General features: G+C 65.9%; 86 protein-coding genes, 1 other RNA gene and 4 pseudogenes. 39 read left to right on the plus strand and 52 right to left on the minus strand.

The annotated features are described in order from the left end of the window. The 3 pseudogenes from C5F46_RS08015 to C5F46_RS08030 all read right to left on the minus strand — a co-directional run. Nucleotides 1–435, minus strand: a pseudogene (locus C5F46_RS08015) (hypothetical protein); the annotation flags it as partial. Between the two features lie 420 nt (nucleotides 436–855). After that, nucleotides 856–1,185 (minus strand): annotated as a pseudogene (locus tag C5F46_RS08025) (iron chelate uptake ABC transporter family permease subunit); the annotation flags it as partial. 6 nt (nucleotides 1,186–1,191) lie between these two features. Further along, nucleotides 1,192–2,073 (minus strand): annotated as a pseudogene (locus C5F46_RS08030) (siderophore ABC transporter substrate-binding protein). Nucleotides 2,074–2,183: 110 nt separating this feature from the next. Between C5F46_RS08030 and C5F46_RS08035 the strand changes: the two are divergent. Beyond that, on the plus strand, nucleotides 2,184–2,492 hold the full coding sequence (locus C5F46_RS08035; RefSeq protein ID WP_107324846.1) for a DUF2218 domain-containing protein: 309 nt from the start codon (nucleotides 2,184–2,186) through the stop codon (nucleotides 2,490–2,492). Between the two features lie 2 nt (nucleotides 2,493–2,494). On the opposite strand, the gene C5F46_RS08040 is transcribed toward C5F46_RS08035, so the two are convergent. From C5F46_RS08040 to C5F46_RS17255, 3 genes are read right to left on the minus strand one after another with little or no spacing between them, the layout of a single operon-like run. Beyond that, a complete protein-coding gene (locus C5F46_RS08040; protein WP_107324847.1) occupies nucleotides 2,495–3,319 on the minus strand; it encodes an alpha/beta hydrolase in 825 nt (274 codons plus the stop codon). A gap of 13 nt (nucleotides 3,320–3,332) precedes the next feature. Next, on the minus strand, nucleotides 3,333–3,662 hold the full coding sequence (locus C5F46_RS17250) for a hypothetical protein (RefSeq protein ID WP_328588557.1): 330 nt from the start codon (nucleotides 3,660–3,662) through the stop codon (nucleotides 3,333–3,335). A gap of 39 nt (nucleotides 3,663–3,701) precedes the next feature. After that, nucleotides 3,702–4,115, minus strand: coding sequence for a TonB-dependent receptor domain-containing protein (locus tag C5F46_RS17255; RefSeq protein WP_328588558.1), 414 nt, complete (start codon nucleotides 4,113–4,115; stop codon nucleotides 3,702–3,704). 311 nt (nucleotides 4,116–4,426) lie between these two features. Between C5F46_RS17255 and ffs the strand changes: the two genes are divergently transcribed. Next, an RNA gene (gene ffs / locus C5F46_RS08050) (signal recognition particle sRNA small type) lies at nucleotides 4,427–4,523 on the plus strand. 64 nt (nucleotides 4,524–4,587) lie between these two features. Here the strand turns inward: ffs and C5F46_RS08055 are convergent. Further along, complete coding sequence (locus C5F46_RS08055) at nucleotides 4,588–5,292, minus strand: TetR/AcrR family transcriptional regulator (RefSeq protein WP_107324848.1); 705 nt, start codon at nucleotides 5,290–5,292, stop codon at nucleotides 4,588–4,590. A gap of 92 nt (nucleotides 5,293–5,384) precedes the next feature. Here C5F46_RS08055 and C5F46_RS08060 point away from each other — a divergent pair, with 92 nt between their 5' ends. Both C5F46_RS08060 and C5F46_RS08065 read left to right on the plus strand, forming a co-directional pair. Next, nucleotides 5,385–6,554 (plus strand): efflux RND transporter periplasmic adaptor subunit, encoded by a 1,170-nt coding sequence (locus C5F46_RS08060; protein WP_181317741.1) that lies wholly within the window; start codon nucleotides 5,385–5,387, stop codon nucleotides 6,552–6,554. 21 nt (nucleotides 6,555–6,575) lie between these two features. Continuing rightward, nucleotides 6,576–9,674 (plus strand): efflux RND transporter permease subunit, encoded by a 3,099-nt coding sequence (locus C5F46_RS08065; RefSeq protein WP_107324850.1) that lies wholly within the window; start codon nucleotides 6,576–6,578, stop codon nucleotides 9,672–9,674. A 33-nt stretch (nucleotides 9,675–9,707) separates the two neighbouring features. Here C5F46_RS08065 and C5F46_RS08070 read toward each other — a convergent pair whose 3' ends face one another. The 4 genes from C5F46_RS08070 to C5F46_RS08085 are packed head-to-tail and all read right to left on the minus strand — an operon-like array spanning nucleotide 9,708 to nucleotide 12,983. Continuing rightward, nucleotides 9,708–10,415 carry a glycosyltransferase family 2 protein gene (locus C5F46_RS08070; RefSeq protein ID WP_107324851.1) on the minus strand — a complete coding sequence of 236 codons (708 nt, stop codon included), beginning with the start codon at nucleotides 10,413–10,415 and terminating at the stop codon, nucleotides 9,708–9,710. Further along, entirely contained in the window at nucleotides 10,412–10,987 is a 576-nt protein-coding gene (locus C5F46_RS08075; protein ID WP_107324852.1) for a DedA family protein, read from the minus strand. The genes C5F46_RS08070 and C5F46_RS08075 overlap by 4 nt, the downstream gene beginning before the upstream one ends. A gap of 6 nt (nucleotides 10,988–10,993) precedes the next feature. Then, the gene (locus C5F46_RS08080; protein WP_107324853.1) at nucleotides 10,994–12,130 is read right to left on the minus strand and encodes a ceramide glucosyltransferase; all 1,137 of its coding nucleotides are present in this window, start codon (nucleotides 12,128–12,130) and stop codon (nucleotides 10,994–10,996) included. Nucleotide 12,131: 1 nt separating this feature from the next. Then, entirely contained in the window at nucleotides 12,132–12,983 is an 852-nt protein-coding gene (locus C5F46_RS08085) for a UDP-2,3-diacylglucosamine diphosphatase (RefSeq protein ID WP_107324854.1), read from the minus strand. 229 nt (nucleotides 12,984–13,212) lie between these two features. On the opposite strand from C5F46_RS08085, the gene C5F46_RS08090 reads away from it, so the two are divergent. Beyond that, nucleotides 13,213–13,443: a hypothetical protein gene (locus C5F46_RS08090; protein WP_107324855.1), complete on the plus strand. Its 231-nt coding sequence runs from the start codon at nucleotides 13,213–13,215 to the stop codon at nucleotides 13,441–13,443. A 3-nt stretch (nucleotides 13,444–13,446) separates the two neighbouring features. On the opposite strand, the gene C5F46_RS08095 is transcribed toward C5F46_RS08090, so the two are convergent. From C5F46_RS08095 to ffh, 8 genes are all read right to left on the minus strand, one after another. Beyond that, a complete protein-coding gene (locus C5F46_RS08095) occupies nucleotides 13,447–14,256 on the minus strand; it encodes a division plane positioning ATPase MipZ (protein WP_107324856.1) in 810 nt (269 codons plus the stop codon). Between the two features lie 88 nt (nucleotides 14,257–14,344). Next, nucleotides 14,345–14,566 carry a 50S ribosomal protein L31 gene (gene rpmE / locus C5F46_RS08100; protein ID WP_107324857.1) on the minus strand — a complete coding sequence of 74 codons (222 nt, stop codon included), beginning with the start codon at nucleotides 14,564–14,566 and terminating at the stop codon, nucleotides 14,345–14,347. A 17-nt stretch (nucleotides 14,567–14,583) separates the two neighbouring features. Beyond that, nucleotides 14,584–14,955, minus strand: a complete 372-nt coding sequence (gene rplS, locus C5F46_RS08105) for a 50S ribosomal protein L19 (RefSeq protein ID WP_107324915.1) — start codon at nucleotides 14,953–14,955, stop codon at nucleotides 14,584–14,586. Nucleotides 14,956–15,005: 50 nt separating this feature from the next. Next, nucleotides 15,006–15,842 carry a tRNA (guanosine(37)-N1)-methyltransferase TrmD gene (gene trmD / locus C5F46_RS08110; protein WP_107324858.1) on the minus strand — a complete coding sequence of 279 codons (837 nt, stop codon included), beginning with the start codon at nucleotides 15,840–15,842 and terminating at the stop codon, nucleotides 15,006–15,008. Then, entirely contained in the window at nucleotides 15,839–16,348 is a 510-nt protein-coding gene (gene rimM / locus C5F46_RS08115) for a ribosome maturation factor RimM (protein WP_107324859.1), read from the minus strand. The genes trmD and rimM overlap by 4 nt, the downstream gene beginning before the upstream one ends. A 68-nt stretch (nucleotides 16,349–16,416) precedes the next feature. Continuing rightward, nucleotides 16,417–16,776, minus strand: a complete 360-nt coding sequence (gene rpsP, locus C5F46_RS08120; RefSeq protein WP_107324860.1) for a 30S ribosomal protein S16 — start codon at nucleotides 16,774–16,776, stop codon at nucleotides 16,417–16,419. 54 nt (nucleotides 16,777–16,830) lie between these two features. Further along, nucleotides 16,831–17,127 carry a chorismate mutase gene (locus C5F46_RS08125; RefSeq protein ID WP_107324916.1) on the minus strand — a complete coding sequence of 99 codons (297 nt, stop codon included), beginning with the start codon at nucleotides 17,125–17,127 and terminating at the stop codon, nucleotides 16,831–16,833. Between the two features lie 14 nt (nucleotides 17,128–17,141). Continuing rightward, nucleotides 17,142–18,647, minus strand: coding sequence for a signal recognition particle protein (gene ffh, locus C5F46_RS08130; protein ID WP_107324917.1), 1,506 nt, complete (start codon nucleotides 18,645–18,647; stop codon nucleotides 17,142–17,144). A gap of 267 nt (nucleotides 18,648–18,914) precedes the next feature. Here ffh and C5F46_RS08135 point away from each other — a divergent pair, with 267 nt between their 5' ends. The 4 genes from C5F46_RS08135 to C5F46_RS08150 all read left to right on the plus strand — a co-directional run bounded on the left by C5F46_RS08135 (nucleotide 18,915) and on the right by C5F46_RS08150 (nucleotide 25,256). Next, nucleotides 18,915–21,152 (plus strand): response regulator, encoded by a 2,238-nt coding sequence (locus C5F46_RS08135; RefSeq protein WP_207186783.1) that lies wholly within the window; start codon nucleotides 18,915–18,917, stop codon nucleotides 21,150–21,152. A 90-nt stretch (nucleotides 21,153–21,242) separates the two neighbouring features. Next, complete coding sequence (locus C5F46_RS08140) at nucleotides 21,243–22,424, plus strand: MFS transporter (RefSeq protein ID WP_107324861.1); 1,182 nt, start codon at nucleotides 21,243–21,245, stop codon at nucleotides 22,422–22,424. A 68-nt stretch (nucleotides 22,425–22,492) separates the two neighbouring features. Then, nucleotides 22,493–23,515: an aspartate-semialdehyde dehydrogenase gene (locus tag C5F46_RS08145; RefSeq protein WP_107324862.1), complete on the plus strand. Its 1,023-nt coding sequence runs from the start codon at nucleotides 22,493–22,495 to the stop codon at nucleotides 23,513–23,515. A gap of 106 nt (nucleotides 23,516–23,621) precedes the next feature. Beyond that, the gene (locus tag C5F46_RS08150) at nucleotides 23,622–25,256 is read left to right on the plus strand and encodes a DUF4139 domain-containing protein (RefSeq protein WP_107324863.1); all 1,635 of its coding nucleotides are present in this window, start codon (nucleotides 23,622–23,624) and stop codon (nucleotides 25,254–25,256) included. Between the two features lie 99 nt (nucleotides 25,257–25,355). Here C5F46_RS08150 and C5F46_RS08155 read toward each other — a convergent pair whose 3' ends face one another. Further along, nucleotides 25,356–26,006 (minus strand): carbonic anhydrase, encoded by a 651-nt coding sequence (locus C5F46_RS08155; RefSeq protein WP_107324864.1) that lies wholly within the window; start codon nucleotides 26,004–26,006, stop codon nucleotides 25,356–25,358. A gap of 142 nt (nucleotides 26,007–26,148) precedes the next feature. On the opposite strand from C5F46_RS08155, the gene C5F46_RS08160 reads away from it, so the two are divergent. The 3 genes from C5F46_RS08160 (at nucleotide 26,149) to C5F46_RS08170 (ending at nucleotide 28,794) form a co-directional block, all read left to right on the plus strand. Beyond that, nucleotides 26,149–26,529, plus strand: a complete 381-nt coding sequence (locus C5F46_RS08160) for a hypothetical protein (RefSeq protein WP_107324865.1) — start codon at nucleotides 26,149–26,151, stop codon at nucleotides 26,527–26,529. Between the two features lie 61 nt (nucleotides 26,530–26,590). Further along, complete coding sequence (locus tag C5F46_RS08165) at nucleotides 26,591–27,967, plus strand: leucyl aminopeptidase family protein (RefSeq protein ID WP_107324866.1); 1,377 nt, start codon at nucleotides 26,591–26,593, stop codon at nucleotides 27,965–27,967. Then, nucleotides 27,964–28,794, plus strand: coding sequence for a C40 family peptidase (locus C5F46_RS08170; protein ID WP_107324867.1), 831 nt, complete (start codon nucleotides 27,964–27,966; stop codon nucleotides 28,792–28,794). The genes C5F46_RS08165 and C5F46_RS08170 overlap by 4 nt, the downstream gene beginning before the upstream one ends. A gap of 20 nt (nucleotides 28,795–28,814) precedes the next feature. Here the strand turns inward: C5F46_RS08170 and C5F46_RS08175 are convergent, their stop codons facing one another. Beyond that, nucleotides 28,815–29,162: a DUF2794 domain-containing protein gene (locus tag C5F46_RS08175; protein WP_107324868.1), complete on the minus strand. Its 348-nt coding sequence runs from the start codon at nucleotides 29,160–29,162 to the stop codon at nucleotides 28,815–28,817. A gap of 344 nt (nucleotides 29,163–29,506) precedes the next feature. Between C5F46_RS08175 and C5F46_RS08180 the strand changes: the two genes are divergently transcribed. Then, nucleotides 29,507–29,932: a c-type cytochrome gene (locus C5F46_RS08180; RefSeq protein ID WP_107324869.1), complete on the plus strand. Its 426-nt coding sequence runs from the start codon at nucleotides 29,507–29,509 to the stop codon at nucleotides 29,930–29,932. 48 nt (nucleotides 29,933–29,980) lie between these two features. Here the strand turns inward: C5F46_RS08180 and C5F46_RS08185 are convergent, their stop codons facing one another. After that, nucleotides 29,981–30,304: a hypothetical protein gene (locus tag C5F46_RS08185; RefSeq protein ID WP_107324919.1), complete on the minus strand. Its 324-nt coding sequence runs from the start codon at nucleotides 30,302–30,304 to the stop codon at nucleotides 29,981–29,983. A 76-nt stretch (nucleotides 30,305–30,380) separates the two neighbouring features. Between C5F46_RS08185 and C5F46_RS08190 the strand changes: the two genes are divergently transcribed. The 9 genes and pseudogenes from C5F46_RS08190 (at nucleotide 30,381) to C5F46_RS08225 (ending at nucleotide 38,705) form a co-directional block, all read left to right on the plus strand. After that, nucleotides 30,381–31,508, plus strand: a complete 1,128-nt coding sequence (locus C5F46_RS08190; RefSeq protein WP_107324870.1) for an S-(hydroxymethyl)glutathione dehydrogenase/class III alcohol dehydrogenase — start codon at nucleotides 30,381–30,383, stop codon at nucleotides 31,506–31,508. 68 nt (nucleotides 31,509–31,576) lie between these two features. Next, nucleotides 31,577–32,434, plus strand: a complete 858-nt coding sequence (locus tag C5F46_RS08195) for a flagellar motor protein MotB (protein WP_107324871.1) — start codon at nucleotides 31,577–31,579, stop codon at nucleotides 32,432–32,434. A 95-nt stretch (nucleotides 32,435–32,529) separates the two neighbouring features. Next, nucleotides 32,530–33,846: a flagellar hook protein FlgE gene (locus tag C5F46_RS08200; protein WP_107324872.1), complete on the plus strand. Its 1,317-nt coding sequence runs from the start codon at nucleotides 32,530–32,532 to the stop codon at nucleotides 33,844–33,846. Nucleotides 33,847–33,877: 31 nt separating this feature from the next. Further along, complete coding sequence (locus C5F46_RS17075) at nucleotides 33,878–34,438, plus strand: flagellar basal body protein (protein WP_235820120.1); 561 nt, start codon at nucleotides 33,878–33,880, stop codon at nucleotides 34,436–34,438. Then, a complete protein-coding gene (locus C5F46_RS17080) occupies nucleotides 34,344–35,171 on the plus strand; it encodes a flagellar basal body rod C-terminal domain-containing protein (RefSeq protein WP_235820121.1) in 828 nt (275 codons plus the stop codon). The genes C5F46_RS17075 and C5F46_RS17080 overlap by 95 nt, the downstream gene beginning before the upstream one ends. A 1-nt stretch (nucleotide 35,172) precedes the next feature. Further along, nucleotides 35,173–36,183, plus strand: a complete 1,011-nt coding sequence (locus tag C5F46_RS08210) for a flagellin (RefSeq protein WP_107324873.1) — start codon at nucleotides 35,173–35,175, stop codon at nucleotides 36,181–36,183. Then, on the plus strand, nucleotides 36,183–37,280 hold the full coding sequence (locus C5F46_RS08215; RefSeq protein ID WP_107324874.1) for a flagellar basal body P-ring protein FlgI: 1,098 nt from the start codon (nucleotides 36,183–36,185) through the stop codon (nucleotides 37,278–37,280). The genes C5F46_RS08210 and C5F46_RS08215 overlap by 1 nt, the downstream gene beginning before the upstream one ends. Nucleotides 37,281–37,553: 273 nt before the next feature. Next, nucleotides 37,554–37,751 (plus strand): hypothetical protein, encoded by a 198-nt coding sequence (locus tag C5F46_RS08220; RefSeq protein WP_107324875.1) that lies wholly within the window; start codon nucleotides 37,554–37,556, stop codon nucleotides 37,749–37,751. 218 nt (nucleotides 37,752–37,969) lie between these two features. Further along, nucleotides 37,970–38,705: pseudogene (locus tag C5F46_RS08225) on the plus strand (aldehyde dehydrogenase family protein). Nucleotides 38,706–38,749: 44 nt separating this feature from the next. On the opposite strand, the gene C5F46_RS08230 reads toward C5F46_RS08225, so the two are convergent. The 6 genes from C5F46_RS08230 to C5F46_RS08250 all read right to left on the minus strand — a co-directional run bounded on the left by C5F46_RS08230 (nucleotide 38,750) and on the right by C5F46_RS08250 (nucleotide 46,082). Then, nucleotides 38,750–41,200 (minus strand): GcvT family protein, encoded by a 2,451-nt coding sequence (locus C5F46_RS08230; protein WP_168796844.1) that lies wholly within the window; start codon nucleotides 41,198–41,200, stop codon nucleotides 38,750–38,752. A gap of 7 nt (nucleotides 41,201–41,207) precedes the next feature. Next, nucleotides 41,208–42,089 (minus strand): choline kinase family protein, encoded by an 882-nt coding sequence (locus C5F46_RS08235; RefSeq protein ID WP_107324876.1) that lies wholly within the window; start codon nucleotides 42,087–42,089, stop codon nucleotides 41,208–41,210. Next, a complete protein-coding gene (locus tag C5F46_RS17085; RefSeq protein WP_328588559.1) occupies nucleotides 42,086–42,706 on the minus strand; it encodes an ABC transporter permease in 621 nt (206 codons plus the stop codon). The genes C5F46_RS08235 and C5F46_RS17085 overlap by 4 nt, the downstream gene beginning before the upstream one ends. Nucleotides 42,707–42,936: 230 nt before the next feature. Continuing rightward, complete coding sequence (locus C5F46_RS17090) at nucleotides 42,937–44,046, minus strand: ABC transporter permease (protein ID WP_235820122.1); 1,110 nt, start codon at nucleotides 44,044–44,046, stop codon at nucleotides 42,937–42,939. After that, nucleotides 44,043–45,065, minus strand: coding sequence for a quaternary amine ABC transporter ATP-binding protein (locus tag C5F46_RS08245; protein WP_107324877.1), 1,023 nt, complete (start codon nucleotides 45,063–45,065; stop codon nucleotides 44,043–44,045). Before C5F46_RS08245 ends, C5F46_RS17090 begins: the two co-directional genes overlap by 4 nt. Nucleotides 45,066–45,122: 57 nt before the next feature. Continuing rightward, nucleotides 45,123–46,082, minus strand: coding sequence for an ABC transporter substrate-binding protein (locus tag C5F46_RS08250; protein ID WP_107324878.1), 960 nt, complete (start codon nucleotides 46,080–46,082; stop codon nucleotides 45,123–45,125). Nucleotides 46,083–46,257: 175 nt separating this feature from the next. Here C5F46_RS08250 and C5F46_RS08255 point away from each other — a divergent pair, with 175 nt between their 5' ends. The 3 genes from C5F46_RS08255 to C5F46_RS08265 all read left to right on the plus strand — a co-directional run bounded on the left by C5F46_RS08255 (nucleotide 46,258) and on the right by C5F46_RS08265 (nucleotide 48,120). After that, nucleotides 46,258–47,031 carry a DeoR/GlpR family DNA-binding transcription regulator gene (locus tag C5F46_RS08255; RefSeq protein ID WP_107324879.1) on the plus strand — a complete coding sequence of 258 codons (774 nt, stop codon included), beginning with the start codon at nucleotides 46,258–46,260 and terminating at the stop codon, nucleotides 47,029–47,031. Then, nucleotides 47,028–47,816, plus strand: a complete 789-nt coding sequence (locus C5F46_RS08260; RefSeq protein ID WP_107324880.1) for an inositol monophosphatase family protein — start codon at nucleotides 47,028–47,030, stop codon at nucleotides 47,814–47,816. The genes C5F46_RS08255 and C5F46_RS08260 overlap by 4 nt, the downstream gene beginning before the upstream one ends. A 67-nt stretch (nucleotides 47,817–47,883) precedes the next feature. After that, nucleotides 47,884–48,120: an Lrp/AsnC ligand binding domain-containing protein gene (locus tag C5F46_RS08265; RefSeq protein WP_107324881.1), complete on the plus strand. Its 237-nt coding sequence runs from the start codon at nucleotides 47,884–47,886 to the stop codon at nucleotides 48,118–48,120. Nucleotides 48,121–48,175: 55 nt separating this feature from the next. On the opposite strand, the gene C5F46_RS08270 is transcribed toward C5F46_RS08265, so the two are convergent. From C5F46_RS08270 to C5F46_RS08320, 11 genes are all read right to left on the minus strand, one after another. Beyond that, nucleotides 48,176–48,937: a TIGR02186 family protein gene (locus tag C5F46_RS08270; RefSeq protein WP_107324882.1), complete on the minus strand. Its 762-nt coding sequence runs from the start codon at nucleotides 48,935–48,937 to the stop codon at nucleotides 48,176–48,178. Next, entirely contained in the window at nucleotides 48,934–49,848 is a 915-nt protein-coding gene (locus C5F46_RS08275) for a sulfite exporter TauE/SafE family protein (RefSeq protein ID WP_107324883.1), read from the minus strand. Before C5F46_RS08275 ends, C5F46_RS08270 begins: the two co-directional genes overlap by 4 nt. Before the next feature lie 80 nt (nucleotides 49,849–49,928). Further along, the gene (locus tag C5F46_RS08280) at nucleotides 49,929–50,732 is read right to left on the minus strand and encodes a purine-nucleoside phosphorylase (protein ID WP_107324884.1); all 804 of its coding nucleotides are present in this window, start codon (nucleotides 50,730–50,732) and stop codon (nucleotides 49,929–49,931) included. Then, complete coding sequence (locus C5F46_RS08285; RefSeq protein WP_107324885.1) at nucleotides 50,716–51,681, minus strand: ABC transporter permease; 966 nt, start codon at nucleotides 51,679–51,681, stop codon at nucleotides 50,716–50,718. The genes C5F46_RS08280 and C5F46_RS08285 overlap by 17 nt, the downstream gene beginning before the upstream one ends. Then, nucleotides 51,681–52,772, minus strand: coding sequence for an ABC transporter permease (locus tag C5F46_RS08290; RefSeq protein ID WP_107324886.1), 1,092 nt, complete (start codon nucleotides 52,770–52,772; stop codon nucleotides 51,681–51,683). Before C5F46_RS08290 ends, C5F46_RS08285 begins: the two co-directional genes overlap by 1 nt. Continuing rightward, a complete protein-coding gene (locus tag C5F46_RS08295; protein ID WP_107324887.1) occupies nucleotides 52,769–54,325 on the minus strand; it encodes an ABC transporter ATP-binding protein in 1,557 nt (518 codons plus the stop codon). Before C5F46_RS08295 ends, C5F46_RS08290 begins: the two co-directional genes overlap by 4 nt. A 6-nt stretch (nucleotides 54,326–54,331) precedes the next feature. Then, nucleotides 54,332–55,321 (minus strand): BMP family lipoprotein, encoded by a 990-nt coding sequence (locus tag C5F46_RS08300; RefSeq protein WP_107324888.1) that lies wholly within the window; start codon nucleotides 55,319–55,321, stop codon nucleotides 54,332–54,334. A 119-nt stretch (nucleotides 55,322–55,440) separates the two neighbouring features. After that, the gene (locus C5F46_RS08305) at nucleotides 55,441–55,866 is read right to left on the minus strand and encodes a GNAT family N-acetyltransferase (protein ID WP_107324889.1); all 426 of its coding nucleotides are present in this window, start codon (nucleotides 55,864–55,866) and stop codon (nucleotides 55,441–55,443) included. After that, complete coding sequence (tsaB, locus tag C5F46_RS08310; RefSeq protein ID WP_107324890.1) at nucleotides 55,863–56,498, minus strand: tRNA (adenosine(37)-N6)-threonylcarbamoyltransferase complex dimerization subunit type 1 TsaB; 636 nt, start codon at nucleotides 56,496–56,498, stop codon at nucleotides 55,863–55,865. The genes C5F46_RS08305 and tsaB overlap by 4 nt, the downstream gene beginning before the upstream one ends. Beyond that, nucleotides 56,488–57,051 (minus strand): NifU family protein, encoded by a 564-nt coding sequence (locus C5F46_RS08315; protein ID WP_107324891.1) that lies wholly within the window; start codon nucleotides 57,049–57,051, stop codon nucleotides 56,488–56,490. The genes tsaB and C5F46_RS08315 overlap by 11 nt, the downstream gene beginning before the upstream one ends. Before the next feature lie 84 nt (nucleotides 57,052–57,135). Beyond that, nucleotides 57,136–58,197, minus strand: coding sequence for a YeeE/YedE family protein (locus tag C5F46_RS08320; RefSeq protein WP_107324892.1), 1,062 nt, complete (start codon nucleotides 58,195–58,197; stop codon nucleotides 57,136–57,138). 108 nt (nucleotides 58,198–58,305) lie between these two features. Here C5F46_RS08320 and C5F46_RS08325 point away from each other — a divergent pair, with 108 nt between their 5' ends. The 5 genes from C5F46_RS08325 (at nucleotide 58,306) to C5F46_RS08345 (ending at nucleotide 62,063) form a co-directional block, all read left to right on the plus strand. Beyond that, nucleotides 58,306–59,562 carry an MFS transporter gene (locus tag C5F46_RS08325; RefSeq protein ID WP_107324893.1) on the plus strand — a complete coding sequence of 419 codons (1,257 nt, stop codon included), beginning with the start codon at nucleotides 58,306–58,308 and terminating at the stop codon, nucleotides 59,560–59,562. Between the two features lie 54 nt (nucleotides 59,563–59,616). Further along, nucleotides 59,617–60,267, plus strand: coding sequence for a peptide-methionine (S)-S-oxide reductase MsrA (gene msrA, locus C5F46_RS08330; protein ID WP_107324894.1), 651 nt, complete (start codon nucleotides 59,617–59,619; stop codon nucleotides 60,265–60,267). 23 nt (nucleotides 60,268–60,290) lie between these two features. Next, on the plus strand, nucleotides 60,291–60,725 hold the full coding sequence (locus tag C5F46_RS08335) for a GAF domain-containing protein (protein ID WP_107324921.1): 435 nt from the start codon (nucleotides 60,291–60,293) through the stop codon (nucleotides 60,723–60,725). Nucleotides 60,726–60,786: 61 nt separating this feature from the next. Further along, on the plus strand, nucleotides 60,787–61,410 hold the full coding sequence (locus tag C5F46_RS08340; protein WP_107324895.1) for a LysE family translocator: 624 nt from the start codon (nucleotides 60,787–60,789) through the stop codon (nucleotides 61,408–61,410). Then, nucleotides 61,410–62,063 carry a pseudouridine synthase gene (locus C5F46_RS08345; protein ID WP_107324896.1) on the plus strand — a complete coding sequence of 218 codons (654 nt, stop codon included), beginning with the start codon at nucleotides 61,410–61,412 and terminating at the stop codon, nucleotides 62,061–62,063. Before C5F46_RS08340 ends, C5F46_RS08345 begins: the two co-directional genes overlap by 1 nt. Here the strand turns inward: C5F46_RS08345 and C5F46_RS08350 are convergent, their stop codons facing one another. From C5F46_RS08350 to mbfA, 7 genes are read right to left on the minus strand one after another with little or no spacing between them, the layout of a single operon-like run. Next, entirely contained in the window at nucleotides 62,064–63,851 is a 1,788-nt protein-coding gene (locus C5F46_RS08350; protein ID WP_107324897.1) for an SLC13 family permease, read from the minus strand. It lies immediately after the preceding gene. Nucleotides 63,852–63,854: 3 nt separating this feature from the next. Then, nucleotides 63,855–64,769 carry an ornithine cyclodeaminase family protein gene (locus C5F46_RS08355; RefSeq protein ID WP_107324898.1) on the minus strand — a complete coding sequence of 305 codons (915 nt, stop codon included), beginning with the start codon at nucleotides 64,767–64,769 and terminating at the stop codon, nucleotides 63,855–63,857. Beyond that, a complete protein-coding gene (locus tag C5F46_RS08360; protein ID WP_107324899.1) occupies nucleotides 64,766–65,383 on the minus strand; it encodes an HAD family hydrolase in 618 nt (205 codons plus the stop codon). Before C5F46_RS08360 ends, C5F46_RS08355 begins: the two co-directional genes overlap by 4 nt. Further along, nucleotides 65,380–65,835 carry a YaiI/YqxD family protein gene (locus tag C5F46_RS08365; protein WP_107324900.1) on the minus strand — a complete coding sequence of 152 codons (456 nt, stop codon included), beginning with the start codon at nucleotides 65,833–65,835 and terminating at the stop codon, nucleotides 65,380–65,382. The genes C5F46_RS08360 and C5F46_RS08365 overlap by 4 nt, the downstream gene beginning before the upstream one ends. Further along, nucleotides 65,835–66,665, minus strand: a complete 831-nt coding sequence (gene fghA, locus C5F46_RS08370) for an S-formylglutathione hydrolase (protein WP_107324922.1) — start codon at nucleotides 66,663–66,665, stop codon at nucleotides 65,835–65,837. Before fghA ends, C5F46_RS08365 begins: the two co-directional genes overlap by 1 nt. A gap of 9 nt (nucleotides 66,666–66,674) precedes the next feature. After that, a complete protein-coding gene (locus C5F46_RS08375; RefSeq protein WP_107324901.1) occupies nucleotides 66,675–67,604 on the minus strand; it encodes an AEC family transporter in 930 nt (309 codons plus the stop codon). A gap of 43 nt (nucleotides 67,605–67,647) precedes the next feature. Next, nucleotides 67,648–68,625 (minus strand): iron exporter MbfA, encoded by a 978-nt coding sequence (gene mbfA / locus C5F46_RS08380; RefSeq protein ID WP_107324902.1) that lies wholly within the window; start codon nucleotides 68,623–68,625, stop codon nucleotides 67,648–67,650. 151 nt (nucleotides 68,626–68,776) lie between these two features. On the opposite strand from mbfA, the gene C5F46_RS16615 reads away from it, so the two are divergent. The 4 genes from C5F46_RS16615 to C5F46_RS08395 all read left to right on the plus strand — a co-directional run bounded on the left by C5F46_RS16615 (nucleotide 68,777) and on the right by C5F46_RS08395 (nucleotide 71,722). Continuing rightward, nucleotides 68,777–68,938 carry a hypothetical protein gene (locus C5F46_RS16615; protein ID WP_168796843.1) on the plus strand — a complete coding sequence of 54 codons (162 nt, stop codon included), beginning with the start codon at nucleotides 68,777–68,779 and terminating at the stop codon, nucleotides 68,936–68,938. A 79-nt stretch (nucleotides 68,939–69,017) separates the two neighbouring features. After that, complete coding sequence (gene pncA, locus C5F46_RS08385) at nucleotides 69,018–69,635, plus strand: bifunctional nicotinamidase/pyrazinamidase (RefSeq protein WP_107324903.1); 618 nt, start codon at nucleotides 69,018–69,020, stop codon at nucleotides 69,633–69,635. Next, nucleotides 69,628–70,920, plus strand: a complete 1,293-nt coding sequence (pncB, locus tag C5F46_RS08390; RefSeq protein WP_107324923.1) for a nicotinate phosphoribosyltransferase — start codon at nucleotides 69,628–69,630, stop codon at nucleotides 70,918–70,920. Before pncA ends, pncB begins: the two co-directional genes overlap by 8 nt. Before the next feature lie 88 nt (nucleotides 70,921–71,008). After that, entirely contained in the window at nucleotides 71,009–71,722 is a 714-nt protein-coding gene (locus C5F46_RS08395; RefSeq protein ID WP_107324904.1) for a DUF5765 domain-containing protein, read from the plus strand. Between the two features lie 6 nt (nucleotides 71,723–71,728). On the opposite strand, the gene C5F46_RS08400 is transcribed toward C5F46_RS08395, so the two are convergent. From C5F46_RS08400 to arfB, 5 genes are read right to left on the minus strand one after another with little or no spacing between them, the layout of a single operon-like run. Continuing rightward, on the minus strand, nucleotides 71,729–73,198 hold the full coding sequence (locus C5F46_RS08400; protein WP_107324905.1) for an inorganic phosphate transporter: 1,470 nt from the start codon (nucleotides 73,196–73,198) through the stop codon (nucleotides 71,729–71,731). A gap of 23 nt (nucleotides 73,199–73,221) precedes the next feature. Continuing rightward, entirely contained in the window at nucleotides 73,222–73,722 is a 501-nt protein-coding gene (locus C5F46_RS08405) for an NUDIX hydrolase (protein WP_107324906.1), read from the minus strand. Then, nucleotides 73,719–74,717 (minus strand): phosphotransferase enzyme family protein, encoded by a 999-nt coding sequence (locus C5F46_RS08410; RefSeq protein WP_107324907.1) that lies wholly within the window; start codon nucleotides 74,715–74,717, stop codon nucleotides 73,719–73,721. Before C5F46_RS08410 ends, C5F46_RS08405 begins: the two co-directional genes overlap by 4 nt. Further along, nucleotides 74,714–75,979 carry an aspartate aminotransferase family protein gene (locus C5F46_RS08415; RefSeq protein ID WP_107324908.1) on the minus strand — a complete coding sequence of 422 codons (1,266 nt, stop codon included), beginning with the start codon at nucleotides 75,977–75,979 and terminating at the stop codon, nucleotides 74,714–74,716. Before C5F46_RS08415 ends, C5F46_RS08410 begins: the two co-directional genes overlap by 4 nt. Further along, the gene (gene arfB / locus C5F46_RS08420) at nucleotides 75,969–76,391 is read right to left on the minus strand and encodes an alternative ribosome rescue aminoacyl-tRNA hydrolase ArfB (RefSeq protein ID WP_107324909.1); all 423 of its coding nucleotides are present in this window, start codon (nucleotides 76,389–76,391) and stop codon (nucleotides 75,969–75,971) included. Before arfB ends, C5F46_RS08415 begins: the two co-directional genes overlap by 11 nt. 181 nt (nucleotides 76,392–76,572) lie before the next feature. On the opposite strand from arfB, the gene C5F46_RS08425 reads away from it, so the two are divergent. Beyond that, nucleotides 76,573–77,208, plus strand: coding sequence for a class I SAM-dependent methyltransferase (locus C5F46_RS08425; RefSeq protein ID WP_107324910.1), 636 nt, complete (start codon nucleotides 76,573–76,575; stop codon nucleotides 77,206–77,208). A gap of 102 nt (nucleotides 77,209–77,310) precedes the next feature. Continuing rightward, entirely contained in the window at nucleotides 77,311–78,336 is a 1,026-nt protein-coding gene (gene ruvB / locus C5F46_RS08430) for a Holliday junction branch migration DNA helicase RuvB (RefSeq protein WP_107324911.1), read from the plus strand. A gap of 70 nt (nucleotides 78,337–78,406) precedes the next feature. Here the strand turns inward: ruvB and C5F46_RS08435 are convergent, their stop codons facing one another. Beyond that, the gene (locus tag C5F46_RS08435) at nucleotides 78,407–79,003 is read right to left on the minus strand and encodes a DUF1285 domain-containing protein (RefSeq protein WP_107324912.1); all 597 of its coding nucleotides are present in this window, start codon (nucleotides 79,001–79,003) and stop codon (nucleotides 78,407–78,409) included. 72 nt (nucleotides 79,004–79,075) lie between these two features. On the opposite strand from C5F46_RS08435, the gene C5F46_RS08440 reads away from it, so the two are divergent. The 3 genes from C5F46_RS08440 to C5F46_RS08450 are packed head-to-tail and all read left to right on the plus strand — an operon-like array spanning nucleotide 79,076 to nucleotide 82,904. Then, a complete protein-coding gene (locus C5F46_RS08440) occupies nucleotides 79,076–80,083 on the plus strand; it encodes an AAA family ATPase (RefSeq protein WP_107324913.1) in 1,008 nt (335 codons plus the stop codon). Further along, complete coding sequence (locus C5F46_RS08445; RefSeq protein WP_235820123.1) at nucleotides 80,080–80,970, plus strand: DUF58 domain-containing protein; 891 nt, start codon at nucleotides 80,080–80,082, stop codon at nucleotides 80,968–80,970. The genes C5F46_RS08440 and C5F46_RS08445 overlap by 4 nt, the downstream gene beginning before the upstream one ends. Beyond that, a complete protein-coding gene (locus C5F46_RS08450; RefSeq protein ID WP_107324914.1) occupies nucleotides 80,967–82,904 on the plus strand; it encodes a BatA domain-containing protein in 1,938 nt (645 codons plus the stop codon). The genes C5F46_RS08445 and C5F46_RS08450 overlap by 4 nt, the downstream gene beginning before the upstream one ends. Nucleotides 82,905–82,916: the final 12 nt, after the last annotated feature.

Here is an 82,916-nt window from a genome sequence, read left to right on the forward strand (position 1 = left end):
TTGCCGCGCGCGCGGGGCGTAATAGGAGTAGATGTCCTCGGCGCAGGCCGCGTCGCGCGCCAGATCGGCCGCGCCGCGCCAGTCGAGAAAGCCCTGCGCCACGCCAAGCCGTGCGACTTTGCCCCCCTCCTGATCGACGGCGATGATCGGTGGCAGGGCGGGCGCGGCGGCGCGCAGGGTGTCGGTGAGGCGGGCCAGTTGGCCGGGGCTACGGATGTTGCGCTCGAGCAGCAGCACCCCGGCGATTTCGCCCCGCGCGAGCATGCGGCAGACCTGCGCCACCTCAGGGCTTGCGGGGGCGGTGCCGCGAAACCCGGTCAGGATCATCTGTCCGGGCAAGGGATCGCCGGGCGCGCCTCGCGCCTGCCCGCCGCCCGTCAGTGTCGCGATCACGAACGGGGCCGCCAGAACCGCGCGTCGGGTCAGGGGTCGCATGAGATCCTCGTCGAAAACCTGCGCTGAGATCGCTGCGGGGAGTCTAACGCCGATCCCCCTCGCGCGTCACGCGACTTTGGGGCGCGCACCTGTCGGGCCCCGTCCCTGCTCCGGCGGATGCCCTGGAGTGGCGCAAACGATCAAGGAGAGATCGTGCGCCCCATCTTGCAAAGCTTCTCGCCCTCCTGATCGCGGCCGGTTGCGCAGCGGGGAATGGGGTCGTGGTCCGGGGGGCCGGGGCCCGACGATCTTCTGAAGCTGCGCGACGGTCCCGGCCTCGAGCACAGGATCGTCATCGGCCTGCCCGACGGCACGCGCCCCAACCGTGGCCCCTGCGTAAGGAAGGCGGGCACGCTAAGCTTAGCGGCTTCCGAAACTCTTCGCGAAATCTCTACTGATGCAATGGCCGACTATCAGCGCCCCCGCAAGCGCCGAGACGGCGGCAACGATCATCTTTGCCCAGATCGGCGCGGCGGGGGCTGCAAGGGTGACGGCCAGAAGCCCCGCCGCCGCCGCCTCGGGCGTGCCGGTGGTCGCGGGTTCGACGAAACGGTTGCGCACGATCTGCTGCATCACCACGCCCGCGACGGCCAGCGCCGCCCCAGTCAGGATCGCCGCCGCCGTGCGCGGAATGCGCGAGGCCGACAAGAGCAGCGCCGCCCGCCCGTCAAGACTGGCCGCGCCGACGAAAAGGCTGGCAAGGGCCAGCAGGGCAAGACCGGCGAGGGCTAGAGCCAGCGGGCGCGACATCCCCCCTCAGCCTTTCAGCGCCGCCAGAAGTTCGGCGAAATTGGCCATCAAGGCCTGATAGCCGCCGCCCGCGATGTAAAGATCGGTCGCGTTCAGCATCACAACATGTCCGGCCTTCGCGGCCTTGGTCCCCGCCACCAGCGGATTGTCGAGCGTCTACAGCGCCGAAGGCCCCTCGGCCCCGGTCGCTGCGCCGCGGTCCACCACGATCAGCCAGTCGGGATCGACCTCGGCGATGAATTCGAACGAGATCGCATCGCCATGCACCTCGGGTTTCAGCGCCGGATAGGCCTCGGGCAGGCCGACCGTGTCATGGATCCAGCCAAAGCGCGAGCCGCGACCATAGGCGGAGATCTTCGGCCCGTTCGTCAGCACGATCAGCGCATCGCCCTTGCCCTTGGCGGCCGCCTGCACCTGAGCAATGCGGGCATTGAGCGCGGCGGCCAGCGCCTTGGCTTCGGCCTCCTTGCCGAAAAGCGTGCCATAGGCCGCCAGACGCGCCCTTGCATCGCCCACGACATCGGCGGAAATCGACATGTCGAGCGTGGGCGCCACCTGCGCCACCGCCTCGAATTGCGCAGCCGAGCGCGCTCCGACCACGATCAGGTCGGGCGCAAGGGTGGAAAGCGCCTCGAGATCGGGCTCGAAGAGTGTGCCGATCTGGGTGGCGGCGGGAGCGAGGTAATCGACGTAAAGCTTCTCGGGCAGGCCCGCCACGGGAACGCCAAGCGCCGCCAGCGTGTCGGCGGCTGCGACGTCGAAGACGGCAAGCGTCGCGGGTCGCTCGGGCAGGGTGACGGGGCCGCGGGCGGTGGAGATCGTGACCGGTTCGGCCAGAACGGGAAGGGCGGCCAGCATCAGCGCCGCCGCAAGCGCAAAGCGTTTCATCGGGGTTCCTCGGGTTGGGCGTGGCTGAAACTGGCTTCGCGTTTCGGGTCATACCCCCTTGCCGCAGAAAGGGCCAGCCGATAGCCTACAAAAAACGTAAGGATACACGAATGTTCGTCACGACTGCCCGTTACCCCACGCCGCATGCGCAAAAATACATCGCGCAACTGTGCAAGCATTTCGCCCACAAGGTGCCCGCCGACTGGGACGAGACGCAGGGTCGGGCGGAGCTGCCCTCGAGTCTGATGCAGCTTCGGGCCGAGGCGGAGGCGCTGGTGGTGCAGATCACCGCCGAGGATGCCAAAGCGATGATCGAAGCGCGGTTCGTGGTGGATAGCCATCTGGTGACCTTTGCACACCGCGAGGGGTTCACCGGCCTTGTCTGGGTGCTTCAGGACGCGGCGGTCGGCGCGGGCTGACATCAGCGCCACAGAAAATCGACGGCGGTCGCGGCAAAGGGTGTGGCCGAGGCGCCGTGGCTCAGGCCGGGAAACTCCACAAGGTCCGTGCGCAGATCGCGAGCCAGGCTTTCTACTCGCCCGGCCATGTCGCGGCTGCGCAGGCGGGCAACGCGCTCGAGCCTCTCGCCTGCGGCGAGCGCCGCCTCGGGCCGCTCCAGCGCGCCGATCGTGACCAGCACCTTGGGCCGGGCCTCCCCCGGCGGCGGAGCGCCAAGCGCCGCCGGATCGGTCCAGATCGACGGACTGCCCGCCGCGACATGGCTGAACAGATCGGGCCGCGCAAAGCCCGCGCGCAGCGCAAAGGCGCCGCCATAGGAATGGCCAAGCACCATCCGATGCGCCGGATCTACAGGCAGGCTGGCCTCGATCCGGGGCAGGATGGTGTCGCTCAGCACCCGGACCAGCGCCTCGCCCCCCGGCGCTTCCACCAGATCGGGGCCGCGCCGGTCAAGGTCGATCAGCCCGGGGCCGGGCCAGCCGATCCCTACCACCACCGTTGACCGTACTGGCCCCGCCGCCTGCACCGAGCCTTGCAGCGCGAGCGCATCGCAAAGCGTGCCAAAGGTCCAGCCGGCATCCATCGCATAGATGACGCCATAGCCCTCGGGCGGGGGGGCGGTGGCGGGCCAGCGGACTTGCACGACAAGCGGCCCGGTCGGCCCGTCCACCTCGAACCGGGCCGAATGATCGAGCATCACGGCGGGGCCAAGCTCCTGCGGATCGGCGGCGGTGCCGGGCGTTCCCGGCAGCGCAAGACCGATTGCCATCGCCAGCACGAGCCGCATCAGAACCGCCCCATCAAAACCGCCGCGTCAGTGCCAGCGAGACGCTGCGCGGCTCGCCGCGGAAGTTGAACACGGTCGTGCCGCCGACGCGGGAATAATAGTCCTTGTCGAAGGCATTCGAGACCGTCAGCCGCAGATCGGTGTTTTCGTCCAGGCGCCGCTTGGCGGTCAGATCGACGACACCGTAGCCCTGGGCGCGGATGGTGGTCGTGCCGGACACCGAGGAAAACTCCGACATCGCGCGCAACTGCCCGCCAAAGGACCAGTCTGCAAGGGCCCCCTCGGTGAGATCATATTCGGCCGAGAGCTTCAGCATGTGGCGCGGCGTATAGGTGGAAAACACCTCTCCGGCCGTCGTGCCGTTGCGGTATTCCGAGTCGGATCAGGTGTAGCCCACCGCCAGATGCAGATTGTCGCCGATCTCGCCCGCGGCCTCGATTTCAAACCCGCGCACCCGCACCTCGCCCGTAGCGACGGAATAGGTGGTTCCCGGCACCGCCTGCGCGCGGTTGACCTGATCAAGCTGGAAGAGCGCCGCCGAGACACCAAGCCCCCCCGCCAGCTCCGCCTTGGCGCCGATCTCGATCTGCTGGCCTTCGAGCGGATCAAGCACCTTGCCCGAAGCATCCAGCGCGGTCTGGGTCTGGAAGATCTCGGTGTAGCTTGCATAAAGCGTGGTATCGGGGCGGATGTCCCAGGTCAGCCCGGCAAAGGGCGTCAGATGCGCACCCTGCGCAATCGCAACCGAGATCGTCGCCTTGTGGACATCTAGCCCGATGAACATGCTATCCTGCATTCGGTCTCTCCCCCATTCTTGAGGCTCGGCGCCAGCCAATCTGGCGCAACCCTCGAAGGGAGAATGCCGTGGGAGAGGCCGCCGACCCAGTCAGTTCACACCGCGATCATGGGATCTAAGGGCGACCGGGAATAACCGTGACCTCGCTTGTGTAACCGGGGTCTTGGGTTGCTCGTCTGCCGTAGCCATCGCGCCACGGCACCGGGCAGAAATGCCGCCGCCCCGCTGCGCCAGTCTTGTGCGTTCAAGCCGACCCATTACCGCTGATGCGCGTCTTGCGTTCCGGTCACTGCGGCCCTATATGCGAGTGTGAGAGGTTGGCGCGGGCGGACGCCTCGCCAACCCGGTCAGGTCCGGAAGGAAGCAGCCGTAACGATTCACGTCTGGGTCGCTGTCCAGCCTCTCACCTTTCCTTTATTGTTCTATCGGCAAAGCTTGGCGCTAGTCCGGTCCAGATGCCTGCAAAATTGGCTCAGGGATGGGTCAGGCTTACCGCCGCAATGCCGCCCAGAAACACGCCAATCGCCAGATCCAGCCGGGCCTGCACCTGTTCAGCCGGGCGCGGGCCTGAGGGCGGCGTCGTCAGACGGTCCAGCGCGCTTTCATAGGCCATGTCGCGCAGCAGACGTGCGGCCATGGCGGTATCGGCAATGGCCACCTCGCCGCGGGCAACGGCCTGATCCAGTTCGGCGCGAATCATCCGCTCGATGGCCAGCGGCCCCTCCTCGCGGAATTCATGCGCCAGCTCGGGGTGGCGTGGAGCCTCGGCGATCACCGCGCGCATGATCTCGACTGGCACCTCGGCAAAGCCCGCGCCCGGCGCCGGCAGCAGCAGCAGCCGCAGCCGAGCGGCCAGCGGCAGCCCCTGCTGGTCTTCGGACAACGGTCGCACCACCGCGCTGCGGATGCGGCGGACACAGGCGGCAAACAGAGACTCACGGCTGGCGAATACATCGTACAGCGTGCGCTTTGACATGCCCGCCTCTTGCGCGATCAGCGCCATGCTGGCGCCTTGCAGCCCATGCCGGGCCAGCACCCGTTCGGTGGCATCCAAAATCTGGCATTCGCGCTGCGCCGGGGTCAGCAGACGGGGGCGGCCCGGCCCGCGCGGGGCCTCGGCCCGCGCGCAGTCTTTGCCCAGGTCGCAGAAATGTTCCTCGGAAACCGTCGGACTCATGGGGCGCCTCTTTACAAAACCCTATGGTTTTCTTACTAGCAGAACAAAGTAATCTCGTTCAACCGCATTCCGCGCCGCCTTGGGGAACAGTCATGACGGATATTCGCTGCGCCTTCCGGGTCGCCCGTATCGGCGCCCTTTGCCTTTTGGCCCTTTCGGCCCCCGCCGCGTTGGCCCAGGACGGGCGCCCCGCCGCCGCCGTCACCGTTGTCACGATAGCCGAACAGGACATCACCCTGACGGCGACCCTTCCGGGGCGGGTGATCGCCTCGGGCGTGGCCGAGGTGCGCCCGCAGGTGGCGGGCATCATCACCGAACGTCTGTTCGACGAGGGCAGCGAGGTAGAGGCAGGCGACCCGCTCTACTTGATCGACGCCGCCAGCTACGAGGCTCAGGTCGCGGCAGCCAAGGCAGCCGTCGCACAGGCGCAGGCCACGCTGAAGGCCGCCCAACGCGAGGTGGATCGGGTACAGCCGCTGGTCGCAAAGGGCGTGACCAGCCAGCAGACGGCGGACGATACGATCTCGACCCGCGATGCTGCTGCTGCCGCGCTTCAGGTGGCCGAGGCGCAATTGCTGACCGCCGAAATCGAGCTGGATCGCACCACGATCCGCGCGCCGCTGTCGGGCATCATCGGCAGGTCGCTGACCACTTCGGGGTCGCTGGTGACGGCGGGGCAAACCGGCGCGCTGGCGGTGATCCGGCAGCTTGACCCGGTTTATGTGGACGTGACCCAGTCGGCGGCCGAACTGATCGCTTGGCGGCGCGGCCATACCGAACAGGGGCTGGGCGAGGCCGACCGCCGCGTGACGCTGAAGCTGGCCGATGGCAGCACCTACGAACATCAGGGCGAACTGACCGCGGCCGAGCCCTATGTGGATGAACTGACCGGCGTTGTCGTGCTGCGTCTGGCCTTCCTGAACCCCGAAGGTCTGTTGCTTCCGGGCATGTATGTGCAGGTGGAAATGCCGCAGGGCATGGCCCGTAACGTGATGATGGTTCCGCAAGAGGGCGTGATGCGCAACCGCCGGGGCCTGCCCATCGCCTATGTCGTCAATGACCAGAACGTGGTGGAACAGCGCGACCTGACCGTGCTGCGCGACCGCGGCAACACCTGGATCGTATCGGACGGCCTGAAACCGGGCGACAAGGTCATTGTCGAGGGGCTGCAAAAGGTGGCGCCTGGCGCCACCGTGGTGCCGCAGGAACGCGGCGCCAGCACACCTGCGCAGCCTGCGCCCGCCGGCAAGCCGCAGAACTGACCCAGAGCCCGGAGAGCCCGCATGGCACGCTTTTTCATCGACCGGCCTATCTTCGCCTGGGTGATCTCGATCCTGATCATGGGGATCGGGGTATTATCCATCCTCACACTGCCGGTGGCGCAATACCCGCAGATCGCCCCCCCCACCGTCAGCATCAGTGCCACCTACCCCGGCGCCTCGGCCGAGACGGTGGCCAACACCGTGACGCAGGTCATCGAACAGCAGATGACCGGCCTTGATGGGCTGCGTTACTTCAGTTCCAACTCGACCTCGGCGGGCACGGCCAATATCACGCTGACCTTTGAAACGGGCACCGATGCCGACATCGCGCAGGTGCAGGTGCAGAACAAGCTGGCGCAAGCCACCGCTCTGCTGCCCGAAACCGTGCAGCGACAAGGTATCACGGTGCGCAAATCTTCGGCCGGTTTCCTGATGGTGATCGGCCTGATCTCGACCGATGGCAAACTCGAACAGGTTGACCTGTCGGATTACATGGTCAGCAACCTGCTGGATGAATTTTCGCGGCTTGAAGGCGTGGGAGAGGTGCAGGTCTTTGGCGCGCAATATGCGATGCGGATCTGGCTGGATCCGGCCAAACTTGCCGCCTTTGAACTGACGCCGTCGGATGTGGTGGCCTCGGTGTCCGAGGAAAACGCACAGATTTCGGCGGGCGCGTTCGGGTCGCGCCCGGCGGTTGACGGGCAGATGCTGAATGCAACGATCACCGCGCAATCGCTGCTGCGCACACCCGAAGATTTCGAACAGATCGTGCTGCGCGCCGCGACCGATGGCGGGCTTGTGCTGCTGAAGGATGTGGCCAGGGTCGAGATCGGGGCCGAGAATTACAGCACCATAGGCCGCTTCAGCCGCGACCCTTCGGCCGGCATGGCGATCCGGCTGGCCTCGGGGGCCAATGCGCTGGATACTGCGCGCCTGGTCAAGGAGCGCATCGAGCAGCTTTCGGCCTTCTTCCCCGAAGGCGTGGAATATGTGATCCCCTACGACACCACCCCCTTTGTCGAAATTTCGATCAAGGAGGTCGTCAAGACACTGTTCGAAGCGATCTTCCTGGTCTTCCTCGTGATGCTGCTGTTTTTGCAGAACATCCGCGCCACGCTGATCCCGACGCTGGCGGTGCCTGTGGTTCTGCTGGGCACCTTCGGCATTCTTGCAGTCTTCGGCTATTCGATCAACACGTTGACCATGCTGGCCATGGTCCTGGCAATCGGCCTGCTGGTCGATGACGCGATCGTGGTGGTGGAAAACGTCGAACGCATCATGGAGGAAGAAGGGCTCGACCCGCGCGAGGCCACGCGCAAGTCGATGGGCCAGATCACCGGCGCGCTGATCGGCATCGCGCTGGTTCTGTCGGCGGTGTTCGTGCCGATGGCGTTTTTCGGCGGATCGACCGGCGTGATCTATCAGCAATTCTCGATCACCATCGTTTCGGCGATGCTTCTGTCGGTTTTGGTGGCACTGACGCTGACGCCCGCGCTGTGCGCCACGATCCTGCGCAACCGCGATTCGGTGCATATCAAGCGCGGCCCGTTCGGCTGGTTCAACAAGGGCTTTGACAAGACCGTGTCGGGCTATGCCGGCAGCGTCGGCTGGATCATCCGGCGGCCGCTGCGGATTGCGGTGATCTATCTGATGATGGTGGGCGGCATGGGCTACATGTTCGTCAAAACCCCGACGGGCTTTTTGCCGGCCGAGGATCAGGGGATCTTGTTCACCCTGATCCAGGCCCCCACCGGCGCCACCGCCGAACGCACGCTGGAGGTGGTCAAGCAGGTGGAAAACCACTTCCTTGATGCCGAGGCGGAAAACGTCAATTCGATGTTCGGCGTCGTGGGCTTCAGCTTTGCCGGTCAGGGCCAGAACATGGCGCTTGCCTTTGTGCAGTTGAAGGACTGGTCCGAACGCACCCGCCCCGACCAGTCGGCGCAGGCCATTGCGGGCCGGGCCTTTGGCGCGCTCAGCCAGATCCGCGATGCGATGGTGTTCCCGATCGTGCCGCCCTCGGTGATCGAACTGGGCAACGTCTCGGGCTTCGACTTCTACCTTCAGGCACGCAACGGCCAAAGCCACGAACAACTGCTGGAGGCGCGCAACATGCTGCTGGGCATGGCGGCGCAAAGCCCGCTGATCGCCTCGGCCCGACCCAACGGGCTGGAGGATGCGGCCCAGTTCAACCTGGATATCGACTGGCGCGCGGCGGGCGCGATGGGGGTTTCGGCTACCGATGTGGCAAGCCTGCTGTCGGTCGCCTGGGCGGGGCGCTATGTCAACGACTTCGTCGATAACGACCGGATCAAGCGTGTCTATGTCCAGGGCGAGGCCGAGGCCCGCGCCACCCCCGAAGACATCCGCAAATGGCGTGTGCGCAACGACAATGGCGGGCTGGTGCCGTTTTCCAACTTTGCCACCGGCAGTTGGGAGTTCGGCCCGCAGGGCCTGACGCGCTATAACGGCATCCCCTCGATGCAGATCCAGGGCTCGCCCGCGCCCGGCGTCTCGACCGGCGAGGCGATGGCGGAAATGGAGCGGCTGGCAGGCCAGCTTCCGCCGGGCTTTGCCCTGTCCTGGACCGGCCTGTCGCTGGAGGAGCGCGACTCTGGCAATCAGGCGCCGCTGCTGTATGCGCTGTCGCTCGCGGCGGTCTTCCTGTGCCTTGCCGCGCTCTATGAAAGCTGGTCGATCCCGTTTGCGGTGATGCTGGCCATGCCCATCGGCGTGCTGGGCGCGCTGGCGGGCGCCTGGTTGGGCGGGTTCGACAATGGCGTGTTCTTTCAGGTCGGCCTGCTGACAGTAATCGGCCTGACCGGCAAGAACGCCATCCTGATCGTGGAATTTGCCCGCGACCGGATGGAAGCTGGCGAGCCAATGATGGAGGCGGTGAAAGAAGCCGCACGGCAGCGGTTCCGCCCGATCATCATGACCTCGATGGCGTTTTCGCTGGGCGTGCTGCCGCTGGTTCTGTCCACCGGTGCAGGTTCCGGCGGGCGCACGGCCATCGGCTCGGGCGTGCTGGGCGGCACGATCTCGGCCACGGTGATCGGGGTGCTGTTCGTGCCGCTGTTCTTTGTGCTGGTGCGCCGGTTCTTCAGCAAATCAACCTGACACACCCCCCTAGGCCCGGCCTTCGCGCCGGGCCTAGGGCTGCACCCGCATCGCGCGCATGGCCAGTATCTGCACCACGATCCGGGCAGGCGAGACGGTTCTGAAAATATCGCCCATCATGCGCGCATCGGCCCGAAGCCCCGCCAACAGCCCATATTTCGACTGTTTGAACGGGCTTTTCACACCGGGCCAGTCCACCACGGCAATGCGGCAGCGGCGGCCAATGCAAAGCGTGTTGAGATACACCTCAAAGCCAAACTTTGGCAGGCGCAGCAACACCTCAAGCGGCTGATCCAGCAAGCTGCGCGCCAACACACGCTCGCCCGAGATATAATCCAGCCCGATGGCGCGCCATAGTCGGGGCGCGTTGTCGCGAAGGCTGATCGAGATATCGGCCCGACCGCTGCGCACCGGGGCAATCAGCGCAGCGATATGGGCGGGCGTCAGGCCGATCAGATCAGCATCCAGCAACAGCAACAGCGGTGCGCCCGCCGCCTCGATCCCCGCGGCCAGCGCCGCCGTCTTGCCGCGGTTTTGCGGCTGCCGGATCAGCCGCAGGCCCGGCGTGGTGGCGGCGATTGCAGCGACGACTTCGGCGGTGGCATCGGTCGAGGCATCATCGACCACAATCACCTCGGCCACATCGGGATGCCCCGCCACGGCCTCCAGAACGCAACCGATCCGCACCGCCTCGTTGAAGGCCGGTATGATACAGGACACGCGGGGGCTGTCTTTGGTCATGTCGTGTTCCGTCTGCGCAGCAGATACCATGTCACGCCGACCAGAACACCGACCCCGACAATCATGAACGAGGCGCGGAATATCCAGCTGTCGATCTGCTCCGAGGCATGGCCCAGCGTATAGCCGATGGCGACGAAAAACAGGCTTTTCGGAACCCCGGCCAGGAGGTTGTAGCCCAGAAAGGCCGCCGGGTTCATCCGTGCCGCGCCCGCGGCGATCAGCACCAGAAAGCCGACAGAATGGGTCAGCTTGCCCAGCAGCAACATGCGCCCTCCATGGGTGCGGAAATGGTCGGTCAACTGTGCCAGCCGCTGTTCATCCACCTTCAGCCGGGCGCGCCAGCGGGCCGGCAGCAGAGCCACCCCGCGCCGCCCCAGCAGATAGAACAGCGTATCACCAATCAGATCGGCAACGATCACCACAACACAAACCGTTACGATGTCGATGTAGGCCAGCCGCGCCAGCCAGGCCGCAATCACGGTGACAATCGGCCCCTCCAGCACCGCCATTGGCGCCAGCAGGGCCACGCCATGGGCCTGTATCAGCGGCAGGACAGATTCGACCCCGATCATGGCCGATCAGACCGGCGTGGCAGGCCGGGCGGGCGCAGCCATCGTATTGCCGCGCCAGACAAAATCACGCCCCGCCCAGGCCCAGGTCCAGACCGCGGGGACCATCAGATCACGCAGCAGCGCGGCCGCCAGATCACGCGGGCCCATCGGCCAGCCCGCGCCGCGCGCCAGCGCCGCCTCGGTGCCATACCAGACCAGCGCATAGGCAGGCAGGCTGGCCAGCGGCGCAGCACCCGCTGCAACCACGGCGGTCAGCGCGGCCATCGGGGCTAGGGCGCCGGTCAACACCTCGGGCACGAACAGCGCCGGAAAGCCAAGCCGCCGCACCCGCGCCCAGCGCAGTTGACGGCCCCAGACCTCGGCAAAGCTGCGCTGCCCTATGGGTTGGGCAAAAGGCTGCGGCGTCAGTCGCACGTTCAGACCTGCGGCGCGCACCAGCTTGGTTGCGTTCACATCTTCGGCGATTTCGGCACCCAGCGCAGCCAGACCGCCGGCATAATCCAGAATTTTACGGTTCCAGAACAGTGTCTTGCCCTGCGCAAATCCAAGCCCGACCTGATCGGCGGCCAATTGCCAGCGCGCCTGATAGGCGTTCAGAAAGGCGCATTCGACCGCCCCCCACAACCCCTGCGGTCGAATCCCCACTGGCGGCGACGACACCAGCCCCGTGCCCGGCGTCCACGCCGCGACCAACGTGCGCAGATAATCGGGCGGCAGCAGCAGGTTGCTGTCGGCCATCACGATCCAGTCTGACCGTGCTGCAGCCCAGCCCTTGGCCAGATTGTTCAGCTTGGGGTTGGTGGTGATCCGGTCTTCGCCGATCATCAGGCGGGCGCGAGTACCGGAATGGGCAGCGATCAGGCGGTGGATCAGCGGCACCACCGGATCATCCGCCGAAGCGGCGCAGAAAATCACCTCATAAGTGGGGTAATCAAGTCCAAAGCTGGACCCAAGCGTTTCGGCATCCAGCGGGTCAAGCCCGCAAACGGGGCGCAACAGTGTGATCTGGGGCAGAACACGCGGCATTGCGGGGGCAACTTTGGCGCGGCGCAGACGGGCCGCTACCAACACCGCACTGGCCAGATGCAGCGCCAATGCAGCGGCGCAAAATACGGCCAGAACGATCAGAATCAGGTCTTGCATGTCAGGCCACCACACTTGCGGCATCATCCAGCACGGCAACCGGCCCCGGTGCGGCTTGGGCCAGCGGTTTGCCCTCCCACGTCAGCAGACGCAAACGGCCACAGGCATCTTCGGCGAGCGCGGTGAAGTTCTCGACCCAGTCGCCACAATTGGCATAGATCACGCCATAATCGTCATGCAGATCGGCCTTGTGGAAATGCCCACAGATCACACCGTCAAAGCCAAGCTGCCGCGCCACATCGGTCAGCCGTTCCTCGAACCGGTTGCGATAGCGCAGCAGGGCGTTGACCTGCACCAGCGCCGCCTCGATCATGCGCGCCTCTTCCAGTTCCAGCTTACGGCGCACACGGTTGATCGCATTGTTCAGTCCGCGCACCAGACTGTCGGCCCAGGCGCCGAACTTGGACAGCCAGCGCGCCTGGAACAGCTTGGCATCCCAATGGTCGCCATGAACCACCAGATAGCGCTGCCCGTCGGCAGCCACATGGGCGGCCTGCTCTACCACCTCGATCGCCCCAAAATAGGTGCCATAGTGGCGGCGGAAGAAGTCGTCGTGGTTGCCGGGCACATAGACGATCCGCACCCCCTCGCGTACGCGGGCCAGCAGGGTCTGGATTACGGCGTCATGGGTGGGCGACCATTTCGGAGAGATCGGCTGCCAGTTGTCGAAGATGTCGCCGACCAGATAGATCACCTCGGCGTCGTGACGGTTCAGAAACTGCAGGAACCGGTCTGCCCGGCAACCATTGGCGCCCAGATGCAGGTCCGACAGAAACAGGCTGCGATACCGCCGTCGCTGTTCGGGCAGCGGTGACAGGATCTGATGGGCTTCGGGCTGGGTATGTATCGACATGCGACCTGCCTGACATTGGTTCCGATGGGCACCCCGATCGCCAACCGACCGAGCACAGCCTATCCTCACGCATGCAGCACAAGGAAATGCGACGAATTATGACAAAACAGCAAAACTTCGGCCGTTTTGTTTGCAACAATGGCCCTGTCAATGCCCCGCAGCCGCCCCGATTTCGTCCAAATGCCGGATGAATCTGACATCAGAACGCATAATAGTATCGGAGGCGGTCATGTCGATCATAGAAAACCTCGTTCGGCGACTGAAACCTGCGCCGCAGGCCGAAGCCACCGCCGAGCCGAAGGCGGCACCTGCGCGCCGCTTTAGCTTGGGCCGCGACCGTGAAGACCCGGTGATCACAGCACGTCTGGCTGCGCTCGCCGAACCTGCGCCCGCGGCGCGCCGCCGGAGTGTGGCGGCCCCCTCGCCCTTCCGCGTCAACCCGCGGGCCGAGTCAGCCTGAACATTAAAACTGCACCGTCACGCCCGGCAGGCGCAATTCCTGCATCAGATCACGCAGTTCCTGCCGGGCGGCGATGTTGGACATGTTCAGGCTTTCAACACCCAGATCGCGCAGATCCAGCAGCGTCAGCCCGCGTGGGAACAATTCGCGAAAGATTACCCGTTCCGAAAAGCCCGGCGCCACCCGAAAGCCGATGCGCCGCGACAGTTCCTCAAGCGCCGCGCCCACCTTCTTTTTGTTGTGCATCTGCTGCGCGCCCAGACGGTTGCGCAGCACAATCCAGTCGATCGGCTTCAGTCCTGCCCGCGCACGCAACTGCCGGGCCGCCCAGACCATTTCGGCATAGATCGACGGGCCGCTGACCCGTCCGGTTTCCGGGTCGATCCGGGCCAGCAGGTCAAAGTCGATAAAACTGTCGTTCAGCGGCGTGATCAGCGTATCGGCCAGCGAATGGGCCATCTGGCTCAACTTGGTATGGCTGCCGGGGCAGTCGATGACGATAAAGTCGCTATCCGCCTCCAGCGTCGCAACGGCGGTGGCAAGCTGCTGATCCAGCGGGTCTTGGCCGGGTTCCAGTCTGACCGCATCCACCTCTGGCAGAAGGCGGTAATTGGGCGTAGGCAGCGCCAGTCCCTCGCGCGCCAGAAACGTCATCCGGTTTTCAATATAACGGCCAAAGCTGCGCTGGCGCAGGTCAAGATCCAGTGCGCCGACGCGAAAGCCCATCCGCACCAGCGCGGTGGACACATGCATGCAGGTGGTGGATTTGCCCGATCCGCCCTTTTCGTTGCCCACGATGATGATATGCGCCACGTCTTCCCCCGCCAGACTCAAAAGGCGCGCCGTCTCCGGCGCGCCCTGTCCATATCTTGTGCGTTCCCTTTGGGGAAGCGCCAGTGGCTTAGAAGCCGAGGCCGGCGTATTTGTTCTTGAACTTCGACACGCGGCCGCCGGTGTCCATCAGCTTGGCCGAGCCACCGGTCCAGGCGGGGTGCGCCAGCGGATCGATGTCCAGCGCCATCTGGTCGCCTTCCTTGCCCCAGGTCGAACGGACCTTGAACACGGTGCCGTCGGTCATCTTCACGTCGATGAAGTGATAATCGGGGTGAATGTCTTTTCTCATTGTCCCGCTCCTCAGGCTTACACTTTGGGTTTGTAGTTGGTGACTTCGGCGATCCGGGCCGATTTACCGCGACGATCACGCAGGTAATACAGCTTGGCGCGGCGCACGCGGCCACGACGGACCACTTCGATCGAATCGATGTTGGTCGAATACAGCGGGAACACCCGTTCCACGCCCTCACCGAACGAGATCTTGCGAACGGTGAACGACGCCGCCAGCGTCGAGCCGCCTTTGCGGGCGATGCAGACGCCTTCATAGTTCTGCACGCGCGAGCGGGTGCCTTCGGTCACTTTGTAGCCGACGCGGATGGTGTCACCGGCCTTGAAGTCGGGGATGGTCTTGCCAAGCGCAGCGATCTGCTCGGCTTCGAGTTGCGCGATCAGGTTCATCGCAAGTCCTTTCATTTGCTCGCGGTTATTCCGCGAAGATGTGCGCGCCCTCAGAGCTCTTGGTCTTCATCCGGGTTCCTTCCGTGCTGTGCACAGAACGCCCGCCAGAGATCAGGTCGTCTTTCCTTGGTCAGCCTTTCGGCCATAGCCCGCCGCCAGATGGCGATATTCGCGTGATGCCCGGAGTGAAGAACTTCCGGTATCGCGCGGCCTTCCCAAACGGGGGGTTTCGTATACTGCGGGTGTTCAAGAAGCCCGTGCGAGAAGGACTCCTCCTCGGTGGACGCCTGATTCCCAAGCACGCGGGGTATAAGGCGAACGGTCGCGTCGATCAAGGCCTGTGCCGCAATCTCGCCCCCGGTCAGGACGAAATCGCCAAGGCTGATCTCTTGCACGCCGAAATGCTCCAGCACACGCTCGTCCACGCCCTCGAACCGGCCGCACAACAGCGTCATCCCCTCGGCCTGCGCCAGACTGCGGGCAGTGGTCTGGGTCAGCGGGCGTCCGCGGGGCGACAGATAGATCACCGGCCAGCGCACGCGGTCGGGCGGGGTGCCGATGCTGGCCTGCGCCAGCGCTTGGCCCACAACATCGGCGCGCAACACCATCCCCGCGCCGCCGCCTGCGGGGGTGTCATCGACGTTGCGGTGCCGCCCCTCGCCGAACGGGCGCAGGTCGATCGTTTCCAGCGCCCACAGCCCTTCGGCCAGCGCCTTGCCGGTCAGGCTCAGACCCAGCGTGCCGGGAAACGCCTCGGGGAACAGGGTGACCACGCGCACGGTGAAGGCGCCCTTGATACGGGGCGCATCGCTCATCAGTTCGCGCGGCCTGGCCGATGCCGAGACGGCCAGCCGACCATGCGACCGGGGCTTGGGCACTTCAGTCATTCGATCTGCTCGGGCGGGTCAGCCACAATCCGGCCCGCGCGCAGATCGACAGTGGGCACGACCGCGCGGGTGAAGGGCAGCAGCAGCGGCTGGCGCTGCCCCGGCGCGTAAACCTCAAGGATGTCACCCGCGCCGTGGTTGTGAACCGCGCGCACCCGCCCCAGCACCGCCCCGCCCGGATCGACGACCTCCAGCCCGATCAGATCGGCATGATAGAACTCGTCATCCGGCAATGAGGGCAGTTTGCCCCGGTCCGCCCACAGCGTGATGCCGCGCAGGGCATCCGCCTGTTCCTTTGTTGCCACGCCCGACAGCCGCGCCGCCAGCCCGCCCGCAACAGGCCGGGTCAGGCGGACGGTATAGCTGTGCGCGCCATCCTCGGTGTAAAGCGGGGCGTAGTGGGCGATATCTTCGGGGGTGGCGCAAAAGCTTTTCAGCCGCACCTCGCCATGAACACCAAAGGCGCCCGCGATGGCACCAACGCAGATCCTGTCCGGTTTCGTCATGGGCTGCGCTCCGACTGAAGCGACCGGGCAAGGCTGCCCGGCCAGGAATTTTAACGCAAATTCCGGTCTTATTCTGCGGCTTCGTCGGCCTTGGCGGCTTTGGCGGCCTTTTCGGCGGCGCGCTTGGTCGCCTTGGCGCCCGGCACGGCGGCTTTGGGGTTGTTGCGGGTGGTTTTGGCCAGAACGCCTGCCGATTCAAGGAACCGCGCGACGCGATCGGTCGGCTGCGCGCCCTGACCCAGCCAGTATTGCACGCGCTCAAGGTTCATCTTGATGCGGTCTTCGCTGTCCTTGGCCAGCAGCGGGTTGTAGGTGCCCAGCTTTTCCAGAAAGCGGCCATCGCGCGGCATGCGCGAATCCGACGCGACGATCGCGTAATGCGGACGTTTCTTGGAGCCCCCACGGGCGAGGCGGATTTTCATAGCCATGTCAGTTTCTCCTTAAGCTGGCTGTGAGCGGGGCTTGCGCCCGACATTTCTGGGTTACTTCTGAAAGGTCTCGTGGTGCCGGATCACTTCCGAGATCACGAAATTAAGGAATTTACGGGCAAACTCCGGGTCGAGATCGGCGATCCTGGCCAGATCTTGCAGCCGCTCGATCTGTTCGGCCTCGCGCGCCGGGTCCGAGGGGGGCAGCGCGTGTTCGGCCTTCAGCCGCCCCACCGCTTGCGTATGCTTGAACCGCTCGGCAAGGGTGAACACAAGGATCGCGTCCAGCCGGTCGATGCTGGCGCGGTGGTCCCTGAGAACCTCGGCGGCGCGGGTGGCGGCATCGGTCATGGCGTCCTGCGGGGTCATTTCTTCTTGCCCAGCCCCGACAGGCCGCCCGGCAGGTTCAGCCCGCCCAGACCGCCCATGCCGCCCAGACCGCCGGGCAGCTTGCCCTGCATCGCCTTGGCGGCCTCTTCGACCTGCGCGGGGTCCATGTTGGCCAGATCGGGCATACCGCCCTTGCCCAGCATCCCGCGCATCGCGTTCTTGAGCATCCCGCCCTTGCCCATCTTGCCCAGCTTTTTCATGGCATCGGCCATCTGGCGGTGCATCTTCAGCAGACGGTTCAGTTCCGACACCTCAAGCCCGGCCCCCGCGGCCACGCGCTTTTTGCGGCTGGCCTGCATCAGGTCGGGGTTGGCGCGTTCTTTCTTGGTCATCGAGTTGATCAGCGCGATCTGGCGGCGGATCGTCTTGTCGTCAAAGCCCGCGGCCTCGGCGGCCTTGGCCATCTTGCCCATGCCCGGCATCATCCCCATGACGCCCTGCATCCCGCCCATCTTCAGCATCTGGTCAAGCTGCCCCTTCAGGTCGTTCATGTTGAACAAACCCTTCTGAAACCGCTTCATCATCCGCTCGGCCTGTTCGGCCTCCAGCGTTTCCTGCGCCTTTTCGACCAGCGCCACGATGTCGCCCATGCCGAGGATACGGCCCGCGACGCGCCCGGCCTCGAAGGTTTCCAGCGCGTCAAGCTTTTCGCCAAGCCCCACAAAGCGGATCGGCTTGCCGGTGACCGCGCGCATCGACAGTGCCGCACCGCCGCGACCGTCGCCATCCATTCGCGTCAGCACGACGCCGGTGATACCCACCTTGCCGTCAAACTCGGTGGCGACGTTGACGGCATCCTGACCCGTCAGGCCATCAACGACCAGCAGCGTCTCGCGCGGCTGGGCGATGTCGCGGACTGCCTGCACCTCGCCCATCAACACTTCGTCGATGTGCAAACGGCCCGCGGTGTCCAGCATATAGACATCATAGCCGCCCAGCGTCGCCTGCTGCTTGGCCCGACGGGCGATCTGCACCGCGGTTTCACCCTTTACGATCGGCAGCGTATCGACGCCGATCTGGGTGCCCAGGATCTGCAACTGCTCCATAGCCGCCGGACGGTTGGTGTCCAGCGAGGCCATCAGGATGCGCTTGCCGTTCTTGTCTTTCAGCCGCTTGGCCAGCTTGGCGGTGGTGGTGGTTTTGCCCGACCCTTGCAGACCGACCATCAGCACCGCCGAGGGCGGGTTGTCGATTTTCAGCGCCTCGGGCTCATCATCGCCGGTCAGCACGCGGACCAGTTCGTCATGCACGATCTTGACGACCTGCTGGCCCGGCGTGACCGATTTGGTCACCGCCTGCCCGGTCGCGCGTTCCTGCACGGCGGCCACAAAATCGCGCGCCACGGGCAGCGATACGTCAGCCTCCAGCAGCGCCACGCGCACTTCGCGCAGCGCGGTGGCCACGTCGGCGTCCGTCAGCGCGCCCTGCTTGGTGAGGCGGTCAAAGACGCCGCCAAGGCGTTCGGACAGGTTCTCGAACATCTCGCGGCCCTCCTTGGCCAGATCCCGGCGCACCGGCAAAAACACGAATCGCGCCAGTGGGCGCAACGCGCTGACTGACGGCGATCCCCACGAAATGAGGGGACCGGAAGCCTGATGCCTCCGGGGAAATCCTGCGTTAGCTAGGGAAAACCGGGCGCAAAGTCAAGCCACCCCACCCCGCAGCCCTTGGCGCGGCGCGTTTTGACGATGCTTAAGGCTTCTTTCATCGGCAGCCGCGATGCTGGGCCGCAACAAGAGATGAGGCCGATGCCCGGAATACATAACAGTCTGGCGGAAAAGCTTGCGCAGGAACGGCGCGCCCGGCTTGCGGCCGAGCGCCTGCTTGACCAGAAAAAGCGCGAGCTTTTCGCGGCCAACCAGAAACTGGCGCTGCATGCCCGCGCGCTGTCGGAACAGATCGTGCAGCAGCGCCACGGGCTGGAACGCGCCCGCAGCGAGGCCGAATCACTGACCGCCGAAAACTCGCGTGTGCGCTTTGATCTGGAACGCGCCAATTCCGCCGCGCTGATCGCCCAGCGGCGGCTGTGGGAGGCGCTGGAAACCATCCGCGACGGGTTTGCGGTGTTTGACGCCGACCTGCGGCTGGTGGCGGCGAACCAGGCGTTCTTATCGGTCTTTGCGGGCGAAATCGCGGTGTCTGCCGGGGTCGCCTATGATGCGGTGCTGCGCGTGATGGCCTGCCACGGCATGGTTGAACTTGACGGGCGCGATCCACTGGACTGGCACCACGACATGATCGCCCGCATCCGCAGGCCCCGGATCGAGCCTTATGTGCTGCGGCTGGCCAGCGGGCGCCATATCCGGCTGATCGACCGCTGGGGCAGCGAGGGCGATCTGGTCTGCCTTGCGCAAGACATCACCCCCACCATCCGGCGCGAGGCCGAACTGGAACAGGCCCGCGCCAGTGCCGAGGCCGCCAGCCGGGCCAAATCGGCGTTTCTGGCCAATATGAGCCATGAAATCCGCACGCCCATGAACGGCGTGGTCGGCATGGCGGAACTGCTGTGCGAAACCGGGCTGGACGAGGATCAACGGCTTTACGCGGAGACAATCAAATCCTCGGGCGAGGCGCTGCTGACGATCATCAACGACGTGCTCGACTATTCCAAGATCGAGGCAGAGCGCCTGCGGCTTTACCCCGAGATTTTCGATCTGGAACGCTGCATCCACGAGGTGATGCTACTGTTGCAGCCCAAGGCGCACGACGCGGGCATCCGGCTGCTGGTCGATTACGATCTGTTCCTGCCCACCCGCTTCGTGGCCGATCCGGGGCGAATGCGGCAGGTGCTGACCAACCTCTTGGGCAATGCGGTCAAGTTCACGCCGCAGGGTCATGTGCTGGTGCGGGTGGTCGGGCTGGAGCGTGGCGATGGGCAGGTCGAGCTGCATGTAACCGTCGAAGACACCGGCATCGGCATCGCGCCCGAACACCGCGATCATGTGTTTGACGAATTCAACCAGATCGAAACCGAAGGCGCGCGCATCGTGCAGGGCACCGGGCTGGGGCTGGCGATCACCCGTCATCTGGTGACGCTGATGGGCGGCAGCCTGTGGCTGGACAGCGAGCCGGGGCGGGGGTCTTGCTTTGGGTTCCGTGTGGTTTTGCCAGTGGCAGAGCCGCGCGACCCGGCCGATCTGGCGCCCGCCCAGATCACGCTGAAAACCGCGCTTGTAGTCGATGACCTGATGCTGAACCGGGTCATTCTGGAACGGCAGTTGCAGACTTACGGGCTGGCCGTAACGCTGTGCCGGTCGGGAGCCGAGGCGGTTCAGGTGCTGGGCCAAGGCGCGCGTTTCGATGTGCTGCTGACCGATCACCGCATGCCCGAGATGGACGGGCTGCAACTGACCCGCCGACTGCGTGCAATGGCGCTTGATCTGCCGGTGCTGCTCCTGACCTCCGACCCCGAGGCCGCGGCGATCGAGACGATGCGCCCGGCGCTGTCAGGGCTTCTGCGCAAGCCGGTCCTGCGGTCAGATCTGTTCCGCGCGTTGCAGGCCCTGTCGAACCGCGAACCTGCCGCGGCGTTGGCGCCCCTGCGACAGATGCGGGTTCTGGCGGCAGAGGACAACCGCACCAATCAACTGTTGCTGCAACAGATGCTGCGCGGCTGCGATATCGACCTGCACTTTGCCACGAACGGGCGCGAGGCGGTCGATCTGTGGCGCAAGCAGCGGCCCGATCTGGTGTTCATGGATATCTCGATGCCCGAAATGGATGGCCGCGAAGCGACCCTTGCGATCCGCGCCGACGAGGCGGCGACGGGCGGGCACACCCCGATCGTGGCGCTGACCGCCCATGCGTCGGAGGATGACGGAGCCGATCTTTTGGCGGCGGGGCTTGATCATTACCTGACCAAACCGTTGCGCAAGGGGTCGATCATCGCACAGGTCCGCGCCCATTGCCCGCCCGAGGCGCGCGCACCCCTGCCACAGGCGGCACAGGCCGAGGCCTCGGCGCCAGCCGATGTGAGGGTTGATTGACAGCACCGATGACGGCCCGCACCGCGCGAAATCCGCCTTGCGTCAGCCCGCACAATCGGCCAGTTTCGCCTGCGCTTTCGGGAGAGCCTCATGCGGGTTGGAATTGCCTTTCTGGTGGCGGGCTATGTGCTGAGCCAGTTCTATCGCGCCTGTCTGGCGGTGCTGACGCCGGTGCTGGGCACCGAAATCGGCGCCGGGGCGGGCGATCTGGCAGTGTCGCTGGGGCTTTGGTATGGCGCCTTTGCCGCGATGCAACTGCCCGTGGGCTGGGCGCTCGACCGGATCGGGCCACGGCGCACGGTTTCGGTGCTGCTGGGTCTTGGCGGCGGCGGCGGCGCGGCGGTGTTCGCGCTGGCCTCGGGGCCGCTTGACATTCACATCGCCATGACGCTGATCGGCATCGGCTGCTCGCCGGTGCTGATGGGCGGCTATTACATCTTCGCGCGCAACTATGCGCCTGCGGTGTTTGGCACGCTGGCAGGTGCGATGATCGGCGTGGGCAGCCTGGGCAACCTGGCCGGGGCAGCGCCGCTGGCGTGGGTCGTCGAGGCGGCAGGCTGGCGCGCAACGCTCTGGGGGCTGGCCGCGATCACCCTTGCCGTGGCACTGGCGATCTGGCGCTTCACCCGCGACCCCGAGCGGGTTGAAACCGCCCCCGGCGCGGCCGGTTCGGTGCTGGATCTGTTTCGGATTCCGGGGCTTTGGGCGATCCTGCCGCTGATTGCCGTCAACTATACCGCCGCGGCCGGTCTGCGCGGGCTGTGGGCCGGGCCATATATGGGGCAGGTCTATGCCGCGGATGCCGCGATGATCGGCAAGGTCACGCTGGTGATGGGGCTGGCGATGGTCGCAGGCAACTTCCTTTACGGACCCGCCGACCGGGTCATCGGCAGCCACAAACGGGTGGTGTTTGGCGGCAACCTGCTGCTGGCTACCGCGCTGGCGGCGCTGTGGTGGGCCCCCGATGCCGGGCTGTGGCAGGCCACCGCGCTGCTGGCCGCTGCGGGCTTTTTCGGCGCGACCTTCCCCGCGATGATGGCGCATGGGCGCAGCTTTTTCCCGCCGCACCTGGTCGGGCGGGGGGTGACGCTGCTGAACATGTTTTCGATCGGTGGCGTGGGGGTGGCGCAATTCGCCTCGCGCCCGGTGTTCGAGACGGCCTCGGCCAGCGGCACGCCGGTGCAGGCGTTCTCGGTGCTGTTCCTGTTCTACCTGATCCCGCTGATCATCGGGCTGGGACTGTATCTGTTCAGTCGCGACGGCGCCCGCTGACCGCCTTGCCCCTTCCCCTGCGGGCGCCTTTGGGCTATGGGGCCTCGTCTGTCTGAAGGAGAGGCCTCATGGGCTACAAGGTCGTTGTTGCCGGTGCCACGGGGAACGTGGGCCGTGAAATGCTGAACATTCTGGCGGAGCGCGAGTTCCCGGTGGATGAAATCGTCGCTCTGGCCTCGCGGCGGAGCCTCGGAACCGAGGTCAGCTTTGGCGACAAGACCCTGAAATGTCAGGATATCGAAAGGTTCGAATTTACCGGCTGGGACATTGCACTGTTTGCCATCGGGTCGGAACCGACCAAGAAATACGCCCCCATAGCGGCGGCGGCGGGCTGCGTGGTGATCGACAACTCCTCGCTGTATCGCTACGATCCCGACATTCCGCTGGTGGTGCCCGAAGTGAACCCCGAGGCGGTGGAACAGTATAAAAAGCGCAACATCATCGCCAACCCGAACTGCTCGACCGCGCAGATGGTGGTGGCGCTGAAGCCACTGCACGACCGCGCGCGGATCAAGCGGGTTGTGGTTTCGACCTATCAATCCGTGTCGGGCGCCGGCAAGGAAGGCATGGATGAGCTGTGGAACCAGACCAAAGGCATCTATGTGCCCGGTCAGGAAGTGGCCCCCAAGAAATTCCCCAAGCAGATCGCCTTCAACGTGATCCCGCATATCGACGTGTTCCTGGACGATGGCTCGACCAAGGAAGAATGGAAGATGGTCGCGGAAACGAAAAAGATCCTCGACAAGGCGATCAAGGTCACCGCGACCTGCGTGCGCGTGCCCGTGTTCGTGGGCCATTCGGAATCGATCAATATCGAGTTCGAGGATTTCCTCGATGAACACGAGGCCCGCGACATCCTGCGCGAGGCGCCGGGGGTGATGGTGATCGACAAGCGCGAGGCCGGTGGCTACATCACCCCGGTCGAATGCGTGGGTGATTATGCCACCTATATCAGCCGCATCCGGCAAGACAGCACGATCGACAACGGCATCAACCTGTGGTGCGTGTCCGACAACCTGCGCAAGGGCGCCGCGCTGAACGCCGTGCAGATCGCCGAGACGCTGGGCAACCGCTGCCTGAAAAAGGGCTGACACCCCGACCACCGGCCCGTAACGCGAGGGCGCCCCGGGTGGCGCCCTCTTGCTTTTTGGGGCTGACGGGTAAAGCGTGAGGCTGGTCCTTGAAACGGAGAGTCCGATGCGCCGCCTGACCCTGCCGCTTGCCCTGCTGATGTGTTCCACCGCCCCCGCGGCCTTTGCCGATGTGATTGAGGCGAAGTCCCGTGTGACACAGGTCACGCTTTACCCCTGGGGGGCGAGCGTCATCCGGCGGGTCGAATTTGCGGCGCCGCAAGGAGTGCATGAGCTGATCGTGCCCGATCTGCCGCAATCGACCGATGCGGGCAGCTTGCGGGTCGCGGGTGACGGCGCCAGGATCGGCGCGGTCACGCTGATGCAAGGCCGTCTGCCAGTGGCCAACGACGCCCCCACGCCCGAGATTGCCGCAGCCAAGGCCGAGGTCGAACGGATGGAGGCCGTGCTGCGCAGCCGCGATGCCGCCATTGCCGCGATTCGGCTGCGGGTGACGGCGGCGCAAGATCAGGCCGCCTTCCTGCGCGCGCTGGCCGCCCGCGATGGCCCCGCCACCGCCGACGATCTGCGCGCCCTGTCGCGCATGGTCGGCGAGGAGTTGTTGGCCGCCGCCGAGGCTGCCCATGCCGCCGAACAAGAGGCCGCCGCAGCCGAACGCGCCCGCGAAGATGACGCCACGGCGCTGGAAAAGGCCCGTCAGACGCTGGCCGCGCTGACCGAGGGCACGGCAGACCTCGCCGCCCTGTCAGTCACGGTTGAAACCGGGGCCGAAGGGCGCGGCGCGCTGGAGATCACCAGTTTTACCAACGACGCCTCATGGTCGCCGGTCTATGACCTGCGGCTGGACCGGGCGGCGGGCAAGCTGGCGGTCGAGCGTGGGGTGCTGGTGACGCAATCGACCGGCGAAGACTGGGCCGGCGTCGATCTGACCCTGTCCACCGCCCGGCCCGCCGAACAATCGGACCCCTCGGAACTGTGGCCGTGGCTGCGCCGGATCGCACCGCCCGATGCGCCGATGCCCCAGGCCCGCGCCAAGGCAATGGAAGAAAGCTGGGGCGCGGGCGCCGATATGGCGCTGGCCGCGGCCCCCGCACCGATGGTCGAGGCTGCCGAGATGCAGATGATGGGCGCCACCGTGACCTGGGCCTATGGCGCGCCCGTCGATATCCGTAACGGCGTCGATGCGCTGCGGTTGCGGCTGGGCGATCTGGCGCTGATGCCCGAACTGGTGGCCCAGGCGGTGCCGCTGCGCGATGCCACCGCCTTCCTTGTGGCGCGCGCGGTCAACGACAGCGGGCAGGTGATCCTGCCGGGGCAGGCCAGCCTGTTCGTCGATGGCGCGATGGTCGGCAGCACCAACCTGCCGCTGGTGGCCTCGGGCGACGAGTTGCGGCTGGGCTTTGGCCCTATCGACGGCATCCGGCTGACCCGAATCGTGCCTGAAAAGACCGAGGGCGACCGCGGCGTCATCTCCAAATCGAACGAGGCGAAGGAAACCGCGATCCTGAAGATAGAAAACCTGACCACCGAGAATTGGGCGCTGCGGGTTCTGGATCAGGTGCCCTATTCGGAACAGAAGGATCTGGTGATCCGCCACACCTCCACACCGCCCGCAACCGAAACCGATGTGGAAGGCGCCCGCGGGATTTTGGCATGGGAAATGCCGCTGGCCGCGGGCAAGGTGCAGGAAATCCGGCTGGAAACGACGCTCAGCTGGCCCTCAGGGCAGGTGTTGCAATAAGCACCACCCACCCGCGTGGGCGGGGCTGATGAGCGCCACTGCGGTCGCGCTGCGGCCTCGGCCCGGCGTTGGTTTTTGCTGACGCCGGCCCGCGCCGCATCAAACCGGCAGAAAAGCGCCGCTTGCCGGGTCATACTGCAACAGCCCGCCTTCGCCGATGTCGGTCCACAGCCCATGAATCGTCATGTCACCCGCATCCAGTGCAGCCTTGACGAAGGGGAAGGTCATCAGGTTTTCAAGGCTGATGACGACCGATTCCCGTTCCAGCGCGGTCTGGCGCTCGGTCTCGGGCAGATGTGCCACACGTTCAAAACCGGGGCGCAGAATGCCCAGCCATTTCCCCACGAAGGATGTCTTGTCTTCCAGCTCGGGGGCATGGCCGGTGCACATCGCATGGCACCCCTCTACCCCACCGCATTGCGAATGCCCCAACACGATCAGATGCGCAACCTTCAGCGTGGTCACGGCATATTCGACCGCAGCCGAGGTGCCATGATAATCGCCGTCCGGGTTATAGGGCGGCACGAGGTTGGCAATGTTGCGATGAATAAAGAATTCGCCCTGATCCGCGCCAAAGATCGAGGTAACATGTACGCGCGAGTCGCAGCACGAAATCACCATCGCGCGCGGGCGCTGGCCATCTTCGGCCAAACGGCGATACCAGTTGCGGTTTTCGGCATAGGTGGTGGCTTTCCACCCCTGATAGCGCTGGATCAGATAGGATGGCAGCGGCCGGACATGGTCCTTCATAGGTTCACCTCTCAGGTCGACTGACTGTCAGATAGTTTGCAATCGCAGCAAATTCGAGAGGCTTTCACGCGCGTCTAAACCTTTTCTTGACCTCGCACCGCGACAGTGACTTTGGGCGCGGGTCCGGAAGGAGGGTGACGGGGTGGCGGATATCTCCGATCTACGCCATGAGGAGGGTGTCCGGCTGGATGCGGACCGTCTCGTGGCGCTCTATGCCAAGCTGGGCGAGGCAGAGGCAGAGCGGGTCATCTGCGCCGCAATGGAGGCGCTGGCGGTGCAGCTTTCGGTCGTGCAGCGCGCGGCGGCCGAGGGTGCGCAGGATACGCTGGTGCAGGGTCTGCTCAAACTGGCGGGGCTGGCCGCGCAGGTGGGGATGACCTCGCTGGCGCGGGTCGCGGGCGATGTGGTGGGCTGCGCGATGACGGGCGATGGACCTGCCCAGGCCGCCACACTGGCCCGGCTGGTCCGGATCGGCGACCGTTCCCTGACCGAAGTATGGGATTTGCAGGATGTCAGCCTTTAGAGGGGCTTGCGGGTGGCGCGGCAGGCGCTAGGCTTGCGCAAATTGCCTGCAGGATGATCCAATGCCGCTGTGTTTCGCCCCCGACGATACCCTGTCAAAACCGCTTTTCCTGGTGCCCGAAGGATCGCTGCCCCCATCTCTGCGCCCCGAGGCACAGGCCTTTGCCGCAGCGCAGGGCTTTACCGGTGCGCTGGGGCAGGTCTGCGTGCTGCCCGATGCGGCGGGTGGCATCGGGGCGGCACTGTTCGGCTGGGGCACACCTGCGGCGCGCGCGCGTGGGCGCTTTCACCTCGCCCGCGCGGCCGAGGCCCTGCCCGAGGATGACTGGCATCTGGAGGGCGATCTGACAGCGCCCGAGGCCGAGGAGGCGGCCCTGGCCTGGTTGCTCGCGGGTTATCGCTTTGCCCGCTACAAGGCCGCGGCGGCGCCGAAAGCCCGGCTGAAATGCCCCGCGGGCGTTGATGCCCGACGGATGGAAACGATCGCTGCGGCCGAGGCGCTGACGCGCGATCTGATCAACACCCCGGCCTCCGACATGGGGCCGGAGGAGCTTGAAACCGCGTTCTTCGCTCTGGCGGCGCGTCATGGCGCGCAGGCACAGGCGATCTGCGGTGACGATCTGCTGACCGAGGGCTTGCCAATGATACACGCCGTGGGCCGGGCCAGCCCCCGCGCGCCGCGGCTGCTGGACCTGCACTGGGGGGATGCGGGGCCGCGACTGACGCTGGTGGGCAAGGGCGTGTGCTTTGATACCGGCGGGCTGGACCTGAAACCCTCGTCCTCAATGGGGTTGATGAAGAAAGATATGGGCGGCGCGGCCACGGTGATGGGGCTGGCGCAGATGATCATGGCACTGGGCCTGCCCCTGCGGTTGCGCGTGCTGGTGCCGGCAGTGGAAAACGCCGTGTCGGGCAACGCCTTTCGCCCGCAAGATATTCTGACCAGCCGCAAGGGCCTGACGGTAGAGGTGAACAACACCGATGCCGAGGGGCGGCTGGTGTTGGCCGATGCGCTGGCCCTGGCCGATGAAGAGGCGCCCGATCTGCTGATCTGCATGGCCACGCTGACCGGCGCGGCGCGCGTTGCGCTGGGCCCCGACCTGCCGCCGTTCTACACCAATGACAACAGCCTTGCCGCCGCCTTGTCAGAAGCCGCAGCGGCGGTGGCCGATCCGCTGTGGCGGATGCCATTCTGGCAACCCTACGAGCCGATGATCGAGCCAGGCATCGCTGATCTGGACAACGCGCCCTCGGGGGGCATGGCTGGGTCGGTCACCGCGGCGCTGTTTCTGCGCCGGTTCGTGACCCAGACCCCACGGTTTGCGCATTTCGACATCTACGGCTGGCAACCCAGCCCTGCTCCGGCCCGGCCAAAGGGCGCGGTCGGCCAGGGGGCGCGGGCGATTCTGGCCGCGCTGCCCAAGGTTCTGGCGCTATGAGCGCGGATCGGCGCACGACGCCCTTCAGCGGCCGGGTGGCGCTGGCAACGCTGCGCGGGCAGGTGACGGCCGAGGCATTTACCACGGGCGATCCGGCGCGGGTGGCTGTGCCGATGGCCGACCTGCTGGCCGCCCCCGGAGGCAGGCGCGAGCGGCAACTGCTGCTGGGCGCCGCGCTTCGGGTGATCGACCGGCAGGCGGGCCATGCCTTTGTTCAGGCTGCCGCCGATGGCTATTGCGGCTGGGTCGCAGAGGCTGCGCTGGGGCCTGCGCAACAGCCAACGCATTGGGTCGCGGTGCCGGGCAGCCATTTGTATTCCGGCCCCAGCGTGCAAGCCGCCGAGATCGCGGGCCTGAGCCTGGGCGCGCGGCTGCGGATCGTGGCCGATCACGACAGCTTCCTGGAAACCGCCGAAGGGGCCTTTGTGCCGCGCCCGCATCTGCGGACCCTTGGCGATTGGGCCACCGACCAGGTGACGGTGGCCGAAACCCTGCTGGGAACGCCCTATCTGTGGGGCGGCAACAGCCGGACGGGCATTGACTGTTCGGGGCTGGTGCAACTGGCCTGGTCGGCCTGCGGCCTGCCCTGCCCGGCCGACAGCGACCAGCAATTTGCCGCGCTGGGCCAGGTGCTGCCGGAGAGCGAGGTGCCGCGCCGCGGCGATCTGGTGTTCTGGAAGGGCCATGTGGCGCTTGTGGTTGATGCGGCCCGCCTGATCCATGCCAACGGCCAGACGATGAGTGTGGCCTATGAAGGCATCGCCACCTGCATTGCGCGGGTGGCTGCGGCGGGCGAGGGCGCATTTTTGGGCATGAAGCGGGGCTGAGTCGGGCGTCTTGCCCTGGCTCACTCCACCGCGCGGATCAGCTTGCGCTCCAGATCGCGCAACACGGCGCGCAGATCGTCACCGCGTTTCAGCACCTGCCCCTCGGGGCCGATCAGCGCATACTGACCCTGCCGCAGCCGCAGCCGGGGGCGCTTTTCGATCCGATACAGCGGGTTTTCGGCGGCACGGCGAAAGATGGAGAACACCGCCATATCGCGCAGAAAGCTCATGCCATAATCGCGCCATTCGCCTGCGGCCACCATCCGCCCGTAGAGCGACAGGATCACCGACAATTCGGCCCGATCAAACGCGATCTGCGGCGGCAGCGCGCCAGACTGGGGGTGAGGGGTCGGGGGCGACATGTTCATCGGCCCAGAGTGCCACCCGCCTGCCCATGGATCAAGCGTCGCGAAATTGTCACACTGTGGCCACGCGCCATTCGAAACTTTTCCGCTTTAGCGCCCGGCTCCGCCCCGAAAACCGCTGCGGTGGTCAACGCCGATGCCCCGGAGGCGCGGCTGACGGCCCCCACCAAGGTCATGCCTCCGGGGCATCTTTGCGCGCCTGCTTATGCCGGGCCGCACGGCCCAGTCTGGCGCGATGACAGCTTCGTTATCGTGCCGACCCGCTGGGAAAATACCTCCGGAAAAGCCGCTTTGCGTGTATCATCCCCCGATCTGGACCAGACAGGGAGAGACCCGCCGTGAGACCGATGAAAACCGCCATTGCCCTCGGCCTGATCTGCGCTGCGGGCATCGCCGCTGCGAAAGAGGGCGTGCAGAACCCCGCCGTCAAGGCGCGGATGGATGCAATGCAGGTGATCAAGACCCATACCGGGGTGATCGCCGACATGACCGCCGGCAAGACCGCCTTCGACAGCGCCCGCGCCGCCGAGGCCGCCGCCGCACTGGCCGCCACCGCAGCAACCATTCCCGCGCTGTTCGAGGCTGAAGAGGAAGACCCGGCGTCCGAGGCGCGGGATGAAATCTGGATGATGCCCGAGGATTTCAACGCCAAGGCCGAGGCGCTTTACAAGGCGGCCCTGGCCATCGACGCCTCGTCGCTGGATGCGATGCGGCCTTCGATGGCCACGGTGGGCGGTGCCTGCAAGGCCTGCCACGACGATTATCGGATGTAGTCACCGGGACGGGCGGAGGGGCGATTTGCGCCCCCCGCCCTGCCCGTTTCAGCCGCAATCGACGTTGAAGATGTTGCCCATCTGATCCAGCCGGAACACGACGCGCTGGGCATTGTATTCCTGCGGCTCGATTCCGCGCCATTCGACCACGCGGAAGGCGCGGGTGATGCCCAGCGTCGGAATGACGGTGCCGGGCTGACCCAGATACCCCTTGTAATCTGCCGCGTGGCACAGATCGGGCTGACGCTCCTCCAGCGCCCCCTCGACCGGCACCGGTGGCAGCGGATCGACGATCGGCGCTGTCTGATCCGGTATCGGCTGCTGGCAGGCCGCCAGCACGATGACAGCGGCCCAGATCGCATGTCTTGTCATTTTGTCGCACCCCATGGTTGCAGCGGGCCAGTCTTTGGCCCAAGCTTCGGCCTGCATATACAGGGAGGTTTTGCCAATGAGAACCCGTGCCGCAGTGGCTTTGGAGGCTGGGAAGCCGCTCGAAGTGATGGAAGTGAACCTTGACGGCCCGAAGCAGGGCGAGGTTCTGGTGGAGATCAAGGCCACAGGCATCTGCCACACCGATGAATTCACCCGCTCTGGCGCCGACCCCGAGGGGTTGTTTCCGGCGATTCTGGGCCACGAGGGCGCGGGCGTGGTGGTCGAGTGCGGGGCGGGCGTGACAAGCCTGAAGCCCGGCGACCATGTGATCCCGCTTTATACCCCCGAATGCCGCGAATGCCCCTCGTGCCTCAGCCGCAAGACCAACCTCTGCACCGCGATCCGGGGCACACAGGGCAAGGGGCTGATGCCCGATGGCACCACGCGGTTTTCGATGCTCGATGGCACGCCGATCCTGCATTACATGGGCTGCTCGACGTTTTCGAACTTTACCGTCATGCCCGAGATCGCGCTGGCCAAGGTGCGCCCCGACGCGCCTTTTGACAAGATCTGCTACATCGGCTGTGGCGTGACCACGGGCGTCGGCGCAGTGATCAATACCGCCAAGGTCGAGGTCGGCGCCAAGGCGGTGGTGTTCGGGCTGGGCGGGATCGGGCTGAACGTCATTCAGGGGCTGAAGCTGGCCGGGGCCGACATGATCATCGGCGTGGACATCAACCCCGAGCGCGAGGCCTGGGGCCGACGCTTCGGCATGACCCATTTCGTCAACCCCCGCGATGTGGGAGACATCGTGGCGCATCTGGTGAACATGACGAAAACCCCCTTCGACCAGATCGGCGGGGCGGATTACTCGTTCGACTGCACCGGCAACGTCAGCGTGATGCGGCAGGCGCTGGAATGCACGCACCGCGGCTGGGGCCAGTCGATCGTGATCGGCGTGGCGCCCTCGGGGGCCGAAATCCAGACCCGGCCGTTCCAGCTTGTGACCGGGCGCGTCTGGAAGGGCACGGCCTTTGGCGGGGCGCGCGGGCGCACCGATGTGCCGACATTCGTGGATTGGTACATGCAGGGCAAGATCGAGATCGACCCGATGATCACCCACATCCTGACGCTGGACGAGATCAACAAGGGCTTCGATCTGATGCACTCGGGCGAAAGCATCCGATCTGTCGTGGTTTACTGACGCCTCTCAACCCCGTGTTAAGGCCGCGCTGCTAGCCCTTGGATGCAGCAGTTTTGGCAGGGGGCAAAATGGCAGCGCGCGACAATGCGGCTCCGGTCATCATCAAGCGCAAGAAGGTGATCGTGGGCGGCGGGCACCACGGCGGCGCATGGAAGGTCGCCTATGCCGATTTCGTCACCGCGATGATGGCTTTTTTCATGCTGATGTGGCTGTTGAACGCCACCACCGAAAAGCAGCGAAAGGGCATTGCGGATTATTTCGATCCGACGATCCCGATCAACCGCATCTCGGGCGGCGGTGATGGCGCCTTCGGTGGAAATTCGGTCTTTTCGGAAGATCAGATGGCGCAAAGCGGCACCGGCGCCGCCGTCCGTCAACCCTCGGAGGAGCATCAGGCGCGCGGCCAGACCGGCGCCGACCCGGCCACCGATACCGCCGCGGACGAGACCGAAAAGCTGGAGGAAATCCGCACGAAAATCGACGAGGCGCTGACGGCACTGGCAGGCGAATCGATGGCAAGCGAGGATTTCGCCCGACACATCGTGACCCGCGTCACCGACGAGGGGCTGATCGTCGAATTCTTCGATCTGGAAACCGAACCCCTGTTTGCCACCGATAGCGCCGCGCCCGAGCCTGTGACGCATGAGATTGCAGCGATGCTGGCGCGCGTCTTTCAACTGGTAGAAAACGACGTTTCGGTGAATGGCCACCTGCGCGCCTACCCTGAAATCTTGCGCGAAAACCCGGTCTGGGGCCTGTCAACCGAGCGCGCGCAGGCGGTGCGCACCTTGCTGGAACAGGCCGGCCTTCCGGCTGTGCGGGTGCAGCGCGTCACCGGCTTTGCCGACCGCAAGCTGGCGGTCACGAACCCCATGGCTATCCGCAACAACCGGCTGGAGGTGATCCTGCTGCGGCCGGGCAAATGAATAGCGCGGATTTTAGACGTTAGGGCGATGTTAAGCTGCCGGACCGCACTGTGCCATTTGATCACGGGACTCTGCAGCAGAAAGGCGCACTCCGAATGTCCATCTCTTCTTCGCTCAATGCAGGGGTGGCGGGCCTCGCGGCCAATGCCACCCGGCTTGCCACGATTTCTGACAACATCGCCAACTCGGGCACCTATGGCTACAAGCGGGCGGCGGCTGATTTCGAAAGCATGGTCATCAATCAGTCGCGCGCGGCGGGGGTGTATTCGGCGGGCGGTGTGCGCGCCCAGACCATCCGCCTGATCGACGAGCGCGGCTCGTTGGTCGCCACGGCAAACTCGCTTGATCTGGCGGTGTCGGGGCGGGGCATGCTGCCGGTCGTTCCTGCCGTGTCGCTGGATAACGGAACCAATGGGCAGCAGTTGATGATGACGACCACAGGCGCCTTCCGCACCGATGCCGAGGGGGTTTTGCGCACCGAATCGGGGCTGGTGCTGCTGGGCTGGCCCGCCAGCGCCGACGGCACCATCCCGACCATGCCGCGCGACACCGTCTCAGGCTTGCAGCCGGTGGTCATCCACACCAACCAGATGGTGGGCGATCCAACCACGGCGATCGGGCTTGGGGTCAACCTGCCCGCCGAAGATACAGAGGTCGGGGCATCGGGCGATGCCAAGCCTCTGTCGATCGAGTATTTCGGAAACCTCGGCACGTCCGAGACGCTGGGGATAACCTTCACCCCCACGGTTCCCGCCGCGCCTGCAACCGATCCCTCGAACCAGTGGACAATGCTGATCACCGATTCTGCGCAGGGCGGGGCGGTGATCGGAGAATATACGCTGACTTTCGATGACAGCCGCGGCACCGGCGGAACGCTGGCCTCGGTTGCGACTGTTTCGGGCGGCGCCTACGATCCGGCGACCGGCACGCTGGCGCTTGGGGTCGCGGGCGGCCCGCTTGACCTGACCATCGGCACGATCGGCGGCACGGGCGGCATGACACAACTCGCAGGCAGCTTCGGCACAACGTCGATCACCAAGGACGGCTCGCCGGTCGGCAATCTGACCGCCGTCGAAGTGGATGAGAATGGCTATGTCCGCGCAACCTATGACACCGGGTCGATCCGGACGCTTTACCAGATTCCGCTCGTCGATGTGCCCAATGTGAACGGGTTGACCGCGCTGAACAACCAGACCTTCCAGATTTCGCCCACCTCGGGTGCCTTCTTTCTGTGGGATGCGGGCGATGGCCCCACGGGTGCGGTGGTGGGATATGCCCGTGAATCGTCAACAACCGATATCGCGGCGGAACTGACCAGTCTGATCCAGACCCAGCGCGCCTATTCCTCGAATGCCAAGGTCATCCAGACGGTGGATGAGATGTTGCAGGAGACGACCAATATCAAACGCTGATCGCACCCGCTTGCAGGACGGAGGCTGAGCCATGAGCATCGCGAGTTCATTTTCCAACGCCCTCTCAGGGCTCAGTGCGGTGTCACGCGCGGCCGATGTGGTCTCATCGAACATCGCCAATGCGATGACCGAAGGCTACGCACGGCGCGAACTGGCACTGTCGGCGCTGTCAGTGGGCGGGCAGGGGGCAGGCGTTCGGGTTGACGGTGTGATCCGGGTGGTCAATCAGGCGGTGCTGGCCGACAGGCGGCTCGCCGATGCCGAAGTCGGCAATATTGCACTCCGGGCAGAGTTTCTGAACCGTCTGGAAACGCTGCTCGGCACCCCCGGCACACCGGGGTCGCTGTCGGATCGGATCGCCAGCTTTGAAACCGCCCTGATCGAGGCCGCAAGCCGCCCTGACAGCGAAGCCCGCCTGCAATCGGTGCTGACCTCGGCCGAGGCGATCACCAGCCACCTCAACAAACTGACCGGCGCGATCCAGGGCGAGCGGATGAGTGCCGATCCGCGAGGTGGCGCGAGACAACAGCCAGATTTCGCTATTCACCACTGGAGGCGCGGTGTTGCTGGAGGGCAATCCCGCCGTGATTGATTTTGCCGCGGTCGGCGTGATTACCGCAGACATGACGCTGGCATCGGGGGCCTTGTCGGCTGCGTCGATCAACGGTCTGGTGGTTTCGCCCACCGATAGCGGGGTTTTGGGCGGTGGTACGCTGGGCGCACTGTTCGCCCTGCGCGACGAGCTTGCGCCCCAGGCACAGGCGCAGATCGACGCCCTCGCGCGCGATCTGATCGCACGTTTCGAGGCTCCAGCGATTGATGCCACCAAAGCAGCGGGCGCACCCGGTCTGTTCACCGACAGGGCCGCAGCCCTTGATCCCGCCGACGAGGTCGGGCTTGCGGGCCGAATTTCAATCAGCACAAGCGTTGATCCTGACCAAGGCGGCGCCCTTTGGCGCCTGCGCGACGGTTTGGGTGCCGCCAGTTCCGGGCCGGTTGGCAACGGCACCCTGCTCACGGCCCTTGGCACTGCGCTGACAGCGACCAATGTACCCGCCTCGGGCATCTTCAGTGGGGCCGCTCGCTCGGTTTCAGGGCTGGCGGCCGATATTCTTTCGCAGGTTTCCGGCACCCGCCAAACTGTCGAACTGCGCGAAAGTTATGCCTCTTCCCGCCAAGACAGTTTGACCAAACTGTACCTTTCGGACGGGGTCGATACCGATGCCGAGATGCAGAACCTTCTTCAGATCGAGCAGGCCTATGCGGCCAATGCCCGTGTGATCCAGACGATTGATGAGATGCTTCAAACCATAGTGGCGATCTAAAATGACCTACCTTTCCGTTGGAGACATGGCGCAGGCCTATCAACTGCGTCGGCACAATGCCGAGATGAAGACTCTGATGAACCAGTTGACCGACGAGATGATCTCAGGCGCCCGGCAGGATACCGGGGCGGCAGTGCGCGGCGATTTCACCGCGCTCGCCGGGATCGACCGCTCCCTCGCCGTGCTCGATTCCTATGCCTTCGCGACGACGGAGGCTGCGCAACTCGTTTCGACGATGCAATCCGCACTGGAGACGATCCAGGCCATGGGTGCCGAGATCGGGGGCACGCTGCTGTCAGCGGCGACCAGTTCCAACCCGACCATGGTCAGCGTTACCACTGCCGATGCCCGCGAACGGTTTTTGGCCACCGTCGGGGCAATCAACACCAATATCGCAGGGCGACATGTGTTCTCGGGCATGGCCCCGGATCGTGCGCCTCTGGCCCCGGCAGAAGACATCTTGGCGGCGCTGACCGCCGCCACCGCAACGGCCACCGATGCCAGCGGTGTCGTCTCTGCGGTTGAGGCCTGGTTCAACGCCCCTCCGGGTGACGGCGGCTACCTCGATATGGCGTATCGCGGCGGGGCACCGCTGTCGCCACTTTGCACCGGGCCAGGTGAGAGCGCCGCGTTGGATCTGACCGCCGCCCATTCGCAGATTCGGGCAGCTCTTCAGGGGTTGGCCATCGCGGCTCTCGTCTCTGACGGGGCGCTGGCGGGCGATGCTGTCGAACAGATGCGGCTGACCCAGGCGGCGGGCGAAAAGGTGATCGGTGCGGAAACAAGTCTGGTTCTGTTGCGGGCAGATATTGGCACGACCGAGGACCGACTGGACGAAACCGCCACCCGAAACAGCACCGAAATCGCCAGCCTCAAGATCGCACGCGACCATCTGGTAGCCGCGGACCCCTATGATACCGCCACCGCGCTCGAAGCGGTTCAGACCCAGATCGAGACCTTGTATACGCTGACCGCACGTCTGTCGCGCCTGTCTTTGGCGGAGTATCTGTGATGATCCGGCTTCTCGCCTTTTTGCTGAGCCTGCTTCCGTTTCTGGCAGAGGCCGCGCCGATCCGGATCAAGGATCTGGTCGAATTCGACGGGGTGCGGGGCAATGATCTGGTTGGCTACGGCCTTGTCGTGGGGCTGAACGGCACCGGGGACGGCATTCGAAACGCTCCGTTCACCGAAGAAATCATGGCCAATATCCTGGAACGCCTGGGGGTTAACGTCAGCGGCGAGCAGTTCCGCCCCAAGAACGTGGCGGCGGTTCTGGTCACCGCGACGCTGCCGCCCTTTGCGCGGGCTGGGGGGCAGATCGACGTCGGCGTCGCGGCAATTGGCGATGCCAAAAGCCTGCTGGGCGGAACCTTGGTGATGACCCCGCTCAGCGCTGCTGACGGGGCCATCTATGCCGTGGCCCAAGGGACGATCATCGCAGGCGGCGCTTCGGTAGAGGGCCAGGGGGCAAGCGTTGTTCAGGGGGTGCCCACCTCGGGGGTCATCCCCTCTGGCGCTCGGGTCGAACGCGAGATCGCCTTTGATTTCGGCGGTCTGAGGTCCGTCCGCCTGGCGTTGCGGTCTGCCGATTTCACCACCGCAGGACGGATCGAACAGGCCATCAATTCTGAATTCGGCCGCCGCGTTGCGGTGATGCAGGATGCGGGAACGGTTTCACTAGACCTTGCCGCCGCAAACATGCGCTCCCCCGCCCACGTGCTGGGCCGGGTCGAAAACCTGACGATCGAGCCAGAGCGGCGGGCCCGCGTTGTGGTCGATCAGCGGTCCGGCACGATCGTGATGGGCGAAGATGTTCGCATTTCGCGGGTGGCGGTCAGCCAAGGAAACCTGACCCTGAGAATCCGGGAGGAGCCGCTGGCTGTGATGCCCAATCCCTTTGCCGAGGGTGAGACGGTTGTGTTGCCGCGCACCGAGGCATCGATCGAAGATGAGCCGGGAATAGGGCTGGCCGAGGTCGCGGGCGGCACCTCGCTTTCTGAAGTGGTTGCTGGGCTGAACGCGCTGGGTGTCAGCCCACGCGATATGATCGACATACTCAAAAGCATCAATTCCGCCGGGGCGCTACATGCCGAATTTGTGGTGCGTTGAGCAATTGGCAGCGCCCGCTCGCCGCCACAACGCATGATTCCGGCGGGGGGGGGCCTGCCGCAGCGGCTCCGCTTTTGACGAAACGCTCTGATCTTGACCGCGGACGCACCGGAAAGAGGGAAGGCTTTTCGGGGTGATCACACCCAGCCGCACCGCAGGGCGCGATCATGCGGATCATGTCCGCTCGGTCGCCCAGTCATCGCGCTTTTGGGGCGGGCACTTTTCGCTGCATCTTGGAAACGGTCACATCTGCATTACAAGGTCGATCCCGGCATGCGCACCCGGAGGGAGACGGCGGGGCTGCTGTTGCGGCTGGACGCCCCCGCGCTGTTGCGGCTGGCGCGCACCGCGGGCGAGGTGGGTAGCAGCGTGCCGCTGACCGATGCAAAGGGGTCGGTTCTGGATGAACGGTTCCGCCCAGCCGATCACGGATTTTTTCACGAGGCCGGGCTGGTGTCTGACACCGACTGAAGCGAGGAGCGCTGGAGGACCAACGGCATCGGCACCTGCCTGATCGAGGGGCGCTCGGTCGTGGTGCATCGGGATCAGAATTTCCGCGCCATAAATACCGCGCTGGCCTCGCAATTTCAGGGGCGACTGGTGTCACCGTTCCGTGCCGCTATGACAACTTCATCAACGGCAGGTTTCGTGCGCCCAATGCCGGGCGCTAACGCACCAACACCACGCCGTTGACCGGCGCCGCGCTCAGGGACATCGCCCGTTCGGATACCTCCGACATCGCGGCGGCGCTGGATGCCGCCCATGCCGCCAAGGACCGCTGCGCCCACACCAGCGCGACCGAACGCGCCAATATCGTAAATCAGATCGCCGACCGGATGGAGGCGAACCTTGAGCTGCTGGGGGTGGCCAGAATCTGTAACAACAGCAAACCGATCCGCGAGATGCGGGCCGCCGACCTGCCGCTGGCGATTGACCACTTCGGCTATTTCACAAGCTGCGCGCGCAGAAGAGCGCGCTGAGCCAGATCAACCAAGACACCGTAGCCGATCACTTCCACAAGCTTTGGGCGTGGTGGCGCACATCCTCCCGTGGAACTTTCGGTTCTTGATGTCCTGCCGGAAGCTGACCCCCGCGCCGGCGGCAGACAATTGCGTGGCGCCGAAGCCCGCCGAACAGACCGCGGCCTCGATCCTCGTCTGGGCTGAACTGATCGGCAATCTGCCGTCGCCGGGGGTGCGGAACATCGTGAACGGCTTTGCGCTTGAAGCGGGCAAACCGCTGGCCTCCAGCGCGGACATCGCCATGATCGCATTCACCGGCGAGACGACCACGGGGCAGCTGATCATGCAATCTTCCAGCGAAAATCTGTTTCCGGTGACACTGGGACCGGGAGGCATGTTTTCGCTGGGTAACGGGCTTCTGACCCGCTCCAATCTGTGCGACCGGGGCGGGTCTTCGGGCTGATGCCGTGCTACGGTGCTGGCCCGAAAATGCCACGCGGTCTGTTGTTACACCTTCACGCGTGTCATTTTCGGGTCGAAAAACGGCTCCAGCGAGACGGTGCAGGGCACCAGCACCGAGGCGACCTCGAGTTCATAGCGACCGCTCAGAATGTAATCCTCGCTCACCCCCTCGGGGTTGCGGACATAGCCATAGCCCACGGGGCGGCCCAGCGTATGGCCAAACCCGCCCGACGACAGCCAGCCCACCCGCTGCCCGTCGCGGTAGATCGTCTCACGCCCCAAAAGCACCACCTCCGGGTCATCGACGGCAAAGCCCGCAAGGCGCTTTTTCACGCCGCCCGCCAATTGCGCCGCCACCGCCTCGCGCCCCTTGAAGGGGATGCCCGATTTCATCTTGCAAGCCCAGGCCAGCCCTGCCTCGACTGGCGTGTGGTCCGGCCCGATGTCGGCACCCCAGGCGCGGTAGCCCTTTTCCAGCCGCAGCGTCTCGATGGCGCGGTAGCCCGCATTGATCAGCCCCAGCGGTGCGCCCGCGGCCATCAGCGCCTCATAGACGGTCACGGCGAATTCGGTGGGCATGTGCAATTCCCACCCCAGTTCGCCCACATAGGTCACGCGCAGCGCCAGCACCGGGCAGCCGGCAATGGCGATGCGCCGCGCGGTGCCGAAGGGGAAGGCGGCGTTTGACACGTCATCCTCGGTGACCGACTGCAAGATGTCGCGCGCGCGCGGCCCCATCAGCGACAGCACCGCAAAGCCCGAGGTGACATCGACCAGTTGCGCATTGCAGCCCTCGGGCAGGGTGCGGGCGATCCAGTCGAAATCATGCGTGGCAAAGCCGGTTCCAGTGACGATGTAGAATTCGTCACGCGCCACCCGCGCCACGGTCAGGTCGCATTCGATGCCGCCGTGATCGTTCAGCATCTGGGTATAGGTCAGGCTGCCCACGGCACGGTCAACATTGTTCGCCGCCACCCAGTTCATCGCGCGGGCGGCATCAGGGCCTTTCAGCGTGAACTTGGCAAACGAAGTCTGGTCGATCAGCACCGCCGCGGTGCGGCAGGCGTGGTGTTCGCGGCCCACCGCATCGAACCAGCCGGGGCGGTCGTAGGAATAGACATCCCGTGCCACCTCTCCCGCGGCCAGATCGGCAAACCAGTTGGGCCTTTCCCAACCCAGCTTTTCGCCAAAGCAGGCCCCGGCGGCCTTGAGGTGCGCATACAGCGGCGAGCGGCGGGCAGGGCGGCCCGAGGCGTGTTCCTCGGACGGCCAGGCGATGGTGTAGTGCTTGCCGTAGGCCTCCAGCGTGCGGGTGCGCACCCAGTCGGTCGACTGATGCACCCGGCCAAAGCGACGGATATCGACGGGCCACAGATCGAACGGCGCCGCACCCTTGGCCACCCATTCAGCCAGCGCCATGCCCGCGCCCCCGCCCGCGGCGATGCCAAAGGCGTTGAAGCCTGCACCAACGAACAGGTTTTTCAACTCGGGCGCCTCGCCCAGAATGAAATTGCCGTCTGGGGTAAAACTTTCCGGCCCATTGATCAGTTGCTTGATGCCCGCCGTTTCCAGCGCGGGCACACGGCCAATGGCAAGATCCATGAACTGTTCGAAATGGTCGAAATTCGAGGTCAGCAATTCGTAATGGAACCCCTCAGGGATGCCCTTTTGCGCCCAGGGCACGGGGTTCGGTTCATACCCGCCCATCACCAGCCCACCGACCTCTTCCTTCCAGTAGGTCAGCCGGTCCGGGTCGCGCAGGGTCGGCAGGCCGGGGGTGATGCCGGGGATGCGTTCGGTGATCATGTATTGATGTTCCACCGATACCAGCGGCACATTCACCCCCACGGTCGCGGCCAGTGTCCGCGTCCACTGCCCGGCACACAGGATAACCTTTTCGCATTCGATCGTGCCTGCGGGCGTTTCCACCCCGCGGATGCGGCCGTCATCCACGATGATGCGGGTGACGGGGGTATCCTCGAAAATCTTGACCCCGGCCATACGCGCCCCGCGCGCAAGAGACTGGGTGATATCCGACGGGTTCGCCTGCCCGTCGGTGGGCAGGAAGGCCGCACCCTTAAGATCGTCGATGGTCATCAGCGGCCACAGATCCTGCGCCTCCTTCGGCGTCAGCAGCTGCATTTCCAGCCCGAAGGAATGGGCGGTGGTGGCCTGCCGCTTGACCTCGGTCCAGCGTTCGTCATTGCAGGCCAGCCGCAGCCCGCCGTTCATCTTCCAGCCGGTTTGCAGGCCGGTTTCCGCCTCCAGCCGATTGTAAAGATCGACCGAATAGCCCAGCAACTGCGTGATATTGGCCGATGTGCGCAACTGCCCAACCAGCCCCGCCGCATGGAAGGTGGTGCCCGAGGTCAGCTTCTTGCGTTCCAGCAGCACCGTGTCTGTCCAGCCGAGCTTTCCCAGATGGTAAGCGGTCGAGCATCCGACGATGCCACCGCCAATAATGACGGCCTTCGCCGTGGTGGGTAGGTCTGCCATGATGTCCTCAGGTTTCCTCGAATGCGTCCAGCGCGGCGCGATAGGCCGCAAGGTTGGTTTCGGTATAGGCGGCGAAGTCGAAGTCGAGTTCGGAGTAGAGTTCCGACACCATCGACCACAGCGTTTCGCGCAAGGCCGAGGCGCATTTCATCGCCCGATAGCGCCGCCACAGGCCCGCGTCGGGGGCACGGTCGAAATAGGCCTCCAGCATCGCGGTTTCCTGTGCGGGGCTCAGGCCGTTGTTCGCGGCCAAGCCGCCCAGATCGAACAGGGGCGAATTGAAACCGGCATAGTCCCAGTCGATCAGCCACAGCCTGTTGCCGTCATCCAGAAGGTTGGCGGGCAACAGATCGTTATGACCAAAGATCAGGTCGATCGGCCCCACCGCAGCCTCCAGCCGCTCGGCCACCCGCAACACTTCGGGCAGGCGCGGGCTATGGCGGCTGTCGCCGTCCTTCAGCGTGGCGGCATAGTCGCGGATGACGTGAAACACCCAGAACATCAGCGCCGGTCCGCGCAGATGGCGCGGTATCTCGCGATGCGCGCGCGCGACCAGCGGCAGGATACGATCCAGCATCCCCGGCGCGCGCACATCCTCGGCCGAGAGGGTGCGGGCCTCGATATAGTCGATCACCAGCGCACCGGGTTCGTGATACAGCACCGCAGGCGAGATGCCCGCGGCATGGGCGGCGCGGGCCGCAGCCAGTTCGTTGAAGCGCATCACCTGATGCACCGGAATATCGTCGCCGATCCGCACCACGGCGCGGCGGCGGGCATCGGTCACCACGAAATTCACATTGGTAATGCCGCCGCCCAGGGGTTCGGCGGTGACAGGTCCCTGCCAGATCGGCAAGGACAGCGCGCGGGTCAGGGCGGGGGTGCGGCTCATGCGTGTCCCTCTCCGGTCAGGCCAAGGCGGGCACGGGCCCCGGCGGCACCCGCGGCAATCAGCCGGTCGGCGATTATGGCGATGGCAGCGATCGACAGGCCCGCCACCAGCCCCGCCCCGGTATCGGCGCGGGTCAGGGCGATATAGACCTCCTGCCCCAGATCGCGGGTGCCGACGAGCGCGGTGATGACCAACATCGAAAGCGCCAGCATGATCGTCTGGTTCAGGCCCAAAAGCATGTCGGGCAGCGCACTGGGCAGCCGGATACGGGTCAGTATCTGGAACCGCGTGCAGCCGCAGACCTGCCCGGCCTCGATCAGTTCGGGCGGAACTGATCGCAGCCCATGCGCAGTATAGCGCACCGCAGGCGCCAGCGCATACAGCACCACCGCGATCATCGCCGAAAAGTCGCCCACCCGGAACAGCATCACCACCGGGATCAGGTAGACGAAACTGGGCAGCGTTTGCAGCGTGTCGATCATCAGCACGATAGCGCGCCCCGCACGGTCGCTTGCCGCCGCCAGGATGCCCAGCGGCACCCCGATCAACCCGGCAATCACCACCGACACGCCGCACAGGTAAAGCGTGGTCATCGCCTGTTCCCACAACCCGGTCATTGCCAGAAACAGGCTGAGGCCAAGGCACAGCGCCGCCAGCCTGCGCCCGCCCAACTGCCAACCCGCCAGCGTGACCAGCGCCACCACCCAGGGCCAGGGCAGCGCCAGCAACAACCGCTTTACCGGCAGCAGCACATGAACCAAAAGCGCGGTCTTCACCGCCTCAAGCTGGTCGAAATACTGGGTGTTGAGGGTGCGCACCAGATCGGACCAGAACCCCTTGGTCGAAATCACCGCCTCCTTCGGCCAGTCCTGCGCGGCTGGCACGACCAGCCCCAGCGCGGTGATCGCCAGCGCCACCCCCAGCACCGACAGAACAAGCCGGTGGCGGCGGGCAAAGCTGCCGCCGGTCGCTGCTGGGCCGCGGGTGCGGTCGGCCACCGCATGGGCCAGCCGATCCAGCGCGATGGCCAGTGCGGTGATCGCCAGCCCCGCCTCGACACCCGCGCCGATATCCAGCCGCCGCAGCGCGTTGAGCACATCAAACCCCAACCCCCGGCCCCGATCATCGAGGCGATGATGACCATGTTCAGGCTCAGCATGATGACCTGATTGACCCCCACCATCAGGTCGGGCAGCGCCGCGGGCAGCAGCACCTTGGCCAGCCGCTGCCGCCCGGTGCAGCCCGCCATCCGGGCAAATTCGTCCAGTTCGGTGGGCACCGAACGCAGCGCCAGCGTGGTCACGCGCACCATCGGCGGCATCGCATAAAGCACCGTGGCCACCAGCGCCGCCACCGGACCAAAGCCGAACAGAAACAGGATCGGCACCAGATAGGCGAAAATCGGCACCGTCTGCATCAGGTCCAGCACAGGGGCGATAACGCGATCCAGCCGCGGCACCCAGAAGGCGATGATCCCCAGGGCCAACCCCGCCACCGCCCCGATCGGCACCGCGATCAGGATCGAGGCGAGCGTGACCATCGCGCTGTCCCACCGCCCGAAAGCGGCAAGATAGAGAAAGCAGGCCGCAACCAGCGCGGCAAGCCGCCAGCCCTGCGCCCACCAGCCCAGCGCGGCGGCGGCCATCGTCACAGCCAGCCAGCCAAAGGGTGGCACCAGCGTCACCGCGCGCGACCCGCGCCCTTCGCTCACGCCTTCGACCAGCGCGATCCGCGCCGCCTGATAGGGCAGGTCGATCAGCGCCGCAAACGCGCGCGTTGCGTCCTGGAAGGTGAACAGCCCAAAGGTCGCCTCATTCACCAGCCAGCCCATCGCCGCGCTGATCGCACCGGCCATATCTGGGCGCATCGCATTGGGCACCGGCAGCGGGCCAACGAGCCAGGCCAGCAGCAGCGAGGCCGCAAACAGCGCAGGCCACAGGGCAAGCGCCCCCCTCACTGCGCGCGCCCCAGCAGAACGTCGATCACCGCGCGGGCGCCGACATGGCCCAGCACGGCACCGTCATCGTCCAGCACAGCATGGGGCAGCGCAGCGCCCTCGATCTGCGCGGCCACCGCCTCAACCCGTGCCGAGGCCGGCAGGCTGCCCGCAACCGCCGCCGCAGACCCCGGCGTCAGGATGCGCCCCAGCGTCACCACCTTGGCGCGCGGCACATGGGCGGTGAACTCGGCCACATAATCGTCGGCCGGGTTCAGCACCAGTTCCTCGGGTGTGGCAATCTGGATCAGCGCGCCATCCTTCATGATCGCGATGCGGTCGGCCAGCCGGATCGCCTCGTCGAAATCATGGGTGATGAAAACGATGCTTTTCTTCAGTTTTCGTTGAATCCGCAAAAACTCGTCCTGCATCTCGCGCCGGATCAGCGGGTCCAGTGCCGAAAAGGGTTCGTCCAGAAACCAAAGCTCGGGTTCAACCGCGAGACTGCGGGCGATGCCCACGCGCTGTTGCTGGCCGCCCGACAACTGGCGCGGATAATGCCCCTCGCGCCCGGTCAGACCGACAAGGCCGATCACCTCGGCGGCTCGCGCCTCGCGCGCCGCGCGCGCAACGCCCTGCACCTCCAGCGGAAAGGCCACGTTCTGCAACACGGTCAGATGCGGCAACAGGGCAAAATGCTGAAACACCATCCCCATCTTGTGCCGCCTGATCTCGATCAGCTCGCGCGGGGTGGCCTTGAGCAGATCGCGCCCGTTGAACAGGATTTCCCCGGCCGACGGTTCGATCAGCCGGGCAAGGCAGCGGATCAGCGTCGATTTGCCAGACCCAGACAGGCCCATGATCACGAAAATCTCGCCCTCGCGCACATCAAGGGTGGCCGCGCGCACCGCGCCCACATGATGGCTCGCGCGGATCGTGGCCATGTCGGGCACCGCCCCCCCGGCCAGCAGCCGTTCGGGATGCGGCCCGTAGATTTTCCAGATATTCCGGCAGGCAAGCTTGACGGGGACGTTGTGCATTGGGGGCGGTGCCTTTGGCGCTGGGGTGGCCCGGCCCCGCAGGGCCGGGCCAGACTGTTATTGACCAATCCAGGCTTTCCAGACCGGTTCGTTCTCGGCCATCCAGTCGTCAATGACGGTTTCCATCGGCACCCCGTCCAGATCGACCTTGGCGATCATCGCGCCCATCGCGTCGTTGGTGATGCTAAAGCCCTCGATGGCCTTGGCGGCACCGGGCCATTTCTCGGCCACGCCCTTCCACGCCACCTTCCAGATCGGACCCGTAGGCTTGCCGCAATCATGCGTTGCCGCCGGGTTCACGCCCACTGCCGGGTCGACATAGCATTCCGGGCTGTAAGCGGGGAATTTCACCCAGTTGCCTTGGTATTTCAGCGGCGCCCAATGCGGGGCATAGACCCACATCAGGATCGGCGCCTGCCGCTGATAGGCGGATTCAAGTTCCGCAAACATCGCCGCATCGGTGCCCGCATGGATAACCTCGAAATCAAGGCTCAGAGCCGCCACGCGCTCCTCGTCGAACCCGCCCCAGGTAACGGGGGCGCCCAGATAGCGGCCCTTTGGCGCGGTTTCGGGGGTGGAAAAGGCGGCGGCGCAGGCTTTCAGCGCCTCCCAGTCCGGCAGGCCGGGGCATTGCGCCTCCATGTAGGCGGGATACCACCATTCCTCGATCGCGATCATGCCGGTAGACCCGAGGTTGACCACATTGCCAGTGGCGGTGGCCGCATCCATCGCCTCGCGGCCCGTGGTTTCCCAAATTTCCATCGCCACATGCAGATCGCCGGTTGTCAGACCGGCAAACTGCGCCAGATAATCGGCTTGGACGGTTTCAACCGTATAGCCCGCCTCCTCAAGAATGCGGGCCATCAGATTGGTGGTGATCAGCTGACCGGTCCAGTCGTGAAGGGTCAGCTTGATCGGGTCGGTCGATTCAACCTCGGCACGGGCCGGGGCCAGTGTCGTGGTTGTCAGAAGTGCGGCCAATACGATGGCCGGGCCGAAGCGTCGGGAGGTCAGCATGGGGCATCCTCTTCTGTTGGACTTTGCGGGTGGGGCGTTTCGCCCTCTTGCTGAAAAGCGTGGGAGCGAATCAGCGGCCTGTCAAAGGCATTGTTGTTTTTTGTGTTATCAGGTGGGGTTTTTGTTGCTTTAGGTTGGAACCTGCCGGAAAATCCACCAGAAGTCGGAGGATGCCATGTTAGCCAGCAAGCGCGAACGGGAACTTCTGGATGCCCTGCGTCAGACCGGCTCGGGCCGCGTTCAGGATCTGTCGCGCAGCCTCGGCGTGACCGAGGAAACGATACGACGCAACATCCGGCGGTTGGAGGATCAGGGGCTTGTCACCAAGGTGCATGGCGGCGTCTATCTGAGGGGCTGGGTCGCCGAGGCGAGCTTTTCCCAAAGGCTGGATGAAAACCCGCAGGCCAAACGCGCCATTGCCCGCAAGCTGGCGGCGATGATCCCCGACGGCGCGTCGCTGTTTCTGGATGTGGGGTCCACGACCGCCTATGTCGCGCAGGCGCTGCGCGACCATCGCAACCTGTTCGTGGTCACCAATTCGCTGGCGGTGGCGCAGGCATTTTCGGGCAGTTCGCAGAACCGCATTTTTATGGCGGGGGGCGAATTACGCAGCCACGACGGCGGCGCCTTCGGCCCCGAGGCGCTAGCCTTCGTGCGGCAGTTCCGGGTCGATTGGGCGGTTCTGTCAGCCGCCGCCGTTGACCCCGAGGCGGGCTTTTTGCTGCATGACATGCGCGAGGCCGAATTCTCGCGCGAGATCATCCGTTGCGCGGCACGTGCGGTGATCGCGGCCGATGCCACCAAATTCGGCCGCCACGCGCCAATCCGCATTGCCGAACCTGAGGCGTTTTCGACCATCGTCACCGATGCCGCACCACCGCCCGATATTGCCGCAATGCTGATTGCCGCCGGTGTAGAGATCATCCTGACAGACGGAGGCATGGCATGACAGGTTTGAACGCGGCAAGTCGTGGGGTTCTGATCGGCGCGGCGCGGCAGATCATGCAGGCCGCGCGCGATGTGCCGATGGACCATTTCCGCAAAGCCCTTGCCGTCGAAGCCAAGGCCGACGAAAGCCCTGTCACCGCCGCCGACCGCGCGACCGAGGCGCGCCTGCGCGCCGAAATTTCCGCGCGGTTTCCCGACCATGGCATCTACGGCGAAGAATACGGCGCACACGGGATGGAGGCCGAATTTCTGTGGATCATCGACCCGATCGACGGCACCAAAAGCTTCATCTCGGGGCATCCGATGTGGGGGATGCTCCTGGGGCTGCTGTATCGGGGCGCGCCGGTTCTGGGCGTGGTGCAAATGCCCGCCTTGGGCGAAATCGCCTGGGGCGGGCCGAGGATCGGCGCGTTTCTGAACGGCGCCCCCATCGCCGCGCGGCAGGGCGTGGCGCTGGATCGGGCCTTTGTCTGCATCAACGAGATGCAGCGCATTTTCGTCAGCGACCGGGCCGCGCTGGAACGGCTGCTGCGCGTGGCCCGCTATGCCCGCCCGACGGCGGATTGCTATTCCTACGTTCAGCTTGCGGCGGGCTGGGTCGATGCCGTGGTCGATCACGGGCTGGAGCCTTATGATTATCTTCCCGTCCTGCCCCTGGTCGAGGCTGCGGGCTGCGTGATGACCGACTGGCAGGGGCGCCCCTTGGATTTTCAGTCTGACGGGCGGGTGGTCGCGGCACCGCCCGCGCTGCATGCGGAACTTCTGGCGCAACTTGCGCCGGGCTGACACGCGGCTTCTTTCCTGTCCGGCGGGCTGGGGCTAGAGTGGCCCCCAACAGACAAGGAGGGCGCCGATGCGCTGTGTTTTCGTTCAATTCCGCTGTCAGCCGGGCAAGACCTATGCCGTGGCCGATGAAATCTATGACCGTGAGGTGGTGAGCGAGCTTTACTCCACCTCGGGCGAATACGACCTGATCGCAAAGGTCTATATCCCCGAAGACGCCGATGTGGGCCACTGGCTGAACGAAAAACTGTTCGACATTCCGGGCATCAGCCGGACTCTGACCACGATGACTTTCAGGGCCTTCTGATGTCGGTCGGGTGATCGTCGGCGGCAACATGCCCCTTTTCGGGCGCGGCCAAGGCTCAGGACCGGATCATGCGGAACGCAGCCGAGGCCGCCCAACCCGCCGCCACCGCCAGCGCCAGCGACAACAGCCCGTATAACACCGGGTTTTCACGCAACAGCGCAAAGACCCAGCGTTCCAGCCCCACCTTGCGCACCTGAATCGCGGCCTGATGCATGTCGATCACCTTGCCCGCGCGGGTCAGGAAGATGCGGGCCTTGTAATCGCCCTCGACCAGATTGGCGGGCAGGGTGAAATCGGCGCGAAACAGCGTTCCCTCGACCAGCCGCACCCCGCGTTCGTTCACGGTATAAAGCCCTTGCGCCTTGCGGATGCGCAGCAGCGCCTCGGTGAAGGGGCGGGTATCGTCTACCCGCAGAGGCCCGGCAAAGGACCGCATCGCCAGCGGCAACGAAATGCGCTGGCGTTCGTCCTCCTCGGTAGACAGGATATTCGCCAGACCGCCCGTGGTTGCCACAGCGTAAAAACTGGGCGCTGAGGCGACGGCGACGGAATCGGTGTTGATCCAGATGCCCGCCTCGCGGCTTTTGCGGCGGATCGTGACCGGCGCCGAGGGGCCTTCGATCGTCACGATCACATGCAGCGGCGGGCCAAAGGGAATCGGCGCATCGCGCTTGACCGCGCCATAAATCAGGATCTCGGACCCGTCAAAGCGTGCGGTGATACCGATATTGTCCTGGCTGAGGCCCGCCACCAGTTCCTCGGCCCGCACAGCGGGAGCCAGCAGCAACAGCAGTCCCAGCAGCGCCGCCCGGATCATGGCCGCACCCCGGAATAAAGGGAATAGAGTTCGACCGGGCGCAACAGCAGGTCTGCGGTCAGCTTGGCGCAGACCGCCAGCACCAGCAGCGCCAGCAGAATGCGCAACTGCTCGGCGTTCAGCCGGTTGCCCAGCCGCGAGCCGATCTGCGCCCCGACAACACCGCCCAAAATCAGCAGCAACGCCAGCACGACGTCCACCGACTGGTTGGTGATGGCGTGCAGCATGGTGGTGAAGGCGCTCACAAAGATGATCTGAAACAGCGAGGTGCCGATCACAACCTTGGTCGGCATCCCCAGCAGGTAGATCATCGCGGGCACCATGATAAAGCCGCCCCCCACCCCCATCACCGCCGCCAGCAAGCCGACCACAAGGCCCACCATGATCGGCGGAATAACCGAGATATACAGCCCCGAAACCCGGAATTTCACCTTGAACGGCAGCCGCTGGATCCAGCTGTGCTGACGGCGCTGGGGCGGGCGGCCCCGGCTGGACCGGCGCAGCGCGCGCACGCCCTCTTGCAGCATCAACAGGCCCACAAGGCCCAGGAACACGACATAGGCCAGCTGCACCACAAGGTCGATCTGGCCCCGCGCCGACAGCGCGTTGAACAGCCAGATGCCCAGCCCCGAGCCGATCATCCCGCCCGCCAGCAGCACCAGCCCCATCGGGATATCGACCGCCTTGCGTTTCAGATGTGCCAGCACACCCGACACCGACGATGCCACCACCTGATTGGACCCTGTCGCAACCGCCACCACCGGCGGAATGCCGATGAAGAACAAAAGCGGCGTGATCAGAAACCCACCACCCACCCCGAACAGCCCCGACAGCAACCCCACCACGCCACCCAACCCCAGCAGGAGATAGGCGTTGATCGAGACCTCGGCGATGGGGAGATAAATCTGCATCGGTTTGCGTTTCTGCGGCGGTTGCGGGGGCGCCAGCGGCGCGGCGACGGGGCGGTGAAACGGTGCAGCAATCGGGCAGGTCAGATGCTGCGCAAATATCGTCGCAGCACACGTTCCAGCTTTTCGGCGCCCAGGGGCGCCATGGCTTTGGTGTGTTCGTGGCTGATCGCCTCGGACGACAGCCCAGCCCCCATGTTGGTGATGACCGAAACCGCCGCCACCTTCAGCCCCAGAAACCGGGCCAGGATCACCTCGGGCACGGTAGACATGCCCACCGCATCGGCACCCAGAATCCGCGCAGCGCGAATTTCAGCCGGGGTTTCAAACGATGGGCCGGAAAACCAGCCATAGACCCCCTCTGGCAGGTCAACGCCCTCGGCCTTGGCGGCATCGGCCAGTGCGGCGCGCAGGGCCGGATCATGCGCCTCGGTCATTGGCACAAAGCGCGCCTCGGACGGCTCGCCGATCAGCGGGTTCAGCCCGGTAAAGGCGATATGGTCCGACAGCATCATCAGCCCGCCGGGGGGAATGTCATCGCGCAGACTGCCCGCGGCGTTGGTCACGATCACCCGGTCGCAGCCCAGCCGCCGCAGCACCTCCAGCGGCAGGCGCATCGCATCGGCGCGGCCATGTTCGTAATAATGCGACCGCCCACCGAACACCGCCACGCGCGCGCCCTCCAGCGTGCCTACCATCAGCCGCGGGTTGTGGCCCGAAACACCGGCATGGGGAAAGCCGGGCAGGTCGTGATAATCAATCGCCACCCCCTCGACCGCATAGGCCAGATGACCCAGCCCCGAGCCAAGGATCAACCCCACCAGCGGCGGGGCGTTGCCTGCCTGTTCGCGAATCAGCGCGACAAGGGCCTCAGCGTTCCTTGACATAGGGCTCTCCTCCGGCGCGGGGGGGGATCGCCTTGCCGACAAAACCGGCAAGGATGATCACGGTCAGAACATAGGGCAGCGCCTGCATCGCCTGCACGGGGATGACGACGCCGCCAAGGTCGATGTTCTGATAGCGGTTTGCAACCGCCTCCAACAGACCAAACAGCATCGTGGCCCCCAAGGCCGGAACCGGGCGCCATTTGGCAAAGATCAGCGCGGCCAGCGCGATGAACCCGCGCCCCGCCGTCATTTCCTTGACAAAGCCCGCCGACAGGCCGGTGGCCAGATAGGCACCCGCGATGCCGGTCAGCAACCCGGCGATGGCCACTGCTGCATAGCGCAGCCGCGTGACCGATATGCCCGCCGTATCGACCGCCGCAGGATTTTCGCCCACCGCCCGCAACCGCAGCCCGAAGCGGGTGCGAAACAGCAGCCACCAACTGATCGGCACCGCCGCAAAAGCCACATAGACCAGCGCCGTATGGCCCGAGATCAGTTCATAATAGACCGGGCCGATCACCGGCACATCGCGCAAACTGTCGGCAAAGGGCAGGACGATCGGCTGAAACCGCCCCTCGCCCGACAGCGCCGGGGTGCGGCCGCCCAGGGCGAACCACTTTTGCCCGATCAGCACCGTCAGCCCCGAGGCCAGAAAGTTGATCGCCACGCCCGAGATAAGCTGATTGCCGCGGAAGGTGATCGAGGCCAGCCCATGCACCACCGCCAGCGACATCGCCCCCGCGATCCCGGCGATCAGCCCCAGCCAGACCGACCCGGTCACGAAAGCCACCGCGCCGGAAAAGAAGGCAGCCATCAGCATCTTGCCCTCAAGCCCGATGTCAAAGATGCCCGCACGTTCCGAATACAGCCCCGCCAGACAGGCCAGCAGCAGCGGTGTGCCCAGCCGCACGGTCGAATCCAGGATCTGCAAGGCCGTCATCAGATCCATCACGCTGCCCCCCGGCCGCGGAACAGCCGCTCCACCGGCATTCTCACCATATTGTCCAGCGCTCCGGTGAACAGGATCACCAGCGCCTGAATCACGGTAATCAGCTCGCGCGGGATCGTCGTCCAGAGCGCAAGCTCGGCGCCGCCCTGATAGAGAAACCCGAACAACAGCGCCGCCAGCAGAACACCGACCGGATGGCTGCGACCCATCAGCGCCACCGCGATGCCGATGAAGCCCGCCCCCTCGACCGAGTTCAGCACCAGCCGCTCGGCCTCGCCCATCACGTTGTTGATCGCCATCAACCCCGCCAGCGCGCCCGAGATCAGCATGGCATACATGGTGATCCGCACCGGGTTGATGCCAGCATAGCGGGCCGCGCCCTCGGATTTGCCAAAGGCGCGAATCTGATAGCCCAGCCGCGTGTGCCAGATGATCGCCCAGACCAGAACGCAGCAGGCCAGCGCGATGAAAAAGGTGATATTGGCGGGCGTATTCCGGCCCCAGGCGATGCCAAGGGCCGCTGCCATGTCGTGCAGCGTGGGCAGGCTGGCGCCCGGTGGAAACCGCGCCGTGGCCGGGTCCATGCTGCCGACCGGGCGCAGCACGTTGACCAGCACATAGTTAAGCACCGATGCGCCGATGAAATTGAACATGATCGTGGTGATCACGATATGGCTGCCCCGCCTGGCCTGAAGCCACGCCGGAACCGCCGCCCACAGCGCGCCAAAGGCCGCGGCCCCCAGCACCGCGGCAGGCAGCGCCAGCCCCCAATGTGGCCAAGGCAGCGCCAGACAGACCAGCGCAACGCCAAGGCCCCCCAGTGTGGCCTGACCCTCGCCGCCGATGTTGAACAGGCTGGCGTGAAACGCCACCGCCACCGCCAACCCGGTAAAGATGAAGTTGGTAGCGTAATACAGCGTAAAGCCCCAGCCATAGCTTGACCCCAGCGCGCCGTTGACCATCAGCTTCAGCGCCTCCCACGGGTTTTCCCCGATGGCCAGGATCACAAGGCCGGAAATGACAAAGGCCAGCGCAAGGCTGATCACAGGAACCAGCACGACATCGGCCCATTTCGGAATCCGCTCGCTCATGCCGCCACCCCCGCCATCAACAGGCCCAGTTCGCGCTCATTGGTCTGGTCAGGCAGCCGCTCGCCCATGATGCGGCCATCGAACATCACCACGATCCGGTCCGACAGGCTGAGGATTTCCTCCAGTTCGACACTGACCATCAGCACCGCCTTGCCAGCATCGCGCAGCGCCACCAGCCGCTTGTGGATAAATTCGATCGCGCCGATATCCACCCCGCGCGTCGGCTGCCCCACCAGCAACAGATCGGGGTTGCGCTCGATCTCGCGCGCCAGAACGATTTTCTGCTGATTGCCGCCCGAGAAGCTTTTGGCCGCCAGCGTCGCGGTCGGCGGGCGCACATCGAACCGCTCCATCTTGGCCTGCGCATCGGCCTGCATCGCGGCATTATCCATGAACAGCGCGTTCTTCTGGTATTCAGGCGCGTTGTGATAGCCGAAGGCGCAGTTTTCCCAAGCGGTGAAATCCATGATCAGGCCCAGCGCCTGCCGGTCTTCGGGCACATGGGCGATACCGCGGGCGCGCCGGGTCTGGCCGTCTGACCGGCGGCCGGTCAGGTCGATGTCGTCGCCGTTCACCCGCACCCGGCCCGTGGCGCGCTGAAACCCGCCCAGCACTTTCAGCAGTTCAGACTGGCCGTTGCCCGCCACCCCGGCCACCCCCAGAATCTCGCCCGCCCGCACCGTCAGCCCGATGCCGCGCAGCCGTTCGATGCCCGCGGCATCGACCACCCGCAGGTTTTCCACCTCCAGCACGTTGCGGCCGGGGTTGGCCGGACCTTTAGGCACATGCAACAGCACCTTGCGACCCACCATCCGCTCGGCCAGTTCTTCGGGGCTGGTGCTGGCAGTTTTCAGCGTTGCCACCATTTCGCCCCGGCGCATGACCGAAACGGCGTCGGTGATCTCCATGATCTCGCGCAGCTTGTGGGTGATCAGGATGATCGTCTTGCCCTGATCGCGCAGGCTGGCCAGGATGCGGAACAGGTGATCCGCCTCGTCCGGGGTCAGCACCCCGGTGGGTTCATCCAGAATCAGAATGTCGGCCTGCCGATACAGCGCCTTGAGAATTTCGACCCTCTGCTGATGGCCAACCGACAGATCTTCGATGGCGGCGTCGGGGTCTACGTCCAGTTCGTATTCGCGGGCCAGATCGCCCAGCACGCGCCGCGCCTTGTTCAGCGAGGGGCGCAAAAGCGCACCCTCCTCCACACCCAGAATGACATTTTCCAGAACGGTGAAATTCTGCACCAGTTTGAAATGCTGAAACACCATCCCGATGCCAGCCCGGATCGCGGCCTGACTGTCGGGGATCTGCACAGGCCGCCCGCCGATCAGGATTTCGCCCGCGTCGGCGCGGTAAAACCCGTAAAGAATCGACATCAGCGTGGATTTTCCCGCGCCGTTTTCCCCCACAATGCCGTGGATCGTGCCGCGCTCGACACGGATCGAAATATCCTTGTTCGCCTGCACCGGCCCGAAAGCCTTGGAGATGGCGCGAAGTTCAATGGCCGGGGCGGCAGTTGCCTGCCGCTCCGTCTGTTGGCGCGCACCCATGGCCGGTCAGTTCACCGGGCAGGTGTTGTCGGTCATGTAGTCATGCACCGTGACCTCGCCCGCCACGATCCTGGCGGCGGCGGCATCGACAGCGGCCTTCATCTCTGGCGTGACAAGGGCTGCGTTGTGTTCATCCAGCGCGTATCCGACACCATCCTTGGCCAGATCCATGGCGATCATGCCGGTTTCCAGTGCGGCACCGGCGGTGAACGCCTCGTAGACCGAAATGTCCACCCGCTTGATCATCGAGGTCAGCACCTTGCCGGGGTGCAGGTGGTTCTGGTTGCTGTCCACCCCGATCGACAGGATGCCCTCATCCGTCGCCGCTTGCAGCACGCCAAGCCCGGTAGAACCGGCGGCGGCATAGATCACATCAGCGCCTTGAGCGATCTGGGCCTTGGCCAGTTCGCCGCCCTTCACCGGGTCGGCCCAGGCAGCGGGGGTGGTGCCGGTCATGTTCTGGATCACCTTCACCTCGGGGTTGGCCGCCTTGGCGCCCTGCACATACCCGCAGGCGAATTTGCGGATCAACGGAATGTCCATCCCGCCGACAAAACCCACTGTCCCGGTTTTTGAGGCCATCGCGGCCATCATGCCGACCAGATACGACCCCTGTTCCTCGTGGAACACGACCGACCGCACGTTGGGCTGATCGACCACCGCGTCGATGATGGCGAATTTGGTGTCGGGGTAGTCGGGCGCGATCGTGTTCAGCACATCGCCAAAGGCAAAGCCCGTCATCACGATCGGATTGGCGCCGGTTTCGGCCAGACGGCGCAGCGCCTGTTCGCGCTGCGCCTCGGACTGCATCTCCAGTTCCTTGTAGCTGCCGCCGGTTTCGGCCTTCCAGCGTTGCGCGCCATTGAAGGCCGCCTCGTTGAACGACTTGTCGAACTTGCCGCCGAGATCGAAGATCAGCGCCGGATCGGCAAGCGCGCCGCCCGCGGTCAGCGCCAGCGTGGCGGCTGCGCCAAGGAGGTGTGTCATGACAGGCATAGGTTTCTCCCGGTCTGTTGCGGCATTCTTCGGGCGAATGCCTTTGGGCGGGCCAAGCGCCCGCATTGCAAAGGATTAGGGCCGGGAACGCCGGGCCGGTCAAGCGCGATCTACGCCTGTCACAGCGTCGTGGCAGGCAGGTCAAGCGTCAGGATCAGCGCATCCTCGGCACCACCCTCGGGGCGGCGGTAATAGCCACGGCGCAGCCCGGCCTCGGCCCACCCCGCAGTCGCATAAAGCGCGCGCGCCGGGGCATTGGCAGCCGACACCTCCAGAAACGCGGTTTCGGCGCTGCGCGCCATCGCCTCGGCTTGAAAGCGCGCCAGCAGGCGGCGGGCAGTGCCCTGCCGCCGCGCCACGGGGGCTACGGCAAGCGTCAACAACTCGGCCTCGCCTGCCACCACACGCCCCAGAAGAAAGCCCTGCGATTCGGTCAAAAGGAATGTATCGGCGCGGCCGGTCAGGGCCACAAATTCAGCCGCCGACCAGGGCCGGGGGGTGAGAAAGCAGACGGCGTGCAGCGCGGCCAGATCGGCGGGCGTCACGGCACGATCACCGGCGCGGGGTCGGCGGGCGGGGCGGCGTCGGCGGCGCGCAGATAAAGCGGCGCGGGCCGCGGGCCGGGGGTACTGCGCCGGGCGGCGGCGATACGGGCAATGGCTTCGGCCAGGGGCATTGCCGGGGCCAGAGCCGCGCCGCCATGGCGTGCGGCCAGCGCCTCGGCAGCAGAGCCGACAAACGCCCGCGCCGCGGGAGCCGCGTCCAGTGCCGCCAGCGCAGGCGCGGTGTCGGGGCCAAAACCTTGACAGTAAACCTCGCCGCGCCGGGCGTCTTCGGCGGCCACCACCGGGCGCGGCAGGCCATGCGCCAGCGCCTCCAGCCGCGACACGCCCAGCGCGGGAACCCCAAGGCTCAGCGCCAGCCCGCGCGCGGCCGCCACCGAAATCCGCACGCCGGTAAAATTGCCCGGCCCGATCCCCACCCCGATTGCGGCCAGATCGCGCCAGCCTGCGCCATGGCGGGCCAGCATCTCCTCCAGCATCGGAAACAGCCGTTCGGCCTGCCCCTTGGCCATATCCTCGGCGCGCGTCTCCAGCACCCTGTCGCCCGACAGCAAAGCGGCCGCGCAATGCGCGGCCGATGTGTCAAAGGCCAGAATCAACGGCTCAGGGCGCAACGGCGCGCACCTCGGTCACCTCGGGAATGTAGTGGCGCAGCAGGTTCTCGATCCCCATCTTGAGCGTCAGCGTCGAAGACGGGCAGCCCGCGCAGGCACCCTGCATGTGCAGATAAACCACGCCCCGGTCAAAGCCGTGGAAGGTGATGTCGCCGCCATCCTGCGCCACGGCCGGGCGCACGCGGGTATCCAGCAACTCCTTGATCTGCGACACGATCGCGGCATCGGGGCCGGAATGGTCAGCGTGCCCGCCTGCGGCCTGACCGTCCCCCTCCATCACCGGCGCTCCGGATTGGAAATGCTCCATGATCGCGCCCAGCACGGCGGGTTTGACATGATCCCAGGAGTCCAGATCCGTCTTGGTGACGGTCACGAAATCGGACCCGAAAAACACCCCCGACACACCCGGCACCGCAAAGATGCGCCGCGCGAGGGGCGAAACCCCCGCCGCCTCGGCCGTAGGGAAATCGGCGGTGCCGGTTTCCAGCACGGTCAGCCCCGGCAGAAACTTCAGCGTGGCAGGGTTGGGGGTCGACTCGGTCTGGATGAACATGGGGTGCCTCCTTGGCTTGAGGCACATATGCGCCTGACGACCGTTTTCGTCAAGTTTGGGCCGAGGCAGTCCGGGTCCGCGGATTCAGGCCAGAACCCGGCTGGCGCGCTGATCAACCAGAAAATCGGTAAAGATCGCCCCGACCCACATGCTGAGAAGCGCAAGCCAGGCGGTGCCCGCAAAGACCGAAGCGCCGGTCACGCCCGAGCCGATGGCACACCCCCCAGCCAGCATCGCGCCAAAGCCCATCAGCGCCGCGCCGATCATCGAGCGGCGCATCGGGGCCGCCCCCTCAAAGCCCTGAAACTGCAATTCACGCGTGACCAACGCAGCCAGAAACGCGCCAAGGAACACACCGGGCACCAGCCCCACATCGAATTCCAGCACCGAGTTGCGGTCGAGGAAATACATCAACGTATTGGCCGATGGCCCCGAGAAGGTGGCCGATGTCACCGACACCGGATCAAAGCTGGCCTGCGCGAGGTTCCAGGTCAGCACCCAGCCCAGCGCCACCGAAAACCCCACCCCCGAGGCGAACAGCAAAACCCGCGCCCCGATGCGGGCACGCCGTGCCAGAACCAGCGCCAAAATCGCCACCGCAACGCCAAACACCAGCCCCGCCCCATTGGGAAGATGAAGCGTTTCCAGAAGGTTGACGTTGACCCCACCGGCTGTGACCCACAGGCCTGCCAGATCGTCGCGCAGCGGGGCCAGCACGCCCTTCAGGCTCATTTGCGCGACCACGGCAAAGATCAGCCCCGACATGACCGACCGAAGGTTGCCCGTCGCCGCCAGCACCAGAAGCCGCCCCGAACAGCCCCGCGCCAACACCATGCCCACGCCGAACACCAGCCCCCCGATCACCGCGCCCGACCACGACCCCGGCACCGACATCAGCCGCGCATCGGCCGAGCGGAACAGCCCCAAGAGTTCGGCCCCCTGCACCCAGACGACCGCCGTGGAAAAGGTCAGCAGCCAGACCGCGACCTTCGGCCCCAGTTCGCCGCGCGCGAATTCCACCGTCGCGGCGCGCAGGCAGAAATTCGACCGCTGCGCGGCAATACCGAAAACCATGCCGGTGATCAGCCCGAACAGCGCCGCCGCGGGGCCTTCGCCGATCCGGTCGATGATCGAGACAATATCCATGGTGTCTCCAGCCCCGCGCCAAAGTGTCGCTGTCACAGAATCATCATGCAGCTTGACCTTTAGCACAAGCCCCGTTGTGACGCCGCTGAAACCGCCGTATCCGGGGGCATGACCGTCCGCCCCGCTCCGCCCCCCGCCCGTCGCACCGTTACCCTTGCCGAGGCCAAGGGCCTGCCGCGCTGGCGTCAGCCCGAGGCGCTGCTATATCTGATGGCGGCGGCGATGCCTATTTCCTTTGCCACATGGTCGGCGCTGCTGAACAACTTTGTGATCGAGGCGGCCCAATTCACCGGCAAGGAAATCGGCTGGCTGCATTCGGTGCGCGAGATTCCGGGCTTTCTGGCCATCGGGGTGATCGTGATCCTCTGGGCGATGCGCGAACAGGTGCTGGCGCTGGTCAGCCTTGCACTCTTGGGCGCGGCCACTGCGATCACCGCGGCCTTTCCCACGTTCGGCGGGCTGTTGATGGTCACACTCCTGTCCTCGATCGGGTTTCACTATTTCGAGACGGTGAACCAGTCGCTGCAATTGCAATGGGTGCCCAAGGCCCGTGCGCCAGAGGTGCTGGGCCGCATCGTTGCCGTGGGTTCCGGTGCGTCGCTGGTGGCCTATGGGCTGCTGGTCGTCGGCTGGAAGACCTTTGATCTTGGCTATGCGCTGGTCTATGCGCTGGCGGGGGGTGTGACGCTGGCCATCGTGGTCTTTGCCGCGCTGGCCTATCCGCAGTTTCAGTCACCCGAGCAGCAAAGCAAGAAGTTCGTTCTGCGCCGCCGCTACTGGCTGTATTACGCGCTGCAATTCATGGCGGGTGCGCGGCGACAGATCTTTGTGGTCTTTGCCGCCTTCATGATGGTCGAACGCTTTGGCTTTGAGGTGCACGAGGTCACGGCCCTGTTCCTGATCAATTTCGCCGCCAACATGGTGGCCGCGCCGTTTCTGGGCAAGGCTGTGGGCCGATGGGGCGAACGGCGGGCGATGCTGGTGGAATATGCCGGGCTGGCCTGCGTGTTTCTGGCCTATGGCGGGCTTTACTGGTTTGGCTGGGGCGTGGTTCTGGCCGCCGCGCTTTATGTGATCGACCATCTGTTTTTCGCGCTGTCGTTCGCGCTGCGCACCTATTTCCAGAAAATAGCCGAGCCCGCCGACATCGCCCCCACCGCCGCCGTGGCCTTTACCATCAACCACATCGCCGCGGTGTTCCTGCCTGCTTCGTTGGGCTATCTCTGGCTGGTCGCGCCGGGCGGGGTGTTTTTGCTGGCGGCTGGCATGGCGGGGGTTTCATTCTCGCTGGCGCTACTGATCCCGCGCCACCCCGAACCGGGCTATGAAACGATCTTTGCCCGCAAGCGCGTTATCGCCAGCTGACTGGACAGGCCCGCCCCGGCCCCTATCTTGGGTCCACAGATCAGGAGCAACGCGATGTTTTCCCTTTTCGCCAAACCCGCCCGCATGCCCACCGCAGCCGAGGCACTGCCCGGCCGCGCCACGCCGATGCCGATCCTTGAGCCGCATTTTCTGTCGGGCCTGCCGCTTCGCAGCCCGGTGCCCGAGGGCATGGAACAGGCGATGTTTGGCATGGGCTGTTTCTGGGGGGTGGAGCGGGTGTTCTGGCAACAGCCCGGCGTCTGGCTGACGATGGTGGGCTATGCCGCGGGCCTGACACCCAACCCCACCTACAAAGAGGTCTGCACCGGCATGACCGGCCACAATGAGGTGGTGCGGATGATATTTGACCCGAAGGTCATCAGCTATGACGACCTGCTGAAAACCTTCTGGGAAAACCACGATCCCACCCAAGGCATGCGGCAGGGCAACGACCGGGGCACACAGTATCGGTCTGGCATCTACGCCTACAGCCCCGAACAGGTGGCTGCGGCCGAGGCCAGCCGCGCCGCCTATGCCGACCGGCTGCGCGCGGCCGGTTTCGGCACGATCACAACTGAAATCCAGCCCGCGCCCGAGTTCTACTTTGCCGAGGACTACCACCAGCAGTATCTGGCCAAGAACCCGGCGGGTTACTGCGGCATCGGTGGCACCGGGGTCGCCTGCCCCGTGGGCACCGGGGCCTGAGCGTGCAGATCGACTATGCCGATATGGCCGGTCGGCTGGCCGCACTGACCCATGGCGAAACCGACGAGGTGGCGCTGATGGCCACCCTCGCCTGCGAATTGCATCACGCCGATGACCGTTTCGACTGGACCGGCTTTTACCGCGTCACAGCGCCCGAGATGCTGAAGATCGGCCCCTATCAGGGCGGGCACGGCTGCCTGAGCATCGCGTTTTCGCGCGGTGTCTGCGGCACCGCCGCGCGCGAGCGTCGCACCCAGCTTGTGGCCGATGTTGATGCCTTCCCCGGCCATATCGCCTGTTCGTCCGCCACCCGGTCGGAAATCGTCGTGCCGGTATTTGGCGCGGGCGGGCGGCTGATCGGGGTTCTGGATATCGACAGCAACCAGCCCGACGCCTTCACATCCATTGATGCGGCGGGGCTGGAGGCGCTGATGGCGCAGGTCTTCGGCACGCTGTGATCGCTGTTTCCCCGGCGCAAAATCCCGGCTACATCCGCCCCATCACTGGCGGAGTCGCAACATGTGGGATGTTCTGGCGGCCTTCCCGGCCGAAGCGCTGATCGGGTTCACCATCGGCGGGCTGATCCTGAATTTCGCGCCGGGGGCGGATGTGTTCTTCGCCACCGCCTGCGGCATTCAGGGCGGGCCGCGTGCGGGCATCATGGCGGGGCTGGGCGTGGGGATCGGTGTTGTCTGGCATGTGACGCTGGCAGCCCTTGGCCTGTCGGCGGTCATCGCGGCGCACCCCGAAGCGCTCAGCGCGATCCGCTGGGCGGGGGCGACCTATCTGCTGTGGCTGGCATGGAAAAGCTGGCGCGCGGGCGCGGGTGGTGGATCGGCGCGCGGCGTGGTCAGCCCGCTGAGGGCGGTGGCGCGCGGGTTTTTGTCGAATGCGATGAACCCCAAACCGGTTCTGTTCATCCTTGCCTTCCTGCCGCAGTTCACCAACCCCGCCTATGGCCCGATCTGGCAGCAGATCGTCATTCTGGGCGGCATCTTTGCCTTTACCGGAACGCTGGTGACGATGGGCTATGGCTGGCTTGCCGGGGTGCTGGGTCGGTCGCTGTCATCGCGCATGGGGGTGGTGAACAAGATTGCGGCGGTGATGTTCGGGGGCCTTGCGGCCAAACTGGCAATCAGTTGATGACCGAATTCCGCTATACCCCGCCCGATGTGCCGCTGAGGGTGCTTTACACCGATGAGGCGATTGTGGTGGCCGACAAGCCGGCGGGCCTTTTGTCGGTGCCGGGCCGCGGCGAGGACCGGGCCGATTGCCTGATCGCCCGACTGCGCACGGTTTATCCTTCGGTTCTTCTGGTGCACCGGCTTGACCTGGATACCTCGGGGGTCATGGTCTTTGCCCTGACGGCGCAGGCACAGCGCCACCTGGGCCGCCAGTTTGAGGACCGGGCGACGAAAAAGGTCTATCTCGCCCGGCTCTGGGGTCATCTTGCGCCAAAGGCGGGGCGGGTCGATCTGCCCCTCTGCGTCGATTGGCCGAACCGCCCGCGCCAGCATGTAAACCACGAAATGGGCCGCGCCGCGCAAACCGACTGGCGGGTGATCCGGCATGAACTGGACGGCACCACGCGGGTGCGGCTGATACCGCTGACCGGGCGCAGCCATCAGTTGCGGGTGCATATGATGGAACTGGGCCACCCCATCTTGGGTGATCCGCTTTATGCCACAGGCCCCGCGCGCGACTTTCCACGCCTGATGCTGCATGCCGAAAGCCTGCGCCTGCGCCACCCCGAAACCGGGGTGCACATGACCTTTACCGCACCCTGCCCGTTCTGATCACAACGGCCAGACCCACAGCAGCAGCGGCAGGCTGACCACAACCACCAGCGCCTCAAGCGGCAGGCCAAGTCGCCAGTAATCGCCAAAGCCAAAACCGCCGGGGCCCAGGATCAGAGTGTTGTTCTGATGCCCGATCGGCGTAAGGAACGCGCAGGACGCGCCGATTGCAACCGCCATCAGAAAGCTGTCGGGGTTGACGCCCAACGCCCCGGCAATACCCAGTGCGATGGGGCACATCACCGCCGCGGTCGCGGCGTTGTTCATCACATCCGACAGGAACATCGTCACCACCAGCACCACCGCCAGCGCCACCACCGGCTGGCCCTGCGCCACCGTGTCCACCAGAAACCGCGCCAGCAGTTCGGCGGCGCCGGTTGTCTGCATCGCCCCCGCCACCGGGATCAGCGCCGCCAGCAGCACGATCACCGGCCAGTCGATCGCCGTGTAGACCGACGTCGGCGGCACGGTCCGGGCCACCATCGAAACGAGAACCCCCAGCGCAAAGGCCACCGCAGCGGGCAGGATGCCAAAAGCCGCAAGCCCCACCGCGCCCACCATGATCACGGCGGCAAGCGCGGCCTGCCGTCGGTCTGGCAGGCGCAACTCGCGCTCGGCCAGCGGCACGCAGTTGTTTTCGCTGGAAAAATCGGCCAGCACCTCGGCCGGCCCCTGCATCAGCAGTAGATCGCCAGATTGCAGCCGCATCGTGCGCAACCGCGCCTGCGACCGCCGCCCCTCGCGCGAGACCGCCAGCAGGTTCAGCCCATAGCGCGTGCGCAGCGCCATATCCTTGGCCGACCGCCCTACAAGGTTTGATTCCGCGCGCACGACATATTCGCGCAGCACGATCTCGTCGCGGCTCGCCGCCTCGGTATCGGGCGCGCCCTTGCTGGACGACCCCTGTTCGCCAAGCGTCAGCCCCAGCTTGGCAAGCGCCTCGCCCAGCCCCTCGGCTTCGGCCTCCAGCAGCAAAATATCGCCCGTCAGAATCATCCGGCTGCCGCGCGGGGCACTGATGCGCACATCGTTGCGCACCAGCCCCACCACTTGCGCCCCGGCCCCTTCGAGTTCGTTTTCCAGATGGGCCAGCCGCATCCCTGAGGCGCGGCTTTTCTCGGGCACACGGACCTCGGTCAGATAGGCGCCGGTCTCGAATTCCTCGCGCCCGGCGGGGCGGCGCGCGGGCACCAGCCGCCAGCCCAAGAGCGCCACAAAAGCCACGCCCGCGACCGCCACGGCAAGACCTACAGGGGTGAAATCGAACATGCCAAAGGCGGTTCCGCCAGCCTCGGCCCGGAACCCCGCCACGATCAGGTTGGGCGGCGTGCCAACCAGCGTTGTCATGCCCCCCAAAATCGTGCCAAAGGCCAGCGGCATCAACACCTGCCCCGGCGTCAGATCAAGCCGCCCGGCCAGTTGCACCGCCACCGGCATCAACAGCGCCATCGCCCCGACGTTGTTCATGAACCCCGACAGCGCCGCCCCAAGCCCCATCAGCGCGGCAAGGCTGACCGTGCGCCCTGCGGTTGCGGGCAGCAGCCTGCGCGCCAGAATATCAACGGCGCCGGTGGTCTGAAGCCCGCGGCTAAGAACCAGCACGCAGGCCACCGTGATCACCGCAGGGTGGCCAAAGCCCGCAAATGCCGCCGACCCCGGAACCAGTCCGACAAGTGTTGCCGCCAGCAGCGCGGCCAGCGCCACCATGTCATGCCGAAACCGGCCCCACAGGAACAGAGCCACCGTGGCAACCAGAATGGCGGTGATCAGACCCTGATCCTGTGTCATGCCCTAACGCGCGCGCCAGGCATTCAGAATATAGCGCGCCGTCATCAGGTCCAGATGCGCACCGCCCCCGTTCTTGCACAGGGTAATCTCGTCTGCGTTACGGCGGGCGAACCGACCCGAGGGCAGATCATAGTAATCGGCCAGCACATCGTCACGCGCGATCACGCCGCGGGCGAGGGGGTCTTTCAACTCTCCGATATGGTCCAGTGTGGTGGCGCGGGCATCCACGAAAAGGCGCGCGCGGCGCAGCGTTTCGTCATCGGCCTCGCGCATATCGGGGCGGTAGGCGCCGATCAGGTCCAGATGCGATCCGGGGGCCAGCCAGTCGCCCCGGATCAGGGGGGCCGAACTCATCGTTGTGGTGGCGATGATTTCGGCGCCGCGCACGGCGGCTTCCAGATCGGGCGCGGCGGTGCCGCCGATTTCATGCGCCAGCGCCTCTGCCGCCGCCGGGCTGCGGTTCCACAAGGTAAAGCGCGCGCCCGGAAAGGCAGACGCATAGGCTGCCACCATCGAGCGCGCCACATTGCCCGCCCCCACGATCAGAATGTTCCGTGCCTCGGGTCGGGCGAGGCGGCGCGCGGCCAGCAGGCTGTCGCCCGCCGTCTTCCACTTGGTCACCAGATGAAAATCGACAATCGCCTCCAGCGTGCCATCGGTGTCGGAATAGAGCGTCACCGCCCCGTTCACCATCGGCCTGCCCGCAGCCGGGTTGCCCGGAAACACCGAGGCCGCCTTGACGGCAAGGCCCAGCCCGTCGATCCAGGCCGACCGGGTCAGCAGCGTATCGCGGCCGCGATACAAAAACGTGTCGGCCACCTCGGCCCGCGGCAGGTCATGCCCCGCCGCCAGCGCATCGGTCAGCGCGATCCAGTCAAGCTGCGCTTCGGCCTCGGGGCCAACGATTTCAATGCTCATTGCGCGTCTCTTTCGGACAAAAGATCCTCGGCCAGCAATCTGGCAGCAAGACCCTGAGGACCATCGAACAGATGTGTGTGCCAGCCCCGCGCCGCGGCGGCGGCGATGTTTTCCGGCCGGTCGTCGGTGAACAGCAGCGCGGCGGGGGGCAGGCCACAATCGGCTTCGACGATCTGATAAATCTTTGGGTCGGGCTTTATCACGCCCAGATGACCCGAGATGTAGCGCCGGTCGAACTCGGTCAGTACGGGATACATCGTCTCGGCCTGTGCAAAGGTTTCGCAGCCGAAATTCGACAGCGCAAAAACCGGCACCCCTGCCGCGCGCAACGCGCGCAGCAGCCGGATGGCATGAGGGATTTCAGGGGCAAACATCTCGCCCCAGCGCGTTTGCCACAGGCGGATATGATCCGCATGATCAGGATGCGTCGCCGCCAGCGCCGAGACAGAGGCCGCGAGGGGGGCGCCTGCATCCACTGCCTCGTTCATCGCGGCAAGGCCGATGTCGTGAAACAGATGGTCACGAAGGGCTGGGCCGACGACAGGGTCATAGACCCGCTCGGGATGCCATTCGACCAGCACATTGCCGATATCGAAAACCACGGCCTTGATCATCGTGCCTCCCTGGCCGCCGCCCGCGCCACACGGTCAAGCGCATCGGCAAAGCGCGACCGGTCGGCCGCGGAAAACGCCCGCCCGCCGCCCTGGCGGAACGGGTCGGCGGCGCGCAGGTCGGCCATCAGGTCACGGGTGGCCAGCACGTTGCCGATATTGGCCGCCGTCAGCGCCTCGCCATCGTGTTTCAGCACCCGCGCACCTGCGGCCACGCATTTCGCGGCCAGCGGGATGTCGCCCGTCACCACCACATCGCCCGGCCCCGCCTGCGCCGCAATCCACTTGTCGGCCTCATCTGGGCCTTCGGCGACATACACCATCTGCACGAGGGGGTTCGCCGACGGCCTGAGGCCGCCGTTTGATACCACCACCAGCGGCTGGCCCAGCCGGGTTGCCACACGCTCGGCCTCGGCCTTTACCGGGCAGGCGTCGGCGTCCAGATAGATCGCCATCAGCGGTGCAGCGCCTCGGCGTGGAAAGCAATGTGATCGCCCATGAAGGAGGCGATGAAGAAATAGCTGTGGTCATAGCCCCGCTGCATACGCACCGCACCGGGTTGGCGGCGGGTGCACATCGCCTCGGCCAAAGCCTCGGGCATCAGCGCGTTGAGGTAAGGGTCGGCCGTGCCCTGATCGACCAGAACCTCGCCCTCGAACCCACGTTCGCGCATCAAAAGCGTGGCATCGTGCGGCGCCCATGTCGCCTCATCTGTGCCCAGATAATTCAGGAAATGCTTGCGCCCCCAATCCGACGCAGTCGGATGCGAAATCGGCGCAAAGGCCGAAACAGAGCGAAACCGCCCCGGCAGAGACATCGCCAGCGTCAGCGCGCCATGCCCGCCCATCGAATGTCCGCAGATCGACTGGCGCTCATCCTCGATTGGGAAATTGGCGGTGATGACGCGGGGCAGATCTTCGGCGATATAGTCCCACATCCGGTAATGCCCGGCCCAGGGCTGTTCGGTCGCATTGATGTAAAAGCCTGCGCCATGGCCCAGATCATAAGACGGGTGATCGGGCACCTCGTCGCCACGCGGCGAGGTATCGGGGAAGACAAGCGCGACCCCGGCCTCGGCCGCCCATTTCTGCGCGCCGGCCTTGACCATGGCGTTTTCGTGCGTGCAGGTCAGGCCCGACAGATACCAAAGCACCGGCACCGGGCCAAACTCGGCCTCTTCGGGCAGGAACAGGCCAAAGGTCATTTCGCAATTGGTGGCATCCGAGGCATGGGCGTAAACCCCCTGCACCCCGCCAAAGCACCGGCTTTCCGAAATCGTGCGCATCATCGCCCCCTAGAATGCCGTGAGCCGGGCGATCACCCAGGGCACGGTCAGAATGCTGACAGCCGTCGAGATCAGAATACTGGCAGAGACCCGCGCCGGTGCAACCCCGTAATGACTGGCCAGAATGTAGACATTGCCCGCCACCGGCAGCGCGGCAGCGGCAATCATCACACCCGCCGCATAAGGTTCCACCGGAAACACGATCAGCGCCATCGCCGCCACCGCCGCCGGATGCAGAACCAGTTTGGCAAACGACAGCCACAGCGCGGGCCGCACCCGTTCGGCCGACCGCGCCGCCAGCGACGCGCCAATGGCAAACAGCGCGCCGGGCGTGGCAGCGGCGCCCAGAATAGTGACGAACTCCTCAAGCGGTGCAGGCATCGGCAGCGTCAGCCCCGCCCAGGCCAGCCCCGCCACCATCGACACGATCATCGGGTTCTTGACCAGCCCCAGCGCCAGCGCGCCCAGCATCGCGGGCGATACGCGCCCATGCCGCGCCCCGGTGATCAACAGCGTGATCAGACTGGAAAACACGATCAGGTCGATGGCCAGAACCATCAGTACCGGCCCCACCGCGGCAGGGCCCAGCAACACCACCAGCATCGGCACACCCAGAAAGCCGGTGTTGCCGGTCATGCCCGTATGCGCCTCCATCGCTGCCTCGGGCAGGGGCAGACGGCGGCCCAGCGCCACGACCATACCCAGCGCCCAGACAATCGCCGAGCCGGTCAGATAGGCCAGCAAAAAGGCGGGATCATAAAGCTCTGACAGCGGCAGCGTGGCGGTAAAGCGGAACAGCATCGCCGACAGCGCGAAATAAAAGACGAACTTGGTCAGCCACGCGGTCGCCTCGGTCGGGAAAAACCGGGTTCGCCCCGCAACCCAGCCGAGGCCGATCAGGGCGAAAAACGGCAGGGTCTTGAGAAAGATCGCCAGCATGAACCATGGCCTAACATGGCCCACAGGCCAAAGCCAGTCGGGCTTAGCCCGCCCCGATCAGCGCCCCCGCCGCAAACACCAGCGCGCCGCCCAGCACCACCTGCAACGCGGCGCGCACAAACGGCGTTTCCATGTATTTGTTCTGAATCCAGGCGATCGCCCACAACTCGGCGAAGACCACGATCATGGCGATGATCGTCGCGGTCCAGAAATCGGGGATCAGATAGGGCAGCGCATGGCCAAGGCCGCCCACCGCTGTCATCATGCCCGAAGCGAGGCCACGCTTCCACGGCGCGCCCCTCCCCGACAATTCGCCATCGTCCGAGGCCGCCTCGGTGAAGCCCATCGAAATACCCGCCCCCACCGAGGCCGCCAACCCGACCAGAAAGGTCGTATGCGTGTCCTGCGTCGCAAAGGCCGTGGCAAAAATCGGCGCAAGGGTGGAAACCGACCCGTCCATCAGCCCCGCCAACCCCGGCTGGACCCAGGTCAGCACGAATTGCCGCTTGGCGGCGCGGTCTTCCTCGCCTTTCGCATCCGCACCCAGATGCACGCCGGTCAGGTCATTGGCCAGCACCTCATGCCCGGCCTCGGCGGCAGCCAGATCACCCAGCAGCTTGCGCGTGGCGGCATCCGAGGTGCGCTGCGCCGCCTTGGTGTAAAAGGCCCCGGCCTGCCGCTCCATCGCCTCGGCTTCGGATCGGATCTTTTCGATCCCTAGGTTTTCGGTCAGCCAGACCGGCTTGCGCGCGTAAAACCCGGCCACATGTTCACGCCGGACCAACGGGATCGTCTCGCCAAAGCGCGCCTGATGCAGGTCGATCAGGCGGCGGCGGTGAGTATCTTCTTCGGCGGCCATCGCCTCGAACACCTTGGCAGAAGCGGGATAATCGGCACGCAGACGCTCGGCATAGGTGCGATAGATCTGCGCGTCCTCCTCCTCGGAGGAAATCGCCAGCGCCAGAACCTCGCGCTCGGTCAGATCGGAAAAACGGCGGCGGGAGGCAATGCCGGGGATCATGACTCACTCCTTGAGTTAGAATGTTTCTAATGTAGGGCGGCAATTGGCGCCCCGCAAATGCAAAATATGAACCGATCGGTTCACTTTAGGCTTGCCGACTCGGCATCGCACACCTAAAAGCAAACTAATTGGTTCACTTTGTGGGGATGCCATGAAACGCCTTGCCCTGTTGCTTATGGTCTCGCTGGTCGGTCTGTCCGGCCCTGCTGCGGCATTCAGCCTGGATCTGCCGCGGCTGGAGTTTCCCACGACCGGAGCCGAGACAAGCCGTGACTGTTCGTCGCCCCTTGCCGCACCGGGCTGCGGCGACTGACCCGGCCCCGCTGGCGGCAGGCATTGACGGGGGCAAGCGGCGCTTTTACGCATGACAGACCCCTAAGCCGGAGGCCAGCATGCGGGACGCAGACGAAGCCCTTGTCGCGATTGACCTGCAGAATGATTTCTGCCCCGGCGGCGCGTTGGCCGTGCCCGCAGGCGATGACATCGTGACGCCGGTGAACGCGCTGTTAGCCGCCTTCCCGGTGCGCGTGCTGACACAGGACTGGCACCCCGCCACCCACACCTCGTTCGCGGCCAACCATCCGGGTGCAGCACCCTATGGCACGGTTGACATGCCCTATGGCCCGCAGGTTCTGTGGCCCAGCCATTGCGTCCAGGGCACCATGGGCGCCGATTTTCACCCCGCGCTGAACACCGACCGCGCCGATCTGATCCTGCGCAAGGGCTTTCGCTCTGGCATCGACAGCTATTCCGCATTTTTCGAGAATGACCGCACCACGCCGACCGGGCTTGAGGGCTATCTGCGCAGCCGCGGAGTGACACGGCTGACGCTGGTCGGGCTGGCGCTTGATTTCTGCGTGGGATGGTCGGCGATTGATGCGGCGCGGCTGGGGTTTTCGGTGACGGTGCTGGAGGATGCCTGCCGCGCCATCGACCTGAACGGCTCGCTTGCTGCCGCGCGCGTGGCGATGGCCGAAGCCGGTGTTCGGCTGGAGCGCGCCGATGGCTGACATTGCAACCCGCGTCTACAACCACCGCTGGAAGATCGACCCGGTAGTGCGTTCGCTGCTGGATACCGATTTCTACAAACTTCTGATGTGCCAGTCAGTGTTCCGCAACCGGCCCGACACGCAGGTGACCTTCAGCCTGATCAACCGATCCACCCAAATCCGGCTGGCCGATCTGATCGACGAGGGCGAGCTGCGCGAGCAGTTGGACCATCTGCGCACCCTGCGCCTGACGCGGGGCGAAAGCACATGGCTGCGCGGCAACACTTTTTACGGCAAGCGCCAGATGTTCCGCCCCGATTTCATGGAGTGGTTCGAGAACCTGCGCCTGCCGCCCTATCATCTGGAAAAGCACGACGGGCAATATGAGCTGACCTTTGAGGGCAACTGGCCCGAGGTGATGATGTGGGAAATTCCCGCACTGGCCGTGCTGATGGAATTGCGCGGGCGCGCCGTTCTGAAAGACATGGGCCGGTTCGAGTTGCAGGTGCTTTACGCCCGCGCCATGACCCGGCTGTGGGAAAAGATCGAACGGCTGCGCGCGCTGCCCGGCCTGCGGATCGCCGATTTCGGCACCCGGCGGCGGCATTCCTTCCTGTGGCAGGACTGGTGCGTGCAGGCGATGATCGAGGGGCTGGGGGGCGCGTTTACCGGCACCTCGAACTGTCTGATCGCGATGCGGCGCGACATCGAGGCGATCGGCACCAATGCGCATGAACTACCCATGGTCTATGCCGCGCTGGCCGATACCGACGCCGAACTGCGCGAGGCGCCCTATCGGGTTCTGGCCGACTGGCACGAGGAACACGACGGCAACCTGCGCATCATCCTGCCCGACACCTTCGGCACCAAGGGCTTTCTGGACCGCGCGCCCGACTGGCTGGCGGGCTGGACCGGCATCCGCATCGACAGTGGCGACCCCGCCGAAGCGGCGGAAACCGCCATCGCCTGGTGGATCGCTCGCGGCGAAGACCCGCGCAAGAAGCTGGTGATCTTTTCCGACGGGCTGGATGTGGAAAAGATCGAGGAGCTGCACGGCCGCTTTGCCGGGCGGGTCAAGGTTTCGTTTGGCTGGGGCACGCTGCTGACCAACGATTTCCGCGGGCTGGTGGCGGGCGACGGCCTGGCGCCCTTCAGCCTTGTGTGCAAGGCGGTTTCGGCCAACGGGCGGCCCACGGTCAAACTGTCAGACAACCCCAGCAAGGCGATGGGCCCCGAAGACGAAATCGCCCGCTATAAACGGGTGTTCGACGTTGGCGCACAAACCGCCAGCCCGGTGATTGTCTAGCATCGGCTCAGGCGCGGCGACATGACGGTTGCCATGCCGCCCCCCGGCACCGCATCGTGAGCGGGCAGCAGGCTGCGGGGGGCCAGCAATGTGTTGGAGCATGGGCGTCACGGCGGTGATGGTGGGGCTGGGCGCTGTGGCCACGGCGCTGTCGGCACGGCGCGGCGATGCGGTCGCAATACCGGCCACGCTGGGCTATTTCACCGCAATGGAGGCGCTGCAACTTGCGGGCTATGCCGTGGTCGATCAATGCGGCAACCCGGCGAATGAAAGTGTCACCTTTCTGTCTGTGCTGCACATCATCTTTCAGCCATTCCTGATCAACGCCTTTGCGATGCAGCTTGTGCCCGCGCCGGTGCGGGTGCGGGCGCAGGTCCGGGTCTATGTGATCTGCGCACTGGCCGCAGCGCTGATGCTGATGCAGCTTTACCCGTTCGGCTGGGCTGGCCCCTGCCGCCCCGGCTTTCCGCTGTGCGGGTCTGTGCTGTGCACGGTGTCGGGCGACTGGCACATTGGCTGGGATGTGCCCTACAACGGGCTGATGGTGCCGCTGGAACAGGCGCTGGGCATCCACAGCGGCTTTCCAGCCTATCTGGTCGCGGCCTTTGTGGTGCCACTGTTTTACGGCGCGTGGCGGTTTGTGCTGTTTCATGCGCTGATCGGCCCGGTTCTGGCCACCCGCCTGACCACCAACCCCAACGAAGGCCCGGCGATCTGGTGCCTGTTCTCGATCGGGATCATTCTGATCGCACTAAGCCCGGCCATACGCCGCCGGTTTCAGACGCCAGACAGCAGCGCCTGAGGCACCTCAGGCAAAGGCATTCAGCACAAGGAAGATGCCAGCCGACAGCAGCGCCGAAACCGGCACTGTCACCACCCAGGCCGCGGCGATGGTGGCAAAATGCGACCGTCGCACCAGCTTGCGGCGCGAGCGTTCCTCGGGTGGCACCGGCTTGCCCTTTTGCAGGCCCAGCATCCGGGCGCGACGCTCGGCGTGCCATTCGCGGTAAAAGCCCACGCCGAAAACCGCGCCCACCGCGATATGGGTGGAACTGACCGGCAGCCCCAGCGCCGAGGCCACGATCACCGTCAACGCCGCCGACAGCGCCACGCAAAAGGCGCGCATCGGGTTCAGCTTGGTGATCTCGCTGCCGACCATGCGGATCAGCTTTGGCCCGAACAGCACCAGCCCGAACGAAATGCCCCCCGCCCCGATCACCATCACCCAGATCGGGATCGAGACACTGCCCCCCCCGGCGCCGCCCACGCGGACAACATCCACGATCGCGGCAAGCGGCCCCACGGCATTGGCCACATCATTGGCGCCATGTGCAAAGGACAACAGCCCCGCGGCAATCACCAGCGGCAGAGAAAACATCTTTTTGAGCGACTTCTTGCGGTTTTCCAGCCCTTCGGACTGCCGCCGGATCAGCGGCATCGACACTGCCCAGGCCGCAGCCCCGGTGACGATGCCGATGGCCACCGCGCCCCCCAGATCAATGGTGATGACCTTGCTCAGCCCCTTCAACGCCAGATAGGCGGCGAAACTGCCCGCCATGATCCCGGTCAGCGCGGGAACCCATTTCTGCGCCGCCCAGATCTTGTCTTCGGCATACATCACCTTGGCCTTGATCACCGCCAGGAAGCCCGCAGCAATGATCCCGCCCAACACCGGAGAGATCACCCAGCTTGCCGCAATCATGCCAATGGCGCCCCAGTTTACCGCGGCAAAACCCGCAGCAGCCACCCCGGCGCCCACCACGCCGCCAACGATGGAATGCGTGGTTGAAACCGGCGCGCCCAGCGCGGTGGCCAGGTTCAGCCACAGCGCGGCGGCCAGCAGCGCCGCCATCATCGCCCAGACAAAGGTGGCGCTGTCGGCCAGCGCCTCGGGGGCGACGATGCCCGATGAGATCGTCTTGACCACATCCCCACCGGCGATCAGCGCGCCCGCGGTTTCACAGACCGCCGCAATCAGCAGCGCGCCGCCCATGCTGAGCGCATTGGCCCCCACCGCCGGGCCCATGTTGTTGGCCACGTCGTTGGCGCCGATGTTGAGCGCCATATAGGCCCCGATCGCGGCAGCCGCGATCACCACCATCACGCCCGGTTGCGCGTGAAAGAACACCAGCCCCGCCAGCCCCGCCAGAACAATGAAGGCCAGCGCAATACCGGGCGCCACCAGCGGGCGCGAGATGAACAGCGATGCTTCTTCCAGACGGCCGATGCGGCCCAAATCCTTGTCGAGTGTCTTCCACTGGTTCACAGGGCCGGTCATGTCACATGCCTGTCAAAGATCCGTTACATTGGCAGGCGGGGTAGCCTGTTTGGCGGCTTGGAACAACTCCGATTCGCCTCCAGCACCCCGAACATCCGACCAAGTTCCGGTTCCGCGACCATCTGCGCGGCCTCGGCCGGGCCGACCCAGCGGCGTTTGCGACGGCCTGCCTCGGGGTAGTGGTCCTCGATCTTATCAACCTCGATCAGAAACACCCGCACCTCGCAGCGCTTCGGCAGGCCCCGCCCCCCTTCCTTCAGATAGGTGTAGCGGCCAACAGGGCGTTTGGAGACCTTGCCCTTCACGCCCGCTTCCTCCCACGCCTCGCGCAGCGCGGCTTGCGCAAGACTACGGCCCCGCATCGGCCAGCCCTTGGGCAGAATCCAGCGCCCGGTGCCCAGGCTGGAAACCACCAGCACCTCGCGCGCCTGCTGGGGACCGCGCAGGCACAGGGCGGCCACTTGCAGATAGGGCGGACGGCGGCCCAACAGCCCGGCCAGAACGTCAAGGAGGGCGTTGATCATGCGAGCGCCCCCCAGGGTGCAGTTCCGGCCAGAACATGGGCGGCCATCCGCGCGGCGCGTTCGGCATAGAACCGTTGGCGGGTATCGCCCGGCGCGGCGCGGGTGATGATCCACCCGGCCGAGGCGAAGGTGCGCAGCATCACGAACATCGGCAGCCGCCGCACCGCCGCCTCGGGCAGGGGCCGATGCGCGCGATAGCCCGCAACCAGTCCAGCGGCTATCTGCGGCAGGTGCGGTTCTTCCAGACTTTGCACCAGCGCCGTGGCCAGATCATAGGCCCGAAAGCCAAATCCCGAATCGTCAAAGTCGATCAGCGCCAGACCCTCGGGGCCATCCAGCACGTTTTCGCGCAGAAGATCGCCGTGAATCAGCCCGTAATCCGCCCCTTCGGCACGGAAGGCGGCCAGATCACCCCAGGCGTGGCAGCGCGCCTCTTGCACGATTTCGCGTTCATCGGGGCGCAGCGCGGGGTTTTCCCAGAACCGGCCCCACAGCGGCATCTGCCCCAGAAAGGCGTCGGCATCCCAGGCCGGGCGCAGAAAGCCCGCAGGCAGGCCCGCAGCATCGGTGGCATTATGCAGCCGCGCAATCAGCCCGCCCAGCCGCTGCATCAGCGCAAACTGCACAGCCCCGTCACCCGCCAGCGGTTGTTCTGCGCAGCCGATCGGGCGCCCCTCCAGCCATTGCACGCAAGAGGCCACGCGGCCCGCCGCCACCGCGCTTAGCGCGCCATCCGGGGTCGGCACCGGGCAGGGAACGCCCAGCCCCTGTTCGGCCAGACGCAGGCTCCAGATCAGTTCGGAATCGATCAGCACCCGGCATTGATAGCCGGGCCGGTGCAACCGCAGCGCAGCATGGATGCCGCCGGGCAGATGCACCTCAAACACAATATTCTCGCGGTTCTTGATCAACCGCGGCGGGGCATCGCCCCCCCAATGCCGCAGCGCGGCCTGCGCCATTGCCAGCGCCTCGGCCTCGGAGATGGCGGCGCTCATGCCGGCACCTCGCGCAGCACCTCGGCCAGCGCGGCCACCGCCAGATCGGCGTTTTCGCGTGAAAACGGCATCGGCGGGCGCAGTTTCAGGATATGCTGCGCCCGCCCGATCCGGCCCAGCAGAATGCCGCGGTCGCGCATCGCCTCGACCACGCGGCCGCAAAACTCGGTTGCGGGTTCGCCGCCCGCCGCAAATTCGATGCCGAAGAACAGGCCCCTGCCGCGCACATCGGCGATCAACGGATGGTCAAGCCCGCTCATCAGGCCCAGCGCATAGGCGCCCACGTCGCGGGCGTTTGCCACCAGCCCCTCGTCCTCGATCACCCCAAGCGTCGCCAGCGCCGCCGCGCAGGAAACCGGGTTGCCGCCGAACGTGTTGAAATAGCCGAACGCCTGCCGAAACGCCGCCATCACGTCCGGCCGGGTGACGACGGCGCCAACCGGATGGCCGTTGGCCATGGGCTTGCCCAGGGTCACCACATCGGGGGCAAAGCCCAGCGCCTCGTGCCCCCACCAGTGGCTGCCAACGCGGCCAAAGCCGGGCTGCACCTCGTCGCACAAGATCAGCCCGCCCGCGCGGCGAACCACCTCGACCGTGGGGTCAAGAAAGCCGGGGCCAGCCTCGGGCATGCCCTCGTTGGCAAAGATCGGGCACAGCATCATCCCGGCAAAACCGTGGCCCGAGGCCTCCAGCTCGGCAATGGCGCGCGCCACGCCCGCGGCAAAGGCCTGCGGCTGCGCGGCAAGGCTGCCACCCAGCGGCGCAAGGCTGTCAGGCGCGGGCACGCGGCGCACATGCGCGGGCCAGCCCCCGATCGGCGGGCGCCGGGTGGACAGGTGCGATACCGCCGTGGTGTTGCCATGATAGGTGTTGTCGGTGGCAATCAGCCCGGTCTTGCCGGTGACGGCCTGCGCCATGCGCAGCGCGATGTCGTTGGCCTCGGAGCCGGTGCAGACCATGATGATCTGGCGCAGGTCGTGGCCGAACTTGCCCACCAACCGCTCACCATACTCCACAATACCCTCGTGCAGATAGCGGGTGTGGGTGTTCAGCGTCGCCGCCTGCCGGGCGATCGCCTCCACCACCTTCGGGTGGCAATGGCCCACATGTGGCACGTTGTTGTAGCAATCCAGATAGCGCCGCCCGTCGGCATCCCACAGCCAGACGCCCTGCCCGCGCACGATATGCACCGGCCGGTCATAGAAGGTGGGCACGTTCGGCCCCAGAAGCGCGGCGCGCCGCGCGATCAGATCAGTCGTCATCCTCAACCTTCCCCCGCAGCGCCTTGACCTCGCCGCGCACGGTCTTTGCGGCCAGCCGTCGCCGCTGGCTGCCCAGCGTGGGCTTTGTCGCCACCCGCCGTTTTGGCGCCACCAGCGCCGCGCGGATCAACTCTGCCAACCGCTCTCGCGCAAGTTCGCGGTTGCGGGCCTGACTGCGCGTCTCCTCGGCCCTGATCACAATCGCCCCTTCGGCGGTCCAGCGCCGCCCCGCCAGCCGTTTCAGCCGGGTCTTGACCGCTGGCGTCAGATGCGGCGAACGCTCCGCCTCGAACCGCAGCTCCACCGCGGTTTCCACCTTGTTCACGTTCTGCCCGCCCGGCCCTTGTGACCGGGTGAACTGCTCCGACAGTTCCCAATCGGCGATGGCCAGGGTTTCGGTGATCTGCAACATGGCGTCAAGCTATCGCAGCGGGCGCAAAACAAAACCCCCGCAGGCATGACACGCGCAAATAATAACGCCACGGCAACCCGATGGTGTCGGGATCACATCTGTTTTGCCGCAGGCCCGACGTTTGCCCAATGGCCCATCGGGCGCTATCGTTCTGTCGCACACGGGTTTGAGGGTTTCTGGCATGACAAACGGCACCGGCACAGAGTTCTGGGACAGGGTCGCAGACAGATACGCGGCAAGGCCGGTCAAGGATGTGGCAGCCTATGACGCCATGCTGGCCGATGTCGCCGCGCGCCTGACAGCAACCGACCGTGTGCTGGAGATCGGCTGCGGCACCGGCAGCACCGCGCTCTGCCTTGGCCCGGCCGTAGCGGAATGGCAAGCAACCGATGCTTCGCCCGAGATGCTGCGGATCGCGCGCGCGAAGCCGGCGCCCGGCAACGTCAGCTTTGCCCTGTCGGATGCCGACGGGGCGTTTGACGGCGCGCCTTATGATGCGGTCTGTGCCTTTCACATCCTGCATCTGGTTCCCGATACGCGCGCCACGCTGGCCCGGATTCACGCCAACCTGAAGCCCGGCGGCCTGCTGTTCAGCAAGACCTTCTGCTTTGGAGACATGAACCTGCTGATGCGGGCCCTGATCCCGGTTCTGCGCGCCCGCGGCTTGGTGCCACCCGCCACCGCTCTGACCAGCCGGACCCTGCGCCAAGCTATCGTCGAAGCAGGGTTTGAGATCGAGACGCAGCGCATCTTTGGCCGCAGCCGCAACAGCCAATACATCGTTGCGCGCAAATCCACGCAAGACACGCAGCCGTAGGATTGGCGCCCGCGCAGCTTGGGCGGCGCGCCTCAAACGGCCCCCGCCCTTGCGCCGGAGGGGCAATGCGCCCAAAACTGCCGCAGACCTGAAAGGCTGCCCATGCAAACGCCCGACCCGACCCTGCGCCCCGAACGCCTGCCCGACGACGCCGACCGCGCCCTGCGCCCGCAGGTGCTGGGGGATTTCGTGGGCCAGCACGAGGCGCGGGCGAACCTGCGCGTGTTCATCGACAGCGCGCGGATGCGCGGACAGGCGATGGATCACACGCTGTTTCACGGCCCCCCCGGCCTTGGCAAGACCACGCTGGCACAGATCATGGCGCGTGAATTGGGCGTGAACTTCAAGATGACCTCGGGGCCGGTGCTGGCCAAGGCAGGCGATCTGGCCGCAATCCTGACCAATCTTGAGGCGCGCGATGTTCTGTTCATCGACGAGATTCACCGGCTGAACCCGGCGGTCGAAGAGGTGCTTTACCCCGCGATGGAGGATTTCGAGCTTGATCTGGTGATCGGTGAGGGCCCCGCCGCGCGCACCGTGAGGATCGAGTTGCAGCCATTCACGCTGGTCGGCGCCACCACCCGGCTGGGTCTGTTGACCACGCCGCTGCGTGACCGCTTTGGCATCCCCACGCGTCTGCAATTTTACACCGAGGATGAGCTGGACCTGATCGTCACCCGCGGCGCGCGCCTGCTGGGCATCCCGTCCGAGCCTGCGGGCACCCGCGAAATCGCCCGCCGGGCGCGGGGCACACCGCGGATCGCCGGGCGCCTGTTGCGCCGGGTCGTCGATTTTGCGCTGGTCGAGGGCGACGGGCGCCTGACGCGCGAGATTGCCGACAGTTCGCTGACCCGGCTGGGGGTGGATCATCTGGGCCTTGACGGGGCCGACCGGCGCTATCTGGGGCTGATCGCCGAACATTACGCAGGCGGCCCGGTGGGGGTGGAAACCCTGTCCGCCGCCCTGTCCGAGGCGCGCGATGCGATCGAGGAAGTGATCGAGCCGTTCTTGCTGCAACAGGGTCTGGTGCAGCGCACCCCGCGCGGGCGGGTGCTGGGGCAGCGCGCCTGGGCGCATCTGGGCCTGCCCGCGCCCAAGGTGCCGGGGCAATCCGACCTGTTCGGCTGACGCGGCAGCCAGCCCAAGCGGCCTTCGCTGCGGCCGGCGAGGTGATACTTTGCCGCCGCAAAGCGCGGCGTCAGGCCAGATCGGCCATCGGGCACAGCGCAAAGAATGCCCCGCCCGACCATAGCCCCAGCCAGTCGGCCCCCTCGTGCCGCGCGGAGGTGGCGATATCGACCAGCCGGTAGAATGTCTTGCGGTCGATTCGCGCCTCCAGCCCGGCGCGCACCATGACATAGGGCGCAGGCGCCCCCTCTGGCCCGCGCGCCACCCGGATCGGGTGGTCAGGCCCGGCGGTGACGGTATCGCCCACATTGGTCGTGAACGTCAGGCTCTGCCCCGCGCCCGCGCCCGTCGCCTCGGCATCGACCGCGACAAAGGGCGCATCCGCCACGCGGATGCCCACCTTTTCAACCGGGGTGACGAGAAAGAACCGCTCCCCCTCGCGCTTCAGGATCGAGGCGAAGAGCCGCACCATCGGCGCGCGACCAATCGGGCTGCCCTGATAGAACCAGGTTCCGTCACGGGCAATTTCCATGTCGATATCGCCGCAAAACGGCGGGTTCCACAGGTGCAGCGGCGGCGGCCCACGCCGGACTGCGGCACCTGCGGCAACCGCAAGCGCATCGGCGCCGGGGGTCACGATCTTTTGTGGCGGGGTCTTTTCAGTCATCGAACCTTTGCCATTGGGTCGCGCAGCGATATCTGCGTTACTAAAGACTATAGCCCCGAAGGAGCCGTTGTCATGCCCGAGCCTTCCGATCTGATCGACGATATCGAACGCCTCGCCGAAAAGCTGACGCAGGCGCGCGCCTCGATCGACCGCCGATTCATCGGGCAGGAACGGGTGGTGGAGCTGGTTCTGGCCACGATGCTGTCGGGCGGGCACGGGCTATTGGTGGGGTTGCCGGGGCTGGGCAAGACCATGCTGGTCGATACGCTCTCGACGGTGATGGGGCTGAAATCCAGCCGCATCCAGTTCACCCCCGACCTGATGCCCGCCGACATTCTGGGGTCCGAGGTGCTGGAAACCGCGCCCGACGGATCGCGCGCGTTCCGCTTTCTCGAAGGGCCGGTGTTCTGCCAACTTCTGATGGCCGATGAAATCAACCGCGCCAGCCCCCGCACCCAATCGGCACTGTTGCAGGCGATGGCCGAACGCGAGGTGACGGTGGCGGGTGTGCACCGCCCGCTGGGCCGGCCGTTTCATGTGCTGGCGACGCAAAACCCGATCGAACAGGAAGGCACCTATCCGCTGCCCGAGGCGCAGCTTGACCGCTTCCTGATGCAGATCGACGTCGATTACCCCACGCGCCAGACAGAACGCGACATCCTGCTGGCCACAACCGGGGCCGAAACCGCCGTGGCGCATCCAGTATTTGCCGCAGACGAGTTGATCGCGGCGCAGGCGCTGGTCCGGCGGATGCCGGTGGGCGAGACGGTCGTCGAGATGATCCTTGATCTGGTGCGCGCCTGCCGCCCCGGCGAGGCCGAGGCTGCGGTGGCGGTGGCCGATGCGCTGGCTTGGGGGCCGGGGCCGCGGGCGGCGCAGGCCCTGATGCTGACGGTGCGGGCACGGGCGCTGCTGCAAGGCCGCCTTGCGCCCTCGGTGGAGGATGTTCTGGCGCTGGCGCGCCCGGTGCTGACCCACCGCATGGCGCTGTCGTTTGCCGCGCGGGCGCGGGGCGACACGCTGGCAGGCGTGATTGCCGCCGTTCTGGGCGAACTTACCGGCCGCGAGGCGGCGGCGTGACCCTTGCGCCCGATACCGGCGCAGCCTCCTTGCGCCGCGGGGCCGAGGCGCTGGCGCAGGCGCTGCCGCCGCTGCTGGTTGCGGCGGAACATCTGGCGGCGACGGTGCAGATGGGCGGGCATGGCCGCCGCCGGGCCGGGCCGGGCGAGGAATTCTGGCAATACCGCCCCGCGCAGCCGGGCGATGCGGCACGGATGATCGACTGGCGCCGCTCGGCCCGGTCGGATGCCCAGTTCATCCGCGACCGCGAGGCGCAGGCGGCACAGACTGTCTGCCTGTGGGTCGATGATGCAGCCTCGATGCGGTTTTCGGGCGCGCCCGACCGCCCCGAAAAGACCGACCGCGCGCGGCTTTTGGCGCTGGCGCTGGCGGTGCTGATGATCCGGGCGGGCGAACGGGTGGGGCTGACCGACCCCGCCGCCCCGCCGCGCCCCGGCAAGGCGCAACTGATGCGTCTGGCAGGGGCGCTGGCTGGCCCCGGCGCGGCGGCAGATTACGGCGTGCCTGTGGCCGATGGTCTGCCCGCCCGCGCGCGCGCGTTGTTCGTGTCGGATTTTCTGGGCGATCCGGCGCCGGTCGCCGCTGCGCTGGGCGCGGCTGCCGACCGCGGCGTGACCGGCGTCTTGTTGCAGGTGCTTGACCCGGTGGAGGAGGCGTTTCCCTTCGACGGGCGCACGATATTTGAAAGCATGGCGGGCAGCCTGCGCCATGAAACCCGCGCCGCCGCCGATCTGCGCGACCGCTACCGCGACCGGCTGGCCCAGCGGCGCGCGCATCTGGCGGGGCTGGCGCGGGCCGCGGGTTGGCAGTTTTCCACTCATCACACCGGGCAATCGGCGCAATCGGCGCTGCTGTGGCTGTACGCGGCCCTGGAGCGGGCGCGGTGACGGGTCTTGGCGCCCTTGGCTTTGCCTCGCCAGCCCTGCTGTGGGGGCTGCTGGCGCTGCCGATTTTGTGGGTGTTGCTGCGCGCCGTGCCGCCCGCCCCGATCCGCCGCCTCTTTCCGGGCGTGGCGCTGCTTCTGGGTCTGGCAGATGAAACGCAGCAGGCCGACCGCACGCCGTGGTGGCTCCTGCTGCTGCGGATGGCGGCGTTGGCCGCGGCGATCATCGGCTTTGCGGGGCCGGTGCTGAACCCCGAGGTCAAGACGCGCGGCGCGGGGCCGCTGCTGATCGTGGCCGATGCAAGCTGGGCGTCGGCCCGCGACTGGCCGCGCCGGGCCGAGCGGATCGGCGCCGCGCTGGCCGAGGCGGCGCTGGCGGGCCGCCCAGTAGCCCTGCTGTCGCTGACTGACCCGCCGCCTGCGCGGCTGGTGTTTCAGCCCGCCGCCGCCTTGGCCGAGGCGCTGCCGGGCCTGCAACCCCAGCCTTGGGAGCCTGCCGCCGCCGACTGGCCCGCGCTGTTGCCCGAGGGGCAGTTTGACACGTTGTGGCTGTCGGATGGTCTGGCCCGCGAAAGCCGCGGCGATCTGCTGGCGGCGTTGCAGGCGCGCGGCACCCTGCATGTGGCCGAACCTGAGGGGCTGGTTCTGGCGCTGCGCCCGGCCACCTATGCCGATGGCGCCTTGCGCATCACCGCGCTGCGGTCTGGCCCCGCGGATGCGGCCGAGGTTGTGGCGATCGGCCTCGATCCCAACGGGGTGGAACGCGATCTGGCGCGGGTGACGGCGGCCTTCGGCACCGACAGCGCCGCCGAGGCTGTGTTCGACTTGCCGCCCGAATTGCGTAACCGCGTGACGCGCTTTGAAATTGCGGGCAGCCGCAGTGCCGGGGCCGTTGCGCTGACCGATGATGCCGTCAAGCGCCGCAAGGTGGCGCTGATCGCGCCGGGCGCCGCGCGCGAGGGATTGGAACTGCTGGCCCCTACGCATTATCTGATCCGCGCGCTGGAGCCTTCGGCCGATCTGATCGAGGCGACGCTGGAAGATGCGCTGCTGACCAGCCCCGACGTGATCATTCTGGCCGATGTGGCCGAGATCGCCGCGCCGGACAGGTTGGCCGAATGGATCGAGGAAGGCGGGCTTCTGGTGCGCTTTGCCGGGCCGCGGCTTGCGGCGGCGGACAGCGCAGGCGACCCGCTGTTGCCGGTGCGACTGCGCGCGGGAGGCCGGTCGGTGGGCGGCACCATGAGCTGGGGCACGCCGCGCGCACTGGCACCCTTCCCCGAGGCCGGCCCTTTTGCGGGCTTGCCGATCCCGCCCGATGTCACGGTGCGCGCGCAGGTTCTGGCCGAGCCGGGGCCAGACCTGCCCGCACGCACCATCGCCGCGCTGGCCGATGGCACGCCCCTGGTGACGCGCGCGGCCTTTGGGCAGGGGGCGGTGGTGCTGTTTCACGTCACCGCCAATGCCGAATGGTCCAGCCTGCCGCTGTCGGGGCTGTTTGTGCAGATGCTGGACCGGCTGGCGGTATCGGCGCGCCGCGCCGCGCCTGAACGCGGCGATCTGGCGGGGGCAACCTGGGTGGCCGAGCGGGTGCTGGACGGGTTCGGAGATCTGGCCGATGCGGGCAGCGTTGCCGGGGTGCCGGGTGATCGGCTGGCCGCCGCCACACCGGGGCCAGATCTGCCGCCGGGCCTTTATGCGGCGGGCGAGCGGCGGGTGGCGCTGAACGTGCTGACGCCTGACCGCGTTCTGGCCCGCGCCATCTGGCCTGCCGGGGTGACGGTCGAAGGTGCCAACGCGCCGCGCGAAACACCCCTGAAGGGGGCGATTCTGACGCTGGCGCTGGCGGCGCTGCTGGCCGACATCCTCGCCACGCTGGCGGTGTCGGGGCGGCTGCGGGGGTGCGCGCCGGGGCTATGGTGCTGGTCCTGGCGCTGACCTTCGCCCCCA

The organism is Phaeovulum veldkampii DSM 11550 (genome assembly GCF_003034995.1).
Taxonomy (GTDB): Bacteria; Pseudomonadota; Alphaproteobacteria; order Rhodobacterales; family Rhodobacteraceae; genus Phaeovulum; species Phaeovulum veldkampii.

Coding starts and splice junctions, on each gene's coding strand:
- C5F46_RS08400 (WP_107324905.1), bottom strand. CDS start 73,198: ATGACCGGCCCTGTGAACCAGTGGAAGACACTCGACAAGGATTTGGGC.
- C5F46_RS08215 (WP_107324874.1), top strand. CDS start 36,183: ATGATCCGGCTTCTCGCCTTTTTGCTGAGCCTGCTTCCGTTTCTGGCA.
- C5F46_RS08245 (WP_107324877.1), bottom strand. CDS start 45,065: ATGCACAACGTCCCCGTCAAGCTTGCCTGCCGGAATATCTGGAAAATC.
- C5F46_RS17075 (WP_235820120.1), top strand. CDS start 33,878: ATGAGCATCGCGAGTTCATTTTCCAACGCCCTCTCAGGGCTCAGTGCG.
- C5F46_RS08355 (WP_107324898.1), bottom strand. CDS start 64,769: ATGAGCATTGAAATCGTTGGCCCCGAGGCCGAAGCGCAGCTTGACTGG.
- C5F46_RS08290 (WP_107324886.1), bottom strand. CDS start 52,772: ATGAGCGAGCGGATTCCGAAATGGGCCGATGTCGTGCTGGTTCCTGTG.
- C5F46_RS08175 (WP_107324868.1), bottom strand. CDS start 29,162: ATGAACATGTCGCCCCCGACCCCTCACCCCCAGTCTGGCGCGCTGCCG.
- C5F46_RS08375 (WP_107324901.1), bottom strand. CDS start 67,604: ATGCTGGCGATCTTTCTCAAGACCCTGCCGTTTTTCGCCCTGATCGGC.
- trmD (WP_107324858.1), bottom strand. CDS start 15,842: ATGACTGAAGTGCCCAAGCCCCGGTCGCATGGTCGGCTGGCCGTCTCG.
- C5F46_RS08135 (WP_207186783.1), top strand. CDS start 18,915: ATGCCCGGAATACATAACAGTCTGGCGGAAAAGCTTGCGCAGGAACGG.
- C5F46_RS08265 (WP_107324881.1), top strand. CDS start 47,884: ATGCGCTGTGTTTTCGTTCAATTCCGCTGTCAGCCGGGCAAGACCTAT.
- C5F46_RS08410 (WP_107324907.1), bottom strand. CDS start 74,717: ATGAGCGCCGCCATCTCCGAGGCCGAGGCGCTGGCAATGGCGCAGGCC.
- C5F46_RS08125 (WP_107324916.1), bottom strand. CDS start 17,127: ATGACCGATGCCGCCACCCGCGCCGCCGAGGTTCTCAGGGACCACCGC.
- C5F46_RS08055 (WP_107324848.1), bottom strand. CDS start 5,292: ATGAGTCCGACGGTTTCCGAGGAACATTTCTGCGACCTGGGCAAAGAC.
- C5F46_RS08090 (WP_107324855.1), top strand. CDS start 13,213: ATGTCGATCATAGAAAACCTCGTTCGGCGACTGAAACCTGCGCCGCAG.
- C5F46_RS08440 (WP_107324913.1), top strand. CDS start 79,076: ATGCCCGAGCCTTCCGATCTGATCGACGATATCGAACGCCTCGCCGAA.
- C5F46_RS08315 (WP_107324891.1), bottom strand. CDS start 57,051: ATGTTCATCCAGACCGAGTCGACCCCCAACCCTGCCACGCTGAAGTTT.
- ruvB (WP_107324911.1), top strand. CDS start 77,311: ATGCAAACGCCCGACCCGACCCTGCGCCCCGAACGCCTGCCCGACGAC.
- C5F46_RS08150 (WP_107324863.1), top strand. CDS start 23,622: ATGCGCCGCCTGACCCTGCCGCTTGCCCTGCTGATGTGTTCCACCGCC.
- C5F46_RS08250 (WP_107324878.1), bottom strand. CDS start 46,082: ATGCTGACCTCCCGACGCTTCGGCCCGGCCATCGTATTGGCCGCACTT.
- C5F46_RS08260 (WP_107324880.1), top strand. CDS start 47,028: ATGACAGGTTTGAACGCGGCAAGTCGTGGGGTTCTGATCGGCGCGGCG.
- C5F46_RS08145 (WP_107324862.1), top strand. CDS start 22,493: ATGGGCTACAAGGTCGTTGTTGCCGGTGCCACGGGGAACGTGGGCCGT.
- C5F46_RS08190 (WP_107324870.1), top strand. CDS start 30,381: ATGAGAACCCGTGCCGCAGTGGCTTTGGAGGCTGGGAAGCCGCTCGAA.
- pncA (WP_107324903.1), top strand. CDS start 69,018: ATGCGGGACGCAGACGAAGCCCTTGTCGCGATTGACCTGCAGAATGAT.
- C5F46_RS08350 (WP_107324897.1), bottom strand. CDS start 63,851: ATGACACAGGATCAGGGTCTGATCACCGCCATTCTGGTTGCCACGGTG.
- C5F46_RS08165 (WP_107324866.1), top strand. CDS start 26,591: ATGCCGCTGTGTTTCGCCCCCGACGATACCCTGTCAAAACCGCTTTTC.
- C5F46_RS08235 (WP_107324876.1), bottom strand. CDS start 42,089: ATGAGCCGCACCCCCGCCCTGACCCGCGCGCTGTCCTTGCCGATCTGG.
- mbfA (WP_107324902.1), bottom strand. CDS start 68,625: ATGATCCCCGGCATTGCCTCCCGCCGCCGTTTTTCCGATCTGACCGAG.
- C5F46_RS08075 (WP_107324852.1), bottom strand. CDS start 10,987: ATGATCGGGGTCGAATCTGTCCTGCCGCTGATACAGGCCCATGGCGTG.
- C5F46_RS08415 (WP_107324908.1), bottom strand. CDS start 75,979: ATGACGACTGATCTGATCGCGCGGCGCGCCGCGCTTCTGGGGCCGAAC.
- C5F46_RS08065 (WP_107324850.1), top strand. CDS start 6,576: ATGGCACGCTTTTTCATCGACCGGCCTATCTTCGCCTGGGTGATCTCG.
- C5F46_RS08185 (WP_107324919.1), bottom strand. CDS start 30,304: ATGACAAGACATGCGATCTGGGCCGCTGTCATCGTGCTGGCGGCCTGC.
- msrA (WP_107324894.1), top strand. CDS start 59,617: ATGTTTTCCCTTTTCGCCAAACCCGCCCGCATGCCCACCGCAGCCGAG.
- C5F46_RS17085 (WP_328588559.1), bottom strand. CDS start 42,706: ATGACCGGGTTGTGGGAACAGGCGATGACCACGCTTTACCTGTGCGGC.
- C5F46_RS08140 (WP_107324861.1), top strand. CDS start 21,243: ATGCGGGTTGGAATTGCCTTTCTGGTGGCGGGCTATGTGCTGAGCCAG.
- rplS (WP_107324915.1), bottom strand. CDS start 14,955: ATGAACCTGATCGCGCAACTCGAAGCCGAGCAGATCGCTGCGCTTGGC.
- C5F46_RS08180 (WP_107324869.1), top strand. CDS start 29,507: ATGAAAACCGCCATTGCCCTCGGCCTGATCTGCGCTGCGGGCATCGCC.
- C5F46_RS08425 (WP_107324910.1), top strand. CDS start 76,573: ATGACAAACGGCACCGGCACAGAGTTCTGGGACAGGGTCGCAGACAGA.
- C5F46_RS08340 (WP_107324895.1), top strand. CDS start 60,787: ATGTGGGATGTTCTGGCGGCCTTCCCGGCCGAAGCGCTGATCGGGTTC.
- C5F46_RS08285 (WP_107324885.1), bottom strand. CDS start 51,681: ATGGATCTGATGACGGCCTTGCAGATCCTGGATTCGACCGTGCGGCTG.
- fghA (WP_107324922.1), bottom strand. CDS start 66,665: ATGCGCACGATTTCGGAAAGCCGGTGCTTTGGCGGGGTGCAGGGGGTT.
- C5F46_RS16615 (WP_168796843.1), top strand. CDS start 68,777: ATGAAACGCCTTGCCCTGTTGCTTATGGTCTCGCTGGTCGGTCTGTCC.
- arfB (WP_107324909.1), bottom strand. CDS start 76,391: ATGTTGCAGATCACCGAAACCCTGGCCATCGCCGATTGGGAACTGTCG.
- C5F46_RS08275 (WP_107324883.1), bottom strand. CDS start 49,848: ATGCAGATTTATCTCCCCATCGCCGAGGTCTCGATCAACGCCTATCTC.
- C5F46_RS08060 (WP_181317741.1), top strand. CDS start 5,385: ATGACGGATATTCGCTGCGCCTTCCGGGTCGCCCGTATCGGCGCCCTT.
- C5F46_RS08325 (WP_107324893.1), top strand. CDS start 58,306: ATGACCGTCCGCCCCGCTCCGCCCCCCGCCCGTCGCACCGTTACCCTT.
- C5F46_RS08070 (WP_107324851.1), bottom strand. CDS start 10,415: ATGACCAAAGACAGCCCCCGCGTGTCCTGTATCATACCGGCCTTCAAC.
- C5F46_RS17255 (WP_328588558.1), bottom strand. CDS start 4,115: ATGCAGGATAGCATGTTCATCGGGCTAGATGTCCACAAGGCGACGATC.
- C5F46_RS08035 (WP_107324846.1), top strand. CDS start 2,184: ATGTTCGTCACGACTGCCCGTTACCCCACGCCGCATGCGCAAAAATAC.
- C5F46_RS08195 (WP_107324871.1), top strand. CDS start 31,577: ATGGCAGCGCGCGACAATGCGGCTCCGGTCATCATCAAGCGCAAGAAG.
- C5F46_RS08345 (WP_107324896.1), top strand. CDS start 61,410: ATGACCGAATTCCGCTATACCCCGCCCGATGTGCCGCTGAGGGTGCTT.
- C5F46_RS08360 (WP_107324899.1), bottom strand. CDS start 65,383: ATGATCAAGGCCGTGGTTTTCGATATCGGCAATGTGCTGGTCGAATGG.
- C5F46_RS08365 (WP_107324900.1), bottom strand. CDS start 65,835: ATGGCGATCTATCTGGACGCCGACGCCTGCCCGGTAAAGGCCGAGGCC.
- C5F46_RS08335 (WP_107324921.1), top strand. CDS start 60,291: ATGGCCGGTCGGCTGGCCGCACTGACCCATGGCGAAACCGACGAGGTG.
- rpsP (WP_107324860.1), bottom strand. CDS start 16,776: ATGGCTATGAAAATCCGCCTCGCCCGTGGGGGCTCCAAGAAACGTCCG.
- rpmE (WP_107324857.1), bottom strand. CDS start 14,566: ATGAGAAAAGACATTCACCCCGATTATCACTTCATCGACGTGAAGATG.
- C5F46_RS08405 (WP_107324906.1), bottom strand. CDS start 73,722: ATGATCAACGCCCTCCTTGACGTTCTGGCCGGGCTGTTGGGCCGCCGT.
- C5F46_RS08300 (WP_107324888.1), bottom strand. CDS start 55,321: ATGCCTGTCATGACACACCTCCTTGGCGCAGCCGCCACGCTGGCGCTG.
- C5F46_RS08085 (WP_107324854.1), bottom strand. CDS start 12,983: ATGTCGATACATACCCAGCCCGAAGCCCATCAGATCCTGTCACCGCTG.
- C5F46_RS08435 (WP_107324912.1), bottom strand. CDS start 79,003: ATGACTGAAAAGACCCCGCCACAAAAGATCGTGACCCCCGGCGCCGAT.
- C5F46_RS08280 (WP_107324884.1), bottom strand. CDS start 50,732: ATGTCAAGGAACGCTGAGGCCCTTGTCGCGCTGATTCGCGAACAGGCA.
- ffh (WP_107324917.1), bottom strand. CDS start 18,647: ATGTTCGAGAACCTGTCCGAACGCCTTGGCGGCGTCTTTGACCGCCTC.
- C5F46_RS08200 (WP_107324872.1), top strand. CDS start 32,530: ATGTCCATCTCTTCTTCGCTCAATGCAGGGGTGGCGGGCCTCGCGGCC.
- C5F46_RS08320 (WP_107324892.1), bottom strand. CDS start 58,197: ATGGATATTGTCTCGATCATCGACCGGATCGGCGAAGGCCCCGCGGCG.
- C5F46_RS08170 (WP_107324867.1), top strand. CDS start 27,964: ATGAGCGCGGATCGGCGCACGACGCCCTTCAGCGGCCGGGTGGCGCTG.
- C5F46_RS08255 (WP_107324879.1), top strand. CDS start 46,258: ATGTTAGCCAGCAAGCGCGAACGGGAACTTCTGGATGCCCTGCGTCAG.
- C5F46_RS08220 (WP_107324875.1), top strand. CDS start 37,554: ATGCGCACCCGGAGGGAGACGGCGGGGCTGCTGTTGCGGCTGGACGCC.
- C5F46_RS08210 (WP_107324873.1), top strand. CDS start 35,173: ATGACCTACCTTTCCGTTGGAGACATGGCGCAGGCCTATCAACTGCGT.
- C5F46_RS08295 (WP_107324887.1), bottom strand. CDS start 54,325: ATGGGTGCGCGCCAACAGACGGAGCGGCAGGCAACTGCCGCCCCGGCC.
- C5F46_RS08040 (WP_107324847.1), bottom strand. CDS start 3,319: ATGCGGCTCGTGCTGGCGATGGCAATCGGTCTTGCGCTGCCGGGAACG.
- C5F46_RS08080 (WP_107324853.1), bottom strand. CDS start 12,130: ATGCAAGACCTGATTCTGATCGTTCTGGCCGTATTTTGCGCCGCTGCA.
- C5F46_RS08230 (WP_168796844.1), bottom strand. CDS start 41,200: ATGGCAGACCTACCCACCACGGCGAAGGCCGTCATTATTGGCGGTGGC.
- pncB (WP_107324923.1), top strand. CDS start 69,628: ATGGCTGACATTGCAACCCGCGTCTACAACCACCGCTGGAAGATCGAC.
- rimM (WP_107324859.1), bottom strand. CDS start 16,348: ATGACGAAACCGGACAGGATCTGCGTTGGTGCCATCGCGGGCGCCTTT.
- C5F46_RS08270 (WP_107324882.1), bottom strand. CDS start 48,937: ATGATCCGGGCGGCGCTGCTGGGACTGCTGTTGCTGCTGGCTCCCGCT.
- C5F46_RS08155 (WP_107324864.1), bottom strand. CDS start 26,006: ATGAAGGACCATGTCCGGCCGCTGCCATCCTATCTGATCCAGCGCTAT.
- C5F46_RS08395 (WP_107324904.1), top strand. CDS start 71,009: ATGTGTTGGAGCATGGGCGTCACGGCGGTGATGGTGGGGCTGGGCGCT.